A 115,343-nucleotide genomic window follows, 5' to 3' on the forward strand; every position below is an offset into this window, starting at 1 on the left:
TCTGCGCGAAGCGCCACGCGGCCCGTCCGCCCACGTACAATCCGACAACTGCAAAGCGGGGACCACCCAGGAATGACTGATCAGAATCGCGATCTCGTGCTTGTCACCGGCGCGTCCGGCTTCGTCGGCTCGGCGGTGGCGCGCATCGCGCAACAGAAAGGCTTCGCGGTGCGCGTGCTGGTGCGGGCCACCAGTCCGCGCCGCAATATCGAGGCGCTCGATGCGGAAGTGGCCGTCGGCGACATGCGCGACGAAGCGTCGATGCGCACCGCGCTGCGCGGCGTGCGCTACCTGCTGCATGTCGCGGCGGACTATCGCTTATGGGCGCCCGATCCGACCGAGATCGAGCGCGCGAACCTCGAAGGCACCGAAGCGACCATGCGCGCCGCGCTGAAGGAAGGCGTCGAGCGCATCGTGTACACGAGCAGCGTCGCGACGCTGAAGGTGACCGACTCCGGCCAGTCGGTCGATGAAACCGCGCCGATGACGCCGCAGCAGGCAATCGGCGTCTACAAGCGCAGCAAGGTGCTTGCGGAACGCGCGGTCGAGCGGATGGTCGCGAACGACGGTTTGCCGGCGGTCATCGTCAATCCGTCGACGCCGATCGGCCCGCGCGACGTGAAGCCGACGCCGACCGGACGCGTGATCGTCGAAGCGGCGCTCGGTAAATTGCCGGCGTTCGTCGATACCGGGCTGAATCTCGTGCACGTCGACGATGTCGCCGCCGGGCATTTTCTCGCCCTCGAACGCGGCAAGATCGGCGAGCGCTACATTCTCGGCGGGGAAAACCTGCCGCTGCAGACGATGCTCGCCGATATCGCCGCGATGACGAACCGCAAGCCCCCTACTATCAGTCTGCCGCGCTGGCCGCTCTACCCGCTCGCGATGGGCGCCGAAGCGGTTGCCCGGTTCACGAAGCGCGAACCGTTCGTCACCGTCGACGCGCTGAAGATGTCGAAGAACAAGATGTACTTCACGTCGGCGAAAGCGGAGCGCGAGCTCGGCTACCGCGCGCGGCCGTATCGCGAAGGGCTGAAGGACGCGCTCGACTGGTTCCGCGAGGCGGGGTATCTGAAGAAGGCATCCGCCTGAAGCATTGCTTGAGGTTTTCGCTTGCGCTTTGCGCTTGACGCTTGTGCCCGATGCGTGCGCCGCGGGCGAATTCCGCGTGTCCGCGAGCTGCGATCCGCCCAACCGTGCGCTGCATTTTGTTACAAACGTCGGCGGACGCGGTGGGGCTAAAAATGCTTACCGAACGGTAAAATCGCGGGTCTTCTCAGAGAGCCGTCGCATGAATCTTCAGGAACAGATCGGTACGCTCGAGGCGAGCGTCGATGATCTCATTCAGGCCGCCGCAGCAACGGCCGCCGCCACCACCACGCAAGCCGCCGCACGCGCTGAATCCGTTCAGGGCGGCGGCGGCGCCGAAAACGCCGCACGCCACGACAACGCGCAACTGGCCGCCGCCCCCGGCGACTCCGCCGACCCCGCCGCTGCCGCATCTGACGCGACCGCCGACAAGCCCACACTGCACATCGACCGGCCGAGCCAGAACGAAATCGCGATCACGATCGGCGGTCAGACGGTGATGCTGCATCCACTGCAAGTCGGTCAGCTGATCGAGGAACTGTCGAACGCACGCGCGTCGATGCAGCCGGAAGCGCCGGCGAATCTGCCTCCGGGCTGGCGCTTCGTGTCGACTAAAAATCCGGTGATGGCTGTGCAGAAGCAGTCGAACGGCGACCGTGTGCTGGTCATGCGGCATACCGGCCATGGCTGGGTGCCGTTCACGTTCTCGCCGGATATGGTCATTCAGATGTACATGATGCTGACGCAAGCGTGAGCGTCGGCGTGCAGCGCGTTTTACGCCGGCGCATGCGCCGGTCGCGCGATCCGGTCAGCGCAGCAGCGGCACCAGCGTGCCCGGCAGCAGCATCGGCTGCGGCGGCGCTGCGTCTGCGTTTTCGGTAAGGTCCACCGCCGGGCCCAGCCAGACGACGGGGCGAATGCAGACAGCCGTCCAGCGCGCATCGCAGGCGCGTGCCTGAGCGGCCTGCCACGGAGTATCGGCGCTGTCGCGCGGCTCGACCACCGGCGCGAAGGTCTTCGCCCGAAGACCGACCATCTGGGCATAAGCTTTCGATCCGCCGTAGCTTTTCAACGCCGCGTCCAGATCGCCGCCCGCCGACTTCATATAGCCATACAGGATTGCCGAACCCACCTCGATATTGGTGTCCGGCTCCGTCAGATCTTTCACGTTCCTCAGCAGCGGCCGGTGCGCGCTCGGCACGACCTGCATCAGCCCAGTCGCGCCGTTGCGGCCCTTCGCCTTTTCCTTGAAGCGCGATTCGACCGAAATGATCGCAAGCAGCAGCGCTGGCGGCAGCGCGTACTTTTCCGACGCGACCCGCACCGCGTTCGATATCTGCACGGCTTTCTCTTTCGCGACACCGAACTTCTGCGCGAGATAGTCCGATACGCGGTCGCTGGCCAGATGCGCCCGGCTCGATGCATCGGCATCGCCGTCCTGCGCCGGGATGTCTACGTGCGGCTCCGCCAATGCGATTTGCATCGAACCCAGCAACAGCGCGGCCAGACAAAGCAGACGACGAAGTTGGGCCGATGCGCTCATGCGGGCGTGTCCTATCGTTCCTGCACCGGCGCCTGGACGCGGGCTTTCCACTGCCCGCCCTGACCGCGCCAGTAACGGACCGCCGACCCGATCGTCGCGCTGACGTAGAACAAGGCGACCAGCGGCAGAAACGGCGCCCACAGCGGCGACCGGCCGTAATAGCGCAGCATCGGCGCATACGCGCAGCACATCGCCCCCCATGCGAGCCATGCGGGCCAGCCCATCGGCCCGAGCTTCAACGCCACGACCGGCGGAACCATATAGATGACGATCATGCCGGCCAGCGTACCCGCCAGCAGCCACGCCGAATAATTCAGCTGCGTGAACGCGGTGCGCGCGATCATGTTCCAGATCTCGCGCCAGTCGTTATAGGGCCGCAACGATATGCTGCGTGCCGCGACGTCCAGCCGGATTGAATGGCGGCCTTCGCCGCGGTGCTTGATGCGCGCGGCAAGACTGCAGTCGTCGATCAACGCGTCGCGAATCGACTCGATGCCGCCCGCTTCCTCCAGCGCGCTGCGCCGTACGAGCATGCAACCGCCCGCCGCCGCCGCCGTGCGATTGCGCGGGTTGTTGACCCACGCGAACGGGTACAGCTTCGCGAAGAAGAACACGAAAGCGGGTATTAGCGCCTTTTCCCAGAACGAATCGCAGCGCAACCGGACCATCAGCGACACCAGATCCCGCTGTTCCGCGTCCGCGCGCGCGACGAGCTGCGTCACCGCCTCGGGCGGGTGGCCGATATCCGCATCGGTCAGCAGCAGATAGTCGGCCGGCAAGCCCAGCGAGCGCACCGCCTCGATGCCCTGCGACTGCGCCCATACCTTGCCCGACCAGCCCGGCGGCAGCGGCTTGGCCAGCACCACCGTGAGGCGATCCGGACATTGCAGCTGCAGCGCGGCGGCGCGAGCGGCGTCCGCGGTGCCGTCCGTGCTGTGATCGTCGACCACGACGACGTGAAACGCGCCCGGGTAGTCCTGCTTCAGCAGCGACGTGAGCGCCGCGCCGATCACATCGGCTTCATTGCGCGCCGGCACAACCGCCGCAACCGCCGGCCACGCATCGCGCGCGCCGGTAACGAGCGGCACGGTCGGGCGCGCGCGCCAGAAACCGCCGCGCGCGAACAGCAGCACGAACCAGATGAGAAGGGAAAGACAGCCGAGGACGAACAGCACCGCCGCGCTCATGCGGCGGCCTCTTCAGCGACAGCGGCGCGGGCTGACCGGGCGGCCGGCAGTCCGGTCGAAAGCGCAGCCAGCGGCGCAGGCAAAAGCGCGGCCGACGACGCGCGCCGGCCGCCCGCCATCCGGCGCGGCGCGGCCTCGTGAGGCGCGTTTGCAACAGGACAACAATCGTAATGGTGGACTTCCATCCAGCGAGCCTCTAGATTCCACATTCAGCAAGCGGCAGCCACTGTAACAGTTGCCGCGCGGGCCCATAGTTTAAAGGCTACATGGCGGCCGCGCAGCCAGTCATTTTTGCCATCCCGTGCCGCGCGCCGAGAACGGCCGGGAAGCAAACCGACCCGGTTAGCGTTAGAATGCGCGTTTGGTCTTCAGCCACTGGCTTTTGTCGGTTTTAAGACGTCAACTAATATATCGACGCGGCGATAGAGTCATTTTTACCGATTTCATCGTCAATTTCCGCGTCAGTCGGAGTTCGCCAGCTTATGCGAGTCATCCTTGCTCAACCCCGCGGCTTTTGTGCGGGCGTTGTCCGCGCAATCGAAATCGTCGACCGCGCGTTGCAGCAACACGGGGCACCCGTGTACGTGCGCCACGAAATCGTCCACAACCGGCACGTGGTCGATAACTTGCGCAGAAAGGGCGCTCGCTTCGTCGAAGAACTCGATGAGGTGCCCGAGGGCGCGGTCGCCATTTTCAGCGCGCATGGCGTCGCGCAGAGTGTCGAACGGGATGCGGAACAGCGCGGGCTCGACGTACTCGACGCAACCTGCCCGCTCGTCACCAAGGTGCACGTGCAAGGCCGTCAGTACGTGGCAGCCGGCCGTACGCTGATCCTGATCGGTCATGCGGGGCACCCGGAAGTCGAGGGCACGATCGGCCAGATTCCTGGCAAGGTGCTGCTGGTCCAGAGCGAAGCTGAAGTCGCGAAACTCGAATTGGCCGTGGATACGCCTTTGGCGTACGTTACGCAAACCACGCTGTCAGTCGACGACACCCGTGGCATTATCGACGCGCTGTTGAACCGTTTCACCGACATCGTCGGACCGGACACCCGCGACATCTGCTATGCCACGCAGAACCGCCAGGCCGCGGTCCGCGAGCTGAGCACCCAGGTCGACGTGCTGCTGGTGGTCGGCGCGACCAACAGTTCGAACTCGAACCGGTTACGCGAAATCGGCAGCGAAAGCGGCGTGCCGAGCTACCTCGTCGCCGACGGTTCGGAAGTGAAGTCCGAATGGTTCGCGAATACGCACACCGTCGGCATTACCGCCGGCGCATCGGCGCCTGAAGAAATGGTGAAGAACGTCATCGATGCGCTGCGCGCATTGGGGCCCGTCGAAGTCACGACAATGGCGGGCCGTGAAGAGAAAGTTGAATTCAAGTTGCCGTCCAAGCTGACGCAACCACTCGCTGCACGCGAAGTTTAAGGAGAACCGTCTTGTCCATTCCGTTGCTACAGAAAGTTCGGGTCGGCGCTTACATCATGCGCCAGCACCTGTCGGGGAATAAGCGTTATCCGCTCGCATTGATGCTCGAGCCGCTGTTTCGTTGCAATCTTGCCTGCAATGGCTGCGGCAAGATCGATTACCCGGATCCGATCCTGAATCAGCGCCTGTCGCTGGCCGAATGCCTGGAAGCAGTCGACGAGTGCAACGCGCCCGTCGTATCGATTGCCGGTGGCGAGCCGCTGCTGCACAAGGAAATGCCGCAAATCGTGAAGGGCATCATGGCGCGCAAGAAGTTCGTGTATCTCTGCACGAACGCGCTGCTGATGGAAAAGAAAATGGACGATTACGAGCCGAATCCGTATTTCGTCTGGTCGGTGCACCTTGACGGCGACAAGGACATGCACGATCACTCCGTGTCGCAGGAAGGTGTGTACGAGAAGGCCGTCGCCGCGATCCGCGAAGCGAAGCGCCGCGGTTTCCGCGTGAACATCAATTGCACGCTGTTCAACGATGCGGTGCCGGAGCGCGTGGCCGCGTTCTTCGATACGCTGAAGCCGCTGGGCGTCGATGGCATTACCGTATCGCCGGGCTATGCGTACGAGCGCGCGCCGGATCAGCAGCACTTCCTGAATCGCGACAAGACCAAGCACCTGTTCCGCGAAATCTTCAAGCGCGGCAACAACGGCAAGAACTGGTCGTTCAGCCAGTCGGCCATGTTCCTCGATTTCCTCGCCGGCAATCAGACATACCACTGCACGCCGTGGGGCAATCCGGCACGCACCGTCTTCGGCTGGCAACGTCCGTGCTATCTGCTCGGCGAAGGGTATGCGAAGACCTTCAAGGAACTGATGGAAACCACCGACTGGGACAAGTACGGCACCGGCAACTACGAGAAGTGCGCCGACTGCATGGTCCACAGCGGTTTCGAAGCGACCGCGGTAATGGATACGGTCACGCATCCGCTGAAGGCGCTCAAGGTCAGCTTGAACGGCCCGAAGACGACCGGCGCGTTCGCGAAGGACATTTCGCTCGACAAGCAGCGTCCTGCTGAATACGTGTTCTCGCGTCACGTCGAGATCAAGCTGGAAGAAATCAAGCACACGGGCAAAGGCAAGAAGGTCGAAACGGCTGCTGCGGTGAATTGATCGCGTGGCGAGGCTTCATAGCGGCTAGATAGCGGCTTCATGGTGGCTTGAGGGCCGCCGTTGTTGATTGCCGCGGTGGGTTTCGTTTCAGGTCTTTTCGATTCGTGTGGTCCACGAAAAAGAGCGCAACGGTGCGAGCCGCTGCGCTCTTTGTGTTTTATCGACTACGTTTTGGCCCGTTCTCTCTTGTGAGTCCGGGCGCTCGCTCGTTTGCTTGCCAGACGCTGCGTTGGCTGGCCAAACTCAGCAGCACTTCCCCGCGCCTGACCCATAGCGCGCATTCTGGCGCTCGCGGAAAAACTCATCGTAGGTCATCACGGGACGGTCCGGATGAGTCGTGTGCATGTGGGCGACATAGGTGTCGTAGTCCGGCAGGCCCACCATCAGGCGCAGCGTCTCGCCCAGATAGCGGCCCGCCGTTCTCATATCGTCGCGAAGGTTCGAGAACATCGTTTTGCTCCACTCAGTGCGCGCCACCTGCGCTCGGTGCGGCCGGCATCGCTTCGAACGGCGTTTCGCGCACTGTCGGCTGATTCACTCGCCGTGCACGCAACACCGCCAGCACGCCGTACACAACAATGCTCACCACCACGAGGATGAACAGGCCCGCGAGCGCTGCGTCGATGTAGTCGTTGAACATTACGCGTTGCATCTCGGCAAGCGACTTGGCCGGCGCGACGATCTTGCCTTCGTCCACTGCCGCGCCGAGCTTCGCCGCGTGTGCGAGAAAACCGATCTTCGGATTGGCGTCGAAGACTTTTTGCCAGCCTGCGGTCAGCGTGCAAATCAGCAACCAGACGGTCGGCACCAGCGTCACCCACGCATAACGCTCGCGCTTCATCTTGAACAGCACGACGGTGCCGAGCACGAGCGCAATGCCCGCCAGCATCTGATTCGAAATGCCGAACAGCGGCCACAGCGTGTTGATACCGCCAAGCGGATCGACCACGCCCTGATAGAGGAAGTACCCCCACGCGGCCACACACAGCGCGGTTGCGATCAGATTGGCCGGCAGGGACTCGGTGCGCTTGAGCGCCGGGTGGAACGTACCCAGCAGATCCTGCAGCATGAACCGGCCCGCCCGCGTGCCGGCGTCCACCGCGGTCAGAATGAACAGCGCTTCGAACAAAATGGCGAAGTGATACCAGAACGCCATCATCGCCTGCCCGCCGATCACCTGGTGCAGGATATGCGCCATGCCGACCGCAAGCGTCGGCGCGCCGCCAGCGCGCGCGACGATGGTCGTTTCGCCGACTGCCTTCGCCGTTTCAGTCAGCATGTCCGGCGTGAGCAGGAAGCCCCATTGCGAAACGGTCTGCGCGACTGCCTCGGGCGTCGTGCCGAGCACGGCGGCCGGCGCATTCATCGCGAAGTAGATGCCCGGCTCGATGACCGAAGCGGCCACCAGCGCCATGATTGCGACGAACGATTCCATCAGCATCGCGCCGTAGCCGATAAAGCGCGCGTTGCGCTCGTTATCGAGCAGTTTCGGTGTCGTGCCGGACGCAATCAACGAATGGAAGCCGGACACCGCGCCACACGCGATTGTGATGAACAGGAACGGGAACAGGCTGCCGGACCACACGGGGCCCGTGCCATCGACGAACTTCGTCAGCGCGGGCATCTTCAGTTCCGGCGCAACGATCAGAATGCCGATCGCCAGACCGAGGATCGTGCCGATCTTGAGGAAGGTCGACAGGTAGTCGCGCGGCGCGAGCAGCAGCCACACCGGCAACACCGACGCAACGAAGCCGTAGCCGATCAGGATCCACGTCAATTGCGTGCCGCTGAACGTGAACCATGCGGCAAGCGCCGGCGAGTCATGCACCTGCTGGCCGAATACGATCGATGCCATCAGCAGCACGAAGCCGATCACGGAAACCTCGCCGATACGGCCAGGCCGGATAAAGCGCGTGTAGACGCCCATGAACAGCGCGATGGGAATGGTCGCAGCCACCGTGAAGGTGCCCCACGGCGAGTTCGTCAACGCCTTCACGACGATCAGCGCGAGCACCGCGAGGATGATCACCATGATCAGGAACGCGCCGAACAGCGCGATGACGCCGGGCACGGTGCCCAGTTCCATCTTGACCAGATCGCCGAGCGAGCGGCCGTCGCGCCGCACCGAGATAAACAGCACGACAAAGTCCTGCACCGCGCCCGCGAACACGACGCCCGCGAGAATCCACAGCATGCCGGGCATGTAGCCCATCTGCGCGGCCAGCACGGGCCCGACGAGCGGGCCGGCGCCGGCGATCGCGGCGAAATGATGGCCGAACAGGACGTATTTGTTGGTGGGCACGTAGTCGAGGCCGTCGTTGTGCCTGATAGCGGGCGTGACGCGTTCACCGTCGAGTCGCAACACTTTGTTTGCGATGAACCGGCTATAGAAGCGGTATGCGATCAGATATACGCAGACCGCGGCGATCACCACCCAGAGCGCGCTGACGCGCTCGCCGTGCGCAAGTGCGATGGTGCCCAATGCGAACGCACCCGATAGTGCGACTGCAGCCCAAACCAGGAATCCGGAAGCCCGATTCATGGAGTGTCTCCTGTTTAGTTATACGAATTCAAACAACCAACACGACACAACACAACACAACGAATACGAACAAGTGAGCGCGCCGACCTTATGTCCGCGATGCTCTAGGCGTGTAGTATTCGCTTTCGCCGTCAGCGCCACAAGAGCACAACTACGTAAGGGCGCTAAGTACTATTACGTATGCCATCTGGCCGACTTTTCACCGATGAACCTGAAAGCGAAAATATTCCTGCTCGCAATCGTGCCGTTTCTGGTGGCGATCGCCGGCATTGGAATTGGCGTGCGCCACCAGGCCACAGCACTCGCGCAAACCCAGCACGCCACGACGCAGGCCGCGTATCTCGCCAGCAAGGAGATCGAGTTGCGCCACTACGTCGATCTCGCGACGAGCGCGATCGCGCCGCTCTACGAGACGGCCGGCACTCACGCGCGTGATGACGCGACGTTGCGCACACGTGCACTGGCAATATTGGAGAAACTGGATTTCGGTCAGGATGGCTACTTTTTTGTTTACGACATGCACGGCCGCTCGCTGATGCATCCACGCGAACCCGAGCTCGTCGGGCGCGACCTGTGGGCACTGCGCGACCCGGCGGGATCACTCACCATCCAGCAACTGATCGCCGCAGCAGCACGGGGCGGCGGCTACGTGCGATACGTGTGGCATCGCCCGTCCACCGGCAAGCTCGCGCCGAAGCTCGGCTACGTCGTGCCGCTCGAACGCTGGGGCTGGATGCTCGGCACCGGCATCTATCTGGACGACGTCGACACCACGCTCGCACGCATCGATCAGCGCGCGTCGTCGAACATCGAGCGCACGATGTGGTGGATCGGCGGCATCGCGCTCGCGGGTCTCGGCGTCATCACGCTGTGCGCGCTGGTGTTGAACGTCACGGAATACCGCAGCGCCGATGCGAAGTTGAGGCGGCTTGCACAGCAGGTGGTCGCATCGCAGGAAAGCGAACGTGCAAGGCTGTCGCGTGAATTGCACGACGGCATCAGTCAGATGATGGTGTCGGCCAAGCTGCTGCTCGAGTCGGCGCTTGCGCGCTTCGAACATAGCGATGCGCGTGTGCCGGCCGCGGAAGCCGCGCTGTCCACGAGCCTCGCACGACTCTCCGATACGCTGCGCGAAGTGCGGCGTATTTCGCATGCGTTGCGGCCGTCGATGCTGGACGACCTGGGGCTCGCGGCGGCGCTCGAGCAACTGACGCGCGAACTCAGCGCTGAATCCGGCGTGGCGTTGACCTTCACGCAACAGGAGCGGGCACGCGACATGCTCCTGCCGGATGCGCTCAATACCGCGCTCTTTCGCATCGCGCAGGAGGCACTGACGAATATCGTGCGGCATGCGCATGCGTCGAGCGCGGCGCTTGCGCTCGATGTATCGGCGCATACCGTCACGCTGACCATCGAGGACAACGGTCGCGGCTTCGACGTCGAAGGTGTACAGGCAGACCCAAGTGTCGGCGTCGGCTTGCGCAATATGCGCGAGCGGCTGGAAGCACTGGACGGTACGCTGTCGCTGGTTTCGCAGCCGGGCCGGACCATCGTGAAGTCCATCGTGCCCTTACCTGCGGCGGCACGCGCATCCAGACCCAACGCGCAAGCGCCAGACGCTGCCCCACCGATCGCGCAGGAGGATCGACGATGAACGACACGCGGCCGGATACGGCCCGCCTGATCCTCGTCGACGATCATCCACTCGTGCGCGACGGCCTGCGGGCGCGGCTCGAAGCGGTACCGGGCTTCGCGGTAGTCGGCGAGGCCTGCAACGCCGATGAGGCGATTGCGCTGGCCGCCGCGCACGAACCCGACCTCGTATTGATGGACGTCGGCATGAATGGCATGAACGGCATTATGCTCGCCGGCGTATTTCACGAACGGTTCCCGGCCATCCGGGTACTGATGCTGTCGATGCACGACAACATCGAGTATGTGACGCAGGCCGTGCGGGCTGGCGCAAGCGGCTATGTGCTGAAGGACTCGCCCGCCACCGAGATCATCGGCGCGATTAGCGCGGTGCTCGACGGGCAAACATTCTTTAGCGCCGAGCTAGGCGTACGGATGATTCAGGCGTCCGCCGCGCCGGCGCCGCTCGCACGTCTCACACCTCGCGAGCGCGACATTCTGGACGCATTGGCGGAAGGTCTGTCGAGCAAACAGATTGCGCAGCGCAACGGCTTGTCCGTGCGGACCGTCGAAACGCATCGATTGAATCTGAAGCGCAAGCTGGATATCGAAGGGCAGGCGGAACTGATCAAGTTCGCCGTCGAGCATCGCGGCAAAAAATAGCCGCGGCAATGTGAACGCGCGTTGCGCCGCAACGTGCCGCGAGCGCCGTCCATGCACGCTCACATGGTGCAGCGCCGATGCAAGCAACGCCCTGCGCAATTGGAACGGTACATCAGCGCGGGCCTGAAACAAAATGGGCAACGAAGCAGAGCAAGCTGGCGAGATAACCGATACGGCAATGCAAAAAGGGGAAAGCCGAAGCGGCCTTACCCCGCATTGCGCGCATTGTGCGCGGTCAGGAACTTGATCAGACCATCGACCCCACCCTTCGACAGTTGCTCCTGGAACTGCGTCTGGTACACCTGGATCAGCCATGCGCCCAACATGTTGATGTCGTAGATCTTCCAGCCGTTGCCGGTCTTTTCCAACCGGTAGTCGATCTGATCGTCGCCGCCGTTGCTGAGAACGTGCGAGGTCACGACAGCGTCGTTGCCACCGGCCTGCACCTTGGCAGGCTGAAACTGGAACTTCACGTCCTGGCCGCGCAATTGCGACAAAGATGAGGCATAAGTGCGCACCAGCAGCAACTGGAACTGCTCATATAGCTGCTTCTGCTGGTCGGGCGTGGCCGTGCTCCATGCCTTGCCAACCGCGATTCGCGTCGTACGCTGGAAGTTCGTGGCGGGCACGAAGTGCGTCTCGACCACGTCGGTGATCTTCGTCATGTCGCCGCCACGCGCCTGCGGGTCGGCCTTCATCGCATCGACGGTGCCCTGCACTGCGCCCTTGACGACGGCCTCAGGCGCGGTTTGTGCAATAGCCGCGGTGGACACGAAGGCGGCTGCCAAAAAAACAGTCAGGTAACGTTTCATATGCGGTTCGATACGTTGAACAATGGGCGCCGGCGCATGAAGGCGGCGGGCGGAGGGCCAGTATAACGGCTTTGTCATATGCCTTTGACTCATCGCGCCGCCCTTCGATCCGCCTACGGCCGGGCCGCGTCGGTATACTTGTGCGCTCTTGAAGAAAAATGCCATTCAATGACAGGGGCTCTGCGCCTACATGCTGAAGTCATCCATCGTCCGCCTAGCGGTCTTCTCTGTGCGCCGCCCGTTGCAGGTGATCGGCGTGTCGCTCGCGCTTGCAATCGCGAGCGGCTTTTACGTCGCCCACCACTTCAAGATCAACACGGACGTCAGCCGCCTCGTCGAAAACGATGAAAAGTGGGCGGCACTCGACCATGCGATCGATCAGGCATTCCCTCAGCGCGGAGACACGATTCTCGTCGTCGTCGAAGCGGCCGCGCCCGAGTTTGCCGGGGCCGCCGCGGATACGCTCACTGCCGCATTGCAAAAAGAGACCAACGAGTTCGTCAGGGTGACCGAGCCCGCCGGCGGGCCGTTCTTCGAACACAACGGTCTGTTGTTTCCGTCATTGAGCGACGTCGAGTCGACCACATCGCAGCTCACCAGGGCACGGCCGCTCATCAATTCGCTGGCGCACGACCCGAGCCTGACCGGCCTTGCCAACACGCTCAATACGAGCCTGCAATTGCCGCTGCAGATCGGTCAGCTGAAGCTGGGCGATATGAGCCACCTGCTGTCGGAAAGCGCAAACACGCTCGACCGCGTGCTGGCGAACCAGCCGGCTGCGATGTCGTGGCGCGGCCTCGTCGACAAGGACGAAGCGAAACAGCCCGCGCGCGCGTTCATCACCGTGCTGCCGGTGGTCAACTACGGCGCGTTGCAAGCCGGTGCGCATGCGTCGAATCAGATCCGCAGAACGGTCGCCGCACTGAATCTCGAGGCCCAATATGGCGCGAGCGTGCATCTGACCGGCCAGCAACCGCTCGCGGACGATGAATTCGCATCGGTGCGAGACGGCGCGGCGGTCAACGGCATCTGCACGCTGGTGGTGGTGCTGTTCATCCTGTGGCTTGCGCTGCGCTCGGCGCGCATGATCGTCGCGGTGCTGATCACACTCTTCGTTGGCCTTGCGATCACCGCCGCGCTCGGCCTGATGATGGTCGGCGCGCTGAATATGATTTCGGTCGCGTTCATGGTGCTGTTCGTCGGACTGGGCGTCGACTTCGGCGTCCAGTACGGCGTGAAATACCGCGAAGAACGTCATCGCGACAATCGGCTCTCCGCGGCGCTCGTCAATACCGCGTACAGCATCGGCGTGCCGTTGACGCTCGCCGCCGTGGCCGTCGCGGAAAGCTTCTTTTCGTTTTTGCCGACCGCGTACCGCGGCGTGTCGGAACTGGGAAAAATTGCAGGCGTCGGCATGTTCGTCGCGTACTTCACGAACATGACCTTGCTGCCGGCACTGCTCAAAGTGTTCAACCCGCCGGGCGAAGCGGGTTCGCCCGGTTTTCACGTGCTCGCGCCCGTCGACGACTTTCTCGATCGCAACCGCAAACCGGTATTGATCATCACGCTGGCGGTGATCATCGGCGCATTGCCGCTGCTCACGCATCTGCGCTTCGATTTCAACCCGTTGCATCTGAAGGATCCTCACACCGAATCGATGGCCACGCTGCTGTCGCTGAACGACGCGCCGGAAGCCGGCGTCAACAACGTCCGGGCGCTCGCGCCGAATCTCGCCGGCGCCAACCAGATTGCCGCGCGCCTGTCGAAGCTGCCGGAAGTCGGCCGCACCACCACGCTTTCCACGTTCATTCCGCCCGATCAGCCGCAAAAGCTCGCGCTGATCTCGGCGGCTGCCCAGCAACTGCTGCCGGCGCTCACGCAGACGCCCGCGCCGCCCGTCACCGACGCGGTGCGCGTCGATGCGTTGAAGCGCACCGCGAACCAGCTGTCGCTCGCCGCCGAAGATCACCCGGGTCCGGGCGCCGCGGAAGCACAGCACCTGTCGGCCTCGCTCGTCAAACTGGCCACCGCGGATGCCGCCACGCGCGATCGCGCGGAAAAGGCGATTTCCGAGCCGTTGCGAATCGCGCTCAAGCAGCTCACCAACCTGCTGCAGCCGTCGCTGATCACCGAGCAGACGCTGCCGCCCGACATCGTGCACGACTGGGTCGCGCCGGATGGCCACGCGCTCGTCGAGATTTCGCCGAAAGTGCCGCCGGGCACCGACCCCGGCGACGACGTGATGCTGCGCCGCTTCGCCCAGGCGGTGAAGAACGCGGAACCGGCGACGATCGGCGGCCCGATCTCGATCCTGCATTCGGCGAACGTCATTATTCTGTCGTTCGTGCAGGCGGCCTGCTGGGCGCTGGTCGCGATCACCACGCTGCTGTGGATCGCGTTGCGCCGCTTCAGCGACGTGCTGCGCACACTGATTCCGCTGCTGGTGTCGGCCCTTGTCACACTTGAGCTTTGCGTGGTGTTCCGCATGCCATTGAACTTTGCGAATATCATCGCGCTACCGCTGATGCTCGGCGTCGGCGTCGCATTCAAGATTTACTTCGTGATGGCGTGGCGCCGCGGTGAAACCGGCCTGCTGCAATCGAGCCTCACGCACGCGGTCATCTTCAGTGCGGCGACCACGGCCACCGCGTTCGGCAGCCTCTGGCTGTCGCACCATCCCGGCACGTCGAGCATGGGCAAGCTGCTCGCGCTGTCGCTCTTCTGCACGTTGATCGGCGCTGTGGTATTTCAACCGGTACTGATGGGCAAACCGCGGGTGCGCCGCGTAACGACAAAGAAAAAACAAAGGATTGATGCATGAAAATGCGAACCGCCGCGTGGGCCATGCTTGCCGCCGGCCTGATGAGCGGATGTGCGACGGGCCCGGACCGCAAGCCTGGAGACCCGCTTGAGCCAATGAATCGTGTGATCTTCAACGTCAACGACAAGGTCGACGAGGCAGTGGCCGTGCCGATCGCGAAGGGTTATCAGAAAGTCACGCCACAGCCGTTGCGTCAGGCGATCAGCAATTTCTTCTCGAACATCGGCGATCTGGACAATCTGGCCAACAGCATTCTGCAGTTGCACATCACCGAGGCCACCGAAACGCTGATGCGCTTCACGATGAATACGGTGTTCGGTATCGGCGGCCTGCTCGACTTCGCGACGCCTGCCGGCCTGCCGAAGCATCGGCAGGACTTCGGCCTGACGCTCGGACGCTGGGGCGTGCCGTCGGGGCCGTATCTGGTGCTGCCGCTGTTCGGCCCGAGTTCGTTCCGCGACAGCGTCGGCTTTGCGGTCGATTTCCGCTTCAACCCGATCCACTATCTGGACTGGGAGCCGCGCACCGCCCTGTACGGCGTGCAATTCGTCAGCGTGCGCTCCGACCTGCTGGGCGCGACGAACCTGCTGCAACAGGCGGCGCTCGACAAATACTCGTTCGTGCGCGACGCGTACACGCAGCAGCGGCGCGCGCTGTTGCGCGGCACGGGTGCGCCGGAGCAGGCGCTGCCTGACTACGGCGACTCGGACGAGTCGGGTGCGGCGCCGGCCGCACCGGCGTCGGGTGCCGCGCCGGCGGGCGTACCGGTCTATACCGATCCGGGCTCTGATGCGCCCTCGGGCGGCGGCGACAACTCCGGCCAGGCGCTGCCGAATTACAGCGATCCGGGCGACTCGTCGTCTTCGCAAGGCACCGGCGGCGCCAAAGGGGGTCCAGCCGTGCCTAATTACACCGATCCGGGCGACGCCGCGCCAAAGTAAGTGCCGGGCCGGGGCCCCCGCCGCGCGCAGTGCGCAAGACGCAGATAGAAGAAAGCCAGGCGGGATCGAATCCCGCCGGGCTTCTGGCGTTCCGTTACTTCCGTTACTTGAATCAGGTCAAAATCGGAAGCACCCGCGTGACGGCCGGTTGCAACCTACCGCAGCCGAAGCGCGCCAGCCTGCCCCAGTGCGCGGCGCGCTTCAACCAGGGTCGCGCGGGCAGCCCGCGCATCCCCGGCCAACTGGATCAGCGGCCGGATTTGCGACGGCTGTTTGAGGAGTTCGCGCAAAATCGGCGCAATCGCGGTGCTGCCGTCGTCACGCAAGCCGGCCGTCGCGGCCGATGGCAGCGAGCGCCACGCCGGATCGACGATCGCACGGCAAACGGCGAACGGTAAGCCGCGCGCCTCTGCGATCGCACCGGCCAGATGCGATTCCATATCGACCGCGAGTGCACCCGTCGAACGATGGAGCGCCGCCTTGTCGGGCGCGCCGGTCAACGGCGCCGTGACGCCCGCCAGCCGGCCGCGCCGCAACTTTGCGGCGAGCGGCGTCGCGGCAAGCGCGGCGGCGATGCGCTCCGACCACGCCGCATCGGTGGAGATTTGTCCAAGCGGCCCATCGACCGCGTCCGCAATGATCAGCGCACCGGGCTCGAGGTCGGGCGCGAGGCCGCCCGCCGTGCCAAAGCTGATGATGCCGGCGCAGCCCCGCTCGACCGCCGCGGTCAACGCGCGCTCGAGCAGGTCGGCGCGTGCGGCAAACACCGCGTCGACGCCGTCACCGCGCGCGATGCGCGCTTCGAAAGCCATCCCGGCGACAGCGATGACGGGCAGCGCAACGGACTCGCCCGCTGCCGGCCGCGCGTTCGCGCTCACACGCCGACCTTGACGCGCGTTTCGCCGGCCCGTTTCATCTGCCGGTAGCGCGCGAGCGCCCACAGCGGGAAGAACTTGCGATAACCGTGGTAGCGCAGATAGAAGACGCGCGGAAAGCCGGTGGCCGTAAAGCGGGTTTCGTCCCACAGCCCGTGGTCGCGCTGCTCGCGCACCAGATACTCGATACCGCTCGCGACCGCCGGATGCTCGATCTCGCCGGCCGCGATCAGCCCGAGCACCGCCCAGGCGGTCTGCGACGCCGTGCTCGCCGCGCGCTCGTAGCCGCGATATTCGAGCTTGTAACTGGTGCCATCCTCGCCCCAGCCGCCGTCCGCATTCTGGATCGACGCCAGCCATTGCGCGGCGCGTTTCATCGCCGGGTGATCGAACGGCATGCCGACCGCACTCAACGCACACAACGCGCTCCACGTGCCGTAGACGTAGTTCATGCCCCAGCGGCCGTACCAGCTGCCGTCCGCTTCCTGCTCGTTGAGCAGGTAATCGTATGCGCGGCGCGCCGCGGCGCTCGTCGCCGGCATTTCACCGAGTTGCGCGAGCATCGACAGGCAGCGGCCCGACACGTCCGCGGTCGGCGGATCCAGCAGTGCGCCGTGATCGGAGAACGGAATGCTGTTCAGGTGATAGTGCGTGTTTTCCGGCTCGAACGCGCCCCAGCCGCCGTCGCTGCTCTGCATTCCGACCACCCACTCCCGCGCCCGCGCGATCGCGGCGTCGTACGCCGGCGTCCGCGCGTCGACGGCGACGCGATGCATCGCCATCACGACCACGGCTGTATCGTCGACGTCCGGGTAATGCGGGTTCGCGTACTGGAACGCCCAGCCGCCCGGCCGCACGTCCGCGCGGCGCGAAATCCAGTCGCCGCGCACGTCGAGCACCTGCAGCGGCACCAGCCAGTCGAGCCCGCGCGCGGCGGCCGCGACGGCACGCGCGTCGCCGGTTTCGAGCAGTGCATGCGCGACGAGCGATGTGTCCCACACCGGCGACAGGCACGGCTGGCAATACGCTTCGTCTTCAGCGATGGCGAGCAGCTTGTCGATCGAGCGGCGTGCGATGGCGCGGTTCGGATGATCGGCCGGATAGCCGAGCACGTCGTACATCATCACCGAGTTGGCCATTGCCGGGAAAATCGCGCCGAGGCCGTCTTCGCCGTTCAGCCGCTCATCGACGAAGGCGACGGCGGCGCGAATCGCGCGCTCGCGCATCGCCTTCGGGAAAAAGCCTTCGGTGACGCGCAGCACCGCGTCGATCGAACGGAAGAAGCGGAACCATCCTTTGCTCTGATGCGGCGCGCGCGGCAGCATGCCGGTGTTGACCGGCGCGCCGACGAACAGCTCGTCGATCCGCACACCGCGCGGATTGCGCGCGACCGGCCGTTTCGCGGCCAGCACCAGCAGCGGCACGATCACCGTGCGCGCCCAGTACGACACCTTCGACAGATGGAACGGAAAACCCTGCGGCAGCAGCATCATCTCGACCGGCATCACCGGCACCGCGCGCCACGAGACCACGCCGAACAGTGCGAGCAGCATGCGCGTAAACACGTTCACCGTCTCCGCGCCGCCGTGCGCGAGCACCGCTTCGCGCGCGCGGCGCATATGGTCCGCGTCTTCCGGATCGCCGATCATCTTCAGCGCGAAGTACGCCTTCACCGTCGCGCTGACGTCGGGCGCGCCGTCGGTGAATAGCGGCCAGCCGCCGTCCGGCAACTGGATGCGCCGCAGGTAGCGGCCGATTTTCTGCTCGAGTTCGAGATTCGCGGTCTCGCCGAGGTAGTGAACGAGCAGCACGTATTCGGCGGGAATCGTGGCGTCGGCTTCCAGCTCGTACACCCAATGGCCGTCGTCGCGCTGCGCGGCGAGAATCGCGTCGGTTGCGCGCGCAACGGCTGTGTCCAGCGCCGCCGCGCCGGCTGCCGCCGCCTGGGCGGCGGGCGCGCCGTCGGCGGCGAGGTTTGCTTCGCCCAACTGCTGGGCGACGGATAAATCGTTCATCGGCGTTCCATCGGTTCGTTCAGAAGCAGGTCCGCGGCCTTCTGGCCCGAGCGGATCGCTCCTTCTATCGTCGCGGGCAGACCGGTAGCCGTCCAGTCGCCCGCAAGCATCAGGTTAGTCCAGCGGGTGCGCGCCGCCGGACGGCGCATCTCCTCGTCAGGCACCGCGGCGAATGTCGCATGCGGCTCAACGCCAATCTGCCACAGCGGCAGCGGCTGCGCCGGCAAGCCGGCAGCCTGCGCAACGTCGGCCCACAGCGTCTGCGCAAGCGCGTCGCGCGGCATGCCGGCGAGGCGCTCCGCGCCGTACACAGTCGCCGACAGACGCCCGTCGGCGGCGACCAGCCAGTGCGCGTGGCCGTTGACGAGCGCCGCCGTCGGCGGATGGCCCGGCGGCGGTTCGACCGCGAAGTGCGCGGTCACCATCGGCGAGAAACGCTGTGGCGCCTGCAGGCCCGGCACCAGCGCCTGCGCGACATGCGGCGGCACCGCGAGCACCGCCGCTTCGCCGGCTTCGAGCACGATACGCTCGCCGCCGGTCTGCAGCGCCGCCACCCGGCCGTCGGCAAATTCGAGCGCATCGAGCCGCGCACCGAGCCGGATCGTCGCGCCGCCGTGCTGCAGCATGCGCAGCGCCGGATCGACAAACGCGCTGCTCAGACCGTGACGCGCAACCAGCGGCCGGCACGCGTCGCCGCCGATGATGAGCGTCTCGCGCAACGCGGCGGCGGCCAGCTCCGCGGTCGCGTCGCGCGGCTCGACGTTCATCATCAGCGTGAACAGCGGCCGCAGCATCCGGTCCCACAGCACGCCGTTGCAACGCATCGTCTGCGCCAGCGTGCGGCCCGGCTTCGCGAACAGCAGCGGCACGAGCGACAGGTAATCTGTGGCCTGCGTATGCGGCACGCGCGCGGCCGGATCGATCATCCAGAACGGCACCCGCCCCGGCGACGGCCGCACCGCCCAGCGCGAGCGCGTCGCAACGTCGATGAAATTCAGTTCCGGCCGCGTCGGCCCGACCAGTTCATCGCCTGCGCCGATCGCGCGCAGATAGTTCAGCGTGGCATGGTTGCCCGATACCACCACGTGATTGCCATTGTCGACGGTCGCACCCAGCGTGCGGTCGTAATACGAACGGCACCGCCCGCCCGCCTGCTCCGCCGTTTCGTACAGGATCACCTGCGCGCCGCGGCGCTGCAATTGGACTGCGGCGGCGAGGCCCGCGAGGCCTGCGCCGATCACATGAACCAGCTTGCGCATCAGAAAAATGCGTACCGCGCGAGGATCCACAGCAGCCGCGCGCGCGGCTTGCGGACTTTGGTACGCGGGATGTCGAACCCACGGTCGATGGTGCGCTCGAGCAGGCAGTGATACACCGCCGACATGATGCGCGGCGCGCGCACGTGCGCGCGCGGACATTGTTTCATGATCGCGTCCGACGCCGCGAAGTGCTGCTTCGCGCGTTCGGCGATCGTTGCGCACACGCGCGGCAGGGATGGATCGTCCGCGATGGCGGCGGGGCTGGTCGCCGCGATGCCCTCGCGGGCCAGCAATTCGCGCGGCAGATAGCAGCGGTTCAGCTCCGCGTCTTCGTCGATGTCGCGCAGGATGTTGGTCAACTGCAGCGCGCGCCCCAGATGGTGAGCCAGATCGCGGCCAGGCTGCTCCTCCATCCCGAATACCCTCACCGACAGGCGGCCCGCCGCGCTCGCGACGCGGTCGCAGTAAAGGTCCAGCGTCGCTTCGTCCGGTGCGCAGATGTCGGCCTCCGCATCCATCGCCATGCCGTCGATCATCGCGTGAAAATCTTCGCGCTGCAGATGGAACGTATGAATGTGCCGCGTCAATTCGCGCAACGAGTCGCGCGGCGAGCCGGCGTAGCACGCGTCGATGTCGGCGCGCCAGCGCTCGAGCGCAGCCGCGCGTTCGGCACGCGGCTGGCCGCCGTCGGCGATATCGTCGACCGCGCGGCAGAACGCGTACACCTGGTACATCGCGTCACGCTGCGCCGCCGGCAGAATGCGCATCGCAAAATAGAACGAACTGCCGGAGGTAACGGCAGCGGCGTCGGTTTGTATGTCGTCCACGACTGGATTGGAAACGGCCAAGACTATCTCCGCTGAGGCGCCCAACACGAGGCGATCAAGAAGTCATGCCTACCCGCAGGGCAAGCCGCCCGCGCGCGCGGACACGCGCGAAAATGACATATGCCAACTGGGAAGCTGGAACGGGCGAAAGTATACCAGCCATCGTAAGCCAACGCTGGTTGGCGGGCCGCGCCGGGGGCCGGCCGAACGTCGCTTCGCCTTGCCAGGCCTCGCATAGCGCCCGGCGGGAAGCGTCAGATGAATGCGATCGAGCGATTACGGCCTTGCCGTTTCGCCGTGTAAAGGGCCGCATCGGCCTCGTTGATCAGCGCTTCGTATGCCGGTACGCCCGTGCGCGCCGATGCGCCGCCGACGCTGGCCGTCACCGGCACGCTCACGCCGTGCACGTCGACCGGCGTGTCGCCGATCGTATTACGGATCTTTTCGGCGACCAGCATCGCGTCTTCGAGCGGCGTGCACGGCAGCAGCAGCGCGAATTCCTCGCCACCGAAGCGGCCGAACGTATCCTGCGCGCGCACCACGCCGGCCACGCGCTGCGCCATCTCGCGCAGCACGAAATCGCCGACGACATGGCCGAACTGGTCGTTGATTTTCTTGAAGTGGTCGAGATCGAACAGCAGGATCGACAGATCGCCGCCATAGCGCTGCCAGCGCGTGTATTCGTCGCGCAGCCGCACCTCGAAATAGCGCCGGTTCGCGATGCCGGTCAGCCCGTCGCGATCCGCATATTCCTGCAGCTTCGCCACCGCCTCTTCGCGTTCGCGCTGCATGATGCTGACGTGCGTCACGTCCGATACCGTCACACAAACGGCTTCCACTTCGCGCTCGCGCATCAGCGGCATGAACGTGCAGTCCTGCTGCATGAAGTCCACGCCGCCGGTGATCGGCCGGTCGTGATCGAACTTGAACAGATAAGGCCGCTGCTCCCATGAACTGAACGCGAAGCTGCCGAGCTGGAATACGCTTTCGAGCTTGCGCGTGAGCCACACGCGCGGCAGTTCCGGAAAGCTCGCGAAAATCGACTTGCCGACCACCTGATCGGCCGACAGGCCGCTGTGGTCCTGCATGAAGCGGTTCCACATCAGCACGTTCATTTGCCGGTCGAGCACGAAAATGCCGAAGCCGACGCGCTCCACCACAAGGTCACTCAGACAGGCGGTCGTGTCATTCATAGGCTGGACAGCAAAGCGTCAAGGGCGCGATTGATATGCCGGATCGAGTCTTCAGCCATCAGCATCACGAGATGCGCGCGGAAACTCTGGTCTTCCAGCGTGAAATTGACTTCGACGAGCAGCGCGACGCTCCATGCGAGCACGTTCGGCTGGAACACGTCGTCGAGGGACATCGCGAGGCCCAGCATGCCCGGCGCCGAAAACACCGGCGCGCGGCCGAGCTGCTCGAAGATGCACGATACGCACGCGCCGGTCAGCAGGTTCGCGATGTCGAAAATCAGCTCTTCCTCGCTGGTCGCCTCGTACGTGGATTTCGCATACGGATCGCTCACGAGCGCGCACAGTTGCTCGACATTGCCGCTCTTGCAGATCACGAGCGCTTCGCCCTTGATGTCCGAACGGAACCCCTGGCGGACCGCCGCCACGGTCTCGCTGATGCCGGTCATCTCGCGCAGCGCCTGCGCGGCTTCACGCACCGCCACGACGCGCACGCGCGGCACCGACAGCTCGATAAACGCGTCGAGCAGCAGCGCGAGGCGCTGAGCGGCCTGCCCCATCGCGAGATTCGCGATCTCCTGCAGCGCGTCGCGCTGGTCTTCGGTGAGAACTGGCTCAGGCATACAACCCGTACTCCTTGAGGATAGGAAGGACCGCCTCGGGGGTCACGGGCTTCGCAACGAACGCGATCGCGCCCAGCGCGCGGACGCGTTCCTGCGCCATCGGCTGGATGTCCGCGGACACGACAATTACGAATGTGTTCAGATCCTCGTGCTGCAGCGCTTCCAGCACCTGATAGCCGGTCATATCCGGCATCGTCAGGTCGAGAAACATCACGGTTGCCTTGCCGGCGCGGTACAGTGCGAGTGCTTCGCGCCCGTTCGACGCATAGGCGATCTCGACGTCCCAATCCGGTGGCAGTGCTTTCGTGAGCACCTTCCGGGCGAGCAGCGAATCGTCGGCGATCACGATGGGCAATGGCATGGCAGCTTATCGGTAAACGGAATTGTCTCGTGCGTATTATCGGCGGCTGTCGGCGGTTCTTTAGTAACCGTCCGGCTTACTGCATGCAGACAAAAGCGCTGCTGCGCGTCCAAATCGACGCGTGCTACGAAAAAGGGGCAAATGAGTGCGGCGCGGCGCATACAGGGTGGGGGCACACACAAAAAGTGCGCGCCATGCTACCCCGTCGGCGATCGCGAATGACCCAGTCGTCTCGTTGGTGGGATGTCGGGGCGCCCTCGCGCGCATGCACCCGGGCATCGCAGGCGCATTGATTGTCTGGGGCGCAATTCTCGAAGCAAACCGGCGAAAAGGCAACTCGCCAAATTGGGGTTCATCGAACAGAAGTCACTCAGATGACTCGCTTTACCGGGGGTGTTCTAACTATTACTGTAAAAAATGTTGCCGTTTATACTTTTGTATACGTTTGCGCTTCCGGATTTGTCACTGTTTCGCGAACGCTCGAGCCCGCCGAATCTAATTCGGTCCGCGGCAACCGACTGCGCTCGCCGTAAGATGGTAAAACGTCTTGCACGCCTTTCCCGACTCTTGCGGCGGTGCTCACCATGACTCCTGATCGGAGTGAATCGGATCAAGAAACCCGCGGCACCGGAAGCCGGCCGGAAGACACGGTTTTCCCGGCCGTACCTGAGCACAATTTCGCGGTAAGGCGCATGACGCTGATCGCCTTGCTGGTCGCGGCGATCATCCTGCCGTGCATCTTCGTCGCGGTGATGGCGCTCAACGATTTCCGCACCCGCGAAGCGGAAGCGACCGACATGACGTTGCGTACCGTACGCGTCGCCGAAGAGCATGCGCTGAAGGTATTCGATATGAACGAAGCGCTCGACGCGCGCGTCGTCGATTTCGTGCAAGGACTCGACGACGCCGGCATTCACGCGCGCGAAGCGCAGATTCACGACAAACTGGAATCGATCGGCGGCGGCTATCCGCAAGTCGCGTCGATGTCGATTTTCAGCAGCGACGGCACGCTGCTCGCGAGCAGTCGCCTCTACCCCGCGCCGCCGATGTCCATTGCCGGGCGCGACGATTTCATCGGCATTCGCAACGGCAGCGTGATCGAGCATGTGTCGAAGGTGATGTCCGGCAGCGCGGCCGACGGCGAAGTCGTGTTCAACACGGGCGTCGCACGTCGCGACGACGGCAATGCGTTCGCCGGCATCGTGTCGGTCGCGCTGCGCTCCGCGTATTTCAGCGATTTCTATCGCGATCTGCTCGGCGGCCGCGCCGCGCCGATGACGATGGGCCTCACCCGCACCGACGGCGCCGTGCTCGCGCATTACCCGCCAAGCAGCAAGGCCGCCTCCGACCCGCAGCCGTCGCCGTTCACTGAAGCGCTCGCCGAAGGCCGGCGCGCGGGCGTGGTCAGGGTGCATTCGATGCTGTACGGCGACAAGCAGATTGTCGCGTTCCGGCGCGTCGGGTCATATCCGGTGTATGTCGCGTGCGGCTATCGCACGTCGGCGATCTGGGCCGGGTGGTACCGGCATCTGAGCGTGCTGATCGTCGCGATGTTCGTGCCGTCGGTGGTGTTGTGGTGCGTGATCTGGTTATCGTTGAAACGCCTCGCCGCCGAAGAGGAAGCATGGGAACGCTGGCAGGCCGAAGCATCGATGCGCCGCTCGATCGAATCCGCGTACCGGCAGTCGCGCAAGATGGAAGCGCTCGGCAATCTGGTCGGCAGCGTCGCGCACGATTTCAACAATCTGCTGATGATCGTCTCGGCGAATATCCAGATTCTTCGTCGGCGCAAGGCCGCCGCGTTCGATCGTGAACTATCGGCGGTCGAACGCGCGCTGAAAAGCGGTCAGTCGCTCACGCGCCAGTTGCTCGGCGTCGCGCGCAAGCAGCCGCTGCGTAACGAGACGCTCGCGATCGAGCGCTGGCTGCCCGGCTGCCGCGAATTGCTGCGCGCGTCGCTCGGCGCGAAGGTGTCGCTGCGGATGGATATTGGGGGCGGCGTATGGCCGATCCGTGTCGATGTTGCGGAACTGGAGCTCGCGTTGATCAACGTCGCGGTCAACGCGCGCGACGCGATGCCGAGCGGCGGTCGTTTTACGGTGCGCGCCAGCAATCTCACCTTCCGCCATGAAGACGGCTTTCCGCTAACGGGCGACTTCGTGCAGCTGTCGCTCGAAGATACCGGTGTCGGCATGCCGCCCGACGTGTTGTCGCGCGCGTTCGAGCCGCTCTTCACGACCAAGCCCAAGGGAATGGGCACCGGCCTCGGCCTGCCGCAGGTGTTCGCGTTCTGCGAGCGCTCCGGCGGCCTCGCGGCGATCGACAGTGCGACCGGCGCCGGGACCTCGGTGCGGCTGTATCTGCCGCGCGCGACGGGCGAGCCGGTGCAGGCCGACGCGCCCGCCGAGCCGATCGTCGCGCAGGACGAGGCGCCGCAAGGGCTGCGTGTTCTGCTCGTCGAGGACAACGACGAAGTCGCGGCCGGCACCGAAGCGCTGCTGCAGATGATGGGTCATGAGGTGACCTGCGTGTTCAATGCCGACACGGCGCTGCGCCTGCTCGACGATGCGCGCGCAAAACAGGCGCAGGGGGGCGAGCCGTTGCCGTTCGACCTCGTGATCTCCGACATTCATATGCCGGGCAAACTGAACGGCATCGATCTCGCGGAAGCGATCCAGCATTTCGAAACGAAGTTGCCGGTCGTGCTCGTGACCGGTTACGCGGAAGAGCTTGAACGCGCGCGGCATGTCGATGCACACGTCTTGCCGAAACCGTTCGATATCGCGCTGCTCGACCAGTTTTTGCAAACGCTGCAGCAGGATCTCTCGCACGCGCATGCGCAGGCGCACCCGACGCATTGATTGACGTCACGGGTCCGCTTTGCGTGCGCATCAGTTGCACGCGCGTTACCGGCGCGTTGTAAAAAGGCAGCGCAGGCATCTGGAATACCGTTTGCGCTGCGCGACCCCGCAGCGCCGCCGTGGCGATGCAAGCGCCCGATGCGCGGCACGGCGTACGCGGCGAGTGCTCATTGCGTGCTTCCGGCACGATCGTTGCAGCCTCCCTGATGAGTATGAGCGAGCGAAGGCGGCGTGCCATTACGCCGCCGGCTCGAGCAAACCATCGGGAGGCAGCGATGAGACAAACGGTCATTGGCCTGTTCAACACCTATGCGGAAGCGGACGGTGCGCGCAACACACTCGTGCAATCCGGTTTCGCTTATCAAGGGGTCGAACTGCGGGCGAATCCTGAAACGGCGTCCGACGCGATCGCTGATGAATCGCCCGGTGTCCTTGCAAATATCGAACGCTTTTTCGCGAGCCTGTTCGCGACGTCCGGTTCCGGCCTCAATGTGCCGCTCGCCGAACGCTACGCGGACGCCGTGCGACGAGGCGCAGTGCTCGTTTGCGTCGATGCGCAGAGCGACGCGCAGACGGAGCTTGCGCACAACACGCTGGTACGGCTCGGTGCGCACGACGTCAGTACGCAGATGAACAGCGCGCCGGCACAGCGGGAAAACGTACCGCCGGCGCAGGCACGGCGCGAGCATTCGATGCTCGACGAGCTCGGCATCGGCGGAGCGGCCGCGCAACCGGCGCGCGAGCCGTTGCGCACGACGGACGAGGAGCGCCGCTTCGAACGTATCGATGCGCCGCCGCACGATACGCCGATTGACGATGAGGCCGCTCGAACCGCGCTTGCCGCCGGTGGCGCACCTGGGTCAGGCGCGGTGCTTCGCCCCGACCTGGCGGACACAGGGCGGCGCGAACTGGATGAAGCGGCAATGCGTGAAGCCGCGATGTCGCCGGACGCCGCCATGCCGCCGCGTGATGAATTTTCGCGAACGTCAGGGGGTGGCTTCGGCGCGGGTATGAGCCAGAGCACGGGCAGCGGCGGCGGTATGGGCGCAATGACGCAGCAGGACTGGTCGACGCAGCAAGGCAGTCGTCAGACGATGACGTCGCAGGATATGCCGCCTATGGGCGCCGCTGGCGACGAGTCTGCCGAGTCCGAATATCCGTCGCGGACGGTTCGTGGCGCTGCGCAATATCAGTCGGATCCGTCCGACCTCGGCCGCGCGACGAGTCTGCCTGGCCAAGGTTTGTGGCAACGCGAATCGATGCGGCAGCGTAGTGAGCAAACTGCGGATCGAGCTGCGGAGCGAACGGCGGCGAGTTACCCATCGGCAGGAGCAGCATCGCAGGCGGGTACGCCACCGCGCGATGGACGCGACTTACAAGCGGGTGTCGGTTCCGATCTCTACTCGGATGACGGGCGAGCCGCCGATGGACGCAGCAGCGATGAGCGTTCGCTACGTGAGCCGGCGGACTATGGCAGCGCGGCGTCACATGCAGGTCGCACCGCGGACACATCGACGGAGCAGCGCGTCACCTCGATGCGAGATGAACATCAGCCGCCGCAGATGGCGCCCGACATTGACCCGCCGCCGTCCAGTAGGGCGACTTCCACGACGGCGACTCAACGCGAAAACCTGGCTGGCGCTCGCGATACAGGCATACCCGGCGAGCGCGTCGCGCGTCCCGGCGGCACCGTCCACTCGTCTGCGCCCGGTACGATGAATGAATCCGAAGCGCGCCGGGATTTGCGTGGCAGCGATTTGCGCGGCAGCGACTACTCGCCGGCTACCGTCGCGGGCAACGCGGCACGACCTCCCGCCGACGACGTGCGCGCGACGAGCGGCACCGCCAGCGGTGGTCTGGGCGCACCGATTCCCGACGAATTCCTCGAGTACGAGGAAGACTTCCGCATGCACTACGACGAACAGTACGGCACGCGTGAAGGCGCCCGGTACGACGAATACGTACCGGCTTACCGTTATGGGGCAACGATGGGACGCGATACGCGCTACCAGGATCGCCCATGGGATGAGGATGTCGAACTCGAAGCCCGGCACGATTGGGAACGCGCGGCGCCTGAGGGAAGCTGGGATCGCTTCAAGGCAGCGGTGCGACATGGGTGGGAACGCGTAACCGGTCACCACCCGCATCATCATTGATGATGCACGGGGCCATGCCGACTGTGCAGACGAATGGCACTGAAGGTAAAGTGGTCCGCATGAGCGCAGCGCCATACGTGTGGCGCTGCGTGCCTCGAGGGCAAACCTGCATGCGTGCGAACTGATCGACCGGCGCGGCGAGTAGACGCTATGCCGCGTGACAGCGATCAGACCCGATGCGTCTTTACCCAGTTGACGTACGTGTCCATGAAGTTCTGCAGATAGGTGCGGGTGTCATCGTTGACGATCGTGCCGGTCGCGTCGATGCGCGTCGGATCGTGTTTGACGAAGATCTCCGGCTGGCCCATCGTCGGCACATCGAGGTACGCGAGCACATTGCGCAGATGCTGCTGCGCCAACGCGGAACCCATTGCGCCCGGCGACGTCCCCGCTACTGCGCCCGGTTTGCCGCGCCACGAGCTGTGGCCCATCGGACGCGAGCCCCAGTCGAGCGCGTTTTTCAGCACGCCGGGAATCGATCGGTTGTACTCGGGCGTGACGAACAGCAGCGCATCGGCCGATTCGATCTGCCGTTTGAACTGGCGTGCGGCTTCCGGGAAATCCGCGTCGTACTCCTGGCTGTAGAGCGGCAGGTTGCCGATGTCGACAAACTCGAACTTGAAATCAGTGGGGGCGAGCGAAATCAATGCATGTGCAAGTTGCCGGTTAAACGACTCGCGGCGCAGGCTGCCGACGACGACTGCAATCTGATAAGCCATGTTGACGTTTCCAATGATGAGTTTTCAATGTCGCGCAACGCGCAATACGGTACGACCCGAACATCATAGCGGGATTCAGGTTTTTGTTAACTGTCTGTGGACAAGTCGACAGACAGGTCTGTTATCCACAGATTTCGTGGAGAACCTTGTGGATAAATCGCCTCTCTTCCTTGTGAGCCAAAGCTTGCGATCGGCTAGCGGGGCGCCAGAAAAATCTACCGCAAAACATGCGTTTCGATTACAGGCAGATGCGATCTTGCAGGCAAGGTGTCGTCGAATCTTTCACGCTGCCGCATATGTCACGCCGTGCAACGTCACGCTCGATAAAGAGGTGTCCGTAGCGCTATTTTTTTCGGAGGGCTTTAAAGATGACTCGCGTTTCTTCAGGTAAATCGCATGACGAAGCCGTGGCCGCACGCACAGGGAAACGGCAAAAGGCGCAAGAACAGGCAGGCGGCGAAATGGCCGTTGAAAACACGCAATCGGATTCGGAACACAGCTGCGGTGAACTGTCAGAGCAGGGCAAGAAAGTGTGGCGCACCGGTAGCGGGCTCGATGGCGGTGGCAAGAGTTCCTGACGTTCTCGATAGGGATGGCAGAAAAGAAACAGAAATACGTCGTCAGCCATCTTTGCCATTGGCGCAGGCGTTACGCTTCGCGTGAATCGAGCGCCGTCGTATTCGTGTCGTACTCGCTCGACAAGTGAATCTGGTTCGCATCGTCGGTCGTGATGCGGGAAAATGGCGCGCAAGCCCATTTGAGGCGCCACTTTCACCCATCGATGAATACGATTGACCTCGACACACGCCTTGATCGGCATTGCTACCTTGCGGCCTTCTTACGCATGCGCATCATGTGCGGCGCCGAATGGCGGAGACGCGCATGAGAACGGCGATTGATGAGCAAGCGTTCGACGATCCCGTCTATCTTGCCCAGTTGAGACGCGACCTGCTGCGTTTTGCGCGGCTCCAGTTGCGCGACGCCGCAGCCGCTGAAGATGCCGTACAGGAAGCGCTAGCCGCGGCCTGGACGCAGGCCGATCGTTTCGCCGGTCAGTCGGAACACAAGACCTGGGTGTTCGGCATCCTGCGGCACAAGCTGGTCGATACGCTGCGTGCCCGGCGACGCACGATCAATCTCTCCGCACTGGACGACGAACTCGAAGCCGAAGCATTGCTCGATCGCGAACTGTTCAAGGAAAACGGACACTGGTCGCCTGAGGCGCAACCGCGCACGTGGCCGACGCCCGAGACCGCGTTGCGTCAACAACAGTTCTGGACGTTGTTCGAGATGTGCCTCAATCATCTGCCTGAGCAGATCGGCCGCGTGTTCATGATGCGCGAGTTCCTCGATCTCGAGACCGCTGAAATCTGCGAGGAACTGCAAATGACCGCGAACCACTGCAGCGTGATGATCTATCGTGCGCGCTTGCGGCTGCGCGCCTGCCTGACCGAAAAGGGCCTTTCCAGCGGAGACGTCCATGGGGAAATGTAAAGACATCACACGGATCCTGTCCGATGCGCTCGAGCGGCGGCTTGGCGCTCGCGAATGGCTGGCCGTCGGCGCTCACTTGCCGACCTGCAGCGGGTGCCGCAATTTTCGCAAGCACATTGGGCTGCTGCGGGCGGCCGCGCGCGCAATGAGTGGGATCGATGATTCGTTGAAGGGTCGGGCGGCAGGGGAGTGAGAGGGTAGGTGCTGCAGGCTGCGGGCTGCAGGTTATTGTCCTCGCGGAAGCCGGATGCACCGCCGCCTGCCTGCACGAGGTGACCACACCGCCGTTAGCCTTGCTTCGTCATGATTTGCTTATGCGAATTTATCGGTTCGCCAAGTTTCCCAAGCGACTTATCGTTGAGCGCAATCGGTCCATCTTGCGTCCGTTCCACGTAAAGTCACCCTCCCGTCATGACTCGTCACGCTTCCTTGACGCGCCGCGCGTTTCTGGCCGGCGCAGGCACAGTATTGGCCGCCGCAGCCCTGCCCTCGTTCGCCGTGCCGCACGCCAGCACGATTCGCATCGGCTACCAGAAGGCCGCGAGCACGCTCGTGCTGCTCAAAGCGCATGGCACCCTCGAAAAACGATTCGCATCGCTCGGCATTACGGTCAAGTGGACCGAGTTTCCAGCCGGGCCGCAATTGCTCGAAGGCCTCAATGTCGGTTCAATCGACTTTGGCTACGTCGGTGAGGCGCCGCCGGTGATCGCGCAGGCCGCAGGCGCGAACTTCGTCTATACCGCGTATGAAGTGCCGACGCCGCACGCCGAAGGCATTCTCGTGCACCGCGACGCGCCGATAAAGTCGGTAGCCGATCTAAAAGGGAAAAAGGTTGCGTTGAACAAGGGCTCGGATGTGCACTGGTTGCTGGTCGCCGCGTTGCAGAAGTTCGGGGTGCAGTATGCGGACATTCAACCCGTGTTTCTGCCGCCCGCCGACGCACGCGCCGCATTCGAGCGCGGCGCCATCGACGCGTGGGCGATCTGGGACCCGTTCCTCGAAGCCGCGAAACGGCAGCCCAATGCCCGGCTCCTGACCGATGGTGAAGGGATCGTGAGTCACCATCAGTTCTTTCTGAGCGCGCGCCCGTTTGCGCAGGACAATGCCGACGTGATCGCTGCAGTAATCGATGAAGTCGGCAAGGAAGGCGCATGGCTGCGCGATCACTATCCGGAGGCAGCGGCGCAACTTGCGCCGATTCAGGGCCTCGACGCAAATGTGATCGAAGCCAGCCTCCGACACTACGCCCACGTTTACCGGCCGGTCGACGCGCACGTGCTAGCCGAACAGCAACGCATTGCCGATACGTTCGCGCAGCTTCACATCATTCCTGGACAGATCGTCACGAAAGACGCGGTTTTGCAGGTTGCCAAAGACTGAAGCCGAACGTGTTCTTTTATGCCAACGGCGTTGTTTGATTTATTTTTTGTCGATCTATTTATCGAATAGTACGTTGATGTTTTCCGGCGGACGGCCAATCACCGCTTTGCCGTTTCGCACGACAATCGGGCGCTGCAGCAAGATCGGATGCTCAACGATCGCTTCGTACAAGTGCTCATCGCTCATGTCGGCCGCGCCGAGGCCAAGCTGTTTGTACTCGGGTTCGGCGTCTCGCATCATGTCCCGCACCGGGCAACCGAGCATCCGGTTAAGGTCTTTCAATTGAGCGACTGTCAACGGCTCGCGCAGATATTCAATGACCTTGACCGGCTCGTTGGCGACGTTGAACGTGGTGCCGAGAAGGTCGAATGCGCCGCGTGACTTTGAGCAGCGGGGGTTGTGATAGATCGTGATCATCGTGGTTCCGTGTTTGCAATCGGATTGTGTCGCGTGACATGGGGGTAGGTGTGGGGATTTTAGCGGTGAGCGGCGCAGACCACCTCTTGCGTCGCCTGATGTTTTTGTATGGATCCCTCTCGTGGATGTCGTGGTCGTGCTTGCGTCTGGAACAAGCCTCCAAGCCTCCGATAGTCGATGAGCCGACGCGCTGCGGAACAATACTGTGGCATAGCGCTTCGCTGCGTCCTTCCGCCCCAGCTCGCGCGCCCTCGATGCGACCGCTTTATGCGCATAAAGCGGTCTGCGTTCAATCGGAGAGTCTTACCTCTTGCTTCGATGGCCAGCACCAAACACTTCTCGCACTGACGCGAATCCGCCTCGGGCCTCGTACCCACAGGCTGGTTCAAGTCCTCTCATCTGACTGCGATCGCGACGCATCCCACTCCGCCATCTCGCAAGCGTCGACCGCCGCAAGCTCGGTTGTCAAGTAGACAGAGCCGCTCGACTGGCTTTGACGCGATCTACAGGGATAACAAACGCGCGGCCTCATCGATTCCACGTGAACCATATCTCGCAGCAAAGACACGTCATCCGCTAGTCAACGCGAAAACGCGGCGCCTTTATGCGCATAAACCTCGGCTAAATGGCTAATCTGTCGCGGTGTCACGACAAAATGCATTGAAACGAAAATACATCAAGGTAGAATTCAGCAGCGTCCAATACGGGGAGGTGGAGCTTGGCAGCTGAAATCATCGCAGTAACACAACAAAAGGGCGGTGTCGGAAAGAGCACGATCGCGATGCATCTCGGCGCCGCTTTCCACGAGAAGGGGAAACGGGTTCTCGTCGTCGATGCTGATGGACAGAACACCTTGATTCACTGGGCGAGTGCTTCTTCCGATGGCGAAGCTGGCATTCCGTTTCCGGTAGTCAACCTGTCAGAAGCCGGTGGGCAGATCCACCGCGAGATCAAGAAGTTCGTCGGCGACTACGACGTCATCGTGGTCGACTGTCCGCCTTCGATCACCGAGAAAGTGTCCGGCGTCGTTCTGCTTGCCGCGACCGTCGCAGTCATTCCCACTTCGTCTTCGCCCGCTGATTATTGGTCGAGCGTCGGACTCGTCAAGCTCATCCAGCAAGCTCAGGTAATGAACGAAGACTTGCGTGCGGTGTTCCTGTTGAACAAGACCGAAGAGAAACGCATGCTCACCCGCGAACTCAAGCGTGCGTTAGAAGAACTCGGTTTCCCGTTGCTTAGAACGCAAATTCCTACCCGTGAGGCGTACAAGCAGGCGATGGCTCTCGGACAAACGGTGCTGCAAATGAATGATCGCGGCGCCAAGCTCGCCAGCATGGAAATCCGCGCGTGTGCTGACGAGATCGCAGCCCTGCTTCCCTGAATTTATGCGCATAAAGGTCCCTGAATGAAACCCTCCCAATTCGCCAAAGGCTTCCAAGCGCGCCCGGATACGACCAGCAGCGAAAAGCGTACAGCGCTTGATCGGCTCAACGCGATCGACGGTCTCGTGCAAAACAATGTGCGGCGAACCGACGAGGTCGCCGGCCGATCGAGTCAGTCGATTACGCCGCCGGCATCGAACGAGGCCGAGTCACTGGAGTCCGATAGCGAATCGCCGGAATATCGGGCGTGGCGCGCCGAGCACGGTTATCGTCCCGGGCAGGTCATCGAACTGACGCTCAAGGCCATCAAGGCTAGCCCCTTCAATCCGCGCCATTTTTATCTGAAGTCCTCGATTGCAGAACTTGCTGTCAATCTCGCCAGGCAAGGTCAGCAGCAGGCGATCCACGTCATCCCCGACTACGATAATCCCGGAACCTACTTTGTCAGCGATGGCGGCCGCCGTGTGCGCGCGTTGAAGGAAGCGAACAAGGAAACCGTCAAAGCGATCGTCATTGATCTACCAATCGGTATTCAAAGCTACAAGCTTGGTTACGACCTCAACGTTCAGCGCGACTCGCAAACGGTCTTCGACAACGCGGTCGTCTGGAAGCGGTTTCTCGACGACAGGCATTTCCAGAGTCAGAAAGAACTGGCCGAGCATCTCGGGTTGGACGAATCGACGGTCGCCGTCGCCTTGTCGATCGCGAAACTGCCGGAAGTCGTGATGCAGGAAATGGTCACCCGACCGGATCGATTTGGCTCCAACATGGGGTATCAGGTCGGCCGTTATCACGCGGCGCGAGGGACTGACGCAACGCTGCGCCTGATCAACAAGATCCTGTCCGACGACCTCAGCACGCGCCAGGTTGCCGACATCGTGAAGGGCAGGGTGAGTGCGCAGGAAAGCGCGAAGCCCGCGGGACGTCAACGTTACGCGCAGCGTCTCGAGATCAAGTTCGACGGCGTATCGGTCGGCGATCTGAAATCGTATGGAGACGATCGCATCGAGTTGCGTCTGAAAGGTCTGTCGCGTGAGAAGCGCGACGACATCCTGCATCAGATCGAACGGATGCTGCTGAAAAAATAACGCGGCGTGCAGCCGTGCGACGCACACAAAATTCGCACGGCCGCTTCAGGCAACCGCAAACCCGCAACGCAATGTGATCGTGGTAAGACGCGGCTAAGACCCGGCCGGGTCCGCTCAGATCGGCGACTTCAAGACTTCAAGCCGCGCGCGATTGGCTCAATGTGAATGAGAGCAGTTCGCTGTCGGACGGCTCGCCCCAGGTCTTGCGAGCCAGCCAATCGAAGAACGCCGTCTCCGCGAGCTTCGAATCGAGGCCGCGACGGCGCCAGTCGTCGCGCATGTGCGCGCCCAGGTCCGGCAGTTCGTCCTCTTCGAATGACTGACGCGCAAGCGCCTGCTCGGAGTCACCCTGCTCCTCGTAGAGGGCCTGCGCTTCCTTGCGCCGATACGCGGCGTATTCGCTCAACAGGCGGGCCTTCAGATCGTCCGCCGGCACCGCGCCGGACACCTTGCCGCCATTTGCCGATGGCAGCGCTTCGACCGGCGGCGCATAGCCCTTTTTCAACGCATCCTTGAAGAGTGCGGGCGCGCTGCGCACCGGCGGCAGCGTCGTGCTGCGCATCCGTTGCTCGGTCATCTGCAGCGCCGCGCGAATCCGGTTTTCCTCGCTGTCGGCGTACAGCGTCTGCGCTTCCTTTAGCGGGATGCCGATCTTCACCATGCGGTCGACGAGCGTGCTGTCGAACACGTTCGGATGCTCATCGAGGGCAAGCATCGGCTGCTTGCGCTCCGTCACGCGGAACTGGATCTCGGCGACGCGTCGGCCTTCGCGATGCTCGACCAGCTCGACGAAGATATTCGTGACCGCGTTGACTTCGGCGATAGCCGGTCGCAGGTAGTCGCGCTTGAAATACTTGTATTCGCGCTTCGCCTCATCACCCGCCTCGGTATCGGGCGTGCCGGACAGAATGGGCCGCCACCATTCCCACGACTCGCGCATCGTCAGATGGCTCGGGTTGGTCAGATAGCGCACGCAGATCTCGTACAACGCGAGGCCGGCACTGCTGCGCAACTGGCTCTGGAACTGCAGGCTCAGGCGTGCGTACTGGACCGGGTCGAGCAGCTTCTTCTTGATTTTCGGCGCGAACGAGAACTCGACCCATACGCGGCGCGTGGCCGGATCTTCAAGGATTTCGGCATCGGCGATCAACGTCGAAATACCCCATTTGCGGCCCGGTTTCTGGCTGGACGTACCCGTGCTCCACTCGACCTGAACCGACACCATGCGCCGCAAGTGTTCCTTGACGAGTGCGGTATCGTTGGAATCGAATGCGGAATTGGCGACGATGTCGGACAGAAGCGCCCGGTATGTGTCGCCGGACTCGTCGGCCTGCTGCGCGACGGCGAGCAGCACATTGAACAGCTTGCGGGTAAGCAGCGTGATCTTCCCGTTCTTCGGCTGAATGGCGATGGCTTCGACAGCCTTGCGCAGCTCGGCCGAGCTGGGACTCACCACATCGGTTTTCTTCGCGCGCTTCGTGGCCATGCGTCGGGTCGGGAAGGATTTTGCGCAAGGATACCGACTGGGGTGATGGGCGTCTATAGGGTGTCTCTCACCATTTCTGGGTGAAGTGGGTTTACGAACCGCGACTCACCTCGACACATTCCCGGAAAAGCTCACCTGTCAAAATGACGGCGTATTCCGGCGTTCGTTATTTGTCGCGGCATCCGCAAAAACCGCGTCGGATCGGGCTGCTTTCGACCGCGTCAGATGGCTCCCGTATCGGCTCACCTCGTTGGGCGTCGTAATTTTGCGACGCCTCAAACGTGATGGCACATGTCGATACGCAAACGTTAAGCGCGCTTCGGTTGAGCTTCGCATGAGCGCACGGGATAGCGGGGCGGTCACACGTGACGCACGCAGGTCATGCAACCTTGGGCAAGGCCCGCAGAAGGCAGCGCGCGACACGCCAGACCATTCCCCGGTAGGCGCCGCGCGTGGTCCTCCTATGCGACATCCCACTGGCGCGCCGTCCTGGACGGCCTTGCAGCCGTCGCACGGCCGGAGAACGTATCGAGTGCCGCGCTACCTCCCTGCGCGCCAGCGCAAGCCCGCCGTGACCGCAACGCGACGCCAGGCTCGGCATCACCGTTCCGACCACGCCTGATCGCCAACCGCGTTCGGAGGAATTGGCAGAAGCGTCTAACGCGAGACGCAAGTTGGCCTGGAAACCAGGCCATCCGCATTGTTCAACGTCAGTTCAACGCGCTCGACAACCGCCGCGGCACACCCACAGGCTAACCGTCCTACCGTACCGCAGCGGACCAAAGCACCGCTCAGCCCGCCAGCACTCCCGAAAACGCTCACCTTACTTGCTTCGGGAGCCGCGCAAAGCGGGCTTCACAACCAGCCGACGGGACAAGCGGCAAGTCGATCTCCCGAAAATCCTCACCTGAACGTCGGTCCTGGCAGACTGCAGCCGCCGGATCGACGTGCCAAGGTGATCTCCCGGAAACCCTCACCTGTCGCGGCTTTGCGGGAAAATCCCCAATCGATTCTGGTACTTACCATGTATATATAAACTGGTCCCTGACCGACCGCATGCTCCCGAATTTCCTCACCACTGAGCCCCGCCCGCCACGGCCGCGGATCTCGAACGCGTCGCCAGATAGCTCCCGAAAGCGCTCACCTATTGATCAACACACCCATGGCATCCAACCCGAACTGCCCCGGTGTGGCGTGCCTTTGGCGTAAGTGACCGCAAACCTGGGTCCCGTATTTCCTCACCTGACAAGCGTCCTGCGCCCAATAGAGATCCCGCAAAGACTCACCTTTGCCTGGCACAGTCGGATTCCAGCGGCCGTGAGCGTCGCAATAGAGGATCCCGGATTCACTCACCTTTGACAGTTCTGGCATCTGCCGTCATCGGATTCGGCGCAAAGTACGCACTGAGTCTCCCGCAAATGCTCACCTGTGACGCTGACAAGCCCGGAACTGCCCGAAAAAGACCGCGATCTCCCGAAAAGCCTCACCTGACGAGGCTCTGCGTTCCTGTCGGCGCTCACCAATGGGGTTCGGAGCAGCAAAACGGGACCCTCAATCGCGGTCGGCAAGGCTCCCGAAGCTGCTCACCCAAGGACGATCGCCGGCAAAACCCGCACTTCCGGCAGAATAAGGGTTTGCGCGCGAGCGCCTCCCGAAAACCCTCACCATTGCCGCAGCCTGGTTTTCGGCGGCGTCCCGAACTCGCTCACGAACTGTCCCGCAGCTGCTCACCGAGTCCCCCGAATCCCTTCACTGCCCGGTCCCGTACCGGCTCACCAGGGCTCCCGTAAAGCTTCACCTGATCGGCTGGAAAGCCTTGGCTGATAAGGGTTTGCCGTGGCGTTAACGTTTTTAACCAAGGTTCAAGGGTGTTTACTTTTATCTCTCTCAAAGACAAGGCGCGAGTGATGAAAGAGAAAACCGGAAAACCCTCGCTCTGGTCAATCGTTTCGTGTCGTGAAACATAGGGTCGAAATGATGCGATCGACTAAATCCCTTTGGCTACATAGAGTTATCGCCTATTCTTCGCTTTGTTTCACGCATGCCCCTCAAAAGGCGTCGGTAAGAGCGTCTAACTGGACATCGGGATCGCACTTACGGACACCACGACACCGAACGCACAAAAAACGTAGTAGATGATACGTAACTTGTTATGATTCGTCTGAATCATGCTTGCGACGAGGCACAAATGAATCTCGATGAAGAACGCCAGGCTATTCGGCGAGAACTGGATTCGATGCGTGAGAACGGCGCCCGGCGTCAGGAGCTTTCGCTTCATGCCTGCAAACGGTTGTTCTTCGATCTCGGCATCCGACCATCCATGGCCGCTGTTCGGGATCTGACGCAGACCGGCAGCGCGAGCGATATTCCAAAAGATATCGACGGCTTCTGGGAACGCATCCGGACCGCATCTCGAGTACGCGTCGGGGCCGGCGCGATTCCGAAGGGACTGGAAGAACGTGCCGGAGAACTGCTCGGCACACTGTACCAGGAAGCGCTCGCCGAGGCACGCGCATCGCTCGACGAAGAGCGCAAGGAAATGCACGCGTCCATCGCGGTCGCGAAGCAGGAAATGCACGACGGCAAAATTCGTCACGAAGCGGCGGAACAGGCCATTGCCCGCAGCGAAGCGCGTGCGGACGCCGCCTGGGACCGCGTGCGCACGCTCGAGGCGCAACTGGCCAGCGCGTCGACGCACGGCACCGCGCATCAGGAAAATCTGCAGGCCTCGCTGCGCAGGCTCGAAGCGGAAAACGAGGCGCAGCAAAAACGGCTCGAAACTGAACAGGCGGCCGGTGCGGCACTGCGGGATCGCGTCGACGCGTTGCACGCCGAAATGCGTGCGAGCACCGAACATTACGCCCAGCAGATCAAGGACGCAGTGGCCGAAGCGGAGCGTCGCGTCAAGCCGATGCTCGTCGAACTGGATTCGCTGCGCAGTATGGCCGCTACCTATCAGTCCGGCGTGCGCGATGCGAGCCGCAAGGAATTCGATTTCATCCAGCAACTCGCGGCAGCCAAGGCGAGGGGCGACCGGCTCGATGCGCAATTGCGCGAGCAATCCGATGAACTCGACGTGATGACCCGGCAGGTCGCCGCGTTGCGGACACAGCAGGGCATCGACCCGACGGTCGCGAGCTTGCTGTGCACGTTGGCCGGCTCAGGCCGTTTGAGCGCGGATGAACTGACGTCGATCGGCACCGCGGTCGATGGTCACGTCGCTTTGCCGGCGCGTTGTCCAAAGTGCGAAGCGGGTGAGCCGGAACTGTCACAAGTGGATCACCATTACGAACTGTTTTGCCCGGAGTGTGAGCATTCGTCGGGAACAGGAATGTCGCGGCTTGAAGCGGTGACCCGCTTCCTGTCCGCAGGCGAAGTCCCCGCTTCTACTTAAGCTCCGGTCGCATAACGGTTTTTCCGCGCAGGTGAGCTTATACGGGATCGCGTGGGGTGAGTCTTTACGGGATGTCGTGGACCGGTGAGCGCCGCCGCAAATTCGCATCACCGGTTCATTGTTTGATAGACGGTGATTCACCGCCGGCGATTGCGGCCGCTGCCTGCGGACTACTCCAGATTTTCCACGCGCGGTGCAGTCGATGCGCCGACACCGGCTGCGCGAAGCCGAGCCATTCACCGACAAGTTCCGGTTCGACGCCGCTCTCGAACAATTCGGCGGCGAATGTATTGCGCAACGTCTGTGGGCTCGCACGCGCATCACGCGACGCAGCGATGCCCGCGGCATCGACCAATGCGTCGATTGCACGCAACGTGGTGGCCTTGTGCATCGGCCGTCCGGACGACGACGCGGGGAAAACCAGTCCGCCTGCAATGGCCGTCGTCGCGCGCACCTCAAGCCATGCGTTCAGAACGCCTGCAGCAAACGGCGCGAGCCTGGTACGACGTGACATTGCCGGGCTGTCGCCCTCGACCGCGAGCCACCCGGTGCCAGTGCTGACATCGCGCAGGGTTAACGCGATTGCCTCGCCCGTCTTCAGACCGCCGCCCAGGAAGATCGCTACCAGCGCGCGGTCGCGATACTCCCGCCATCGTTGCGCACCCGATACGCCGCTGACGGGCGATGCGAGATGCGCGACGAGCGCCGCCCGCTCGGCAACGGAAAGAAAGCCGGTTGGTTCGTTATCGCGTGCGTTGCGCCAGCCGGCTTCGCCGTCCTGAGCAATGAATCGTGCCGGGTTGGTCGACGCGATTTCGATGTAGCGGACATGATCGAGAACGCGCTCGATCAATCGCAAATACCGCGCTCGCTGAGGCTTGCGGATCGACAGACCCGCGACGAAATCGGCGATTGAGCGCCGGTCGACCGTTGCAAGCGTTTTGTGACGCGCGGCGAGCCACTCGAGAAAGAGTCCCCACTGTGCCCGGTAGACCTGCGCCGACGACGGACGAAACTGTTGCGCTGCAAGCCACGCATCGAAAGCGATCGCGGGGTCGCGCAGCCAGTCTTCCCGTTCGCGATCGAACAGGTCGCCCGATAACGACGGCGGACCCGCACTGCTCGACGAATGTGAAGGAGAAGCCATGCCCGTTTCTCCGTGAGTTGCGCGAATGGTAGACGCAGGCGCGGCGCTTTTCCTACTCGTATCCGCTACGTGAGCGCCGCTATCCGCCCCAGGCGCGCATCCGGCGCGCGCCTTTTGCCGGATGACGTTTTTGAGCCGCGAGCCGCTTCGCTTCGCGTTGTGCTTCGTCGTACGCGACGACCGCGAATGCGAATACGGCGGGCAACGCATTCGATGCGCCGAAATTCACCGGATCGTCCGTTTCCGGATACGGCAAGCCCGCTGGGCGTTGAAACAGGCCCAGCAGCAGCGCGTCGTGGCGGCTCGCGAATCCGAGGTCGGCGAGGGCCTCGGCCTCGATCGCATGCAGCAGCCGCCAGGTCAGCGGAACCTGTTGCGCGATGTAGCGCGATGCAATGTGGCAAACGATGTGCTCGAGGTCGCGCGCGGCGTTCCGGTAGCGCAGCGCGGCCAATGCGGTATCAGGATCGGTGGACGAGCTGTTCATGTTCGGCTCCAGTCGCGGTCGATGGGGCATATACTGTACAAATATACAGTATTGTCCGCAAGCCCTGCCGAACCGCTGGCAGCCGGGACCAAAACAACGCCCGCCGGGCCCGAACGAAAATAGCCATCCGGCACAAGCCCCACGTTGCCCACAAGCCCCTGCCGCAACCCGCCGCCGCGCGATTCAACCCTGCAACTCGAACCCTGCAACCCAACCCCGCCGGCCCGCTCAGCCGTGAATCACGACCAGCAACGCCTTCGCTTCTCCTTTGCCCGCATTGCGAATCGCATGCGGCTCGTCGGCCAGGTAGCGCGCGGTATCCGCTGTCTTCAACCGTTTCGTCGCGCCCGCTGCCTCGATATCGATCGTGCCGTGCAGCACCGTCAAGTGCTCGCGCGTGCCGGGTTCATGTGCGTTCGATACCAGCGCGCCGCCGGGCTGAAGCGTAAGCTCATACCACTCGAACCTGCCGGCGAGCTCGATCGGCCCCCAGACGCGCAACTGGTATTTCGCATCGTGTCCGCTCAACGTCGGGATGTCATGCGGCCCCGAGACCGCGATGGCCTCCGGCGCCTTCTGCGGCGCAAACAGCGAGTCGAGGCTCACACCGAGCGCGTTCGTCAGGCGCCATGCGACAGCGATGGTCGGATTCGCCTTGTCACGTTCGATTTCGGACAACATCGACTTCGACACGCCGGCCGCGCGCGATAAATCGTCGAGCGTCATCTTGCGTTCGCCGCGCAGCCGCTGGATCTGCTCGCCGACGCGCGGCGGCGCGGCCGTTCCCGCCGATGCCGGCGCACCAGGCGAGGCCGCCGATGCCGTTGCGCCGCGTGCGGGACGGCGGGATTCCGAACTTGCCATTTACTGACCTATCGTTTAGAGTTGTTCGATATATCGAAATTAAGTTCGAAAAATCGAATTTTTCCAGTAAAGCTGACACCGACTATAACAGGCCGCCGCGTCGCCGCACATGATGGTTCACGCGGGCCGCTCATTCGTCCAGGAGCCCATTCATGCGTGATGCTTTCCTCTCTCATCTGCGCGGCACGCTCGACCAGATTCGCGCCGACGGCTTCTACAAGACCGAACGCGTGATTGCGAGCCCACAGGCGGCCGACATCAAGCTTGAAAGCGGCGCCGGCGTGCTGAACTTCTGCGCGAACAACTATCTCGGTCTCGCCGACGACGCGCGCCTGATCGCCGCGGCGAAAGAGGGGCTCGAGCGCGACGGCTTCGGCATGGCGTCCGTGCGTTTCATCTGCGGCACGCAGACCGTGCATAAAGAACTGGAACGCGCGCTGTCCGCGTTTCTGCGCACCGACGATTGCATTCTCTATTCGAGCTGCTTCGATGCGAACGGCGGATTGTTCGAAACGTTGCTCGACGAGTCCGACGCGATCATCAGCGACGAACTGAATCACGCGAGCATTATCGACGGCGTGCGGCTCTCGAAGGCCAGGCGCTATCGCTACAGGAACAACGATCTTGCCGATCTCGAAGCGAAGCTGCGCGAAGCCGATGCGGCGGGTGCGCGCTACAAGCTGATCGCGACCGACGGCGTGTTTTCGATGGACGGCATCATTGCCGATCTGGCCGGCATCTGCGATCTCGCGGACCGCTACGGCGCACTCGTGATGGTCGACGATTCGCACGCGGTCGGTTTTATCGGCGAGCACGGTCGCGGCACGCCCGAGCATTGCGGCGTGCTGTCGCGCGTCGACATCATCACCGGCACGCTCGGCAAGGCGCTTGGCGGTGCATCGGGCGGCTATGTCGCCGCGCGTCAGGAGGTCGTCGATCTGCTGCGTCAGCGCTCACGCCCGTATCTGTTCTCGAACACGCTGACGCCCAGCATCGCCGCCGCGTCGCTGAAGGTGCTCGCGTTGCTCGATAGCGACGAAGGCGCGCGTTTGCGCGAGCGCGTGCGCGCGAACGGTGCGCATTTCCGCCGTGCGATGAGTGCGCTCGGATTTACGCTCGTGCCCGGCGAACATCCGATCATCCCGGTGATGCTCGGCGACGCGCAGCTCGCGTCGAAGATGGCCGATGCATTGCTGCACGAGGGCGTCTACGTGATCGGCTTTTCGTTTCCGGTCGTGCCGCGCGGCCGCGCGCGCATTCGCACGCAGATGAGCGCGGCGCACACCCCGGAACAGATCGATCGCGCGGTGGACGCGTTTGCACGCGTCGGACGTTCGCTCGGCGTGATCTGAGCTTCGGCGCCCCGCTGCTGCTTCGCTTCATTCGAACGCATTAACCGAATTCCGGCAGGATCCCTTATGAAAGCTCTCGCAAAACTCGAACGCGCGCCGGGTCTGACGCTGACCCGCGTGAAGAAACCCGAAGTCGGCCATAACGACGTGATGATTCGCATCACCCGCACCGCGATTTGCGGTACCGACATCCATATCTGGAAGTGGGACGACTGGGCGCAAAAGACGATACCCGTACCGATGCACGTCGGCCATGAGTACGTCGGCGAGATCGTCGAGATGGGTCAGGAAGTACGGGGCTTCGCAATCGGCGATCGCGTGTCGGGAGAAGGGCACATCACCTGCGGTTTTTGCCGCAATTGTCGCGCGGGGCGCCGGCATCTGTGCCGCAATACGGTCGGCGTCGGCGTGAATCGCGAGGGCGCATTTGCCGAATACCTCGTGATTCCCGCATTCAACGCGTTCAAGATTCCGCCCGAGATTTCCGACGACCTAGCCGCGATATTCGATCCGTTCGGTAACGCGACGCATACCGCGCTGTCGTTCAACCTGGTCGGCGAGGACGTGCTGATTACCGGCGCGGGGCCGATTGGCATCATGGCGGTCGCCATCGCCAAACACGTCGGCGCCCGTAACGTCGTGATCACCGATGTCAACGATTACCGGCTCCAGCTCGCGCGCAAGATGGGCGCGACGCGCGCGGTGAACGTCGCACGCGAAACGTTGCACGACGTGATGCTGGATCTGCACATGACCGAGGGCTTCGACGTGGGCCTTGAAATGTCCGGCGTGCCCAGCGCGTTCACCGCGATGCTCGAAGCGATGAACCACGGCGGCAAGATCGCGCTGCTTGGCATTCCGCCTGCACAAACGTCGATCGACTGGAATCAGGTTATTTTCAAGGGCCTCGAAATCAAGGGCATCTACGGCCGCGAGATGTTCGAGACCTGGTACAAGATGGTCGCCATGCTGCAAAGCGGGCTCGACCTGTCGCCGATCCTCACGCACCGCTTTGCGGTCGAAGACTACGAGCGCGCATTTGCGACCATGCTGTCCGGTGAAAGCGGCAAGGTGATTCTCGACTGGACCGCTTGATTGCTGCTTGATTCTTGCCTGATTCCCCGTTGTAACGCCCGTCGAACGGCTGTCTGATCGACTAACCGCTCGCGCCCGCTCGCGGTTTGTCGAATTCGGCCTGAACGCGCACATGCACATCGTCGCCGACAGCCGGGAACCATGACGTCAGCCCGAACTTCGAGCGGCTGAAACTGCCTTGTGCCGAAAAGCCGATCGTATCCAGTTTGGTCAGCGGATCGACGCCGTAGCCGTTGAACTTCACATCAAGCGTTACCGGCTGGGTCGTGCCGCGAATCGTCAGGTCGCCGGTCAGCTTGCCGACCGCGTCGCCGGTGCGCTCGAAATGCGTGCTGACGAAGCGGATGTCCGGATAACGAGCGACATCGAGCATCTCATCGCCCTTCACCATCTTGTCGAGCAGCGGCACGTTCGTGTCGATGCTCGACGCGTCGATCGTGATCGCCACCGCGCTGTTCTCCATGCCACCGTCTCGCCAGTCGAGCTGACCCGTCACGCGGTCGAAGCGCATCGCGAAGCGCGAATACTTGAAGTGATCGACGTCGAAGATAACGCTCCAATGGTCCGCATCCAGTTTGTACGGACCGGCGGGCACGCGTGACTCAGTGGTGCTGACGGTATGCGTGACCACCTGCAGCGGAGTACACGCAGTCATCGCAGCCGACGCGGCCGCGACGACAAAGAGCGCGCGCACGGCGGCCGCGCGGATAGCGGCATTCTTCATGGCCCCTCCGATAGTTCGTTCAACCTGCATCGCCCGGCACGATACGGCACAGACCCGCGCACGCGCAGCGTACCGCAAGCGGCCACACGCCGTCGTGCGTTTCTTCCAAAAGCGTTCAAAAGAATACTTGACGGGGTAGAATGACCGTTCTACCATCCGTTGCATGGCTATCTCGAACGAATTGACGACCACCCCTTCCGGTTCCGCACGCGAGCGGCTGCTCGAAGCGGCCGAAGCGTTGATTTACGCCGGCGGTATTCATGCGACCGGCGTCGACGCGATCGTCAAGCAGTCGGGCACCGCGCGCAAAAGCTTTTATACACATTTCGAATCGAAAGATGCGCTGGTCGCGGCTGCACTCGAGCGTCGCGACGAGCGCTGGATGAACTGGTTTATCGAAGGCACGCTGCGGCATGGAAAACGGCCGCATGCGCGTCTGTTAGGCATGTTTGACGTACTGCGCGAATGGTTCGCGTCGGATGTGTTTCATGGCTGCGCGTTTTTGAACGCGGCGGGTGAAATCGCATCGCCGGACGACCCGATTCGCGTGGTCGCGCGCGAACACAAGGAACGTCTGCTCGCCTTCGTGCGCGCCCAATGCGACGAGTTTGTCGCATCGGTGGGCGTCGATGCGCGGCGCGCCGACCGGCTGTCGCGTCAGCTGCTGATTCTGATTGACGGCGCAATCGGCGTCGCGCTCGTCAGCGGCGAATCCGACGCGGCACTCGATGCGCGCGCGGCGGCCGAGCATGTGCTCGATGCGTATCACCCCCATGCGCGTTCGCCGTCCGGCGGACAACCATCCACGGCAAGAGACCGTAACCGTTCTTAGGAGCTCATCATGGCAGAGATTGAAACCCGCCCGCCCGTTCCGCCCTTCACGCGCGAAACCGCGATCCAGAAAGTACGCGGCGCGGAAGACGGATGGAACACGCGCGACCCTGAACGCGTGTCGCTCGCTTATACGCCGCAAAGCGTCTGGCGCAACCGCGTGGAATTCGTGACCGGCCGCGCGGCGATCATCGAGTTGCTGCGCCGTAAATGGAAGCGTGAGCTCGACTACCGGCTGATCAAGGAACTGTGGGCATTCACGGACAACCGCATTGCGGTGCGTTTCGCGTACGAGTTCCACGACGATTCGAACACGTGGTTCCGCGCATACGGCAACGAGAACTGGGAGTTCGACGAGAACGGCCTGATGGCCCATCGTCACGCCAGCATCAATGAAATGCCCATCCGCGAAGCAGACCGCCTGTTCCGCTGGCCGCTCGGCCGCCGCCCGGACGATCATCCGGGGCTGTCCGATCTCGGTCTCTGACTATTACGTTGAGCATACGGTGAGCGTTCCTGCCGGACGTTCACCGGTCTGTCATCAGCCTTCGGCTATTGTCCTGCCTGCTGCGGTCAAGCCGTTTCCCCATCCTGTCGCGCCGAAGCGATACTCCACGGATTTCGCGGATTGTCGGGTAGAGTGCGCGACGGGGAAGCAAATCGATAAAAGACCGCAGTTTTGACACCGGCATCCGATCGCCGGCGGAGAGGACATGCGTTTTCGGCAGACCAGCAACATCAAGAAAAATATCCAACGCGCCATCGCGGCGCTGGCAGTCGGACTCGCGGCGACGTCCGCGCACGCTGACTGGTGCTCAGGCGGCGTATGGGTCGACGCAATGTTTGCGTCGTACCACATCAATCCGGACCCCGGCACCCACTTCGAGGAATTCAATCCGGGTCTGGGCGTCGAGTGCTGGTTGAACAACCAGTGGGCGCTGACCGCGGGCGGCTTCCGCAACTCGCTGCGCCGGCCTTCGTACTATGGCGGCGGCGTGTGGGCCCCGGAGTTCGCGCATTGGGGCTTTGTGCGGCTCGCGGTAATCGGCGGCATTATTTCCGGGTACAACTACGGCAACTGGGGTCTCGGGCGGAATCATTCGGTCGGCCCGGTCGCGGCCCCGATCGTGATGACCGAGTACAAGCGCGTCGGCATCAACTTTATCGTCGTACCGCCGATTCCTTCGGATAACTTGCCTTTTACGGTCGGGTTTCAGTTGCGGGTGAAGTTCTAGTTGTTCTTGCCGCCGGACCGAATGGCTGCGCGACCCGATGGCGATCCCGCCGCGCAGCCATGTTCGACATTCAATTCAGATGCCGCCCATACAGAGGTACTTGGTTTCGAGGTAGTCCTCGATGCCGTACTTCGAGCCTTCACGGCCGAGTCCGGATTGCTTGATGCCGCCGAATGGCGCGACTTCGTTCGAGATCAGGCCGGTGTTGATGCCGACCATCCCGTATTCGAGCGCCTCGGACACGCGCCAGACGCGCCCGATGTCCCGGCTGTAGAAGTACGAGGCCAGACCGAATTCGGTTGCATTCGCCGCCTCGATCGCCTCGCGCTCGTCGCGAAAGCGGAACAGCGGTGCGACCGGGCCGAAGGTTTCCTCGGTCGCGAAGCGCATCGACGCGGTCACGCCGCCAACCACGGTCGGCTCGAAGAACAGCTTGCCGGCTGCGTGGCGCTTGCCGCCGGTGAGCACGCGCGCGCCCTGCGTCACCGCGTCGGCGATATGCGCTTCGACCTTCTCGACCGCGGCTTCGTTGATGAGCGGCCCCTGCGCGACGCCGTCCTCGAAGCCGTTGCCGACCTTGATGCGGCTGACCGCCGCCGCGAATTTCTCCGCGAACGCGTCGTACACGCCGTCCTGCACGTAGAAGCGGTTCGTGCAGACGCAGGTTTGCCCGGCGTTCCGGTACTTCGACGCGAGCGCGCCTTCGACGGCCGCATCGAGATCGGCGTCGTCGAACACGATGAACGGCGCGTTGCCGCCGAGCTCGAGCGAGACCTTCTTGACCGTCGGTGCGCATTGACTCATGAGCAGCCGGCCCACCGGCGTCGAACCGGTGAACGTGAGCTTGCGCACGATCGGATTGGCGGTCATTTCAGCGCCGATCGCGCGCGGGTCGCCGACCACGACGCTGAATACGCCGGCCGGCACGCCCGCGCGGTGCGCGAGTTCGGCCAGCGCGAGCGCCGACAGCGGTGTGGCTTCAGCGGGCTTCAGAACCATCGCGCAACCGGCGGCGAGCGCGGGCGCGGCCTTGCGCGTGATCATCGCGGCCGGGAAGTTCCACGGCGTGATCGCGGCGCACACGCCGATCGGCTCCTTCGTGACGAGCATCCGCTTGTCGCCGGCGGGCGAAGCGAGCACGTCGCCATCGACGCGCTTCGCCTGTTCGGCGAACCATTCGATAAACGACGCCGCGTAACCGATCTCACCTTTTGCTTCCGCGAGCGGCTTGCCTTGCTCGGCCGACATGATCGTCGCGAGGTCGTCCGTGCTCGCGACCATCAGCGCGTGCCAGCGCTTCAGGATTGCGGCGCGCTGCGCAGCGGTCAGGGCGCGCCAGCTGTGCTGCGCACGTTCGGCGGCGATGATCGCGCGGCGCGTTTCGGTGCCCGTCATCAGCGGCACGGCGGCGATTGTCTCGCCGGTGGCCGGATCGACGACGTCGAACGTGCGTGCGTCGTCGGCGCCGCACCATGCGCCGTCGACATAGGCGAGCGTGCGCAACAGGCTGGGGTCGGCGAGCCGGGAAAGCGGATGGGATTCAGTCATGGTCGTCGCGAAGGGCGTGCCGCCGGCGCATGCGGCGCGGCGGTCGGTTATGTTGTGAAAGCGAGGTGGCGCGTGCGTTACTGCTGTTCCTGGTCTTTCCAGCGCTTGACCTTGCCGGTGTCGATATCGAACAGATCGAGCATGCGGCCGATCGTGTGATTGACGATGTCGTCGATCGTTTGCGGCTTCTGGTAGAACGCCGGAACGATCGGCGCGATGACCGCGCCCATGTCGGACAGTTGCACGAGCGTGCGCAGATGGCCGCCGTGCAGCGGCGTTTCGCGCACGCCGAGCACGAGCCGGCGGCGCTCCTTCAGCACCACGTCGGCCGCGCGGCTGATCAGCGTGCTCGTGATGCCGGTGGCGATCTCGCTCATCGAGCGCACCGAGCACGGCACGATCAGCATGCCCTTCGTCTTGAACGAACCCGACGAAATCGCTGCACCGATGTCGCCGGGCGAGTACCAGCGCGACGCGCGGGCACGCAGATCGGCCGCGCGGACGTCGGTTTCGTAGGTCATCGTCAGTTCTGCGGCCTTGCTGATCACGAGATGCGTCTCGACGCCCGCCTCGGCGAGCAGTTCGAGCGCGCGAATCCCGTAGATCACACCGGACGCGCCGGTGATGCCGACGATGATCCGGTCCGGCGTGCCGTTACTCATGGCCATTCTCGTAGCCGCGTACCGGCGAATTCGGCTCGACGCCGGCACGGCGGCGCGCCTTGTAGGACGCGTCGCGCTGCATCCACTCGCCGCGCGTCGCCTGCTCGGCGTTGCGATCCCATTCGTCGGTCCAGTCGCCGAGCGAGTAGCCGTACCACGGCGACTCCGGCTTCAGCGCAGGCAGCCCAAGCCGCTCCCACAGCACCTTCGCGTTTTCCATGTACTCCTTCTTCGGCAGCGCGAGCGGCGGCATCGGCGTTTTCATCGTCGCGTCGACCAGCATCGCCGAATCAAGGCCCGTATCGTGATCCGAGCGCGGGCCGTGGCCGTGCTCGCGATACGGAATCAGCTTCACGTCCTCGACCGGATTGCAGCGGTAGCCCATCGCCCAGAACACGGCATCCGCATTGTTCGGATCGATGTCGTCGTCGATGGCGACCACGAACTTGCCGATCGCGGCCTGCAGCGACATCGTGCCGTACAGCGCACGCCAGACTTCGGTCTTCTTCGCGCCGCGCTCGAACTGCAGGAATACGAAGCGGCGCAGGTTCGTCAGCGGCTCGTGCAGCGATACCTTCTTGATGCCGCGAATGCCGAGGTGGTCGCGCAGATGGCGCAGGAACATCGGCTCGTAGGCGAGCCGCTTGATCACGCTCGATTCGGACGGCGTCACCTGCGAGATGATCGACGTCAGCACCGCATCCTTGCGCCGCGTGATCGCGGTTATTTCGATTGCGAGGTTGAAGTCTTCGAGCGCCACGTAACCATGGCTTTCGCCGAACGGGCCTTCCGGTTCGAGATACGTCGGATCGACATAACCCTCGACGACGACTTCCGCCTCGGCCGGCACCAGCAGATCGACCGTGCGGCCCTTGACGACGCGAATCGGCGCACCGGCGAGGCCGCCGGCGACGCCAAGCTCGTCGACGTTCGGGCGCAGCTTCTGCGGACCCTGAAACGCGACCACGGGCGGCGCGCCGAGCACGATCGCCACCGGCATCTTCTCGCCCTTGGCCGAGTGCTTGCGCCAATGGTCGAGGCCGCCCGCGCGCAGGTTCACGAGCATCATCATGCCGAGGCGCGTCGGCGACTTCAGATGGCCGCGATAGGTGCCCATGTTCTGCACGCCGGTTTCCGGATCGCGCGAGATCACGCCGGTCATCGTCATGTACGGCGCGGCGTCGAAGCCAGGCGTCGAAATCGGCAGCGGCAGCGATTCAAGGCCGTTGCCGGGGCCTTCGAGATCCTTGCCCTCGATCACGATGTCGTGCACGGGCCCGCTTTCGACCACCACCGGCGGCACCGGATTGTCGATCGCGCGGTTCCACGCGTCGCCGATATCGTCGAGCGTCGGCACGTTCATACCGATCCGGTAGATTTCCGGATTCGCCGCGATGCCGCCGACGATCACCGGAATGTCGTACTTGCGGCCCTTGCTGTCGACGATGTTCGTGAACAGGAACGCCTTGCGCTCGGCTTCCGGAATGCCGCCGCGGAACTGCCAGCGCACCAGCGGATGCATCTCGGTGTCCTTGTTGACCGGTTCGTCGATCCGGTACAGAAGGCCTGCCGCATCGAGGCGGGCGATGTGTTCGTGCAGGTCCGCGTAACCGGACGTGCCGGTCGGTGTGCGAGTGGTGTCTTTTTCAGCCATGGCTAGAGGTCCCGTGAGACGCCGCGTCGCGCGGCGCCCGTATTGCTTGAAGCGTGTTGCCCGATGCGGGATGAGGCTGCTTCGATCCATCCCGCGGTCCGTGCGTCTGCTGCGACGCAGTGCCGGTGTTTCAGCGGCGCATCGACGTCATTGCGTTCGCGAGTGCGGCGCCCGCCACTTCGCTCGCCAGCGAGAAGTCGGGAATCGTGATCTCGCGGAAGTACGTCTTCAGCGCGGCGAGCGCGATCCGCTCGCGCGTGCAGATCGAGGCGACCATCGCGTCGGCGCGCTGCTGCAGGCTCGCGCCCGGCACCACTTCGGCGATGAAGCCCCATTCGCGCGCGGTTGCCGCGTCGATCGTCTCGGTCAGATAGACCATGTGCGCGGACGCCTTCGGCGGCACCTTGTAGCGCAGCACCGACAGCACCAGCGTCGGCGGCAGGTTCTTCTGCAGCTCGGGCAGGCTGAAACGCGCGGTGTCGGCGGCGACAGCCATGTCGCAGGCGGCGACGAATGCACAACCGAAGCCTTCAGCGTCGCCTTGCACTTCGGCGAGCAGCGGCACTTCGCTTTCGTGCATCGCGCGGTAGACGTCGAGAATCGGATCGGCCACGTTGCGGCGGAATTGCGCGGCGGAGGGCGGCGTCGCCGGCGGCGCGCTGACTGCGCGGCCGCGGCAGAACGCGGGACCCGACGCGCGGATGCGGATGATCTTCACGGCGCTGTCGCGGCCCGCAGTGCGGATCTCGGCAGCGATCGCGCGCATCGCGTCGAGCGTCAACATGTTGCCGAGGTCCGGCTGGGCGAGCGTGATGCGGTACTCGGAATCGTGCAGCGCTGAAGTGAATTCGGTCGTCATGGTCAGGTCAGGTCAAGTCAAGGAAAATGGTCGATGAGTGGTCGCCAGTCAGCGCGCGTAAGCGCCGGCCTCGTTGAGCTTCTGGAACACGCGTTGCGGCACGAGCGGCGATTCCGTGAACTCGACGCCGTATTCGGAGAGCGCGTCCTCGATCGCCGCGATGATCGCCGCAGCGGCCGGAATCGTGCCGCCTTCGCCCGCGCCCTTGACCCCGAGCGGATTGAGCGGCGAGGGCGTCTCGAGGTGGACGACGTCGATGTTCGGCACGTCGGTCGCCATCGGCAGCAGGTACTCGCCGAAATTCGTCGTGGTGGGCTGCGCGTTCTCGTCGTACTGCATCCATTCGAGCGTCGCGTTGCCGATGCCGTGCGCGACCGAGCCGATCACCTGACCGTCGACGATCATCGGGTTGATCAGGTTGCCCGAATCGTGCGCCATCACGTAGTTCAGGATGGTGATGTGGCCGGTTTCGCGATCGACTTCGAGTTCGACAACCGCCGTGCCGTTGCAATACGTCGATTGCGCGGGTGAGAAGTACTTCGTTTCCTCGAGGCCGGCGGTGAGGCCCTTCGGCATCGTGAAGCCGGGCATGCCCTGCGAGATCTTCGCGAGCTGGCCGTAGCTGATGCGCTGCTCGATGCCCGAGCGGCGCGCGACGTGACCGTCGGCGAGCATCAGGTCGTCGGTTTCGCATTTCCACAGATGCGCGGCGAGCGTGAACATCTTCTCGCGCACGGCTTGCGCGGCAATGTAGACCGAGTTGCCGGCATTCACCGTCGCGCGGCTCGCGAACGTGCCGACGCCCATCGAGATGCCGCCGGTGTCGCCGGTGATCACGTCGACCGTTTCGAGCGGCAAATTCAGCTGCTCCGCGCAGATCTGCGCGAAGGTTGTCTTGTGGCCCTGACCCTGCGGCGACGCGCCGGTAATCACGACCACGCGGCCGCTGCCCTGCACGCGCACCGTCGCGCCCTCGAACGGGCCCATCCCGGTGCCTTCGACGAAGCTCGCCATGCCGATGCCGACGAAGCGTCCGGCGCGGCGCGCTTCGGCCTTGCGCTCAGCGAAGCTCGCGTAGTTCGCGCGTTCGAGCGCGGCTTTCTGGCACGCCGGATAGTCGCCGCTGTCGTAGCGCAGCGGGCTGCCGTCGCGATAGATAAACCCCGCGTCGTACGGCATCTGCTCCGGCTGGATCAGATTGCGCCAGCGCAGTTCGGCGCGATCCATGCCGAGCGTGCGCGCGGCCTTGTCGAGAATCCGCTCCATCGCGAACACCGCCTGCGGCCGTCCTGCGCCGCGCACCGGCGAGGTTGCGCACTTGTTCGTGTAGACCACGTCGAGTTTCGCGGTCATCGCCGGAATGACGTACGGGCCGGGCGTCGTCGTGATCGAGATGTACGGCGTGATGATGCCCCACGGCAGGAACGCGCCGTTGTCATGCACCATCTCGAGCTTCACGCCGCGGATCTTGCCGTCGTTGTCGAGCGCCATGCGCACGGTCCACCACTGGTCGCGCTCCTGCGTGACCGAGAGGAAGTGCTCGCGGCGGTCTTCGATCCACTTGACCGGACGTTGCAGCGCAACCGCGGCGATCGAGACGAGCGCCTCTTCCGGGTAGAACGGCAGCTTCGGACCGAAGCCGCCGCCGACGTCGTTCATCAGCACGCGCAGCCGCTCCGGATCCCATTCGAGCAGCTCGACGAGGTTCTTTTTCTCGTGGTGCGGCGCCTGACCCGACGACCAGATAGTCAGCTCGCCGTTGGTCGCGTGATATTCGGCGACGTAGCCGCGCGTTTCCATCGGATGCGCGGAGCCGCGGTTCTGCCAGTAGGTTTCCTCGACCACATGCGGCGCATTGTTGAAGGCCGCGTCGATATCGCCGAAACCCATGTCGATGTGCGCGACGACGTTATCCTTCGCGTCGCTGTGGAAGAGCGGCGTGTCGGGGCGCAGCCCGACGCGGCAATCGGCGACGGCGTCCAGCGGCTCGTACTCGATCTCGACGAGCGCGCAGGCGTCTTCCGCGATGTAGCGATTGTCCGCGACGACGAACGCCACCGCCTCGCCCGCGAACGTGACTTCGGTCGAGGCGAGCAATTCCTGGGTCTGCTCGAAGCGGATCGCCGGATTCGGCAGCATGGACGGCACGCGGCCGCGCGCGCGGCCAGTCAGGTCCGCGTGCGTATACACAGCGTGCACGCCCTTGAGCTCACGGGCGGCCGTGCAGTCGATCGAGACGATTTTCGCGTGCGCGTGCGGGCTGCGCAGCACCGCGCCGTGCAGCATGTTCGGCAGGTGCAGGTCGTCCACGTACATGCCCTGACCTTGCAGCAGCTTCTTGTCTTCGGTGCGCGCGATGCGCTTGCCGACGTAGCGCAGGTCGCCGGTTGCACCCTTCAGGTCGGTAAAGTCCATCGTGTCACTCCGTAGCGTGGGCGGCCGGCACGGCGGCGCGCTGTTCGCGGATGCGCTGCGCCGCGAGCAGGGCCGCGGCGACGATCGGCTGATAGCCGGTACAGCGGCACAGGTTGCCCGTGATCGCTTCGCGAACCTCGGCCTCGGTCGGCGTATCGGTTTCGTTGAGCAGCTCGGTGAGCGTCATCAGCATGCCGGGCGTGCAGAAGCCGCACTGCAGCGCGTGACATTCGCTGAAGGCTTTTTGCAATTCGTTGAGCGTGCCGTCGGCGTCGGCGAGTCCCTCGACGGTCGTCAGCGTGTGGCCGTCCATCTGGACGGCGAGCGTCAGGCAGGCGCGCGTGGTGCGGCCGTCGACCAGCACGGTGCAGGCGCCGCAGACACCGTGCTCGCAGCCGTAGTGCGTGCCGGTGAGATTGAGGTCGTGACGCAGGAAGTCGCCGAGCATGCGGCGCGGTTCGACCTCGTGCTCGTAAGTCGTGCCGTTCACGACGACTCTGACGGTGCGAGTCTCCATGTCTATCTCCTTTGTCACTCTACGATTGTCTTGCGACGCGCGAGAACGCCGTCTTCAGCGCCCGTTCGGTCAGTACGCCGGCCAGATGCTGGCGATAGTCGGTGCTGACGTGCGCGTCGGTCATCACGTCGAGGGCCCGCGCGGCGTCGCTTGCGACGCGCAGCGCGCCTTCGTCCATCGGCTGGCCGCGCAGCGCCGCCTCGACCTCGTGCATCCGCACCGGACCGGGCGCGACACCGCAGATCGTCAGCGACACGCGGTCGAGCCGGCCCTGCGCATCGGCGGTGCAGAGCGCCGCGACGCCGACGATCGCGTAATCGCCGTGACGCCGTGCGAATTCTTCGAACGCGTAGCCATGGCCTTCAGGCCAGATGTCGAGCGAGATGTCGACCAGCAGGTCGCCTTCCTCGAGCGCCGGCGTCATGTACATCAGCGCCCAGTCGGACATCGGCAGCTCGCGGGTCGCGACCGCGCCGTCGTCGTAGCGCGCGATCGTCAGCACGCCGTCGAGTGCGGCGGTGAAGCACGGCTGTTCCGAGGACGGATCGAGCTGGCACAGACTGCCGCCGAGCGTGCCGCGATTGCGGATCTGCTTGTGGCTCACCAGCTGATACGCCTCGCGAACCAGCGGCGCGCGCCGCGTAACGAGCGGCGAGAGTTCGATGTCGCGCTGCCGCGCCATCGCGCCGATGTGCACGCGGCCATTGCGCTCCTCGATGCCCGTCAGCGCCTCGACGCCGTTCAGGTCGATGATGTGGCTCGTCATCAGATAACGGAAGTTCATCATCGGCATCAGCGACTGGCCGCCGGCGAGCAGCCGCGCGTCCTCGAGCGTGCCGAGCAGCTGGACGGCCTCGTCGACGGTGGTCGGCGCGTGATACTGGAATTCACTGGGTTTCATGCGTGCTCCGATAGTGCCGTGGCGGCCTCGTCAGTGCGGCTGCTTGCGCCCGAAGAGCCGCGCGAAGAAATTGCGGACCGACTGCCACATCGCCTTGCGCATCAGCGCGCCGGCGTCGAGCGGCACGACCGGCGCCGGTGCGGGCGGCGGGCGACGCGCTGGGGCCGCCTGGGGCGCGGATGGGTCGGCGTCCGTGGCTGACGTAGCCGGCGTGGCGGCGTCCGGCGCGGGCGCTGCATCCGATTCGATGAGCGCGGTCAGGTTCTTCGCGAACTGGTTCAGCAACTGCTGCGAGAGCGCCTCGATCATGCCGGCGCCGCGTCCGTACTGCGCGACCGTGCCCGACAGATTCACGTCGGAGACGACGTCGACCTTGGTCTTGCCGCCGTCTTCGGTGACGGTGGCGTTGATCTGCGCATCGGCGCCGCCGCGGCCCTTCGTGTCGGTGCCGCTTGCCGACACGACGACCGTGCGGTTCGCGTCGTTCTGTTCAGCGATCTTGAATTTGCCGGCGAACTTCAGCGTGAGCGGGCCGAGCTTGACGGTGAAGCCGCCCTTGTAGCTGCCGTCGGGCTGCTGTTCCTTGAGTTCCGCGCCCGGAAAACACGGTGCGGACCGTTCGATATCGATCATGGTCTTCCAGACGTCGGCGGGTTGCGCATCGACGGTGAAAGACGAACGGATGGTGATTGCCATTCGGCCTCCTCGGGGCGATCGGCCGATGGGGCCGCGCTCCACTTATTCAGTTGTGTCAGAGCCGGGGGCGCGTCCGGCTTGCCGAACACGCCTGCCGGCCCGGGTCTTCACTGCGCCAGGCTCGACAGGAATTCGTCGAATATCGGCGCAAATACGTCGCGCATGTCGAATGCGCCGAAGTGCGCCGCGCCTGGAATGGACACGAAGCGGCCGTTCGGCAGCGCGTCGGCGATTTTTTGCGACACCGCCGGCGGAATGCTCGCGTCGGCGTCGCCGGCCACGACCAGCGCCGGTTTCAGCACGGCCGGCAGCTCGGCGAGGTTGTCGAGCTGCGAAATCGCCTGCCAGTTTGCGCTCCAGCTGTACCAGTCGTCGGCGGCGAGGCGCGCGCGGCATTTCGCGACGAGATCGGGACGCGGCGTGTCGGCCGCGAACCAGCGCGTGATCGTTTCGTCGGTGACTTCGGACATCGAGCCTTGCCGGCTCATGTCGCCGCGCGCGAGAATGCGCGGGCGCACTTCGTCAGGGAAACCGCCGGCCGTCGCGCACAGGATCATCGCGCCGACGAGTTCGGGAAACTGGATTGCGACGCGTTGGGCGACCATGCCGCCCATCGACACGCCGATCAGCGTGGCGTCGGCGAGGCCTTCCTTGCGCAGTACCGCGGCGACGTCGGTCGCGTGGTCGGCAAGCGTGACAGGGGACGTGACGGCGCTCGAGTCGCCGTGGCCGCGCATATCGAGCGCGACGACCGTGTAAGACGAGGCCCAGTCTTCGGCATATTCGTCCCACCAGCTTCGGTCGACGCCGATCGGATGAAGCAGAACCAGCGGCCGGCCTGTTCCGCGACGGGAATAGGCGATGCGGCCGGCTGGGATTTCGCAGAAAGTTGAATGAGACATGGCGTATACGTAGTGCGCGAGATGTGGCGCGCGCGATCTACAATTCATCGCGCGCCGAATGGCGGGCGGCCCGCGGGACCTGTGGCCCGCACGTCGCTGGCGGGAGGGTGAACCCCGCGTGGGGCGTCAGGCGTTTGCCTTGGCCTTCAGTTCGAGCACGACGGCCTTGGCGCGACGCAGCGCTTCCGCCGCAACGGGAATGCCCGCGTAGACGCCGGCCTGCAGCAGCACCTCGGCGATTTCCTCTTCGGTCACGCCGTTGTTCACCGCGCCGCGCGTGTGCACTTCAAACTCGTGCCAGCGGCCGAGCGAGGCGAGCATCGCGAGGTTCAGCATGCTGCGCGTCGAGCGCGTGAGGCCCGGACGGCTCCATATGTTGCCCCAGCAGAAGTCTTCGGTGAATTCGAGGAACACGGCGTCGAACAGATGCGGGTCAGCATTGCGCTGCGTGTGCGAGGTGCCAAGCACTTCCTTGCGAATCGTTGCCCCGATCGCCCTGCGTTCAGTTGACGTAATGTCTGGCATGAAAAACCTCTTGGGTGCAATGGATGGAACGGTTGTACGATTGTATAATGGGAAACAGTATGAGCACTCGGGCATGTGCTGTCAATATGATTGTATGACGGATCAAAAGGGGAGCGTTCGAATGCCACTGATCAAAACAACGACCAAGGAAGGAATGGATACCAACAGGTTAGTAGTGCGGCCGGCGGCAACGCTGAGGCGCCAGGTGGTCGAAGGGCTGCGTTCGTGCATCAGCGACCTGACGTTCAAGCCGGGCGACCGGCTCGTCGAGCGCGAGCTCTGCGAGATGCTGGGTGTGAGCCGCACGCTGATTCGCGAGGCACTGAGCCAGCTGGTAGCGGAAGGTCTCGTGCAGATCATTCCGCACAAGGGTCCGATCGTCGCCGTGATCACGAAGGAAGAGGCGAAGGGGCTGTACGAGGTGCGCGCAGTGCTCGAGGCACTGGCCGGCCGGCAGTTCACCGAGCGCGCGACGAACGACCAGCGCGTCGCGCTGATGCAGGCGCTGAAGGAACTCGCGGCGATCAAGGACATGAACGCCGAGGAAGCGATCCTCCTGTTTCTGAAGCAGAAGGCCAAGTTCTATGAGGTGATGCTCGACGGCGCCGGCAACCCGGTGCTGACCGAGATGCTGCGCCTCGTGCACACGCGCGTGATGATGCTGCGTGCCACCACGCTGTCGCAGGAAGGCCGTCTCGCGCAGAGCTACGACGAAATCTCGGCGATCGTCGATGCGGTGATGCGCAACGACGCCGATCAGGCCGCCGCGGCCTGCAAACGGCACGTCGAGCAGGCCGAGCGGCTTGCGGTCGACGTGCTGGTGGACATTCATTGAGAGCGCGCTGTTCCGCCGTCCGCCCGCACGGCGACTGAGGTTGCACGGGGCGGCTGGCGGTGAAGTCGCGCGGCGGCGTGCCGGTCTATCTGGCGCCGTCGTTTTGTACCGGGCGATGACGCCCTTTTCCTTTCTCGCTGCCGTTCCGGCGCGTTCCTATTTCCGGCTGCCCGCCGTCCGGCAGTCGCGACACGACCCTGCGAACAGCAGACATCGTCCTGCGTTTCCCTCGTTCATTCTTCCTGACTGCGCCGTCGCGGCGGGCCAAATCTGGCACGTCACATAGTGGGTGTGTTTTCAATAATACGTATTGCAATATAATTGTATTACGACATATACTTGCGGCACCGGATAAAACGGTGGTCCGACGCTGACCGCCTCGAAGCGGGTCGCGACCGCCCCGACCGAAGACCAGGAGACAGGGAACGATGGGCAAATCGCAGGACATCAGCGCGTTGGCGGCTGCCTCCGCGGCGCCGCCGGCATTCAGGCTGTCGCGCTACCAGTGGTTGACGCTCATTTCAGCGTTCCTCGGCTGGATGTTCGACTCGATGGACCTGAACCTGTTCACGCTTGTCCTCGTGCCGAGCGTCGGCCAGTTGCTGCACAGCACCGACGCGACCGAAATCAGCAAGATCGGCAGCTTTATCATCGCCGGCAAGCTGCTGACCTGGGGCGTCGGCGGCGTGCTGTTCGGCGTGGCCGCCGACCGGCTCGGCCGTTCGCGCGTCATGGCCTGGACCATCTTCATCTACGCCGTCTTCACGTTGCTCAGCGCGTTCGCGCACACCTGGACCCAACTCGCGGTAGCGCAGGCGATGGCCGGCTTCGGCATCGGCGGCGAATGGGCCGCGGGCGCGGCGCTGGTCGCCGAGTCGTGGCCGGAGCGGCACCGCGCGCGCGCCATGCAGATCATGCAGATGGCGTTCGCGTTCGGCTTTCTCGCAGCGGCGCTCGACAACCTGCTGCTTGGCGGTTTCGGCTGGCGCTGGGTGCTCGGCGTGGGCGCCGCGCCTGCCCTCGTCACGATTCTCGTGCGCCGCTTCGTGCCGGAGCCGCAGCGCTGGGTGAAAGTGCGCGACAGCGTCGACGCCGCACCGGCCATGCAGACCTTCGCCGCGATTTTCGCGCCGGCGCTGCGCCGCAAGACGATCGTCGGCGTGGTCGTCGCGTCGGCGGCCATGCTCGGCTGCTGGGGCGGTCTCACATTTCTGCCGAGCTGGATTCATCAGTTGTCGGTGGCGGCGGCCGATCATCGCGATGTGGGTTCGACCGTCAGCTACGCGTTCATTCTGATGATGATCGGCGCGACGCTCGGCTACCTGACGCTGATCTGGATGCTCGACGCGCTCGGCCGGCGAATGTCGTACTTCATCTTTTCGGTCGGTTCGCTCGCCGTGTCGCTCGTGCTGTTCATGACAGTCCACGATATCCGCGGGGTGTTGTGGCTGATGCCGGTGTACGGCTACTTCGTGATCGGCGCGTTCGGCACGTTCGCCTCTTATCTGCCCGAGCTTTTCCCGACCCGCGTGCGGGCGACGGGCCAAGGCTTCTGCTGGAACATGGCGCGCGCACTGACGAGCATCGGCCCGATCGCCGGCAATCTGGTGGTCGCGAAATTTGGTTCGTTTCCGGCGGCGTCGGCGGCGGTGTCGCTGCTTTTCATCGTCGGGATGGTGTCGATCTGGCTCGGTCCCGAGACGAAGGGCGTGCCGCTCGACGATTGAGCCTCGCGGATCGTTCTCCTGCGGGAATGCCACGCGCTCGTTTCGCATGATGGCGCCCGAAGGGAGCCTGAAAGACGCGGCGTAAGCGCGCGTCGGCGTGCAGGCTTTGTTTTGATTCGATGGAACACACTTTGAGTACAGACATGTCGAAGTCCGGCGCTTCAAACCGAAATGGCGCAGTCGAAGCTGTGCCCGAACGCGTCTTCGACGTTGGCGTCAACGAGCGGCTGCCGCTTTCGCAACTGGCCGTGCTGGGCCTGCAGAACGTCTTCGGGATGACGGGCATGTTCGTCTTCCCCGGCATTCTCGGCCGCGCCTTTCATTTGCCCGATGCACAGATCGCGTACCTGTACGGGATGACTTTCATGGCGTGCGGGATCATCACGATTCTGCAATCCGTGCTGCTGCTGCGCTTGCCGATCGCTCAGGGTCCCTACGCGGGCAGCTTCGGCGCGTTGCTGACGGTCGGTCATCTGCAATCGGGTGGCCTGGGTACCGCGTTCGGTTCGTTCTTCGTCGCCTCGCTGATCTGGTGCCTGCTGACGGTGCCGATCCGCGGGCGCAGTGTGGCCGGCCTGTTTGCGCGGCATCTGCGCGTGCCGATCATCTCCGGGATGATCGTGATGCTGATCATGGTGCAGATCGCGAGCGTGGCGCTGCCGACGTGGATCGGCAGCCGTACCAGTCCCGGTTTTCCGGGCGTGAACCTGCTCTCCGGCGCGATCGCGGTAGCCGGCATCGTGTTCGCGATGCTGTGGGGCGGCCGCCGCTTGCGCCGCGTCGCGATTCTGCTCGGCCTTGCGCTCGGCACGATCGCCTACACGCTGTTCCAGCCGATTTCATTCGCGGCCGTGGCCGCCGCACCGCTCGTGGTCGTGCCGCAAGTCTTCCCGTTCGGTTTCGGCGTGCGCCCCGATTTCGTCGTGGTGTTCCTGCTCGTGCTGATTCCGGCCGGCATGGGATCGATGGCGCTCTATCAGACCGTCGCCGAATGGGGCGGCGAAACGCTGACGTCCGGCCGCATGTCCGAAGGGCTCTTCGGCGTCGCGCTCGGCTCGGTCGCCGCGGCCGTGTGCGGCGGCTTCAGCACGATCGCGTATCCGGACAACATCGGCATCCTGCGCGCGACCCGCGTCGGTTCGCGCTTCGTGACGCTGACGGCCGGCATCTTCCTGATCGTGCTGGGCGGCTGCGTGAAGTTCGACATGCTGCTTGTCGTCGTGCCGATTCCGGTGATCTCAGCCGCCGCGACGCTGCTGTTCGGCATCGTGTTTATGCATGGCGTCCATATTCTTGCGCAGGTCGAATGGGACGACCGCCGGCTGATCGCAACCGGGCTTGCGTTCCTGGTCGGCCTCGGCGGCCTGTTTATCTCGCCCGACGTGATGCACGCGATGCCGCTCCTGTTGCAGCTCGTGCTCCAGCAGCCGGTCATCTCCGGCGGTCTCACGCTTGTCGTGCTGCATTCGCTTCTTTGTTCGACGCAGCGTCCGCCGAACACATCGTCGGCCGCTGCGGTCCGCGCGCAGAGCGCCGAGCGCTGAGCAGGGTCGCGCCACCCGTCCGGGCGGGGCAGCCTGCCCACCCGGATGGATGCATGGAACCTTCTGCATCGCCGTTTCGGCGAACCGGATAGAAATGCTGCAATAAGCGCGAAAGAATCGATTTGTTGTGTAGTAATACTAATTGATAAAGGGATGGGCCCATTGGCCGAATCGACGACGTCGATGTGCGCGAGAGCGCCGGTTCGTCGTCGGAAGAGTCAGGGGATTCAAAAACAACCATGGAGACTCAAATGAAAACGAAAAGAGGGGTGCAGGCTCTCGTACTGGGCGCGGCGCTGTTCGGTGAAGCCGCTCATGCGCAGTCGAGCGTCCAGCTCTACGGGCTGCTCGACGCGTTCGTCGGCTACAAGAAGCCGTTGAACGGCCAGTCGAGCGTGATAGCCGGCAACGGCGGCATGACCGCACCGTACTTCGGCATGCGCGGCGTCGAGGACCTCGGCGGCGGCACGAGTGTCATCTTCGATCTCGAAAGCTACTTCAACATCCAGAACGGCACCTCGGGCCGCACCGGCTTCCCGCACGACGGCCTGTTCTCGCGCAACGCGTACGTCGGGCTGAGCGGACACTACGGGACGGTGACGGCCGGCCTGATTCCGCCGCTGTTGTGGTTCTCGACGATCCAGTTCAACCCGTTCTGGAACTCGTTCGTATTCTCACCGATCGTGCTGCACAGCTACATTGGCGTGAACGGGCAGGGCGTATTCGGCAATGCGGGCGAGTGGTGGAACTCGGTGTACTACGCATCGCCCGCGTATCGCGGTCTGGTCGGCCGGGCCATGTACTCGTTCGGCAACGAGGCAGGCCATCTCGGCCAGAACAAGTGGTCAGGCCAGGTCTCGTACAACAATGGCGGTTTTGCAACGTCGGTGGTTTACCAGCAAATCAAGTTCAGCCTCAACGCGGGCGACCTCGGTACCGTGCTGCCGGGTCTGACGACGCAGTCGGTGGTCAATATCGGCATGTCGTACGACATGGGCTTCGTGAAGCTGTATGGCCAGTACCAGCACGTCTGGGATTCGATCACGACCGGCGATGTCGGCATCGACACCGGCCAGCTCGGCTTCTCGATTCCGGTGGGCGTCGGCCGGATTCTCGGCTCGGACGCGTATTCGAAAAGTTCCGGCAACAGCTCGGTTTACCGCAATACGTGGGCGCTGTCGTACGACTATCCGTTGTCGAAGCGCACCGACCTCTATGCGGCATTCCTGTCCGATCGCGCGAGCCGGATGTCGACGGGCACCACGATCGGCGGCGGGATCCGCACTACCTTTTGATCGACCGCCGGTATCTTGCATTGAGCGTCGCGCTACGCGGCGCCCGATGCGGGATACCGGCGTCACCTGACTGGAAGCATTCTCATGGACAGCGTCAATCTCGAAGTGCTAAAGGCGAGTGTTCGCTGGATTGGGCGCGGTCATCGCGTGCTGCTCGTAACCGTCGTCAAGACGTGGGGCTCGTCGCCCCGTCCCGAAGGGGCCATGCTCGCGATCTGCGACGACGGCTCGGTAGTCGGTTCGGTGTCCGGAGGATGCATCGAGGACGATCTGATCGACCGCGTGCGGCGTCTCGGCATCGAGCGGACGCGTCCGGAAGCATTGAAGTACGGCATCTCCGCCGATGAAGCCCATCGCTTCGGCTTGCCGTGCGGCGGCACGATCGAGCTCGTGCTCGAACCGCTGACGCGCGCGAGCGGCATCGACGAGTTGTGCCGTCGCGTCGAGGCGGGGCAGCTCGTCACACGCGCGCTCGATATGGCGAGCGGTGCCGCGCGGCTGTTGCCGGCGCACGCAACCGACGGCCTCGAATTCGATGGGCGTCGATTGCTGACGGTTCACGGGCCGCGCTACCGCTTGCTTGTGATCGGCGCGGGCCAGCTCTCGCGCTATCTCTGCACGATCGCGGTCGGGCTCGACTATCAGGTGACGGTTTGCGATCCGCGTGAAGGTTATACCGATGAATGGCACGTGCCGGGCACGACGCTCGTGCGCACGATGCCCGACGACACCGTGCTCGAGATGAAGCTCGACGAACGCTGTGCGGTGATCGCGCTGACTCACGACCCGAAGCTCGACGATCTGGCGCTGATGGAGGCGCTGAAGACGCCGGCGTTCTACGTCGGTGCGCTCGGCTCGCGTCGCAACAATGCCGCGCGTCGCGAGCGGCTCGAAACGTATTTCGATCTCAACGAGATGGAACTCGCGCGGCTGCATGGGCCGATCGGCGTCTACATCGGCAGCCGCACGCCGCCGGAGATCGCGGTGTCGATTCTCGCCGAGCTGACGGCGGTCAAGAACGGCGTGGCGCTGCCGGGCGAATTTCGGGTGGAAGGCGCAAAGGCCGCGCTCGATATCGCGGCGGACCGGCAGACGAGTTGCGCGGTGGCCTTGCGGCATTGAACGGGACCGGGGCCACAAAAGCAGCCGTATCGGGGAGTCGTTGACCTCTTCATCGATGACTCCCCGACACAGCAAACCGGTCTTACAGCTTGAACACGATCATCTTCTCGGCCGTCATTTCGTGCGCGGTGTAAGGAATGCCGCCGATGCCGTATCCGGATTCATGCCGCCCTGCAAACGGCATCCAGTCCGTGCGGAACGCGGTATGGTCGTTGATCATCACCGCCGATGCGTCGAGCCCTTCAGCTGCTTCGAACGCGCTAGCCAGATCCCGCGTAAAGATGCTCGACTGGAACGCGACCGGCAGCGAGTTGGCTTCCGCGATCGCCTCGCTTAGCGACGTGAACGGATAGACACACGTCAGCGGCCCGAATACCTCGAGCGTGGACACCTTGGCGTCCTTCGGCGGATTGACCAGCACCGTCGGCTTCAAGGTGGTCGCACTGAGTCGTCCGCCGCCGCGTTGCTTTGCGCCTGCCGATACCGCTTCGTCGATCCATTTCTCGACGCGGTCCGACTCCGCCGGCGTGATCAGCGGCCCGACTTCGGTTTCGGGCCGAACCGGGTCGCCCACGCGCAAGGCCGCCACGCGCGCGGCGAGGCGATCGACGAACTCGTTGTGCAGGTCCGTGTGAACGTAGATTCGCTGGAGCGACACGCAGACCTGGCCCGCATGGTAATAACCGCCCTTCACAATCGGGTCGATGATCCGGTCCAGATCCGCGCTTTTATCGACGATCGCAGGCGCGGCGCCGCCATGCTCGAGCGCGCAGCGCGCACCCGGCGCGAGCTTCGAGCGCAGATGCCAGCCGACACGCGCTGAGCCGATGAAGCTGAGAAAAGCGACGCGCGCGTCGGTTGCGAACGCCTCGGAGAGTCCGCGCTCTTCCGGCAGAAAGGTTTGCACCCAGCCTTCCGGCATGCCTGCCTGCTGCACCAGTTCGACCAGCTCGAAGCAGCTCAGCGGCGTGGCGCTCGCCGGCTTCACGATGACCGGACAGCCGGTGGCAATGGCCGGCGCGACCTGGTGCACGACGAGATTCAACGGATGATTGAAAGCCGATATCGCTGCGACGACGCCGATCGGTTCCGCGATCGTCCATGCGTGGCGGTTGTCGCTGGCCGGCGTGATGCCCATCGGGATCTCCGAGCCGGCACGTGTACGCAATAGCTCGGCCGCATTGCGTACGCCGTCGATGGCGCGATCGGTTTCGATCAGCGCGTCGGTATACGGTTTGCCGCCTTCGCGCGCGATCTGCGTGGCGAAGTGCTCACGCTTCGCTTCCATCAGCGTCGCGAGTTTGCGCAATACCTCGATGCGCTGATGGGGCTTCAGCCAGCCTTTGCGGTCTTTGAACCGCTTGAACGCCGCCGACAGCTTGCGCTCGAGTGCGGCTGCATCGTCGCCGGGAAGCTGTGCGATGGGTTCGCGATCGAATGCCTGGACAACCTCAATCATGTTGACCTCCTTGGGGTTCGGGTGCCTTTCGTGCGAAAGGCGAGAGCAACTAGCGGTTCCCAGCTTAAACGCTTCGCTTGTGCGCTGCAGACAGGCCGGCGCGGTAAAGGTGAGAGTTTTCGGGAGCACCCGGGACGGCGCTTTTTCGGCGTTCTGTCCACTGCGTGTCCGGATTCGTGCGTGTCTCGACATCATGACCCTTATGCACGCGAGATATCGTGAGTGCACACGCGAACGCGGCAGCGCGACCCTAGGCCGCGCTGCCGCGAATCGGTCATGCCGGCAGTGGCAGAACGCTTCTGTCCGGCCGTATCCGTCAGAAGTCCGTCGTCACCGACATCAGAAACGTGCGCGGCCTGCCCTGTGTCAGATACGCGCCGGTCGCGGAGGCCCAGTACGCTTTGTTGGTCACATTTTCGACGGTCGCACGGAACGTGGTCGGGTGCTTATAGATGTTCAATGTATAGCGCGCGCCGAGGTCGAAACGATCCCACGCTGGAATCGACAGCTTGTTGGCAGCGTCGAGGAACTGGTTGCCGGTATGAATCCATGCGGCATCGAGTGTGAGGCCCGGCACCCACGGCAGATCGTATTCGCCGCTCACGTTGAACAGATAGCTCGGCACACCGATCGGACGATCGCCGTCGGTCGCGCCGCCGGCGGTATCGAGTTGCTTCGCGTTGAGCAGCGTCGCGCCCGCCAGCAGACGCACGCCTTTCGCCACTTCGCCGTAGACCGACAGTTCGATGCCGCGATGCCGCTGCGTGCCGTTTGTGCCGAACAGATTCGTCGTCGGGTCGGTGAATGCGGTCGGTTGTTCGATCTGGAATAGCGACAGTGTGCCGCCGAAGTGATTCGAGTCGTATTTCGCGCCCACTTCGTACTGCTTCGTGCGGTTCGGCGCCAGCGTCTGGCCGACGTTCGCGGCGCCGATAGGCGCGGTCTGTCCGGGCGCGAGCGACTCCGCACGGTTGGCGAACAGCGAGATGCTGTTGGTCGCTTTCACGACGAGGCCGAAAATCGGCGTGTTGATCGACTGGTCGAAGCTCGACGAAATGCTGTCGGTGCCGACCGTGAAGTTGTTCTGATGCAGTTGCTGGTGACGGGCGCCAATCGTGAACAGCACGCGGTCATTCAGAATGCCGAGCGTGTCGGAAACGGCGACGCTGCGCATCAGGATCTGATCGGCGAGGCCCGGGTCCGCGAAGTTGCCCGCTACGAAGCTCGTCAACGGCGGCATGGGCACGGCGCCGCCGCCGTACAGGCTGGTCGGGAACGCGCTGCTAAAGGCGAATGCCTCGCGATCTTCGATGCTCGTGATCGCAAAGCCTGCCGCCACCCTATGCGTGACCGGACCGGTCGCAAAGTGTCCGCGCACGCCGGCGGTGGCCGACTGCGCATCGGTGGTGCGCAGAATGTCGCTGGCGGTCGCGGTCGTGCCCGTCACCGAATCGAAGGTCGGCGACGAGTAAGTGCCGTCTTCGTGGGCGTGATGTGTGCCGCCGCTCGCGTACGCGGTCCAGCCAGGCAGGAAGTCATATTCCGCGCGCAGGATGCCGACCGTGTCTTCGAGCGTGCTCTGCGTCCACGGCTGTGCGAAGTTGTGCGTCGCGGACGGCGGGTCGGGCACATCGGTGCCGGTGACCTGAACCGTTGAACGGCCCTCGTCGATATTCCGGCGTTGATACAGGAAATCGCCGTACAAACGCAGCTTGTCGCCCCGGTAGTCGAGCGACACGGCCGTCGACGTGTCGTGGCGGAATTCATCGTCGATGCTTGTTTCGCCGCCGCGTATCGCGCCGTTCACGCGGATGCCGAATTGTCCGTCGCTGCCGAAGCGCCGGCCCACGTCGACGTGGGTTCCGACCTGCCCCGAGCCGCTTGCCTCAGCCGTTACGCGCGTGAGCGGTTTGTCGTCTGCGCGCTTCAGTTCGAGATTGATGCCCCCGCCGATCGCCGAGCCGGTCGGCGACGCGCCGTCGAGGAACGCATTGGCGCCTTTGAACACGTCGACGCGTTCGAGCACTTCCGGCGCCACCAGTTGGCGCGGCGTGACGCCGTACAGGCCGTTCAGCGAGATGTCGTCGCCATTCAGCTGGAAGCCGCGGATCACGAATACTTCGGAAAAATTGCCGAAACCGTACGCGGGGCGCACGTCCGGATCATGCGCGAGAAGCTCGCCGATCGAGTGGGCCTGCGAATTCTCGATCGCCTTTGACGTGTAACTCGTCATGCTGAACGGCACGTCGCTCAGCTTCTGATTCCCTAGCAGGCCGAACTGTCCGCCGCGCGCGATTTCTCCACCCGAATAGGTCGGTGCGAAGTCACCGGGCAACGGGGTGGCGGCGCCCTCGACCTTGACCGTCGGCAGCGTCTTGTCTGTCCCGGCGGGCGGTGGTGGTGCGTCGGACTGCGCGTGCGCAATTCCGCAGAGGCTGAGTGCGAACGGCAACGAGGCACGAAGAAATGCGCGACGGACGGCGACCTGAAGCGGACGCAAGCGCGGCCTGAAAGTAGCAATGCTGGTCATGCGAAACCCTGAAGAAATCTGTTCTTTTATGACGTCAGCGGGGTGCTGCGTCGCGTGTGCCTTGGCGTACCCGGTCGATTCCCGCGGGATGACGGCAGCAGGGCCAAGCTTTCGAATTCTATTCAAATGAGAATGATTCGCAAATGCATTTTAAATATGTCGCATGGATGACGGTCGCGATGTGGTGGATTTGCAACGATTTGGGTCGGGCGCATCGAGCGGCGCTTGACAGATGGGATGCATCGCGGATTCGGCGCCGACAGAACGACCGCGGCCCGCAAAGGTGAGGATTTTCGGGAGCCGTTTTTGCGCCTGGATTCGAACGCGGACTTTTATCCGAACATCGATCTGCAACTCAACCGGCAGGCATCGGCAAGCCGCAACCAGTAATCTGCAATCGCACTTCCTTTCTACCCACGACGGAATATTCATTCGCGCCAGGAGAACGGGTTTCGCTGGTCACAGACGTGTGCGCATCCTAATCTTGCAATCCGTAAGCAATCTTCGACACGCCCGTCAAAAATATTTTCAACGGGCCGGAATAAACCCCTTCAAGCTTTCGTTCACTCCACGACGCGCGCGCGTTCGCACGCGTGTGCCGTTTTTTTAGCGGTCGCCAATGCAGCGGCCGTATTCGATCAGGTCCCCACTTCCGTGCCTTATCTAGCCGCGCGCTTTACCGCGCGTAGCTGCCGCATGCCCTTCGCGCGCATCGCATGGTTGCCGACAGCCGGCGGCCATGCGACGCGCAGCGAAGCGGCACATCACTGAAGTGTGTTTGAAAGGGGATCGATAGATGAAAATCAGAAAGCCACGACAGGCGGCGCGCGCCGCGCGTGCACGCTTGCGCAAGGGCGCCGAAGTTCGGCTCGCCGCGCTGTGCATGGGCATTGCGTTCGCGCCTTCCGGCTGGGCGCAATCGCAAGATCAACAACCTTCTGCGACGCCCTCGGCTACGCCGTCAACCGGTGCCGCGCCGGATTCGACATTGCCTGCGATTCACGTGCAGGGTAGCGCGCCGACCGGCTACGGGCCGCTCGTCGAAACCGATCGCGTCAACGACCCGCAGCAACGCGTGTCGGCCAGCAAAACAGGCACGAAGCTCGAGGATTTGCCGGCCAACGTGCAGGTCATTCCACGCCAGCTCGTGAACGAGCAGGGCGGCACCACGCTGCACGACGCCATTCAGAACGCGAGCGGTGTGAACTATGGCGGCCAGGATTCGAAGGGCTACTACGACCACTTTCTGATTCGCGGCCTGAATGCGCAAGTCTATGAAGACGGTTTCTCCGACGGCGATGAACTGAGCGGCATCACGCATTCGCTCAATGGCGTCGAGCGGGTCGAGGTGATCGAGGGGCCAGGCTCGGCGCTGTTCGGCAGCGGGCCGCCGGGCGGCACGCTCAATCTCGTGCACTACACGCCGTCGCCGGATCTCCACTATGGCACGAGCATTCAGGCGGGCTCGTACGGGACGGTGACCAATACCGACTACATCACCGGGCCGACCGGCATTGCCGGCCTCAACTATCGCGTCGACGCGACGTTCTCGCGCACCGACGGCTTTCGCGATCTCGCGGGCCGCGACTATGAGGTCAGGCCGGATTTACAGTGGCAACTGGGCAACCACACGCTCGAGTTCTCGCTGGATCTGCGCGACATACACCAGACGCCGGACTCGTACGGCATCCTCTACTTCCATGGCTCGCCGCTGTCGAGCGTGTCGCGCGACGCGAAGTTCTCGACGCCGTTCGCGTTTGCGCGGGAAACCTATGTGCGCCCGGAGCTGACCGACAAGTGGCGGATCAACGACTTCCTGACGATCAACAACCGCTTCTCGTACCTGCATCGTTCGCTCGACGCGCTGACCAACGGCGACAGCACCAGCACGATGGTGAGCAATGGCGAAGTGGTCGGCCGGCAGCTGCGGCAGCAGGACGACAGCGACAACAGCTTCGACTACCAGTTCGAACCGGTATGGAAGTTCGCGACCGGCAGTGTCGGACATACGCTGTTGACGGGCTTCGAGTATCAGCATCAGGTGATCGATACCGACCGGGCGACCGCCGATCTGCCGAACATTCCGGACGCGTTCAATCCGGTTCCGCCGGAAACGAGCGCCGATCAGCTGGCGTTCCTGTGCGACGCGAAGCACTCATGCGACAACGATCATCTGGTCGCGAACTACTACAGTGTGTATGCGACCGATCAGATCGATGTGACCGACCGGCTCAAGCTGCGCGCCGGTGTCCGGCAGGACTGGTGGGATACGTCGCTCACGCCGAATATTTCGGTGCCGGGACGTTTCGGCACGAACGGCCAGCCGCTGCTCGCCGGCGTAACCGACTCGCGCAACGACGCGCCGGTCAGCTGGAATATCGGCGCGCTGTACAAGCTTCTGCCATGGATGTCGCCGTACTTCGGCATTTCGAAGAGCCACTTTGCGAACTTCAACTCGGAGAATACGCAGAACGGCATCGGTGCACCGGAGTCGGCGCTGCAGTATGAGGTCGGCGTGAAATTCTCGCTGCTCAACGACCGCGTCATTCTCAACACCGCGTTGTTCGACGTGAAGCGCGACAACGTGGCGGCGCTGCAGACCATCAATGGAGTCGAGTCGGTCGTGTTCGATAGCCAGAAGACGAAGGGCGCCGAAGTGTCGGTCGATGCGGCGCTGACGAGCCGCTGGCACGTGACGGCGAACTTCACTGCGCAGGACCCGCAGATCACCGACAACCCGCAAGGCATTACGTCGGTGGGCAATCGTCCGCAAGGTGCGCCCGCCTATATCGGCAACCTGTGGTCGACTTACGATTTCTCGATCGCGGGCGTGCCGGGCTTCCACGTCGGCGCGGGCGTCAACTATGTCGCGAAGACGTACAGCGACATCACGAACGTCAATTCGATTCCGTCGTATGTGATCGCGAATGCGGCGTTTGGGTATGAAACGCCGCACTGGGGTATCGACGTGAACGTGGACAATCTGTTCGATCGCCGCTACTTCGTCGCCGCGAATGCAGCCGGCGCATTTGTCGGCGAATCGCTGAGTGCGTTCGTGAACCTCCACGCGAACTTCTGATGCGAAATGGCAGGCGCGCGTGCTTGTCGCGCGCCTGCTCCGGCGCGATCCATTGCACAGATGACTGGCAGCCGTTGAAAAACGGCCGGCGTGTTCGCACCGCGCCGGCCCTTTGCCCGTTACCCGTTCGCCTGCGCCATACCGATTGCATCGAGCTCCGCCAGCGCTGCATCCGGCAATTCAAGCTTCGCTGCCGCGATGTTTTCGCGCACATGCGCGACCGACGACGTGCCCGGAATCAACAGAATATTCGGCGACCGATACAGCAGCCACGCGAGCGCGACTTGCCGCGGCGTAGCGTCGACCGACTCCGCCACTTGGGACAGCACCGACGACTGGATCGGCGTGAATCCGCCCAGCGGAAAGAACGGCACGAATGCGATGCCCTTGCCCGCAAGCTCGTCGACGAGCGCATCGTCTTCGCGGTGCACGACGTTGTACAGGTTCTGCACGCAGACAATTTCCGCGATGCCGCGCGCTTGCGCGACCTGCGTTGATGTCACATTGCTCAGCCCGATGTGGCGCACGAGCCCTTCGCGCTGCAGTTCGGCGACCGCCGTCACCTGCCGTTCGATCGAGCCTTCCGACGGCGCATGACCGTCGCCCATGATTCGCACGTTGACGACATCGAGCATGTCCAGACGCAGATTGCGCAGGTTGTCGTGAACCTGCTGCCGCAATTCCTGCGGCTCGAGCGCCGGCAGCCACTTGCCGGCGTCGTCGCGGCGGGCCCCGACCTTGGTCACGATCGTGAGGTTATCCGGGTAAGGATGCAGCGCCTCCCGAATCAGCAGATTGGTCACATGCGGCCCGTAGAAGTCGCTGGTATCGATGTGATCGACGCCGGCGGCCACCGCTTCACGCAGCACGTCGATGGCGGCGCCGCGATCTTTCGGTGGACCGAATACCCCCGGTCCAGCCAGTTGCATCGCGCCGTAGCCGAGGCGTCGCACCGCGCGCCCGGCAAGTGGAAAGGTGTCGGTAGGGATGAATTTCGGCATCTTGATGATCTCCTTCGGTGATGACTGATGTTGGGCGCCAGTATGGAAGGGATCGCGTTGTTAGATAATCCCGTCCAGATCGAACGGGCTGTGCAAAAAGGTGAACAATGACCGCAGAGATGAATGATCTTGCCGCGTTTGTGTCGGTCGCTCGCGCCGGTGGGTTTCGTGATGCCGCGCGCATCAGCGGCGTGTCCGCGTCGAGCCTCAGCACGGCGGTGCGCCGCCTCGAGGCGAAGCTCGGCATGCGGCTGCTGAACCGTACAACCCGCAGCGTCGCGCCGACCGAAGCGGGCGAACGGCTGATCGAAAAGCTGACGCCGCTCTTCAGCGAGATGGAAGCGGCGCTCGACGTGCTGAACCTGTTTCGCGACAAGCCGACCGGCACGCTGCGGCTGAACGTGCCGGCCGGCGTCGCGCGCATCGTCCTGCCGACGATCGTCGCGCCGTTCCTGAAGGCGTACCCGGGCATTCGCGTCGAAGTCGTGGTCGAGGACGGCTTCGTCGATGTCACCGCGGCGGGCTGCGATGCGGGCATTCGCTATGACGAACGGCTCGCGCAGGACATGATCGCGATTCCGATCGGCCCGCGCGTGCAGCGCTTCGCCACGGCCGCCACACCCGCCTATCTCAATGCGCACGGCCGGCCCACGCACCCGAGCGAACTGCTGTCGCATGCGTGCCTGCGCGGACAGTTCGCCGGCGGCGCGATGCCGACATGGGACTTCGAACGCGACGGCGAGGTGCTGCGCGTCGATCCGCCGGGGCCGCTCGTCGTGCGCCCCGGCATCGCGGTGGAACTCGCGATCAGCACCGCGCTGGCCGGCGTCGGCGTGATCCATCTTTATGAAGAATTGCTGCGCCCGCATCTGGAAAGCGGCGCGCTCGAGCCGATCCTCACGTCTTGGTGGCAGCCGTTTTCCGGGCCGTTTCTCTACTATCCGGGACGCCGCCATCTGCCCGCGCCGCTGCGCGCATTCGTCGATTTTCTGAAGACGAATACTGAAGAAACCCGCTGAAGCACCTCAGCGGAAGCACCCACCTCATTCGACCGTCATCTGTGGCAGACTAGGTTCTCGCGCTCTGACCCGCCAATGCGGTCATATACGTTTTTCCCGCGGCGCGGCAACCCTCTCGATGGCGGAAACTGGCAGTCGAACCTGACTTATGGGGTCGTTGCAGTGGTGGACAGTAGCTTCGAAGTCCTTGCGAAAGACGGTGACCGTTCCTTCTGCAGGACAACGCGTACCCAGCCCGACGGCACGCAAACGTCCGTGCTCACGGTGCGGCCCGCCGGCGAGCCGCCGACGGCCGCGAGCCTCGATCGCGTCTCGCACGAATACGGCCTGAAAGACCAGTTGCACAGCGCGTGGGCGGTGCGTCCGCTCGAGCTCGTGCGGCAGGGCGACCGCACGGTGATGGTCTGCGAGGATCCGGGCGGCGAACCGCTCGAGCGCCTGCTCGGCGCGCCGTTCGATACCGGCCGCTTCCTGGAATGGGGCATTCGCATCGCCTCTGCGGTCGGCGAACTCCATCAAAGCGGCCTCGTGCACAAGGACCTGAAGCCCGCGCATGTCCTCGTCGACGAAGCGGCGGGTACAGTGCGCTTCACCGGGTTCGGGCTCGCGACCTTGCTGCCGCGTGAACGCCAGATTCCCGCGCCGCCCGAAACCATCGCCGGCACGCTCGCGTACATGGCGCCCGAGCAGACCGGCCGCATGAACCGCTCGATCGATGCGCGCAGCGACCTGTATTCGCTCGGTGTCACCTTCTATCAGATGCTGACGGGCGCGTTGCCGTTTATCGCGTCCGAGCCGATGGAATGGGTGCATTGCCATATCGCACGCAAACCGGTGCCGCCGGACGAACGCGTTGCGCGCCTGCCGTCGCAGGTGTCGCGTATCGTGATGAAGCTGCTCGCGAAGACGGGTGAGGAGCGTTACCAGACGGCGGCCGGCCTCGAGCACGACCTGCGCCGCGCGCTTGCCGCGTGGCAGGCGCGCCGCCGGATCGATGCGTTTGCGCTGGGTGAGCACGATATTCCGGACCGGTTGCTGATCCCCGAACAGCTGTACGGCCGGGAGCGCGAGATTGCAATCCTGCTCGACGCGTTCGAGCGCGTCGTCAACGACGGGTCGCCGGCACTCGTGCTGGTGTCCGGCTATTCGGGCGTCGGTAAATCGTCGATGGTCAACGAGCTGCACAAGGTGCTGGTGCCGCAGCGCGGGCTCTTCGCATGGGGCAAGTTCGACCCGTACAAGCGTAACGTGCCGTACGCGACGGTCGCACAGGCATTCCGCTGCCTCGTTTCGGGCGTGCTCGGCAAGAGCGATGAGGAACTCGGCCGATGGCGCACCGCGTTTCACGACGCGTTGGGCCCGAACGGCCAGCTGATGGTGAATCTCGTGCCGGAGCTCGCGCTCATTATCGGTGAGCCGCCGGCGCTGCCCGACGTGCCGCTGCAGGATCAGCAGGCGCGCTTCCAGATGGTGTTCCGACGTTTCCTCGGCGTATTCGCGCGCCCCGAGCATCCGCTGACGCTGTTCCTCGACGATCTTCAATGGCTCGATTCGGCCACGCTCGATCTGATCGAACATCTGATCGTGCATCCGGACGTGCACGACCTGTTGCTGGTCGGCGCGTACCGCGACAACGAGGTCGGCCCGGCCCATCCGCTCGCGCGCACGCTGAGGCGGCTCTGCGGCGCCAGCGGTCGCGTCGGCGAGATCGTGCTCGCGCCGCTCGCGCTCGATGACGTCGGACGGCTGCTAGCCGATGCGCTGCATATCGATGCCGCGCGTGCGCGGCCGTTGGCCGAACTGGTGTTCGAGAAGACCGCGGGCAATCCGTTCTTCACGATCCAGTTTCTGCTTTCGCTCGTCGAGCAGGGGTTGCTCGTGTTCGGCGCGAATCACGCATGGACCTGGGATTTACCGCGCATCCGCATGATGGGCTTCACCGACAACGTCGCGGATCTGATGGCGGCCAAGCTCGGCCGCCTGCCTCATGAAACGCAGCAGGCGCTCGGCCAGCTTGCGTGCCTCGGCAACGTTGCGCGCTCTCATACGCTCGCACTGATTCATGAAACGGCCGAAGAGGCGACCCACGCGGCGCTGTGGCATGCGGTGCGCGCCGGGCTGGTATTGCGTACGGACGGCACTTACACGTTTCTGCACGACCGGATTCGCGAGGCCGCCTATGCGCTGATTCCGGAGTGCGCGCGGGCCGGCGCACATCTGCGGATCGGCCGCGCGCTCGTGGCGGCGACGCCGCAGCGGAACCTCGAAGACAATATCTTCGAGATCGTGAACCAGTTCGATCTCGGCGCCACGCTGATCAGTACACCAGACGAGCGCGAACAGATCGCGCGCTTGAACCTGATGGCGGGCAAACGCGCAAAAGCCGCGAGTGCCTACGAAGCAGCGCTGCGCTATTGCCGCGCCGGCCGCGCACTGCTGACGCAAAACGAGTGGCGGCAGTGCTACCGGCTTACGTTCGATCTCGAACTCAACGCCGCCGAATGCGAATATCTGATCGGCGAGATGCGGGCCGCCGATGCGCGCCTCGCCATGCTGTCGACGCGCGCGCAGACGATGGCCGACGCGTCGGCCGTGACGTGCGCGCGCATCAATCTCTTTACGACGCTCGACCAGAGCGATAGCGCGGTCGCGGTCGGCCTCGACTATCTTCGCAAGGTGGGCGGCCAGTGGTCGCTGCATCCGGCCGCCGAGGTGGTGCGCGATGCGTACCGGCAATTGTGGCAGCGGCTGCGCGCGGGCTCGAGTGAAGCGTTGCTCGATCTGCCGCTGATGATCGATCCGGAGCGCCGCGCGACGATGGACGTGCTTACCGTGCTGACGTCGCCGGCCTTGTTCACCGATCTGAATCTGTTCAGGCTGGTCGTGAGCGAGATGGCGGTGCTGAGCCTCGAACACGGCAATAGCGACGGCTCGTGTCTCGCGTATGTGTGGCTCGGCAGCGTGCTCGGGTCATACCTCGGCGAGTATGAGGCGGGATTCCGCTATAGCAGCCTCGGGCTCGACCTGGTGGAGAAGCGCGGACTCGATCGCTTCCGGGCGCGCGTCTATCTCGTGTTCGCGGTGCACGTCGCGCATTGGACGCAGCCGTTGCAGATGTCGCGCACCTTCCTGCGGCGCGCCTTCGAAGCGGCGATCGCAGCGGGCGATCTGTCGTATGCCGGTTATTGCTGCGTCGATGTGATCTCGAACCGGCTCGCCGCCGGCGATGCGCTGGCCGACGTCGAACGGGAAGCCGTGCAAGGCCTCGAATTCGCGCGTAAGGTCGGCTTCGGCCTGATCGACGATTGCCTGACCGGTCAACTGCTGATGACGCGCACGTTGCGCGGTCCCGCATCGGAAGCGCCCGATTTCGATGCCGCCGGCTTCGACGAGCGCAGCTTCGAGCAACGGCTCGACGACACGCCGCAACTGGCGATCGCCGCGTCCTATTACTGGATTCGCAAGCTGCAGGCGTGCGTTTATGCGGGCGACGACGCGGCCGCGATTGCCGCGGTCGCGAAAGTCGCGCCGGTGCTGTGGACTACCCCGACGCAGTTCGAGCACGCCGAATATCATTTCTATGCGGCGCTGGCGCGCGCCGCGCATTGCGATTGCGTATCGCCGGTCGAGCGCGCGCGGCATCGTGAGGCGCTCGCTGCGCATCACGACCAGCTGGCCGCGTGGGCAGCGCACTGTCCCGCGACGTTTGCGAATCGCGTCGCGCTGGTGGGCGCGGAGATTGCGCGCGTCGACGGCCGCGATATGGAAGCCCTGCGCCACTACGAAGACGCGATCCGGCTTTCGCGCGCAGGCGGCTTCCTCCCTAACGAGGCGCTGGCTCACGAGCGCGCCGCACGGTTTTGCACCGCGCACGGCTTGATGACGATGGCTGAAGCGTATCTGCGCAATGCGCGACGCTGCTATCTGAGCTGGGGCGCGGACGGCAAGGCGCGTCAGCTTGAACAGCGCTATCCGCAACTGAACGCGGAGGCCGCCGTGCCGGGCCCGACCAGCACCATCCGCGCGCCGGTCGAACATCTGGATCTCGCGACGGTGCTGCGGGTATCGCAAGCGGTGTCGGGCGAGATCGTGCTCGACAGGCTGATCGATACGCTGATGCGCACGGCGCTCGAGCACGCCGGCGCGGTGCGAGGCCTGCTGATTCTTTCTGCTGACGATGAACCGCGGATTGCCGCGGAAGCCGTCACGGGTGGCGACGCGATCACGGTGACGCAATGCGACGAGCCGTTGAACGCGAATGCGCTACCCGAAGCGATCGTCCAGACGGTGCTGCGCAGGCAGGAAGCGTTGATACTCGACGATGCGCCCACCCATGCCGCGTTCGCGTCCGATCCGTATATCCGCCACCGCGGTGCACGCTCGATGCTTTGCGTGCCGCTTGTCAATCAGAGCAGAACGGTCGGCGTGCTGTATCTCGAGAACAACCTGGCGGCGCGCGTGTTCACGCCGACGCGTATCGCGGTGCTGCACCTCGTCGCATCGCAGGCGGCAATCGCGATCGAGAACACGCGTCTGTATCGCGATCTCGCGGAGCGCGAAGCGAAGATCCGGCGCATCGTCGATGCGAACATCATCGGCATTTCGTTCTGGGATATCGACGGGCCGATCTACGCGGCAAACGATGCGTTTTTGCGGATCGTCGGCTATGACCGCGAGGATCTCGCCGCGGGGCGTCTGCGCTGGACCGACCTGACGCCGCCCGAATGGCGCGTGCGGCACGACAGCCGCTGGACGCCGGAATTGAAGATGACCGGCAACGTGCAGCCGTACGAGAAGGAGTACTTCCGCAAGGACGGTACGCGTGTGCCGGTGCTCGTCGGCTCGACGACCTTCGACGAAGCGCGCAACCAGGGCGTGTCTTTCGTGCTCGACCTGAGTGAAAGCAAACAGGCCGAAGAAGCATTGCGCATGATGCAGTCGGATCTTGCGCATGTGAACCGTGTGGCGACGATGGGACAGCTCACCGCGTCGATCGCACATGAAGTGAACCAGCCGATCGCCGCGACGGTCGCCAATGCGGAGGCCGCGCTGCGCTGGCTCAGCCGTCAGCCGCCGGATCTGCAGGAAGTGCGCGAGGCGACTGAGCGCATTGTCAAGGAAGGCCATCGCGCGGCCGACGTGATCGGCCGCATTCGCGCGCTGATCAAGAAGGCGCCGCCGGTGAAGGACCGTCTGAGCATCAACGATGCGATTCGCGATGTGCTCGAGCTCGTGCGCGGCGAAACCGTGAAGCACGACGTGCTGACACGCATCGAGCTTGCGGCCGGGTTGCCGCAGATTCACGGCGATCGCGTGCAGTTGCAGCAGGTGTTGCTGAATCTGATTGTGAATGCGATCGAGTCGATGAGCGGCGTGCCTGACGGCATGCGGCATCTGTCGATCCGCACGCGACAAGCGGACGGTGACGACGCGGTGCTGGTCGAGGTGCGCGATTCGGGACAGGGGCTGGACCCGGAGCGCATCGACCGGCTGTTTGAAACCTTCTACTCGACGAAGAAGAGCGGCATGGGGATGGGCCTTGCGATCTGCCGGTCGATTGTCGAAGCGCACGGGGGAAGTTTGTGGGCGTGCGCGAATGAGCCGCGCGGTGCGGTGTTTCTGTTCACACTGCCGCTCGAGTCGACGATCTGACGCGCATTGCACCTGCGCGAACCGGCTACTATTCGTAGATCGCAAGGTGCGGTTCCGGTCGCTTGTCGGGTGGCTTCGCGAATCGCACGATGCTGCGCGGAGCTTCTCGTTTAGCGATGCCTGGCTGCGTGAATCCGCTTATTGCAGCGCCGATGCGCTGCCACTTCCGGGAGAATCGACATGAACCGCTCCTTCGCCGCCGCTTTAGCCGCCGCCGCTTGCGTGACGCTGTGCCTTGCATCATTCGACGATGCATTGGCGCAAACCGGCGCGGCCGCAACGAAGCAAATGCAGGATACGCAGCGGGCCGCGCAGAAAAAGGCCCGCGCGGCAAAAAGCGGCGACACGCAAGATCAGATGAAAGGGCAAAAGGAATCCGCACCCGCGCCGGCTTCAGACGCGCACTGAGCGCACCCGTTGCGGATGGTTTTGACTCGATCCGCAGCGGCCGTTGCACGGTCAGCGCGCCGCGCGCAGTGCTGGAAGAGAAGCGTCTATCCCTGCGTACTCTTCTGCTTCTTCTCCGGCGATCTCCGAATCGATATCAGGTTCAGCGCGATCACCGCGATTGCGATACCCACAAAGATGGCGAGTGCGCCATAGCGAAACTCCGCGAGCTTGTCGAAGACCAACCCGTGAATCGCCGCATACAGCCCCCCGAGCCAGATCGCGACGCCCACCAGTGCGATAGCCACACGCCGTTCGGATTTCTTCATCGTCGCCTCTGACGTTCCGTGACAGGTTTACAGCAATCCTTAAGTAAGCGGATGCTCATGCCCATTGATGCCGTTGCAGCCTGCGATGAATGGGCGTGGCCGTGATGCGAATCGTGCAGGGCGTTAACCTGGTATTGCGACCGATAAGTATTCCGATGCAATATTGAAGTTCGTCAAGAAATTCACACCGAACGCTATTGCACACAATTGGCGAATGACCAAGAAGCTTAATACACCGATATCGCACCCGCTATTGGATCAAGGTCCAATACCGTTTCCCGCGTCGACGGCCGATACTCGATCATGGCGTCAAATCGATCGAACGCCCGGAAGTGCGGAGTACCGGTCCATCTGAACGCCTTATTTCAACGTTGCCGATCGTTAAACCCTGTCTGCGCGACAGGAACACGCCCGCATGGACTGACGCGGGCTGTCTTAAGGTACTTGATCCATGAATCGAACGATGCGAACCGTGCCGGCACTGGCGATCATGCTGTCGATCGGCTATGCGCATGCGCAGCAGCCGATCATCTATCCGGCAAAAGGCCAGAGCTCGCAGCAGCAGGCGAGCGATATGGGTCAATGTCAGGCGTGGGCACAGCAAACCACCGGGGTGAATCCGGCCGCGCTGGCGCAACGCGCCGGCAATCAGCCGCCGCCACCGGGGCCGCAAGGCGAACGTGTGCGCGGCGCGGCGGGCGGCGCAGCAATGGGTGCGGCGATCGGTGCGATAGCCGGCGACGCGGGTAAAGGCGCGGCCATCGGCGCCGTGACCGGAACAGTGGGCGGCGGCATACGCCAACGCCGTAACGCGGCCGCTGCACAGCAGCAGCAACAGTACGTCGCGCAAGATACCTCGCAGCAAATGGCGACCTATAACCGCGCGATATCGGCGTGCATGAGCGGGCGAGGCTACACCATCCAGTAGCTTCCGCTGTGGGAGAAGACGGCCGTGAAGAGAACACTAACAGGTATCTCATGCGCGGCGGTCTGCGCGCTTGCGTCGGCGTGGTGTGTTGCCGCGGATTTCGACGGTAAAACGCCGCTTATCTGCGCGACAGTCGATGCGCATTCGTGCGACCCCGGCACGATCTGCGAGCGCGCGCTGCCGGGCGATCTCGGGTTGCCCCAATTTATGAAAATCGACTTCGCGAAGAAGACGATCGAAGGCACGTCGCGCTCGACACCGATTCAATCCATCGACAAAAGCCCGGGCCAGGTGCTGATGCAGGGCACGGAACTTGGCTTCGCATGGACGCTGGTGATCGATTCGACCAATGGTGAAATGACCTCGACCATCGTGAACCGGGACAACGCGTACGTGATGTTCGGCGCGTGCATTCCGCGCTAGCGAACGAACCGCTGCGCTATGGGCATCGCAGTCTTGAGCGCAATGCGACGTTAGCTTTCCTGCCCGCGTCAGGACTCCTCGCGCTCGGGCATCACCTGAACCATCAACGTGCGGTTCTTCCAGAACAGGTTGTGCACGCGCGGCTGCAGGTTGCGCAGCGCATGCGCACCCACATCGTCGAATCCGAGCAGCACCGCGGGGCGCGCGCCCGTTCCGTCGACGCGCTGGATCGAATCGAATGGTGGAAACCCGTATCCGCACAGAAATTGCCTGATTTCTTCGTCGGTCGTTGCGCTTTCGATATTGCCTACCCAGAGCTCGGCCATCGTGACCTCCTTCCCGTCGACCATCCATTGACCTGACTGACGTCGTGCCTCGTTTCATTGTAGGTCGCGGTTTTATCGCCATGGACTGCCGATCTGGATATAGAACGCGTTCTGGCCCGGCCCGCGCGCGACATCGATACCCATTGTCAGACCGATCTTGCGCACGAGCAGATAGCGAAAACCCGCACCGAAGCCGTATGCGACCGGTGCATCCGAAAACGAGTGAAGATTGCCGTACGCGCGGCCGACACCTGCGAACCCGAGGACCGACCAGTCCGGCGTCGCGTTCCAGCGCAACTCGGCCTCGGTGGTCAGCTGGTTGCGGTCCTGATACTTCGCGGCGGGCACGCCGCGCAGGATCACGAACGGCTGCGCGAAGAACGGAATATCGCCTTGCGAAAAGCCGCTGTCGACGCGCAGACCCAGCACCCATCGCTCGCCGATCGGCATCCAGTGAAAGGCCTTGGCCGACTGCACCTCGAAGTCCGACGTACTGCCCAAGCCGCCGCGTGCGAACTCGGCGACGAATTGCGCATACGTGCCCGAAGAAGGATAGAAATTGTTATCGCGCGAATCGTAACTGGTGACGAGGCCGCCTTTGGCCACGCGCTGTTCGGCGACGAAATTCCCGTGATCGGTCGGTACGCCGAAGTCGAATCGCGTATGCGAATCAAAGAACGTGTAACGCGGACCGACGTACCACCTCGAATCGCCGATGCGAAACAGCAGCTCATGGAACATCGCGAAGCCATCCAGCTGGTACGAGCGCGCCTGTTGCTGAAAGCCGTAGTAAGTCAGATGCAGATTGATCTTGCCGATCACGCCCGTATAGCGGATGCGGTCGTCATCCCACGAATGCGTATGGAGTGCCGCAGCGCCCCAGCTATGCGTTCCCGTTGCAAAGCCGGCGATGCCCGTGATGTTCGGGCGGCTTGTCTTGTCGCCGGCCGATGCCGGTTGATTTTCGTCAGCGTTGTCAGGCAGGCTGAAATGCAGCAAGGCGACGCCGAGCCCGTAGCCGATCGCCGGCTCCGTGATGAAGATCGGCACCGGCAATACGCCGTTGCCACGCAACAGAAAGTTGCTCATGTCCCACCCGGTGCTGACATTCGCGGCCTCAGGCAGGTTGTCGCCGGCGATGGCGACGGTCAAAGGGGACATCGAAGCGGCAAGCAACACGATTGCTGCACGCCGCTGGAGACATGGCTGACGGGAACGGCCTCGCGAGCTGCCTCCTGGCATCGCAATTCCTTTGTAGAGTTAAAGCCAGCTATCGGATTGATACACCACGAAGCGATTCTGGAAAAGCGGCTTGGTGGGTTTCCCGGTGCTCGTTTCGAGCACTATGCGATAAAGATTTTCTTAACGTTATCTTTAGCAATTCACATCAATGTTTTAACCGGGATTTCTTAATTTTGCGTTTGCATGCGTAATCGCATCACAAAAGCGCGGTGAATGTCCTAACATCATATTGAGTTGACGCCCCACCAAGGAGCGGCTATGTCCTCGCGTAATGAACGAAGGGCCGAAGCCGTGCGCACGTGGCTGCTCGTCCTGCTGACGTCAGCTGCGGGTATTGCGCATGCCCAAACCGAACCCGCCCAGCCGCAGCCTGCGCAACTCGCTCAACCTGGGCAACCCGCTCAAGCCAGCCAGCCGGCTGCGTTCAAGCCAGAAGAGATCGAGGCGCTCGTCGCACCGATTGCGCTTTATCCGGACTCCGTGCTTTCTCAAGTGTTGATGGCGTCGACTTATCCGCTCGAGATCGTGCACGCGGCGCGCTGGGTCAAGGCTAACCCCAAGGTGAAAGGCGATGCCGCTGTCAAGGCTGTCGAGAATGAGCCGTGGGATGTCAGCGTGAAGTCGCTGGTTGCCTTCCCGCAGATTCTCGAGCCGATGAACGACAAGCTCGACTGGACGCAAAAGCTCGGGGATGCGTTTCTGGCTCAGGAAAAGGATGTGCTCGCGGCAGTTCAGCGATTGCGTGCGCGCGCGCAGAAGTCGGGCAATCTCAAGTCGACAGAACAGCAAAATGTAATCGTCGAGCCTCCAGCGGCGAGCGGCGGCCAGACCATCGTGCGCATCGAGCCAGCCAATCCGGAAGTGATCTACGTGCCGGCGTATAACCCGACGGTCGTCTACGGTGCGTGGAGCTATCCGACTTATCCGCCGTACTATTGGCCGCCTCCACCCGCGTACTATCCGGGCGCGGCGCTCGCGACCGGTTTCGCATGGGGCATCGGACTGGCCGCGGCAGGCGCGATTTTCAGCAACTGCAACTGGGGCGGCGGGGACGTCAATATCAACGTGAATAAAGCGGCGAATATCGATCGCAACTTCGATCGCACAAAAGTGCAAGGCAACGGCAACCGCTGGCAGCATGATGCGAGTCACCGTCAGGGTGTCGCGTATCGCGACAACGCGACGCGCAACAAGTATGCGGGCAATGTCCCCGGCGCGGAGGGCCGCTCCGATTTTCGCGGGCGCAATAGCGGCACGAATCAGCGGGCCGGCGTGGCCGATCGCGCGGGTACAGGCAACCGCGCCGCGGCCGCCGACCGGGCAGGTGCAGGCAATCGCGCGACCACCGCTGACCGCGCCGGTGCGGGTAATCGCGCAACCACGGCTGACCGGGCCGGCGCGGGCAACCGCGCAACGACGGCGGATCGTTCCAACGTCGGCGATCGCGGCGGCGCATCGAATCGCGGCGGCGCGGGCACCGGCAACTTCAGCCGCGCGAGCGACCAGGTCGGCGGCGGTTTTGGCGGTGGCGGCGGCGGACGCGACAACGCATTTCAAGGCGTAGGCGGTGGCAATTCCGCACAACGCAGCGCCGATCGTGGACGCTCCAGCATGCAGGGCTCGGGCTTCAACCGGCCAAGCGGCGGCGGCGGTATGCGTGGCGGCGGTGGTGGCATGCGAGGCGGCAGGCGATAGGAGATAACAGCATGAAGCTCTGGTCACGGATTCCGTCTGCCTTGTTCGCCCGCGCGCTTCGCGTTGCCGCTGTCGTATGCCTGTTCGGCGCGGCAACCATGCCCGCCGCGCACGCGGAAAGGAACTTCAGTACGCCGGAATTGGCGATGGACGCATTCGGCGAGGCCGTCATCAACAACCAGGAGACCGCGCTGCAATCGCTCCTCGGGCACGACTTCCGCCAACTGATTCCGCCAGTCGGCGCCGACGTGCGCAGTCGCTTCATCGACGAATGGGGCATATCGCATACGGTTCAGACAGTCGATGCGACGCATGCCCGGATTGCGGTCGGCGGCGACGGTTGGACGTTGCCGATTCCGCTTGTGAAAACCGCGCAAGGTTGGCACTTCGATACACGCGCGGGCGCTGAGGAAATGCGGTTGCGTCGCATCGGGCGCAACGAGCTTGCGGTGATCCAGGCGATGCTCGCGGTCTACGATGCACAGCGCGAGTATGCGTCGACCGATCACAACGGCGACGGTTTGCTCGCCTACGCATCGAAGCTATCGAGCTCGCCTGGCAAACAGGACGGCCTCTACTGGCCGACACAGCCGGACGAACCGCCGAGTCCGCTCGGCCCCGCGTTTATCAAGGCCGGTTCACACAACGCCACAGACGTCGGTTATCACGGCTACCACTACAAACTGCTTACGTCGCAGGGCTCGCACGCGCCGGGCGGCGCCTACGACTACATGACGCACGGCCGTCTGTTCGGCGGCTTCGCGGTCGTCGCGTGGCCCGTGCGATACGACGACACCGGCATCAAGACATTTATGGTGAGCCATGCCGGGCAGGTCTATGAGCGGGACCTGGGCCCGGATGGCGCGGCCGTTGCGAGCGCGATGAAGTCGTTCGATCCCGGACCGGGATGGTCGAAAGTCACGCTTGATGCGAAAGGCGCGATTGATACGACAGGCGCGCAGTGAGGGTGTGCCCGCCGCTGCCGGCGCCGGCGGCGGACCGAACCGGCCACTCGTACTACGCCGGCGGATAAAATTGCATCCTGTGTTCACGCGTGCTGATCCGCGTGCCGGCGGCGCGATCGACAATCGCCACGATATCCGGCAGCGCGCCGATCACCGCATCCTTTCCGGTTTTGCGCACGAATTCGATCGCCGCCTGCACCTTCGGCCCCATGGATCCCGACGCAAAGCCCAGCTTCTCGAGTTCGTCCGGATGCGCGCGCGAAATCGCCTTCTGCGTCGGCTTGCCCCAGTCGACATAAGCCGCGTTGACGTCGGTGGCGATCACGAGCAGATCGGCGCCGAGTTCCTCCGCGAGCAGCGCGGAGCATAGATCCTTGTCGATCACCGCCTCCACACCGCGCAACTGGCGGTTCTCCACATAGCACGTTGGAATGCCGCCGCCGCCCGCGCAGATCACAATCGTTCCCTTCTCGAGCAGCCATTTGACAGGCCGGATTTCGAAGATCCGCTGCGGCCGCGGGCTGGCTACCACGCGACGGAACCTGTCACCGTCCGGCGCAATGCTCCAGCCCTTTTCCGCGGCGAGGCGCTGCGCTTCCTCTTTCGTATAGACCGGTCCGATCGGCTTGGTCGGATGCTTGAACGCGGGGTCCGCGGGATCGACCTCGACCTGCGTCAGGATCGTCGCGAACGGCACCTCGAACGGCAGCAGGTTGCCCAGCTCCTGCTCGATCAGATAGCCGATCATGCCCTCGGTCTGTGCGCCGAGCACGTCGAGCGGATAGGGCGCGACTTCCTTGTATGCCGCGCTTTGCAGCGCCAGCAGACCGACTTGCGGACCATTGCCGTGAGCAATGACCAGTTCGTTGCCGGGCGCGACCTTCGCAATCTGCGCGGCGGCGATTTTCACGTTTTCGCGTTGCTGGCTATCCGTCATCGGCTGGCCGCGCTGTAAAAGCGCATTGCCGCCTAAAGCGATCACGAGGCGCACGATAGAATCCTCCCAAAGATTCGCGCGGCCGCGCGCGCGTTAAAGCACCGCGCGGCTGCATCGACTGGTGTCTGCCCAAGGCCGGATGCGGTATGCGATCAAAGGTCGGCCAACGTCGACACGAGAATCGCCTTGATCGTATGCATGCGGTTTTCCGCCTGCTCGAACGCGATGTTGTAGTCAGACTCGAACACGTCTTCCGTTACTTCGATGCCGTTCGCCAGATGCGGATAACGTTCGGCGATCTGCTTGCCGACCTTGGTCTCGCAATTGTGGAAGGCGGGCAGGCAGTGCATGAACTTCGTGCGTGGATTGCCGGTCGCTTCGATCAGTGCGCGGTTCACCTGGTACGGCAGCAATTCCTTGATGCGTTCGTCCCACGCCTCGACGGGTTCGCCCATCGATACCCAGACGTCGGTGTGAACGAAGTCCACCCCCTTGACTGCGACTTTCGGGTCTTCGGTCAGCTTGATCCGCGCGCCGCTTTCCTTCGCGAACTGCTCGCAGGCCGCGATATGTTCGCTGCTTGGCCAGCGCGACTTCGGCGCGCCGATGCGAACGTCCATGCCGAGCTTTGCGCCGATCAGCAGCAACGAGTTGCCCATGTTGTTGCAGGCATCCCCGAGATACGCATAGCTGATTTCCTGCAGCGGCTTGTCGGCATACTCACGCATCGTCAGCACGTCAGCCAGCATTTGCGTCGGGTGATACTCGTCGGTCAGCCCATTGAACACGGGCACCCCCGCATAGCGCGCGAGTTCCTCGACAATCTCCTGGCTAAAGCCGCGATACTCGATCGCGTCATACATGCGGCCAAGCACGCGGGCGGTGTCCTTCATACTTTCCTTGTGGCCGATTTGCGATGACGTCGGGTCGATATAGGTGACGTTCGCGCCCTGGTCGTGAGCCGCGACTTCGAATGCGCATCGCGTACGCGTGGAAGTCTTTTCGAAGATCAGCGCGATCTCCTTGCGGCACAGGTGCTGCTGTTCCGTGCCCGCGTACTTCGCGCGCTTGAGGTCGCGCGACAGATCGAGCAGATAACGCAGATCGCGCGTGCTGTGATGCATCAGACTGAGAAGGCTACGATTTCGCAGATTGAAGGCCATGAGATTCTCCGTTCGCGAACTGCCGCGCGGGAACCGTTCCCGCACGGCGCACATCCATCAGTAGTCGACTGCGTCGCGCTGAACCGGACACGTCATGCAATGGCCGCCGCCGCGTCCGCGGCCCAGTTCGCTGGCCGTGATCGTGATCACTTCGATGCCGGCCTTGCGTAGCAGCGTGTTGGTAAACGTATTGCGGTCGTAGCCGATCACCACGCCGGGTTCGACGCAGACCATATTGTTGCCGTCGTCCCACTGTTCGCGTTCCGCGGCGAACGTGTTGCCGCCTGTTTCGACCACGCGCAGCTCCTTCAGGCCGAGTGCATCGCCGACCGCCTGCACGAACGGCTTGTCTTCGCGCTGGATGCTCATGCCATACTGGCTTTTCTCATCGGGCCTGAGCGAGAAGGTGACGATCCGGTTGACCACCTCCGGGAAGATCGTGACGAGGTCGCGATCGCAGAAGCTGAAGACCGTATCGAGATGCATCGCGGCCCGGGACTTCGGCAGCCCCGCCACCAGAACCTGCTGGGCGGCGCCTTTGGCGAACAGCGCGCGGGCTACCTGGCCGATCGCCTGCCGCGACGTACGCTCGCCCATGCCGATCAGCACGATGCCTTTGCCGATCGGCATCACGTCGCCGCCTTCCAGCGTCGACGCACCATGATCCTGATCGGGGTCGCCGTACCAGATCTCGAAGTCTTCGTTGACGAAGTTCGGGTGGAATCGGTAGATCGCGGCGGCAAGCAGCGTCTCTTTCCGCCGGGCCGGCCAGTACATCGGATTGAGCGTGACGCCGCCATAGATCCAGCAAGTCGTATCGCGGGTAAACACCATATTCGGCAGCGGCGCCAGCAGGAAGCTCGAATAACCGACGTATTCGCGAAAGAGCTTGAGCACGGGTGCGTCGCTAGCGGGAATGTCGTCGATCGATACGCCGCCGATCAGGAACTCCGCGAGTCTGCGCGACTCGAGTTCGTTCATCCAGCCGCGCACCTCATTACTCAGGCCGACGCCGACGCTATCGTCGTTGATTCGACGGTCGAGTATCCACTTGCGGGCTTCCGGATTGTCGAGTGTTTGCGTCAGCAGGTTGTGCACGTCGAGCACTTCGACGCCGCGTTCGCGCATCTTGTTGACGAAGTCGAAATGATCGCGCTTGGCCTGGCTGACCCAGATGACGTCGTCGAACAGCAGCTCGTCGCAGTTGCCTGGCGTCAGGCGCTGATGGGCAAGCCCGGGTGACGAGACCATCACCTTGCGTAGCTTGCCGACCTCGGAATAGGCTCCGAGTTTGCGGGCCTCGGTACTCATCGTGTTCTCCCATTCGTAATCAGAGCGTCAGGAACCCCTGGTACAAACCGACCGCCGCGACGATTGCGGCGATCACGACGGCGGCAAATATCAGCTTCTCGGTTGACGTGAACACAGGGCTGCTGTTTTCGCGCCTGGCTTTGGCGAACAGAATCGCGCCCGGCGCGTAGAGCAGGGCGGACAGCAACAGATATTTGACGCCGCCCGCATAGAGCAGCCAGGCCGCATAGATCACCGCGATCGCGGCGATGATCAGATCTTTGTTGCGGGCCGACGCCGTGCTCGTCTCGTAGCTTTCTCCGCGCAGTGCGAGCAGAAATGCATAGGCGACCGACCACAAGTACGGAACGAGGATCATCGAGGTCGCGAGGTAGATCAGCGACAGATAGGTACCCTTCGAAAACAGCGTGATCAGCAGAAAGATCTGCACCATCGCATTGGTCAGCCACAACGCGTTGGACGGCACGCTATTCGCATTTTCCTTACGCAGAAACGCGGGCATCGTGCGGTCTTTCGCGGCGGAGAACAGTATCTCCGCACACAACAGCACCCATGACAGCAGCGCGCCGGCGAGCGAAATCACAAGGCCGACGCTGATCAATATCGCGCCCCAGTGACCGACCACATGTTCGAGCACGCCGGCCATCGATGGATTCTGCAGCTTTGCCAGATCCGGTTGCGTCAAGACGCCCAGCGACAGCACGTTGACCAGCACCAGCACCAGTAGCACGGTGACAAAGCCAATTACGGTGGCCTTGCCGACATCGCTGCGCTTGTCCGCGCGAGCTGAAAAAATACTCGCGCCCTCGATGCCCACAAATACCCATACCGTCACGAGCATCATGTTGCGGACCTGGTTCATCACGCTGCCGAGATTCGGATTGGATTTTCCCCAGATGTCCGCGGTGAAAATATCGAGCCGGAAGGCGAAGAAGCAGATCACGATAAACAGCACGAGCGGCACGATCTTGGCCACGGTCGTAATCTGATTGATGAAGGCGGCTTCCTTGATGCCGCGCAACACAAGCGCATGCACGCACCACAGCAGCACCGATGCGCAGACAATTGCAATGACCGTATTGCCTTCGCCGAACACGGGGAAGAAATAGCCGAGCGTGCTGAAAAGCAACACGAAATAGCCGACATTGCCAAGCCACGCGCTGATCCAGTAGCCCCACGCGGATGAAAAGCCCATGTAATCGCCGAAGCCGGCTTGCGCATACGCATAGACGCCGCCATCGAGCGTGGGTTTGCGAATCGCGAGCGTCTGGAAAACGAATGCGAACATCAGCATGCCGATGCCGGTGATGACCCATCCGATCAATACCGCGCCGACGTCGGCGCTGTTGGCCATGTTTTGCGGTAACGAGAAGATGCCACCACCGACCATCGAGCCGATGACAAGCGCAGTGAGCGCGCCGAGCCGGAGTTTATGGGTGGCCGGCTCTGCGTGAGTGAGTCCCGTTGCCTGGTTCATGTCTCCTCCCTTGCGGCAGGCGCGCGCGTATCCGTCGGGCATCGCTTTCAGGCAATGCCTTGACGTAAATCCGCGCAACGAAAATACGTAATTTAGCTAATTTATTAAGAATACTAACGATGCTAAATATGAAAATTACACTATCTGATAGCACTGCGCTGGCTGTTTGAACCGCCAATGGTCGAGAAATTTTTATCAGGCGTGACGGCTTTTAACGACTCGGAAGAGGGCCTTGCAGTTGCGGTCCGCTCCACCGGTAACGGCTGCTGTCGGGGAAAGAGGCTCGTAAATTATTCTGGTAGATGAAGCCGAATTGTTCAAGGCCGCCAAAGAGACTTTGTGTCCGATCGTTTCGTTAAGTTGAAACGCGAAGCCGGGAGCGTAACGTTAGCAACGATTGCCGCGTGGCGCGGTTGGCTGCAAACGGATCGCTCCCGGAAACCCGAAGCTGAATAGGCTTCTCACTCTCAAGTAGTGGCATACGCTGGTCGATAAGCGCGCTTCCTGATATAGGCCTCGATGTCCGATGGACGTGGCACACGCGCCAGGTTCTTCTCGAAGATATGCTCCGCCACCCGCGCGGCCACATGCAGCGATGCATCCAGAATCTTCGCTTGAGGCGGATAGATCAGCCCGGTCGCGAGGCTTTGTTCGGTGACCTGCTCGGCTACCGCCTTCGCCGCAACAATAAACATTTCCTGAGTGACGCGTGTCGCTTCAGTGGCGAAAACGGCCATCCCCATCGCCGGGAAGATATAGACGTTGTTCCCTTGCCCAGGCATGAACGTGCGCCCGTCATGAAGCGTGACCGGCGGGAAAGGACTGCCGCTCGCGAAGATGGCGTTGCCGTTCGACCATGCGTACGCTTCTTCCGCCGTGCATTCGGAACGCGACGTCGGGTTCGAGTACGGGAAGATAATCGGCCGTTCATTGAGTTCGGTCATCGCTTCGATCACCTGCTGGTTGAACAGCTTCGGCACCGTGCTGACACCGATAATGCCGGTGGGCTTCAGCGCCTTGACCGCGTCGACGAACGTATCGAGCGGGGCGTGTTCAACCGCGAACGGTTTCTGGAAATCCGCGAGATCGCTGCGCGATTTGACCATCAAGCCTTGAATATCGAACAGCGCATGGCGCGCCCGCGCGGCGTCGATCGTCATGCCTTCCAGCGTCATCGCTTCACTGATCAGCTCGGCGATGCCGGTTGCCGCCGAGCCGCCGCCGAGAAACAGAAAACGCTGATCGGCGAGTTTCTGGCCGGAAATGCGCAACGCACCGAAGATGCCGGCGAGCGCCACGGCGGCGGTGCCCTGAATATCGTCGTTATAGGTGCACAGCTTGTCCTTGTAGCGCGCGAGCAGCGGCACCGCGTTGAAATTTGCGAAGTCTTCCCATTGCACGCAGCATTTCGGAAACAACGCCTGGACCGCATCGATGAATTCGCCGACGAACGCGTGATAGTCGTCGCCGCGCACGCGCTCGTGGCGCATGCCGAGATAAAGCGGATCTTCGAGCAATTCGTGATTGTTGGTGCCGACGTCGAGCGTCACCGGCATGCAGTATTGCGGCGGCACGCCCGCGCACGCGGTGTAAAGCGACAGCTTGCCGATCGGAATGCCCATGCCGCACACGCCGAGGTCGCCGAGCCCGAGAATGCGTTCGCCATCGGTCACGACGATAAACCGCACATCCTTCTCCGGCCAGTTTTCCAGCAGTTCCTTGACGCGGCCGCGCGCGGAGATCGGCACATACATGCCGCGCCCGCCGCGATAGATGTGGTCGAATTTCTGGCACGCTTCGCCGACCGTCGGCGTGTAGACGATCGGCATGAAACGCGATGGGTCTGACATCAACGTCGCGTAGAACACCGTCTCGTTGCGCGATTGAAGATCCGACAGGTACAGGTACTTGTGCAGATCGTTCTCGATTTGCGCGAGTTCCGCATGCGTGCGAGCCACCTGCAGTTCGAGCGTGCGGACGCCCGGCGGCAACAACCCTTCCAGATGGTAGGCGCGCCGTTCAGCCTCGGTAAACGCCATGCCCTTGTTCAGATGCGCGGAGCGTAGCAGATCGTAACCGCTGACTTTGTCTTGCGTGTTCATCGAAGGCTCCTTATTGTCCGGTGGCGACATACGGCTTGACCATCTTGCGGGCGTCGACAATGCGATCGAACTCTTCTTCGCTGACAAAGCCGAGTTCGAGCGCCGCCTGCTTGAGCGTCTGGTCGTGGTCCATCGCGTGGTGCGCGATCTGCGATGCCTTGTCATACCCGATCACCGGCGCGAGTGCAGTGACGAGCATCAAGGACCGTTCGACGTATTCGTCGATTTTCTTCAGATTCGGCCGCGTGCCTTCGACAAGGAAGCGGCGGAAGTTCGTGCAACCGTCGGTGAGCAGCGTGATCGACTGCGCGAGGTTGGCGATGATCAGCGGCTTGTACACGTTCATCTCGAGGTAGCCGCCGGCGCCGCCGAAACCGACCGCGACGTCGTTTGCCATGACCTGCACGGCGACCATCGTCAACGCTTCCGCCTGGGTCGGGTTGACCTTGCCGGGCATGATCGACGAGCCCGGTTCGTTTTCCGGAATCAGCAATTCCGCGAAGCCGGCGCGCGGTCCACATGACATCAGGCGAATGTCGTTCGCGATCTTGTAGAGCGACGCCGCGAGCGTTCTGAACGCGCCGGACAGATGGATTAGCGCATCGTGTGCGCCTTGCACCGTGAACTTGTTCGGCGCGCTCACGAACGGCAGTTCCGTAAGCTTCGCAATTTCCGCCGCCACGGCCTCTGCAAAACCGGGCGCGGCGTTGATGCCGGTGCCGACTGCGGTGCCGCCCAGTGCGAGGTGATAGACACCGTGCAAGGCCGCATCGAGCCGCAACAGGTTGTCTTCCAGCATGCCGGCGTAACCGGACCATTCCTGGCCGAGCGTGAGCGGCGTCGCATCCTGCATATGCGTGCGGCCGATCTTCACGATGTCCATCCACTCGGCCGCCTTGGCATCGATCGCGGCGTGCAGGTCGCGCACCGCGGGAATCAGGCGCTGCGTGGTGCCGACGGCCGCGGCAATGTACATCGCCGACGGAAACGAGTCGTTCGACGACTGCGACATGTTCACATGATCGTTCGGATGAACCGGATGCTTGCTGCCGAGCGGTGTACCGGCAAGCTGGCAGCAGCGGTTCGAGATCACCTCGTTGACGTTCATGTTGAACTGCGTGCCGCTGCCGGTCATCCAGACATGCAGGGGAAACATCTCGTGATGCTGGCCCGCGAGAATTTCGTCGCATGTTTGCGTGATCAACTTGTGCGCGGCCGGGTCGAGCCGCTTGCCGGCGAGGTTCGCGTTTGCGGCCGCCTTTTTTAGCGTCGCGTACGCGGTGATCATCTCGCGCGGAATCAGATCGTGGCCGATGTTGAAATGCTCGAGCGACCGCTGCGTTTGCGCGCCCCATAACCTGTCGGCGGGGACGACGACTTCTCCCATGCTGTCGGACTCTGTACGAACGTTGCTCATCACTTGCCTCCTTTCGATGAAGATCGAGTGCCAGGTGTGAAGGCCGGATGAAGCGCTTGCTGAGTACGCGGGAGCGCACGAGCGTGCAGACGGAACGGAGTGTGCCAACTGCCGCCTCGTCAGCCACGCGCGATAGCGCAGCGAGCATCGGCCGGGTTGATACGAACGAACGGTGGAGAGGCTTTGACGATACAGGACCCGAAAACCGCCGGATAGTTATACAAACGTTCTGTTTGGGCGCAACGAGTATGCATGCGCTGTCGCGCGGAAATGCGAAGGCCGGCTTGAATCTATCAGGCCGGCCCGGGAGATAAAGAAAAATGCAGTGAGCGTGGTTGCGCAGGAGCGGCTAGCCGTCGCCTGGCATTCAACGGCTCAGCTTTTCAATGTTCAACCATTACGGAATGGAAAGCTATATGCGTTCAATGCCGGCACCCCGCCAAGATGCGCATAAAGCACTTTGGAACCCACCGGGAATTCGCCGTTGCGCACCATCTGAATCATCGCGTCCATCGACTTGCCTTCGTACACGGGGTCGGTGAGCATGCCTTCCATTCGTGCGCACAAACGGATCGCCTCCATCGTGCCTTCGTTCGGCAGACCGTATGCGGGCCCGGCGAACCGCGTGTCGAGAATCACGTCGTTTTGATTGATCGGCTGTTCGAGACCGACGATTTCCGCCGTGTGCTTCGCGATGCGCGAGATTTGTGCGTGCGTTTTTTCCGGCGTCGCCGACGCATCGACACCGATCACGCGGCGTGCACGGCCATCGGCCGCAAATCCGACGACCATGCCGGCCTGCGTGCTGCCGGTTACCGAGCAGACGACGATATAGTCGAACTGGAAGCCGAGCGCGGCTTCCTGCTGACGCACCTCTTCCGCGAAGCCGACAAACCCGAGCCCGCCTAGCGGATGCTCGGAGCAGCCGGCGGGAATCGGAAACGGCTTGCCGCCCGCGGCGCGCACGCTTTCCATCGCGTCTTCCCAGCTCTTGCGAATGCCGATGTCGAAGCCGTCGGACACGAGGCGCACGTCCGCGCCCATGATGCGCGACATCTGGATATTGCCGACCCGGTCGTAGACCGCATCCGAATAGTCGACCCAGTTCTCCTGCACCAGCACGCACTTCATGCCGAGATGCGCAGCGACCGCGGCGACCTGGCGCGTCTGGTTCGACTGAATGCCGCCGATCGATACGAGCGTGTCGCAGCCTTGCTCCAGCGCTTCGGGAATCAGATATTCGAGCTTGCGCGTCTTGTTGCCGCCGAAGGCGAGGCCGCTATTGCAGTCTTCGCGCTTTGCGTACAGATCGACCTTGCCGCCGAGATGCGCGCTCAGACGTTTCAACGGAAGAATCGGCGTCGGGCCGAAAGTCAGCGGATAACGCGGAAAACTTCGCAAGTTCATTGCCAGGCTCCTTCCTCTCGGGATGATGGGCTACATGCTAGGAAATCATCGCGAAAATGAGCTTGCAAAAATAAACATCAATGCGTAGTTTAAAAACAGGGAACGTGTGATTAGCCTAATCTCATTTCTTATTTCGGCGATTTAACGCAATGAAAAAACCTTCGCTTCGCGCAACGGCACAACAGGAAAGCCTCGAGATCGATCGAGTCGATCGTGCGATTCTGCGGCAGTTGCAACGCGACGCATCGATCTCGAACGTCGCGCTTGCGGCCAAGGTGAACCTCAGCGCACCCGCGTGTTTGCGTCGCGTCGAACGTCTGAAGCGTGCGGGCTATGTCCGTTCGACGGTTGCGCTGCTCGATCCGAAGCGGCTCGATGCGGGCATGCTGGTGGTGATCGGTGTCGTGCTCGACCGGTCGACGCCCGAGTCGTTTGAGGAATTCGAGCGGCTTGCGCAGAAAGTGCCGGGCTGCATGGAGTGCCACGTGGTGACCGGTGAATTCGACTATTTCATGCTGATCCGCACGCGCGATAACGACAGCTTCAACAAGCTGCACGCGGAGAAACTGCTTTACTTGCCAGGCGTGCGGCAGATACGGTCGTTTATCGCGTTGCGCGAGATTTTGTCGACTACTTCGTTTCCGGTTTGAAGCGGGGTTTGAGGGGCGCGCATCCGGTTGGCAAGCGCGCTTGTCCAAACGGCGCGTTCAAAATCTCGCGGTCAGTGCGACTCCAGCCGTGACGTGCGCGGTTGGGAATCCCGCTGGTTTGTACACGGGCGTTCCTGCAAAGAGGTCATAGGACAGCGCGCCAAACTTCGCCGGTATGCCGCCGCGAATGCCGATGACTGCTCCCGCCAGTTGGGTCCCTGCCAGAAACGCCGTGTTCGGTCCGAACACGTGTCCATAGTCGATGCCGACGTATAGCGTGTGGCCGGTCTGATCGATCGGCCATTGCAGTTCGTTGCGCCAGTAGAGGCCCTTTTCGGCTGCGAGCATCGTGTTGCCGTCAAATCCGCGTACGGTGTAGCGGCTGCCGATCGTCAGGTCGTCGAGGTAAAACAGCGTGTCGCGCGTGAACTGACCGTGCAGCGTCGTGACGTATCGGAAGCTTTGCTTCGCTAGCGCGAATGGAATGGAGAGGTTCGCGTCGAGTACCGCCATGTGATAGCGGTAGGTGGGGCCGGTCGGATACGGATCGGACGTTGCACCGAGACCGCCGATGCCCTGGCGATATGCGATCGTGCCGTCGAACTGCGATGCGCCGAAGTAGTGTCGGTCAGTCGCGCCTGCTTCGATGAATGTGTTGTTGCGGTTCTGCTGCGGGATGGATGTATCGTCGATAAAGCTCTCGCCGAAGCGTTTCGAAAGCTGGACGTATGTGCTTAACACGTCACTTTGACTGCGACGCAGAACGCGCGAGAGGCGCAGTGCTGCCGTTTGTGAATTGCCGCTCGAGACGAATGTCTGGTTCACGCCGGCGATGTTCTGGTAGTACGTGTTTGTGTTGCCGGATAGCGTTGCTGTCCAGTAGCCGAATGGGATTGAATACGAGCCGTTGAAGCCGTGTGAGCCGAGCGACTTGTTGCCGAATGACAGGTCCTGGTTTGCGCCGATCGTGAAGATGTCGTTCAGGCCGAGCGGGTTGTCGATGCCCAGGCTGATGTTGCCTTGCCATTTGCCGGTGGCTTCTGTGCCGGAATCGTCGATTGAGGCGACGAAGGTCCAGGGTTTTGAGCGCTTGATTGAGATGATGACGTCGCTTTCGCCTGGTATGTCGGTGGGCTCGATTTTCATGTCGACGTCTTGAGATGCGATGCGTTTCATTTGTTCCAGGCCCTGTTCAAGGTCGCGGAGATCTAGCAGGTCGCCGTTGCGTGTGGGGAATGCGGATTTCCATGTGCCGCGGGTGGTGGGATCGGCGAAGTGGATTTGCTTAACGACGCCGGGTATGAGTGCGAGCTTTAGCGTGCCGGTTGATAGGTCTTGTTGAGGTACGAGCACGCGGGTTGTTGCGTAGCCTTTGCTCAATATGGTGTGCTGCAATCCCTTGGTGAGGATGTCGATACCGGTTCGGCCGATACAACGCGCGGTGTAGTGGTCGAGCCATTGACGTGCGAACGCAAACGGGTCGAGCGGTAAGGCGGATGCTCCTTTGTCACGGACGGCATCGGGCAAGCTCGTAGGGACGTCGAGCTCAAATGCGTCGATGCGAAAGCATGGTGTTTCGTTAGGGAGTTCGGGGTAGCCTTCGATTTGCGGAAGGGTTGAGCGCACCGCGGGCGCCTGTATCGAAGCGTCGCGCTGCTGTGTTTCGCGTTGCTGCTGGAGTTGCTGGTTCTGCTCTGCGTTGGCTTTCGCTGCTGCAGCTTCGTCTGCGCGCGTCGGGGCGTGCTGTGCGTTGGACACGAGTGTTACCAGGGCTGTGAGCGGTAGAACCGCTAGCCTTATTGTTGATCTCATCGATGCTTCACTTCAATTACGGATTTACGGATTTAAATTGCGGCCATTAGGCGCATGGAGTGCAGACAGAAATGTCTGCCTAAAAGAGACGTGCTTGGCTAAAGTATTTTTCCAAAAACAATGCCGCGAAAATGATTAGTACCACATCGAAAAAGATGAAGTAGGAGCGTTTCTGCTCTGGCGATTTCGGACCATTGAGAGAAAGGTCGCAAGTCGTTGCCCGATCTGTCCGCGTGATTTTGCTTTTCATCAGGAAGCGACTACTGGTCGAACCGGCCTACATTTCTGTTAAATGTGCTATCCGATCGAGTCAGGGGGACGTGGAATGGTCCATGGAGGAGAACAGATAGATACCTCCTGCGATTACTACGAGGAACACCAATACAACAAGGAATAGATTTCTCCATCCCCTGCGCGTCGTAGGAAGATCGCTTAGGCTGTTCCCTATACCCGCTCCTCCGGAGAAACTGTCGAGAACGATCATTAGAAGGACTGCCACAACCATCGTCGCTTTTGCGATGGCGCCAAAGAATATTTCGGCAAAGCGATGAGGCCATGTGGAACGACGAGGCCCCACTGCTGGACGGCGAAACTCTGGACGGTTTTTCGAGAACATGTGGTTTGAAATAGAGCATTGCACTGCTGCTGTTGCGTGCTGGTTGCCGGTATCTTGTTGCTGTCAAGACTTATCTTGTTCCTCTTCCTTAACTTCGTAGCTCTTCCTGGCATTCTTGTAGGATCTGTCGAAGGGTTTGATTTTTAAATAATGTGCCCTGCTTGCATATCCTCCTACAGCGGCGACTCCTAATCAAAACAATAGCAAAAAACCTCCAAACGGCGCTGGCGGCATAAATCTTCCGCTTCAGCATGGCGTTTCCAGTGATTGATACGTTCATTTTGGCCGTCCATTTCGCTTGTCCTTGTTCCATCTCCGACACAGCCCCCGACACCAGCGCCGGGATTACCGCTCCCATCCTGTGATTGGTGGGGCCGTAATGATGAAAGCACTATGCTCGGGCAGTACGGATCGAATGAATTCGATTGCGGATAGATTGTTCTCGTGTGCAGCCTGTGAGGCTATCGGTGGGTCTGCGCCATCCCATATGCAATCAATGCGTGCCTCGAATTTCGGGTTATGCCAAATTCCGCCTTCAATACGAGCAACAACCAATCCTCGTTGTGCAGCCTGCTCGCAGACGGCAATCGCTGCCTCGGGCGTGAGCTTCATGACAACACTTCCATGAAGTGAAAAAAAATCTTCGAGATCGGTATAACGCTTCGAGCGATCAACAAGAATATTTCTAGCTCGATCTGAATTCATTTTGAGTTGCTCCATCTAATTCGAGCGTCAACGGTCCAGTCAGGGTCGGTCTTATCGCTAATTTGGACCACTTCGCCTGTTCTCTCATTCACAACAACGTAAAGCACGGACGCAACGGATCCGCGGTGACGCTAGAAAAAAAACTTCTTTATAAACAGTGCGACAAGAAGAAGTACGACGATACTTACGAAAATTTTGTAGGTCCGGCGTTGCTCCGGGGTCATGCGTTTCCATTCTTCGTCCGTTGGTCCTCGCATCGATGCCTCCGTTATTTGGTGTTGCCAGTTATAGGAGTCGAATGACTCCAAGGGACTAAGCCGGCACTAAATCCTCCCGGGGGTGCAACGCCGAACTCAATTGAAGTGGATCCGCCATAGGCGTGAGTGATTGCACCTACCAAGTTTACGTGTCCCGCCGGAACGGATATATAGAACTGGTTGCTATCGCCATTCATGAACGAATTCGTTGACGCGGCGTCATGCGCGCCGAGAATCCAACCGAGCGTGGTCATAGCACCGGGGGCCCAAGAGGCCGGTGGGAAGGACTGGACAACCCCATATGATCCGTACAACGTTCCGTCATATAGATTTACGGCACCGCCTAATGCGCCGGAAAGGCTACTTGCGCCAATGGTTGCGTAGTTTGGCGAAATCGTTGCCACGACCAGACTTTCGCTCAATGCTTGAGTCAGTGCTCCTTGCGCCTGCAATGCCTGCTTGACTTGTTCGTCCGTGCACGAATTGCCAGCCCCGCAGTATTTGCTCAGCAGATTCACCTTGAAGGCATCGAAGGGATCATTGCGCTTCTTACCGGCCAGTGAAACCTGATTGTTCTCCACCTCGATCTGCGCGGCGCCGGTGGCCGTTGCCGCATTCGTACCGGACGCCGTGGCGATCCCCGCGACCAGACTGCTCACCAGACTCTCACGCGCCTCACGGTCGGCCGCCGACATGTTCGCCGTCGGCCCGAGGAGCGAGCCAATCACCGAACTCGCCGCCGCGCCCATCGCCGCGATAACCGACGCCTGACCATTCGCGGCCAGCGTGCCGCCATTCGACAACGTGCCCGACGACGTAACCACGCTAACGTTCTGCTGCGCGTAAGCCCACGCGAAACATCGAAGCCCGCCAGCGAACCATCCGCCGCAAAATTCGGCGTCCCGGTCGTGAGAATCGCGCGCGACGTGTTGATAAATCCGCCGCCATTGACCGAAATTCCGCTGCCATTGGCAACGACCACTTCCGCGCGTCGCCCGGCCACTTCGAGGTAACCGTTGATCTGACTCGCCGCGCTGCTGTTCACCTGATTGACGATCACGCGCGCCGCGTCGCCGGGGCTGAAATTCGGATTGCCGTTGATCATGCCGGCCTGCTGCGTCTGCACGACAGTCGGCGAGTTGTTCACGATCGCGCCACGCGACGGCACATCGAACTGCCCGTACGTGTTCATCGACACGCCCGCGCCCGACGGCCGGTTGATATTCACCTGAGGCAGACCATTCTGCGTCTGGATGACGGCTGGACCGTTCGCACCTGACGGAACGATCTGCGCCATCGACGAGAAAGACGCCGCAAACAGCGCCAGCGCAGCGACCGCAATCTGCTTGACCCGGACCGGAAGCCTGACCCGTTCATCGCGTTTCACAGCATCGCGCGACACACGAACGACAACACCACCGCAACCCGCTTTCTTCCCCGTTGCCGCAGCCATTTCGCTGACTGCGACAGGCATCTCTCTGAGCCGGCTGTACACCAGCCGATATCTATTCCTGTTCATCCAACTTCGTTCGGCATACTGATTTGTGAAGACGCGTAAACTAGCGCGGCATCACGTGCTGCGTATCAATGTATTCGACGTTGATGAGACAGATACAACGCTTTTATTGAAATCAGAGTTTTCTTATCGAGCGACTACTGCAGATGCGGTAGCGAGTGCGAGCCAAGCGCATTAGCCGCAGATTCGGCTGCCACGTTCAGTATGGGAGGACAACGGGTTCAATCACGATGCACAAGAACCCGTGCATCGTGACCGGCAAAGCAGGGCGCTGGAGTATCAAACACCGCCCCTATCGAAACGAAACGCTAACCCGCAGCGCACACACCGCTGCTTCGTTAAGCGCCGAGCCTACATCCGCGGCTTGATATTCTGATTGAGGCTAAAGAAATTGGTCGGGTCATATTTGGTTTTAACATCGACCAGACGTTCATAGCTGCTGCCAAACGCCGCACGCACTTCATTCGCGCTTTCATCCCCGAGGAAGTTGACGAGGCACGTATAACTCGAATACGGTTTGAGCGCATCCGCAAAGCCCCGCGTCCACGCCATATTCTGTGCGCCGCGCGCCGCCTCGGTCCACTTGGCTTCAATGCCGATATTGAACCCCGCATTGCGGTGAGGAAACGCGGTACGAGTTGCGTCGACCTGGTTCACCGCGCCGTTAAACACCTGCACCAGCACCGCGGTCAACGTAGACGGAGCCTGGTTGCTTTGCGCGACGATCACATCGATCACCTCGTCGCTCAACTTTGTCACGAACGTCGAGCGCCAATAGTTATGGTTACCGTCCGGGTTGGTGTGGTCGACAAGCTTTTGCATCGCCGGAAAGGGCATAGGCTGTATCGCTTCGAATATCGGCGGCGCCACCGTTCGAAGCCTCTGCACAATCGGCTCGCCCGCTTCGGGCGTACCGCAATAGCACATCATGATGCCCGTGGCAGGCACGCCTTCCGGTGTCCAGATCATGCCGACGTAAGCTGTCAGTTCGGCGGGCGCCGTCATCATGAAGTCGCGATAGAAGCGCATCACCGCCGCCGCATGTTCGCGCGGATAAACAATCACGCCACCCAGCACCGTCGCAACCGGATGCGCGCGAAAGCGGAACGACGTCGCGACGCCGAAGTTGCCGCCACCGCCCCGCAGCGCCCAGAACAAGTCTGAGTGCGACGCCTCGTCGACTTGCAACGCTTCGCCCTGCGCGCTGACAATTTCACAAGAAAGAAGATTGTCGCAAGTCAGCCCATATTTGCGCGTGAGCCACCCTACGCCGCCACCGAGCGTGAGCCCGCCGATACCGGTTTTCGACATCGTGCCCGCAGGCACCGCGAGACCATGAGGATGCGTTTCGCGATCGACGTCTTCGAGCAGCGCGCCGCCTTGCACGGTCACCGTACGCGAAGGCGCATCGACGCTCACGCGATTCATGCGCGATAGATCGATCACGATGCCGTCGTCGCATAGCGCGCGGCCCGCAACGTTGTGTCCACCGCCTTTTACCGCAACGAGCAAGTCGTTGATGCGCGCGAACGTCACGACCCGCGCCACGTCGGCGGTAGACGTGCAGCGCGCGATCAGGCCAGGCCGCTTGTCGACGCTCGCGTTCCAAAGCGTGCGTGCGGCATCGTACTGCGCGTCGCCGGGCAGCAGCGCCTCGCCCGCGAATGTATTGATAAACCGCTTGACGGTCCTCAGCTCGACAATCGAGCCGTCCGCATGCTTCAAGATTCCGGCCATAAATACTCCTTTGAATCGGCTAACCCGTGACCGATGGCTTGGCGTCAGCACGATTCCGTTTGAAAGTGCACACGAATATTTATGGTGCTTACGCAGGCGCGCTTCACGAATCAGGCGAAGCAGGGTTGCGCATTCCCGAACCGACGAAGCATCAAGCAGATCTCATTCTTTGCTCATTTTCAGCATGTACGCTCGAATCTCAAGGCAAGCGTCAATTCGCCTGTCCGTTGAGTTTTCGCCATCCATGCGCGCCCTTTCGATACATGACGAGGTCCGCGCCACACCGGATATGGGAGGCATCATGCTGGTACCTGTTATTGATATTTCTGCTCTCTACGAGGATGACCCGAAAGCCTGGCGTCGAGTGGAGGAGAAGCTGTACGAAGCGCACTCCACCGTGGGCTTTTCGATTCTGACCGGCCATGGCGTGCCGGCGCGGATGATGGACGACCTGTTCGAAGCATCGGCGAGGTTCTATGCGCTGCCGCTCGAACAGAAACTCGCGTATCGCTTTGGTGCGAATCTGCGTGGCTATCTGCCGCTCGGCGCGTCGACGCTGATTCGCTCAACCTTGGGCTCCGCGCGTATGCCGAATCACAGCGAGTCGTTCATCGTGCTCAATGAGCTTGACGAGACGCTCAGCGAACAGTGGTTCCGTTCCGCAGTGGGCGGGCACCAGATATGGCCGCGCGACCCGAAAGAGTTCGAGATTGTGGTGCGGCGCTATCGTGCAGCGATGACACGGGTCGGCGAGGTCATCGTGCAATGTTTTGCGTGCATGCTCGGCTTGAGTCGCGACGGTCTCGACGGTCACTTCGCTACGCCGAATCCGATCTTGCGTCTATTGCACTATCCGCCGCTGCCGGATCGCGAAGCGAATCAGTTTGGCTCGGCGCCGCACACCGACTACGGGTGCTTGACGTTCGTCGCGCAGGATAGCGTCGGCGGCCTGCAAGTGAGAGCCGCAGATGGCAGCTGGTTCGACGTGCCGCCCATCGAGCACGCGCTCGTGCTGAACACCGGGCAGGTGATGGAGGCATGGAGCAGCGGCGCGCTGAAGGCGACGCCGCACCGCGTGATCAATCATCCGGAGAAGTCGCGTTACTCGATCGGCTTCTTCTACGATTGCGGATTGAACACGCGCGTCGTACCCGTGACATCGATGAACGATGCACTATGCGATTGCATGCCTCAGCCGAAAACCTACGGCGAACATCTGGAAACGATGCTGCGCGCCAACTACGCATTTACAGGCTGATGAGTGTGGGCGCAACAGCATCGCAGCGGGTCAACGCTTCAGGCCAACGCTTATTGCGTCACCGTGTCGATCCGGCCGAACAGGCCGGACGTCGCGCTGGGGCCTGCGGCAAAGAACAGCGTGTTGGTCGACTGATTGCCGACGCCATTGCCGAAGCTGAGGCCCCACAAGCCCTTTTGCAGGAACGGCTGCCCATTGCCCAGCGTCAACGCGCCCATATCCTGGCCGCTCGTCGGATCATATGCCTCGATCTCGCCTGAGCCGAAATTGCCGACCAGCATCATGTTCGACAATGAGCCGAAGTTGGACGGTGCGAGCACCATGCCCCAAGGCGCGTTGAGCACACCGCCGTTATTGACGACGCGCCGTACGAAGTTGCCGCTCAGATCGTATTCGTCGAGAATGCCGAGGCCTGCGCCAACCACCTGGGCGGCTTTCGCGGCATTCTGCTGCGCGTAGGTGACGAACACGTTATTGCCGAGATGCTGAATGCCGAATGGCGCAAAGCCGGTCGGCAAGGCGGGGTCGGTGAACTGGCCGGCGGGCTGGATCTTTTTGAACTGCGCGTCGAACATATCGACCTTCGCGTTATGGAAGTCCGTCGCATACAGCATGTTCTGACCGTTGACAGTGACCATCGTCACGCCTTTGTAGTTGGCGCCGCCGGCCGCGTCGTCGTACGCGGTGACCGCTTCGGTCGCCAGCACGTTGGGCGACCACGCGGCAATCGTGCCCGCTTCGGTTGCCCAGATAAATACCGCTTTGCTGCTTGCGCCGTTCGAGCTGATCACGAAGTCCGTCGTCGGATTGAAGATGATGCCCGTCGGACTGGCGGGCCCGTTGGTGCCGGCGGGAATCGAGACGACGAGCGACTGCGCGTTGCCGCTGCCATCGAATAGTGAGGATTTTTGAGCGTTGTTATCGGAGACCCACATGGTTGCGGTGGGGTTGAAGGTCACGCCCCACGCGTTCTGCAAGTCCGCATCCGCCTTCGTGGCGATGACGCTGCCGTCGGAGGCGAGCAGTGTTTCGTTGAAGGTGGTCTGTGGCGGTGAAGCGTGTCCGTCTCCGCCGCCGCCGCACGCGTTCAGACCCACAGCCAGACCGATAGCCAGCGAAGCCGATGCGACTGCAAAGAGAATGTCTTTACGGGTTATCACGCGAATCTCCTGAATTGAAGGTGTTATGAGCATTGCCGGGCTTGTCATCGCAACGGTCGGGACGCAGGCCTAACCATTCCGGCAACACGGAGGGGCGGTGCGGCACTTGCATAGCAACCCTATGCAATACATGGCACTTTCCAGAACAGCATCAGGAGAAGCTTTATTCCTGGAAAATGGAGCGAGCGTTCGATCGTGAACTTGTTGAACGGATGAAAGGGTGTGCACCCAATGCGGAAGGCCGCATGCCGGCGACCGGTGAGGAGATACGGGATCAAGGCGATTTCACGGTCGATCCGGCGATCATGCGAAACAGCGTGGCAAAAAGGTACTCAGCATCCGACACGGATTCGCCACACGAATCGGCTAAGTTCGCTTGCACATTCGCGGGTTCTCCTTTGCGCGCGCGGGGAGCACGCATCGGGTCGAACGGACTCGCGATGAAATGAGATTCCACCGATCCGACATGAGCGAGCGATGCGTACCAAGCAAACGGCCGGCATGATGTACGCGCGGCGCGGCAGCGTAAAGATGACCATCACGGCGATGCACGGCTTTACGCTGATCGAGGTGCTGGTCGCGCTCGCAATTGTCGCAATCGCGCTTGGCGCGGTGTTGAGAGCAATCGGCGCGCTTGCGGCGGATACCGACTCGGCGCGCCAGCATCTGCTTGCACTGTGGAGCGCGGACAACGCATTGAGCGAACTGCGCATTTCATCGGCCTGGCCGCCGCCTGGGCAAACCACCTTTGCCTGTCCACAGGGCGCTTACCGGTTTGTTTGCCGGCAAGCGGTGACGGCGCTGGCGAGCCCGCTCGTGCGTCAGGTCACGGTAAGTGTGTATCCGTCGGCGGCGAATCGGATCGTGCTGGCTGAAGCCGTGACGGTGGTGCAAGATGAGGCGCGCCATTAGACCGCCGCGCGCCGTTGCGCGCACCGCCGGCTTCACGCTGATCGAGATGCTGGTTGCGATCGCGCTGCTTGCGGTGATTGCGGTGCTGGCGTGGCGCGGACTCGATGCGACCGTGCGCGGCCGCGACGACGTCACGGCCAATCTCGCCGAAACACGGCTGCTGGGCCGTTACTTCTCGCAACTGCAATTCGACATGATGAATCTCGTCACGGCGGATGAGGTGTTCGGGCCGCCGTTGAGGATTCGTCGCGATGAGCTTGTGTTGATCCGGCATCTGGGCGTGGGGAACGCTCCCACGCAGGTGCAGGTGGTTCGGTATCGGTTGAAGGATCACGAGTTGATGCGTAGCGCGTCGCAGCCGTTGTCCTCGCTGTCGCAGCTCGCAGATGCGCTGCACCATATGGACGACTTTGCCAGCGTGGTGGCCAGTGACCGGGCGACCGGCATGCAACTGGCGGTCTGGGTGCCGCAGGTTGGATGGACGTCGGATCAGAAAGCGGTCGACAACAGCTATGCGCTGTTCCTCGAAAAGCACGGCATCAGCAACGGTACATCGGTGGGCATGCCGCTGCCGCGCGGTATCCGCTTCGTTGTGACAATCGGTACGCCGCCGGTCGAGTTTGTGCGCACGCTTCCGATCGGACAGTAGCGAGGCTGCGCGGTCCGCGCGAAGACCGTCTGCCCTCAGTCATACGCACATAAGCCGTGCTTGAGCGCCGGTGAACCATTGACCAATGGTTCCAATCCGATTGCGGATAGTTGCGCACGCATCGTCCGTTGTCCACCGACGTTCCAGTTTATGCCCAGCCATGGCGCATCCGCACGCTTGCCATAGAGCGACGGTGCGGTCGCGTAGCCGCTAAAAAAAGCTTAACGCGATGTGACATCAAGTCTGCATGCGCTTCTCCAACGCGCGGCAAAATGGTCCGTAACATTCGTCACACGGGTGTTACTCCCTGTCCGCTAGTCTGAACGCTCAGATCGAGAAGCGGCACTACGCTCGCGCTGGTCTGTGCTCACTGTGTCGCAACAGAATCAGGAGGCGGGCATGGAGGTCGACCAACCAACGGGCACGCGCACGGGCGCGTTCGTACCGACGGACGCGGCGCGGCGGCAAGCTGCCGCGCATTTTTCGCGGGCAAGGGATTTGCACGGCACCGGCAAGTTTGACGACGCCGCGCGCGAATATGCAGCCGCGCTTGCGGTGCATCCGGATTATCCGGAGGCGCTGCATCTGTTCGGCGTGTTGGAGTTCCAGCGCGGCAATGCGGCTGCGTCGGAAGCGCTGCTGCGGCAGTCGGCGGCGCTTGCCGCGGAGGCGAACGCGGTATCGGATCTGGGCGCGGTGCTGGCGGCGAATGGCAAAGCCGACGAAGGCATGGCGCAACTGGAGCGCGCGTTGCAGCTGGACCGCAACCATGTGCAGACGCTGGTCCGCCGCGCCAATATGCTGATGGGCCTGCGCCGCTATGAAGAGGCATTGGCGGGCTACGACCGCACGCTTGCGGTGTCGCCGTTGACGCTCGATGCGCTTTGCAATCGCGGCGCCGCGTTGCGCGCGCTCGGGCGGCTTCAGGAAGCGGTGGAAAGCTACCAGCGCGCATTGACCGTCGATGCGCGCTCGTTCGAATCGTTCTACAACCTCGCGAACGTGCTGCGCGATTTGCAGCGCAACGCGGAGGCGCTGCAAAACTACGATCACGCGCTGGCGATCGTGCCGAATCACGCCGATATTCTTTCAGCGCGCGGCCGCACGCTGGTCGATCTCGGCCGCGCGCGCGAGGCGCTCACAAGCTTCAACGAAGCGATCGCGACGCGGCCGGATTTCGTCGAAGCGATCTACAACAGCGCGGTGGCGCTCGAACGGCTAGGGCGGGCGGAAGAGGCGCTGCAACGTTGTGACCGCGTGCTTGCGCTGGAACCGGATCACGCGAAGGCGCTGGCCGCGCGCGGCAATGCGCTGCTGCATCTCACGCGTTACGAGGAAGCGGCCGAAGCCTACCGGCGCTCGCTCGAACTCGAACCGGGCGCGGTGGACGCACTGTGTAACCGCGGCACCGCGTTACGCCATCTGGAGCGGCACGAAGAAGCGCTGTCGAGCTACGAGGCGGCGCTTGCCGGCAGCGCGAATTTCCCTGAAGCCTGGTGCAATCGCGGCAATGTGCTGCAGGACCTGCATCGCTACGAAGAAGCGATGAACTCTTACGACCGCGCGATTGCGACCAGTCCAAAATACGCGACCGCGTGGTTCAACCGGGGCAATGTGCTGCTCGAAACGGATCGTCTCGACGCCGCGATGCAGGCGTATGACAAGGCCGTTGCGCTCGACCCGAACTATACGGATGCGCACTTTGCACAGGGCTTCATTCACCTTGTGCAAGGCGAGTTTGCCAGCGGCTGGCCGAAATACGAGTGGCGTTTGCGCGACCCGAAGTCCGAACACAGCCGCCGCGGGTTTGCCCAACCGCGCTGGACCGGCGAGCAGCCGCTTCAAGGCCGCACGATTTTGCTTCACGCGGAGCAAGGTTTCGGCGACACCATTCAATTCTGCCGCTATGTCGAACGCCTCGCGGACGCAGGCGCGCGCGTGGTGCTCGAAGTGCAGCCGGCGTTGCAGTCGCTGCTTGCACCGCTGCGCGGCGCCGCGCAGGTGATCGCGGCGGGCGACCCGCTGCCGGCGCACGACTATCAATGTCCGCTGCTCAGCCTGCCTTTCGCATTCAAGACGGATCTGGCGACGATTCCGGCCGGCACGCCGTACCTTCACGCAAACCCCGAGCTGATGGCGTCGTGGGCCGAGATGCTGGGTGCGAAGCGTCGCATGCGGGTCGGCGTCGCGTGGTCGGGTAATCCGGAGCATCGCAACGACCGCAACCGCTCGATGGAACTCGCGACGCTGCTGCCGCTGCTGGATCTCGACATCGAGTGGATCAACTTGCAGAAGATCGTGCGCGGACGTGACATCGCGGTGCTCGAAGCGTCGCCGCTGCGGAATTTCGATGCGGATATGCGCGACTTTTCGGATACCGCCGCGTTGATGGAATCGCTCGATCTCGTGATTGCGGTGGATACCGCGGTGGCGCACCTGGCGGGTGCGCTCGATCGCCCTGTGTGGATCTTGTTGCCGCATCTGGGCGAATGGCGCTGGCTGCGGGAGCGCGGCGACAGCCCGTGGTATCCGAGCGCGCGCCTGTTCCGGCAACCGGCGCCCGGGCGTTGGCAGGACCTGATCGGCACCGTTCGGCAAGAACTGGTACGGCTGTTGTAGCGGCAAACGCTGAGGCAACAGCGAGGCAACTTCGGAGCAACTGCGCACCGCAACTGCACGAATCTGTACATGCGCAACTCTGTGACGTCCGACGAGAGGATCATCGATGGTGTCTGAAGCGGAAACAACGCAAAAAACGCAAGGCGGTGCGCACGCGCAGCCTGCCACGGGGTTAGCGGGAGGAGTCGCATCCACGGCGCTTGACGGCGCGCTGAAGCGCGCGCGAACGTTGCATGAGCGAGGCGCGCTGGACGATGCGGAGCGAGGATATCGCGACGTGTTGCTGGCGCAACCGGAGCATGCGGAGGCGCTGCATTTGCTGGGCGTGCTGTATTTTCAGCGCGGACGGATGGAAGAAGCCGACGAGGTGCTGTGCCGGTCGATTGCATGCGAGCGGTCGGCGTTATCGCTCGCGAACCATGCGTCGGTGCTGGTGAGCCTCGGGCGGCGGGAAGACGCGTTAAAGCAGCTGGATGCCGCGTTGCAGGTCAATCCCGCTCATCCGCGCGCATTGCTGTTGCGTGCGGGTTTGCTGGCTCAACTGGGTCGTTACGACGAAGCGCTGGCCGCCTATGACCGGCTGCTGGAACTCATGCCCACCGCCGTCGACGTGTTATGCAGCCGCGCCGTGGTACTGATGGCGCTCAATCGTGCTCAGGAAGCGCTGGATACGAGCGAGCGGGCTTTGAGGCTCGATCCGCGCTCGTTCAATGCGCATCGGCAACGGGGGCATGTGCTGCGCGATATGCGTCGCTTCGTCGACGCGCTCGACGCCTACGGCCGCGCACTGTCGATTGTCCCGAACAGCGTTGAAGTGCTGCTGATGCAAGGCTTGACGCTCGCGGATTCCGGCCGTCTGGACGCCGCGCTCGGCAGCATGAACGAGGCCATTGCGGGCCAGCCGAACTACGTCGACGCGATTTACAACAGCGCCGTGGTGCTCGAGCGGCTGGGCCGTTTCGATGACGCGCTGGCGCGCTGCGACCGGGTGTTGGCGTTGGACGCCCGGCATGCTTCCGCGTTAGCCAACAAGGGCAACGTCTTGCACAGCCTCGAACGGCACGAAGAAGCGCTGGAAAGCTATCAAACTGCGCTCGAAATCGCGCCTTTGTCGATCGAAATGTGGTGCAACCGCGCGCGGACACTGGTCGACTTGAACAGGCTGCCCGAAGCGCTGGAAAGCTGCGACCGCGCGATTGCCCTCGACGAGCAGTACAAACTCGCGTGGTTCTACCGTGGCCGCGTGCTGCAGCGGCTGCACCGTTATGAGGAAGCGATCGTCAATCTCGACCGCGTGCTGGCGCTCGACGCGGAAGACAAGGCCGCGCGTTTCCAGCGCGGCAACGCGTTGCGCTCGTTGATGCGGCATGACGAAGCGCTCGTCGAATACGACCGCGTACTGGCGCTCGACCCCGGCAATATCCCGACGCACTTCACGAAAGCTTTCGTTTATCTGCAGGCCGGCGATTTCGAACGCGGCTGGCCCGAATACGAATGGCGCTGGAAAGAAGAACAGGTGGGCACGTTCAAGAAGGCGTTCGCGCAACCGCTATGGCTGGGCGAAGAATCGATCGAAGACAAAACGATTCTGCTGCACGCGGAGCAGGGCTTGGGCGACACGCTGCAGTTCTGCCGTTACGTCAAGTTTGTCAAAGCACGCGGCGCGCGGGTTGTCGTCGAGGTGCAGCAGGCATTGAAGTCGCTCGTGGCGACGGTCGAAGGTGTCGACCAGATAGTGGGTCAGGGCGATCCGCTACCGCCGTTCGACGTGCACTGTCCGCTGCTGAGCCTGCCGCTCGTGTTCCGCACGAATTTCGCGTCGATACCGGCCGACGTGCCCTATCTGAAAGCCGACGACCAACGGGTCGCGCAGTGGCAGGCGCGCCTCGGCGCGAAGACCCGGCCGCGCATCGGCATCGCATGGTCGGGCAATCGGAACCATCTGGACGACCACAACCGGTCGATTCCGCTCGAAGCGTTGTTGCAAGGGCTGCCCGAGTCGGTCGCATGGATCAGCGTGCAGAAGCAGGTGCGCGCCGATGAACAGCGTTTGCTCGCGACGTCGAACGTGCGCGATGTCAGCGACGCGATGGGCGATTTCTCCGACACGGCCGCGCTGATGCAGTGTCTCGATTGCGTCATCTCGGTCGATACGTCGGTGGCGCACCTGGCCGGCGCGCTGGGCCGGCCGCTGTGGGTCATGCTGCCGTATCTGCCCGACTGGCGCTGGCTGCTCGATCGCGACGACAACCCGTGGTACCCGGGCGCGCGTCTGTTCCGGCAAACCCAGGCCGGCGAATGGCACGGCGTATTCGAACGGATCAGCGCCGCGTTGCAGTCCGCGCCATGGGCCGCGGCGCCGGCGGCGCTGTCGACCTGATGGAATCGATCGAACACGAGGCGAGCGATGAGACGCGACAGCGAGCGCAGCAATAGCGTGCCGGAAGTGCATGCGGGCCTGGCGGGCGAGCGGACAATGCTGATGCATTCGGCAATACGCAGTTCGCTGCAACGCGCGCACACGCTGCACCAGCAAGGCGCGCTGGCCGAAGCGCAGCAGTTGTACAAAGGCGTGCTGGCAATCGAGCCGAATAATACGGACGCATTGTTCCTGTTCGCCGCCGCATGCGATCAAAGCGGCGATGCGGCGCAAGCCGAGAAGTTGTACGCGCAAGGGTTGCGCTTCGAACGGCGCGTGGCATGGGCATTCGCGGGCTACGGCGCGGTGCTCGTCAAACTGGAGCGCTACGAAGCGGCCCTTGCGCCGATCGACGAAGCGTTGCGCCTCGACGCGCGACACGCGCCGGCACATGTCGCTTACGGCAACGCGATGCTCGGCCTCAAGCACTACGCGCAAGCCCAGCAGGCTTACGAGCGCGCGCTGACGCTAGTGCCGACGCTGGCGGAAGCGTGGAGCAATCGCGGCAACGCGCTGCGTGCGCTCGACCGCCCGGCGGATGCGCTGATCAGCTACGACCGCGCGTTGCAACAGGCGCCGCACAACTACGCGACGCATACCAATCGCGGCCACGCATTGCGCGACCTCGGCCGCTATGAGGACGCGTTGCGCAGCTACCGGCTCGCGCTCGTCGTCCGGCCACGCGTGGCGGCGCTGCTCTCGTTGTGCGGAATGATGTCGCTGATGCTGGGCCGCGGCGCGGCGGCGTTAGTCAGCTACAACGAGGGGCTCGAGATTACGCCGGACGACGTCGAGATGCTCTATCACAGCTGCGTCGCGCTCGATATGCTGCATCTTCATGACGAACTGCTGACGCGCTCCGAACGCATTCTTGGGTTGGAGCCGGGTCATGCCGGCGCCTGGCTCGGCAAGGCCAATGCGTTGCAGGCACTGCAGCGCTATGACGAAGCGGCCGACGCCTATGCGCAGGCGCTCAAGCTCGAACCCGATCTGCATACCGCGCTACGCAACCAGGGCTTCGCGTTGCGCACACTGGAGCGCCACGAAGAGGCGCTGCAGATGTACGACAACGCGCTTGCGCGCCTGGGTCCGAACGCGCAGTTGCTGTTCGGCCGCGCGAATACGCTGCGGCAATTGGGCCACTACGACGACGCGCTGGCGGGCTACGAAGCGTCCGTCGCAATCGAGCCGACAGATGCGGAAGGCTGGTCGTTGCGCGGCGGCGCCCTGCAGCAATTGCGGCGCTTCGACGAAGCGTTGCAGAGCTACCGCCGCATGCAGGAACTGGAGCCGGCGAAGGGACTGGGGTTTCTCGAGGAAGCGTATTGTCAGCTGCTGACCGGCAATTTCGCCGAAGGCTGGCTCAATTACGAATACCGTTGGGTGAATGCCGATACCGCGCGCTCGCACCGTCATAAGGACCGGCCGTTCTGGTCGGGCGACGAGTCGATTGCCGGCAAGACGGTGTTGCTGCATGCGGAGCAAGGCTACGGCGACACGCTGCAATTTTGCCGCTATGCGAGCCTGGTCGAAGCGCGCGGTGCGTCGGTCGTGCTCGAAGTGCCGACTCCGCTGAAGCCATTGCTCGCTTCGCTGCGCGGCGGCCACAAGCTGTTGTCGACGGACGAGCCGCTGCCGCCTTTCGATCTGCAATGTCCGTTGATGAGTTTGCCGCTCGCCTTCGGGACCGATCTGCACAGCATTCCCGTGCCCGTGCCGTATCTGTTCGCGGATGCCGCGCGCGTGAGCGACTGGCGGCAGCGGCTTCATGCACGCGCGCCGTCGGGCCGGCTCAAGGTGGGGCTCACGTGGTCGGGGAATGTGGGGCACAACAACGACCAGAACCGGTCCCTTAGCTTCGCTGCCCTCGCGCCGCTTTTCGCACTGGATGCCACCTTCGTCAGCCTGCAACAGCAGGTTCGCGAGCGCGACACGGCGGCGCTTGCGCAAAGCAGCGTGATTCATTTCGGCGCGGAGCTGCGCGATTTCGCCGACACGGCCGCGCTGATCGAGAACCTGGATCTCGTGATTTCGGTGGATACCTCGGTGGTGCACGCGGCCGGCGCGCTCGGCAAGGCGGTCTGGGTGCTGTTGCCGCGCATACCGGACTGGCGCTGGCTGTTGGAACGAAACGACAGTCCGTGGTACCCGACGGCACAGCTTTTTCGCCAGGACAAACCCGGCGACTGGCCCGATGTGGTCGAGCGGGTTGCGCACGAACTGTCGCGGCGGATCGCCGCGAACCGCCACGGATGACCGCGCCGCGCGGCTTGGCATGCGTCGCGGCTATATGACGGACATGTGACAAAAGATTCGAACCTCGTCGACGGCAATAAGGTGCGTAGCACCGGAAATACGATTGCCATGGCGGGTCCGTAACTTCTGAACGTTTATCGCCTCGCAAGGCGATTTCGGGGAATGCATCTGCGGAACCGCGTCCGGGCGCACCGTGGAAGCTGGCAACAATTTTCGAGTTTGGGGATGCAGAAATGGCGGCACGTGCACGCGCAGAAAAACACCTACACCAATCACCCACTGTCTTGAGAGCGACTGTCCGGCCTGTGTGCCGGGCCATTGCAGTGATGGTCGCAGCCGGCTTTGCCGCGCATGCGCAGGCAGGCATCATCAATCTCGGTGTGGCCGGCGGGCGCGCAACAGGTGGTGCGGGTGGCGCAGGCGGCGCCGGAGGCGTCACGAATCTCGGCGTCACGCCGCAGCAGGCGCAGCAGGCCAGCCAGACCTCGATCCGCAATCTGGCGAACGCCGCGCAAGGCATTGCGCAGCAGATCGCCGCGCAGCAGGCGGCGGCCGCTAACGCGGCGGCGACGTCAAACGTGCCGAACGGCCTTGCGCCCGGCGGGCTGCAGGTGGCGCCGGGTGTCGCGTTCAATGCGAACGGTACGCCGACCGCGGCTACCTCGAATCTCAGCAACCCGAACCTGTGGATCAATGCGAACGCGCCGACGCAGTCGGTCGATTCGAGCGGGCATGTGACGGTTGAAGTGGACCAGACCGGGCAAAGCGCGGTGGCGACCTGGACGTCGATGAACGTCGGCAGGCAGACGACGCTGTACTTCAATCAGTCTGCGGGTACGCAATCCAATGGCGCGAACAATTGGGTGATTCTGAACCGGATCATGGATCCGACGGGATTGCCTAGCCAGATTCTTGGCAATGTGAAGGCTGAGGGTTCGGTGTTTGTGATCAACCGCAACGGCGTGCTGTTTGGCGCGGGGTCGCAGGTCAACGTGCACTCGCTGCTGGCTTCGTCGCTGGATCTGCTCAATCAGAGCGATACGCCGACGCAGGGCGCTAGCGATATTGCGAAGAGCAACCAGTTGTTCCTGAACATGCAGTCGGGCTCGCAAGGGGGACTGGCGGCGCTGGAGTCGGTGGCGCAGGGCGGCAGTGGTACCCCGGCTGGCGCGCCGAACGAGGTGCTGGGACTCGGCAATGTCGTGAACATCAGTTCGCCCAGTGAGTACACCCTGCCGGGCAATATCACGATTCAGCCGGGCGCATCCATCACGACGCAGACGGACGGCACGGTTAGCGACGGCGGCTTTGTGATGATCGCGGCGCCGAATGTGACGAATGGCGGCAGCATCACGGCGACCGGTGGTCAGGTGATCCTCGCAGCCGGTGTGGGTGTGAGTCTGCGGCCCAATCAGGCGGCGCCGCAGCAGTTTGTGCCTGAGATCAGCGGCGAACTTGTCTTGAATGGGCAGGATGTCACACCAGCGGGAGCCTTGGTCAACTCCGGCATTATTCAGGCCGCACGCGGCACCGTCGATCTGCTTGGCAGCAGCGTTGCGCAGAACGGCGTTGTCGGTGTGACGACCAGCGTGAACACGCCGGGCAACATTACCATTTCGACGGTCGACGAGTATCAGGCGA

At 63.0% G+C, this 115,343-nt stretch carries 91 protein-coding genes and 1 pseudogene (1 of these 92 cut by a window edge); 43 read left to right on the forward strand and 49 right to left on the reverse strand.

Going from position 1 to position 115,343, the window contains the following annotated elements:
- The first annotated feature begins 72 nt into the window (after positions 1 to 72).
- Together hpnA and HV675_RS01995 are read left to right on the forward strand one after the other, a co-directional pair.
- Positions 73 to 1,092, forward strand: a complete 1,020-nt coding sequence (hpnA, locus tag HV675_RS01990) for a hopanoid-associated sugar epimerase (protein WP_175109075.1) — start codon at positions 73 to 75, stop codon at positions 1,090 to 1,092.
- A 199-nt stretch (positions 1,093 to 1,291) separates the two neighbouring features.
- The gene (locus HV675_RS01995) at positions 1,292 to 1,843 is read left to right on the forward strand and encodes a hypothetical protein (RefSeq protein WP_175109076.1); all 552 of its coding nucleotides are present in this window, start codon (positions 1,292 to 1,294) and stop codon (positions 1,841 to 1,843) included.
- Positions 1,844 to 1,897: 54 nt separating this feature from the next.
- Here HV675_RS01995 and HV675_RS02000 read toward each other — a convergent pair whose 3' ends face one another.
- Positions 1,898 to 2,632 (reverse strand): transglycosylase SLT domain-containing protein, encoded by a 735-nt coding sequence (locus tag HV675_RS02000; protein ID WP_175109077.1) that lies wholly within the window; start codon positions 2,630 to 2,632, stop codon positions 1,898 to 1,900.
- Positions 2,633 to 2,643: 11 nt separating this feature from the next.
- Complete coding sequence (locus HV675_RS02005) at positions 2,644 to 3,819, reverse strand: glycosyltransferase (RefSeq protein WP_175109078.1); 1,176 nt, start codon at positions 3,817 to 3,819, stop codon at positions 2,644 to 2,646.
- A 482-nt stretch (positions 3,820 to 4,301) separates the two neighbouring features.
- Between HV675_RS02005 and ispH the strand changes: the two genes are divergently transcribed.
- Both ispH and hpnH read left to right on the forward strand, forming a co-directional pair.
- On the forward strand, positions 4,302 to 5,246 hold the full coding sequence (ispH, locus tag HV675_RS02010; RefSeq protein ID WP_175109079.1) for a 4-hydroxy-3-methylbut-2-enyl diphosphate reductase: 945 nt from the start codon (positions 4,302 to 4,304) through the stop codon (positions 5,244 to 5,246).
- Between the two features lie 11 nt (positions 5,247 to 5,257).
- The gene (hpnH, locus tag HV675_RS02015; RefSeq protein WP_175109080.1) at positions 5,258 to 6,412 is read left to right on the forward strand and encodes an adenosyl-hopene transferase HpnH; all 1,155 of its coding nucleotides are present in this window, start codon (positions 5,258 to 5,260) and stop codon (positions 6,410 to 6,412) included.
- Positions 6,413 to 6,655: 243 nt separating this feature from the next.
- On the opposite strand, the gene HV675_RS02020 is transcribed toward hpnH, so the two are convergent.
- Positions 6,656 to 6,862, reverse strand: a complete 207-nt coding sequence (locus HV675_RS02020; protein ID WP_175109081.1) for a YbdD/YjiX family protein — start codon at positions 6,860 to 6,862, stop codon at positions 6,656 to 6,658.
- Between the two features lie 13 nt (positions 6,863 to 6,875).
- Positions 6,876 to 8,954 (reverse strand): carbon starvation CstA family protein, encoded by a 2,079-nt coding sequence (locus tag HV675_RS02025; protein ID WP_175109082.1) that lies wholly within the window; start codon positions 8,952 to 8,954, stop codon positions 6,876 to 6,878.
- 205 nt (positions 8,955 to 9,159) lie between these two features.
- On the opposite strand from HV675_RS02025, the gene HV675_RS02030 reads away from it, so the two are divergent.
- Positions 9,160 to 10,608 (forward strand): cache domain-containing protein, encoded by a 1,449-nt coding sequence (locus tag HV675_RS02030; RefSeq protein WP_175109083.1) that lies wholly within the window; start codon positions 9,160 to 9,162, stop codon positions 10,606 to 10,608.
- Positions 10,605 to 11,249 carry a response regulator gene (locus HV675_RS02035; RefSeq protein WP_175109084.1) on the forward strand — a complete coding sequence of 215 codons (645 nt, stop codon included), beginning with the start codon at positions 10,605 to 10,607 and terminating at the stop codon, positions 11,247 to 11,249. The genes HV675_RS02030 and HV675_RS02035 overlap by 4 nt, the downstream gene beginning before the upstream one ends.
- 206 nt (positions 11,250 to 11,455) lie before the next feature.
- Here HV675_RS02035 and HV675_RS02040 read toward each other — a convergent pair whose 3' ends face one another.
- The gene (locus tag HV675_RS02040; protein WP_175109211.1) at positions 11,456 to 12,061 is read right to left on the reverse strand and encodes an MlaC/ttg2D family ABC transporter substrate-binding protein; all 606 of its coding nucleotides are present in this window, start codon (positions 12,059 to 12,061) and stop codon (positions 11,456 to 11,458) included.
- A gap of 190 nt (positions 12,062 to 12,251) precedes the next feature.
- Between HV675_RS02040 and hpnN the strand changes: the two genes are divergently transcribed.
- Together hpnN and HV675_RS02050 are read left to right on the forward strand one after the other, a co-directional pair.
- Positions 12,252 to 14,882 (forward strand): hopanoid transporter HpnN, encoded by a 2,631-nt coding sequence (hpnN, locus tag HV675_RS02045; RefSeq protein ID WP_175109085.1) that lies wholly within the window; start codon positions 12,252 to 12,254, stop codon positions 14,880 to 14,882.
- Positions 14,879 to 15,823, forward strand: coding sequence for an MlaA family lipoprotein (locus HV675_RS02050; protein ID WP_175109086.1), 945 nt, complete (start codon positions 14,879 to 14,881; stop codon positions 15,821 to 15,823). The genes hpnN and HV675_RS02050 overlap by 4 nt, the downstream gene beginning before the upstream one ends.
- Before the next feature lie 155 nt (positions 15,824 to 15,978).
- Here the strand turns inward: HV675_RS02050 and HV675_RS02055 are convergent, their stop codons facing one another.
- The 7 genes from HV675_RS02055 to HV675_RS02085 form a co-directional block, all read right to left on the reverse strand.
- Positions 15,979 to 16,635: a phosphorylase gene (locus HV675_RS02055; protein WP_175109212.1), complete on the reverse strand. Its 657-nt coding sequence runs from the start codon at positions 16,633 to 16,635 to the stop codon at positions 15,979 to 15,981.
- A 62-nt stretch (positions 16,636 to 16,697) separates the two neighbouring features.
- Positions 16,698 to 18,713 carry a squalene--hopene cyclase gene (shc, locus tag HV675_RS02060; RefSeq protein ID WP_175109087.1) on the reverse strand — a complete coding sequence of 672 codons (2,016 nt, stop codon included), beginning with the start codon at positions 18,711 to 18,713 and terminating at the stop codon, positions 16,698 to 16,700.
- Positions 18,710 to 19,972: a hydroxysqualene dehydroxylase HpnE gene (hpnE, locus tag HV675_RS02065; protein WP_175109088.1), complete on the reverse strand. Its 1,263-nt coding sequence runs from the start codon at positions 19,970 to 19,972 to the stop codon at positions 18,710 to 18,712. The genes shc and hpnE overlap by 4 nt, the downstream gene beginning before the upstream one ends.
- Complete coding sequence (hpnD, locus tag HV675_RS02070) at positions 19,972 to 20,820, reverse strand: presqualene diphosphate synthase HpnD (RefSeq protein WP_175109089.1); 849 nt, start codon at positions 20,818 to 20,820, stop codon at positions 19,972 to 19,974. Before hpnD ends, hpnE begins: the two co-directional genes overlap by 1 nt.
- A gap of 233 nt (positions 20,821 to 21,053) precedes the next feature.
- Positions 21,054 to 21,992 (reverse strand): sensor domain-containing diguanylate cyclase, encoded by a 939-nt coding sequence (locus HV675_RS02075; RefSeq protein WP_175109090.1) that lies wholly within the window; start codon positions 21,990 to 21,992, stop codon positions 21,054 to 21,056.
- Positions 21,989 to 22,612: a chemotaxis protein CheC gene (locus HV675_RS02080; protein WP_175109091.1), complete on the reverse strand. Its 624-nt coding sequence runs from the start codon at positions 22,610 to 22,612 to the stop codon at positions 21,989 to 21,991. Before HV675_RS02080 ends, HV675_RS02075 begins: the two co-directional genes overlap by 4 nt.
- Positions 22,605 to 22,973 (reverse strand): response regulator, encoded by a 369-nt coding sequence (locus HV675_RS02085; RefSeq protein WP_175109092.1) that lies wholly within the window; start codon positions 22,971 to 22,973, stop codon positions 22,605 to 22,607. Before HV675_RS02085 ends, HV675_RS02080 begins: the two co-directional genes overlap by 8 nt.
- A gap of 584 nt (positions 22,974 to 23,557) precedes the next feature.
- Here HV675_RS02085 and HV675_RS02090 point away from each other — a divergent pair.
- Positions 23,558 to 25,834: a hybrid sensor histidine kinase/response regulator gene (locus HV675_RS02090; protein ID WP_175109093.1), complete on the forward strand. Its 2,277-nt coding sequence runs from the start codon at positions 23,558 to 23,560 to the stop codon at positions 25,832 to 25,834.
- A 275-nt stretch (positions 25,835 to 26,109) separates the two neighbouring features.
- Positions 26,110 to 27,990, forward strand: a complete 1,881-nt coding sequence (locus HV675_RS32905; protein ID WP_377700697.1) for a hypothetical protein — start codon at positions 26,110 to 26,112, stop codon at positions 27,988 to 27,990.
- Positions 27,991 to 28,157: 167 nt separating this feature from the next.
- On the opposite strand, the gene HV675_RS02100 is transcribed toward HV675_RS32905, so the two are convergent.
- Positions 28,158 to 28,709 carry an NADPH-dependent FMN reductase gene (locus tag HV675_RS02100; RefSeq protein WP_175109094.1) on the reverse strand — a complete coding sequence of 184 codons (552 nt, stop codon included), beginning with the start codon at positions 28,707 to 28,709 and terminating at the stop codon, positions 28,158 to 28,160.
- A gap of 368 nt (positions 28,710 to 29,077) precedes the next feature.
- Here HV675_RS02100 and HV675_RS02105 point away from each other — a divergent pair, with 368 nt between their 5' ends.
- The 4 genes from HV675_RS02105 to HV675_RS02115 all read left to right on the forward strand — a co-directional run bounded on the left by HV675_RS02105 (position 29,078) and on the right by HV675_RS02115 (position 31,583).
- The gene (locus tag HV675_RS02105) at positions 29,078 to 29,287 is read left to right on the forward strand and encodes a hypothetical protein (RefSeq protein WP_175109095.1); all 210 of its coding nucleotides are present in this window, start codon (positions 29,078 to 29,080) and stop codon (positions 29,285 to 29,287) included.
- A 304-nt stretch (positions 29,288 to 29,591) separates the two neighbouring features.
- A complete protein-coding gene (locus tag HV675_RS02110) occupies positions 29,592 to 30,203 on the forward strand; it encodes an RNA polymerase factor sigma-70 (protein WP_175109096.1) in 612 nt (203 codons plus the stop codon).
- Entirely contained in the window at positions 30,190 to 30,396 is a 207-nt protein-coding gene (locus HV675_RS32340; RefSeq protein ID WP_246270056.1) for a zf-HC2 domain-containing protein, read from the forward strand. Before HV675_RS02110 ends, HV675_RS32340 begins: the two co-directional genes overlap by 14 nt.
- A 218-nt stretch (positions 30,397 to 30,614) precedes the next feature.
- Positions 30,615 to 31,583: a sulfonate ABC transporter substrate-binding protein gene (locus HV675_RS02115; RefSeq protein ID WP_175109097.1), complete on the forward strand. Its 969-nt coding sequence runs from the start codon at positions 30,615 to 30,617 to the stop codon at positions 31,581 to 31,583.
- Positions 31,584 to 31,637: 54 nt separating this feature from the next.
- Here HV675_RS02115 and arsC read toward each other — a convergent pair whose 3' ends face one another.
- Positions 31,638 to 32,000 (reverse strand): arsenate reductase (glutaredoxin), encoded by a 363-nt coding sequence (gene arsC, locus HV675_RS02120; protein WP_175109098.1) that lies wholly within the window; start codon positions 31,998 to 32,000, stop codon positions 31,638 to 31,640.
- Between the two features lie 718 nt (positions 32,001 to 32,718).
- Here arsC and parA point away from each other — a divergent pair.
- Both parA and HV675_RS02130 read left to right on the forward strand, forming a co-directional pair.
- Positions 32,719 to 33,381, forward strand: coding sequence for a ParA family partition ATPase (gene parA / locus HV675_RS02125; protein WP_175109099.1), 663 nt, complete (start codon positions 32,719 to 32,721; stop codon positions 33,379 to 33,381).
- Between the two features lie 24 nt (positions 33,382 to 33,405).
- Positions 33,406 to 34,470: a ParB/RepB/Spo0J family partition protein gene (locus HV675_RS02130; RefSeq protein ID WP_175109100.1), complete on the forward strand. Its 1,065-nt coding sequence runs from the start codon at positions 33,406 to 33,408 to the stop codon at positions 34,468 to 34,470.
- A 136-nt stretch (positions 34,471 to 34,606) separates the two neighbouring features.
- Here HV675_RS02130 and HV675_RS02135 read toward each other — a convergent pair whose 3' ends face one another.
- Complete coding sequence (locus HV675_RS02135; RefSeq protein WP_175109101.1) at positions 34,607 to 35,956, reverse strand: replication initiation protein; 1,350 nt, start codon at positions 35,954 to 35,956, stop codon at positions 34,607 to 34,609.
- A gap of 2,188 nt (positions 35,957 to 38,144) precedes the next feature.
- On the opposite strand from HV675_RS02135, the gene HV675_RS02140 reads away from it, so the two are divergent.
- A complete protein-coding gene (locus tag HV675_RS02140; protein WP_175109102.1) occupies positions 38,145 to 39,350 on the forward strand; it encodes a DNA-binding protein in 1,206 nt (401 codons plus the stop codon).
- Positions 39,351 to 39,465: 115 nt separating this feature from the next.
- On the opposite strand, the gene HV675_RS02145 is transcribed toward HV675_RS02140, so the two are convergent.
- From HV675_RS02145 to HV675_RS02155, 3 genes are all read right to left on the reverse strand, one after another.
- Positions 39,466 to 40,497: a tyrosine-type recombinase/integrase gene (locus HV675_RS02145; RefSeq protein ID WP_175109103.1), complete on the reverse strand. Its 1,032-nt coding sequence runs from the start codon at positions 40,495 to 40,497 to the stop codon at positions 39,466 to 39,468.
- Between the two features lie 79 nt (positions 40,498 to 40,576).
- Positions 40,577 to 40,984 (reverse strand): DUF2471 family protein, encoded by a 408-nt coding sequence (locus tag HV675_RS02150; RefSeq protein ID WP_175109104.1) that lies wholly within the window; start codon positions 40,982 to 40,984, stop codon positions 40,577 to 40,579.
- A gap of 228 nt (positions 40,985 to 41,212) precedes the next feature.
- On the reverse strand, positions 41,213 to 41,848 hold the full coding sequence (locus HV675_RS02155) for a helix-turn-helix domain-containing protein (RefSeq protein WP_175109105.1): 636 nt from the start codon (positions 41,846 to 41,848) through the stop codon (positions 41,213 to 41,215).
- A 152-nt stretch (positions 41,849 to 42,000) separates the two neighbouring features.
- Between HV675_RS02155 and HV675_RS02160 the strand changes: the two genes are divergently transcribed.
- Entirely contained in the window at positions 42,001 to 43,200 is a 1,200-nt protein-coding gene (locus HV675_RS02160) for a glycine C-acetyltransferase (RefSeq protein WP_175109106.1), read from the forward strand.
- Positions 43,201 to 43,266: 66 nt separating this feature from the next.
- Positions 43,267 to 44,295 (forward strand): L-threonine 3-dehydrogenase, encoded by a 1,029-nt coding sequence (tdh, locus tag HV675_RS02165; protein ID WP_175109107.1) that lies wholly within the window; start codon positions 43,267 to 43,269, stop codon positions 44,293 to 44,295.
- Between the two features lie 61 nt (positions 44,296 to 44,356).
- Here tdh and HV675_RS02170 read toward each other — a convergent pair whose 3' ends face one another.
- Complete coding sequence (locus HV675_RS02170) at positions 44,357 to 45,019, reverse strand: YceI family protein (protein ID WP_175109108.1); 663 nt, start codon at positions 45,017 to 45,019, stop codon at positions 44,357 to 44,359.
- A 163-nt stretch (positions 45,020 to 45,182) separates the two neighbouring features.
- On the opposite strand from HV675_RS02170, the gene HV675_RS02175 reads away from it, so the two are divergent.
- The 3 genes from HV675_RS02175 to HV675_RS02185 all read left to right on the forward strand — a co-directional run bounded on the left by HV675_RS02175 (position 45,183) and on the right by HV675_RS02185 (position 47,085).
- Positions 45,183 to 45,851 carry a TetR/AcrR family transcriptional regulator gene (locus HV675_RS02175; protein ID WP_175109109.1) on the forward strand — a complete coding sequence of 223 codons (669 nt, stop codon included), beginning with the start codon at positions 45,183 to 45,185 and terminating at the stop codon, positions 45,849 to 45,851.
- 9 nt (positions 45,852 to 45,860) lie between these two features.
- On the forward strand, positions 45,861 to 46,337 hold the full coding sequence (locus tag HV675_RS02180; RefSeq protein WP_175109110.1) for a nuclear transport factor 2 family protein: 477 nt from the start codon (positions 45,861 to 45,863) through the stop codon (positions 46,335 to 46,337).
- A 226-nt stretch (positions 46,338 to 46,563) separates the two neighbouring features.
- Positions 46,564 to 47,085 (forward strand): hypothetical protein, encoded by a 522-nt coding sequence (locus HV675_RS02185; RefSeq protein WP_175109111.1) that lies wholly within the window; start codon positions 46,564 to 46,566, stop codon positions 47,083 to 47,085.
- 75 nt (positions 47,086 to 47,160) lie between these two features.
- Here HV675_RS02185 and HV675_RS02190 read toward each other — a convergent pair whose 3' ends face one another.
- From HV675_RS02190 to HV675_RS02235, 10 genes are all read right to left on the reverse strand, one after another.
- A complete protein-coding gene (locus HV675_RS02190) occupies positions 47,161 to 48,633 on the reverse strand; it encodes an NAD-dependent succinate-semialdehyde dehydrogenase (protein ID WP_175109112.1) in 1,473 nt (490 codons plus the stop codon).
- A gap of 77 nt (positions 48,634 to 48,710) precedes the next feature.
- Positions 48,711 to 49,301, reverse strand: coding sequence for a UbiX family flavin prenyltransferase (locus HV675_RS02195; RefSeq protein ID WP_217477999.1), 591 nt, complete (start codon positions 49,299 to 49,301; stop codon positions 48,711 to 48,713).
- Complete coding sequence (locus tag HV675_RS02200; RefSeq protein WP_175109114.1) at positions 49,288 to 50,949, reverse strand: UbiD family decarboxylase; 1,662 nt, start codon at positions 50,947 to 50,949, stop codon at positions 49,288 to 49,290. The genes HV675_RS02195 and HV675_RS02200 overlap by 14 nt, the downstream gene beginning before the upstream one ends.
- Positions 50,950 to 51,079: 130 nt before the next feature.
- Positions 51,080 to 51,808 carry an enoyl-CoA hydratase/isomerase family protein gene (locus HV675_RS02205; protein ID WP_175109115.1) on the reverse strand — a complete coding sequence of 243 codons (729 nt, stop codon included), beginning with the start codon at positions 51,806 to 51,808 and terminating at the stop codon, positions 51,080 to 51,082.
- 48 nt (positions 51,809 to 51,856) lie between these two features.
- Complete coding sequence (locus HV675_RS02210) at positions 51,857 to 54,223, reverse strand: xanthine dehydrogenase family protein molybdopterin-binding subunit (RefSeq protein WP_175109116.1); 2,367 nt, start codon at positions 54,221 to 54,223, stop codon at positions 51,857 to 51,859.
- A 4-nt stretch (positions 54,224 to 54,227) separates the two neighbouring features.
- Entirely contained in the window at positions 54,228 to 54,740 is a 513-nt protein-coding gene (locus HV675_RS02215; RefSeq protein WP_175109117.1) for a (2Fe-2S)-binding protein, read from the reverse strand.
- Between the two features lie 19 nt (positions 54,741 to 54,759).
- The gene (locus tag HV675_RS02220) at positions 54,760 to 55,641 is read right to left on the reverse strand and encodes an FAD binding domain-containing protein (protein WP_175109118.1); all 882 of its coding nucleotides are present in this window, start codon (positions 55,639 to 55,641) and stop codon (positions 54,760 to 54,762) included.
- 30 nt (positions 55,642 to 55,671) lie between these two features.
- Positions 55,672 to 56,337, reverse strand: a complete 666-nt coding sequence (locus tag HV675_RS02225) for an SRPBCC family protein (protein ID WP_175109119.1) — start codon at positions 56,335 to 56,337, stop codon at positions 55,672 to 55,674.
- Positions 56,338 to 56,444: 107 nt separating this feature from the next.
- Entirely contained in the window at positions 56,445 to 57,239 is a 795-nt protein-coding gene (locus HV675_RS02230; protein WP_175109120.1) for an alpha/beta fold hydrolase, read from the reverse strand.
- 126 nt (positions 57,240 to 57,365) lie between these two features.
- Entirely contained in the window at positions 57,366 to 57,764 is a 399-nt protein-coding gene (locus tag HV675_RS02235) for a carboxymuconolactone decarboxylase family protein (RefSeq protein WP_175109121.1), read from the reverse strand.
- 121 nt (positions 57,765 to 57,885) lie between these two features.
- Here HV675_RS02235 and HV675_RS02240 point away from each other — a divergent pair, with 121 nt between their 5' ends.
- From HV675_RS02240 to HV675_RS02260, 5 genes are all read left to right on the forward strand, one after another.
- Entirely contained in the window at positions 57,886 to 58,599 is a 714-nt protein-coding gene (locus HV675_RS02240; protein ID WP_246270057.1) for a GntR family transcriptional regulator, read from the forward strand.
- Between the two features lie 428 nt (positions 58,600 to 59,027).
- Entirely contained in the window at positions 59,028 to 60,326 is a 1,299-nt protein-coding gene (locus tag HV675_RS02245) for an MFS transporter (RefSeq protein ID WP_175109122.1), read from the forward strand.
- Between the two features lie 131 nt (positions 60,327 to 60,457).
- A complete protein-coding gene (locus HV675_RS02250; RefSeq protein ID WP_246270058.1) occupies positions 60,458 to 61,870 on the forward strand; it encodes a uracil-xanthine permease family protein in 1,413 nt (470 codons plus the stop codon).
- A gap of 251 nt (positions 61,871 to 62,121) precedes the next feature.
- Entirely contained in the window at positions 62,122 to 63,165 is a 1,044-nt protein-coding gene (locus HV675_RS02255; RefSeq protein WP_175109123.1) for a porin, read from the forward strand.
- An 84-nt stretch (positions 63,166 to 63,249) separates the two neighbouring features.
- Entirely contained in the window at positions 63,250 to 64,287 is a 1,038-nt protein-coding gene (locus HV675_RS02260; protein ID WP_175109124.1) for an XdhC family protein, read from the forward strand.
- 82 nt (positions 64,288 to 64,369) lie between these two features.
- On the opposite strand, the gene HV675_RS02265 is transcribed toward HV675_RS02260, so the two are convergent.
- Both HV675_RS02265 and HV675_RS02270 read right to left on the reverse strand, forming a co-directional pair.
- The gene (locus HV675_RS02265) at positions 64,370 to 65,746 is read right to left on the reverse strand and encodes an aldehyde dehydrogenase family protein (protein WP_175109125.1); all 1,377 of its coding nucleotides are present in this window, start codon (positions 65,744 to 65,746) and stop codon (positions 64,370 to 64,372) included.
- Positions 65,747 to 66,062: 316 nt separating this feature from the next.
- The gene (locus HV675_RS02270) at positions 66,063 to 68,276 is read right to left on the reverse strand and encodes a TonB-dependent receptor (protein WP_175109126.1); all 2,214 of its coding nucleotides are present in this window, start codon (positions 68,274 to 68,276) and stop codon (positions 66,063 to 66,065) included.
- A 796-nt stretch (positions 68,277 to 69,072) separates the two neighbouring features.
- Between HV675_RS02270 and HV675_RS02275 the strand changes: the two genes are divergently transcribed.
- Entirely contained in the window at positions 69,073 to 71,355 is a 2,283-nt protein-coding gene (locus HV675_RS02275) for a TonB-dependent receptor (RefSeq protein WP_246270059.1), read from the forward strand.
- A gap of 119 nt (positions 71,356 to 71,474) precedes the next feature.
- On the opposite strand, the gene HV675_RS02280 is transcribed toward HV675_RS02275, so the two are convergent.
- Positions 71,475 to 72,356: an aldo/keto reductase family oxidoreductase gene (locus HV675_RS02280; protein ID WP_281364005.1), complete on the reverse strand. Its 882-nt coding sequence runs from the start codon at positions 72,354 to 72,356 to the stop codon at positions 71,475 to 71,477.
- A 119-nt stretch (positions 72,357 to 72,475) separates the two neighbouring features.
- On the opposite strand from HV675_RS02280, the gene HV675_RS02285 reads away from it, so the two are divergent.
- The 3 genes from HV675_RS02285 (at position 72,476) to HV675_RS02295 (ending at position 79,435) form a co-directional block, all read left to right on the forward strand.
- Positions 72,476 to 73,375: a LysR family transcriptional regulator gene (locus HV675_RS02285; protein WP_246270060.1), complete on the forward strand. Its 900-nt coding sequence runs from the start codon at positions 72,476 to 72,478 to the stop codon at positions 73,373 to 73,375.
- A 75-nt stretch (positions 73,376 to 73,450) separates the two neighbouring features.
- On the forward strand, positions 73,451 to 79,027 hold the full coding sequence (locus HV675_RS02290) for an AAA family ATPase (protein ID WP_175109128.1): 5,577 nt from the start codon (positions 73,451 to 73,453) through the stop codon (positions 79,025 to 79,027).
- A 180-nt stretch (positions 79,028 to 79,207) separates the two neighbouring features.
- On the forward strand, positions 79,208 to 79,435 hold the full coding sequence (locus HV675_RS02295) for a hypothetical protein (protein WP_175109129.1): 228 nt from the start codon (positions 79,208 to 79,210) through the stop codon (positions 79,433 to 79,435).
- A gap of 86 nt (positions 79,436 to 79,521) precedes the next feature.
- Here HV675_RS02295 and HV675_RS02300 read toward each other — a convergent pair whose 3' ends face one another.
- Positions 79,522 to 79,743 (reverse strand): DUF2964 family protein, encoded by a 222-nt coding sequence (locus tag HV675_RS02300; RefSeq protein ID WP_175109130.1) that lies wholly within the window; start codon positions 79,741 to 79,743, stop codon positions 79,522 to 79,524.
- Positions 79,744 to 80,194: 451 nt separating this feature from the next.
- Between HV675_RS02300 and HV675_RS02305 the strand changes: the two genes are divergently transcribed.
- Complete coding sequence (locus HV675_RS02305) at positions 80,195 to 80,671, forward strand: YMGG-like glycine zipper-containing protein (protein ID WP_175109131.1); 477 nt, start codon at positions 80,195 to 80,197, stop codon at positions 80,669 to 80,671.
- A gap of 24 nt (positions 80,672 to 80,695) precedes the next feature.
- The gene (locus tag HV675_RS02310; protein ID WP_246270061.1) at positions 80,696 to 81,094 is read left to right on the forward strand and encodes a hypothetical protein; all 399 of its coding nucleotides are present in this window, start codon (positions 80,696 to 80,698) and stop codon (positions 81,092 to 81,094) included.
- 68 nt (positions 81,095 to 81,162) lie between these two features.
- Here HV675_RS02310 and HV675_RS02315 read toward each other — a convergent pair whose 3' ends face one another.
- Both HV675_RS02315 and HV675_RS02320 read right to left on the reverse strand, forming a co-directional pair.
- Positions 81,163 to 81,420 carry an RNA-binding protein gene (locus HV675_RS02315; protein ID WP_175109132.1) on the reverse strand — a complete coding sequence of 86 codons (258 nt, stop codon included), beginning with the start codon at positions 81,418 to 81,420 and terminating at the stop codon, positions 81,163 to 81,165.
- Positions 81,421 to 81,492: 72 nt separating this feature from the next.
- Complete coding sequence (locus tag HV675_RS02320; protein ID WP_217478002.1) at positions 81,493 to 82,581, reverse strand: BamA/TamA family outer membrane protein; 1,089 nt, start codon at positions 82,579 to 82,581, stop codon at positions 81,493 to 81,495.
- 339 nt (positions 82,582 to 82,920) lie between these two features.
- Between HV675_RS02320 and HV675_RS02325 the strand changes: the two genes are divergently transcribed.
- Positions 82,921 to 84,357, forward strand: a complete 1,437-nt coding sequence (locus HV675_RS02325) for a DUF3300 domain-containing protein (protein WP_175109134.1) — start codon at positions 82,921 to 82,923, stop codon at positions 84,355 to 84,357.
- 11 nt (positions 84,358 to 84,368) lie between these two features.
- Positions 84,369 to 85,322, forward strand: coding sequence for a DUF2950 domain-containing protein (locus HV675_RS02330; protein ID WP_175109135.1), 954 nt, complete (start codon positions 84,369 to 84,371; stop codon positions 85,320 to 85,322).
- 52 nt (positions 85,323 to 85,374) lie between these two features.
- On the opposite strand, the gene arcC is transcribed toward HV675_RS02330, so the two are convergent.
- The 7 genes from arcC to HV675_RS02365 form a co-directional block, all read right to left on the reverse strand.
- A complete protein-coding gene (gene arcC, locus HV675_RS02335; RefSeq protein ID WP_217478011.1) occupies positions 85,375 to 86,316 on the reverse strand; it encodes a carbamate kinase in 942 nt (313 codons plus the stop codon).
- A 95-nt stretch (positions 86,317 to 86,411) separates the two neighbouring features.
- The gene (locus HV675_RS02340; protein ID WP_175109137.1) at positions 86,412 to 87,422 is read right to left on the reverse strand and encodes an ornithine carbamoyltransferase; all 1,011 of its coding nucleotides are present in this window, start codon (positions 87,420 to 87,422) and stop codon (positions 86,412 to 86,414) included.
- Between the two features lie 57 nt (positions 87,423 to 87,479).
- A complete protein-coding gene (arcA, locus tag HV675_RS02345; RefSeq protein WP_175109138.1) occupies positions 87,480 to 88,733 on the reverse strand; it encodes an arginine deiminase in 1,254 nt (417 codons plus the stop codon).
- A 19-nt stretch (positions 88,734 to 88,752) separates the two neighbouring features.
- Positions 88,753 to 90,210 carry an arginine-ornithine antiporter gene (gene arcD, locus HV675_RS02350; RefSeq protein ID WP_175109139.1) on the reverse strand — a complete coding sequence of 486 codons (1,458 nt, stop codon included), beginning with the start codon at positions 90,208 to 90,210 and terminating at the stop codon, positions 88,753 to 88,755.
- A 467-nt stretch (positions 90,211 to 90,677) separates the two neighbouring features.
- Positions 90,678 to 92,312 carry an NAD-dependent malic enzyme gene (locus HV675_RS02355; RefSeq protein ID WP_175109140.1) on the reverse strand — a complete coding sequence of 545 codons (1,635 nt, stop codon included), beginning with the start codon at positions 92,310 to 92,312 and terminating at the stop codon, positions 90,678 to 90,680.
- A gap of 10 nt (positions 92,313 to 92,322) precedes the next feature.
- Positions 92,323 to 93,732: a class II fumarate hydratase gene (gene fumC / locus HV675_RS02360; RefSeq protein WP_217478004.1), complete on the reverse strand. Its 1,410-nt coding sequence runs from the start codon at positions 93,730 to 93,732 to the stop codon at positions 92,323 to 92,325.
- A gap of 387 nt (positions 93,733 to 94,119) precedes the next feature.
- Positions 94,120 to 95,136: a 1-aminocyclopropane-1-carboxylate deaminase gene (locus HV675_RS02365; protein WP_175109142.1), complete on the reverse strand. Its 1,017-nt coding sequence runs from the start codon at positions 95,134 to 95,136 to the stop codon at positions 94,120 to 94,122.
- A gap of 149 nt (positions 95,137 to 95,285) precedes the next feature.
- Here HV675_RS02365 and HV675_RS02370 point away from each other — a divergent pair, with 149 nt between their 5' ends.
- Complete coding sequence (locus tag HV675_RS02370) at positions 95,286 to 95,786, forward strand: Lrp/AsnC family transcriptional regulator (protein ID WP_175109143.1); 501 nt, start codon at positions 95,286 to 95,288, stop codon at positions 95,784 to 95,786.
- 57 nt (positions 95,787 to 95,843) lie between these two features.
- Here HV675_RS02370 and HV675_RS02375 read toward each other — a convergent pair whose 3' ends face one another.
- From HV675_RS02375 to HV675_RS02400, 6 genes and pseudogenes are all read right to left on the reverse strand, one after another.
- Positions 95,844 to 97,598, reverse strand: a complete 1,755-nt coding sequence (locus tag HV675_RS02375; protein WP_175109144.1) for a ShlB/FhaC/HecB family hemolysin secretion/activation protein — start codon at positions 97,596 to 97,598, stop codon at positions 95,844 to 95,846.
- A gap of 961 nt (positions 97,599 to 98,559) precedes the next feature.
- Positions 98,560 to 98,919 (reverse strand): colicin immunity protein, encoded by a 360-nt coding sequence (locus HV675_RS02380; RefSeq protein WP_246270062.1) that lies wholly within the window; start codon positions 98,917 to 98,919, stop codon positions 98,560 to 98,562.
- Positions 98,916 to 99,026: a colicin E5-related ribonuclease gene (locus HV675_RS32910; protein WP_175109145.1), complete on the reverse strand. Its 111-nt coding sequence runs from the start codon at positions 99,024 to 99,026 to the stop codon at positions 98,916 to 98,918. Before HV675_RS32910 ends, HV675_RS02380 begins: the two co-directional genes overlap by 4 nt.
- A gap of 161 nt (positions 99,027 to 99,187) precedes the next feature.
- The gene (locus tag HV675_RS02390; protein ID WP_175109146.1) at positions 99,188 to 100,000 is read right to left on the reverse strand and encodes a polymorphic toxin type 22 domain-containing protein; all 813 of its coding nucleotides are present in this window, start codon (positions 99,998 to 100,000) and stop codon (positions 99,188 to 99,190) included.
- Positions 100,001 to 100,020: 20 nt separating this feature from the next.
- Positions 100,021 to 100,695, reverse strand: a pseudogene (locus tag HV675_RS02395) (two-partner secretion domain-containing protein); the annotation flags it as partial.
- A gap of 348 nt (positions 100,696 to 101,043) precedes the next feature.
- The gene (locus HV675_RS02400) at positions 101,044 to 102,429 is read right to left on the reverse strand and encodes an FAD-binding oxidoreductase (protein WP_175109148.1); all 1,386 of its coding nucleotides are present in this window, start codon (positions 102,427 to 102,429) and stop codon (positions 101,044 to 101,046) included.
- A gap of 301 nt (positions 102,430 to 102,730) precedes the next feature.
- Between HV675_RS02400 and HV675_RS02405 the strand changes: the two genes are divergently transcribed.
- Positions 102,731 to 103,687, forward strand: a complete 957-nt coding sequence (locus HV675_RS02405; RefSeq protein ID WP_175109149.1) for an isopenicillin N synthase family dioxygenase — start codon at positions 102,731 to 102,733, stop codon at positions 103,685 to 103,687.
- A gap of 50 nt (positions 103,688 to 103,737) precedes the next feature.
- On the opposite strand, the gene HV675_RS02410 is transcribed toward HV675_RS02405, so the two are convergent.
- Positions 103,738 to 104,847 (reverse strand): TIGR03118 family protein, encoded by a 1,110-nt coding sequence (locus HV675_RS02410; protein ID WP_246270063.1) that lies wholly within the window; start codon positions 104,845 to 104,847, stop codon positions 103,738 to 103,740.
- Between the two features lie 501 nt (positions 104,848 to 105,348).
- Here HV675_RS02410 and gspI point away from each other — a divergent pair.
- The 6 genes from gspI to HV675_RS02440 form a co-directional block, all read left to right on the forward strand.
- Complete coding sequence (gene gspI / locus HV675_RS02415) at positions 105,349 to 105,759, forward strand: type II secretion system minor pseudopilin GspI (protein ID WP_246270073.1); 411 nt, start codon at positions 105,349 to 105,351, stop codon at positions 105,757 to 105,759.
- Positions 105,743 to 106,408 carry a PulJ/GspJ family protein gene (locus tag HV675_RS02420; RefSeq protein WP_175109152.1) on the forward strand — a complete coding sequence of 222 codons (666 nt, stop codon included), beginning with the start codon at positions 105,743 to 105,745 and terminating at the stop codon, positions 106,406 to 106,408. The genes gspI and HV675_RS02420 overlap by 17 nt, the downstream gene beginning before the upstream one ends.
- A gap of 399 nt (positions 106,409 to 106,807) precedes the next feature.
- On the forward strand, positions 106,808 to 109,027 hold the full coding sequence (locus HV675_RS02425) for a tetratricopeptide repeat protein (protein WP_175109153.1): 2,220 nt from the start codon (positions 106,808 to 106,810) through the stop codon (positions 109,025 to 109,027).
- A 106-nt stretch (positions 109,028 to 109,133) separates the two neighbouring features.
- Entirely contained in the window at positions 109,134 to 111,407 is a 2,274-nt protein-coding gene (locus HV675_RS02430; protein ID WP_175109154.1) for a tetratricopeptide repeat protein, read from the forward strand.
- Positions 111,408 to 111,434: 27 nt separating this feature from the next.
- The gene (locus HV675_RS02435; RefSeq protein ID WP_246270064.1) at positions 111,435 to 113,702 is read left to right on the forward strand and encodes a tetratricopeptide repeat protein; all 2,268 of its coding nucleotides are present in this window, start codon (positions 111,435 to 111,437) and stop codon (positions 113,700 to 113,702) included.
- A 326-nt stretch (positions 113,703 to 114,028) separates the two neighbouring features.
- Positions 114,029 to 115,343: the start of a filamentous haemagglutinin family protein gene (locus HV675_RS02440; RefSeq protein WP_246270075.1), read on the forward strand. It continues 11,255 nt past the right edge of the window; 1,315 of the gene's 12,570 nt are visible here — the first part of the coding sequence; it begins with the start codon at positions 114,029 to 114,031; its stop codon lies off the right edge, out of view.

Origin of the sequence: Paraburkholderia solisilvae (genome assembly GCF_902859875.1) — a bacterium.
GTDB lineage: Bacteria > Pseudomonadota > Gammaproteobacteria > Burkholderiales > Burkholderiaceae > Paraburkholderia > Paraburkholderia solisilvae.

Coding starts and splice junctions, on each gene's coding strand:
- HV675_RS02035 (WP_175109084.1), top strand. CDS start 10,605: ATGAACGACACGCGGCCGGATACGGCCCGCCTGATCCTCGTCGACGAT.
- HV675_RS02320 (WP_217478002.1), bottom strand. CDS start 82,581: ATGTCCCCTTTGACCGTCGCCATCGCCGGCGACAACCTGCCTGAGGCC.
- HV675_RS02130 (WP_175109100.1), top strand. CDS start 33,406: ATGAAACCCTCCCAATTCGCCAAAGGCTTCCAAGCGCGCCCGGATACG.
- HV675_RS02030 (WP_175109083.1), top strand. CDS start 9,160: ATGAACCTGAAAGCGAAAATATTCCTGCTCGCAATCGTGCCGTTTCTG.
- ispH (WP_175109079.1), top strand. CDS start 4,302: ATGCGAGTCATCCTTGCTCAACCCCGCGGCTTTTGTGCGGGCGTTGTC.
- HV675_RS02255 (WP_175109123.1), top strand. CDS start 62,122: ATGAAAACGAAAAGAGGGGTGCAGGCTCTCGTACTGGGCGCGGCGCTG.
- HV675_RS32340 (WP_246270056.1), top strand. CDS start 30,190: ATGGGGAAATGTAAAGACATCACACGGATCCTGTCCGATGCGCTCGAG.
- HV675_RS02225 (WP_175109119.1), bottom strand. CDS start 56,337: ATGGCAATCACCATCCGTTCGTCTTTCACCGTCGATGCGCAACCCGCC.
- HV675_RS02295 (WP_175109129.1), top strand. CDS start 79,208: ATGAACCGCTCCTTCGCCGCCGCTTTAGCCGCCGCCGCTTGCGTGACG.
- HV675_RS02155 (WP_175109105.1), bottom strand. CDS start 41,848: ATGGCAAGTTCGGAATCCCGCCGTCCCGCACGCGGCGCAACGGCATCG.
- HV675_RS02275 (WP_246270059.1), top strand. CDS start 69,073: ATGAAAATCAGAAAGCCACGACAGGCGGCGCGCGCCGCGCGTGCACGC.
- HV675_RS02075 (WP_175109090.1), bottom strand. CDS start 21,992: ATGAATGACACGACCGCCTGTCTGAGTGACCTTGTGGTGGAGCGCGTC.
- HV675_RS32905 (WP_377700697.1), top strand. CDS start 26,110: ATGAGACAAACGGTCATTGGCCTGTTCAACACCTATGCGGAAGCGGAC.
- hpnE (WP_175109088.1), bottom strand. CDS start 19,972: ATGCGCAAGCTGGTTCATGTGATCGGCGCAGGCCTCGCGGGCCTCGCC.
- HV675_RS02420 (WP_175109152.1), top strand. CDS start 105,743: ATGAGGCGCGCCATTAGACCGCCGCGCGCCGTTGCGCGCACCGCCGGC.
- HV675_RS02235 (WP_175109121.1), bottom strand. CDS start 57,764: ATGCCAGACATTACGTCAACTGAACGCAGGGCGATCGGGGCAACGATT.
- HV675_RS02000 (WP_175109077.1), bottom strand. CDS start 2,632: ATGAGCGCATCGGCCCAACTTCGTCGTCTGCTTTGTCTGGCCGCGCTG.
- HV675_RS02085 (WP_175109092.1), bottom strand. CDS start 22,973: ATGCCATTGCCCATCGTGATCGCCGACGATTCGCTGCTCGCCCGGAAG.
- HV675_RS02090 (WP_175109093.1), top strand. CDS start 23,558: ATGACTCCTGATCGGAGTGAATCGGATCAAGAAACCCGCGGCACCGGA.
- HV675_RS02190 (WP_175109112.1), bottom strand. CDS start 48,633: ATGACTGAATCCCATCCGCTTTCCCGGCTCGCCGACCCCAGCCTGTTG.
- HV675_RS02100 (WP_175109094.1), bottom strand. CDS start 28,709: ATGGCTTATCAGATTGCAGTCGTCGTCGGCAGCCTGCGCCGCGAGTCG.
- HV675_RS02080 (WP_175109091.1), bottom strand. CDS start 22,612: ATGCCTGAGCCAGTTCTCACCGAAGACCAGCGCGACGCGCTGCAGGAG.
- tdh (WP_175109107.1), top strand. CDS start 43,267: ATGAAAGCTCTCGCAAAACTCGAACGCGCGCCGGGTCTGACGCTGACC.
- HV675_RS02135 (WP_175109101.1), bottom strand. CDS start 35,956: ATGGCCACGAAGCGCGCGAAGAAAACCGATGTGGTGAGTCCCAGCTCG.
- HV675_RS02280 (WP_281364005.1), bottom strand. CDS start 72,356: ATGCCGAAATTCATCCCTACCGACACCTTTCCACTTGCCGGGCGCGCG.
- HV675_RS02220 (WP_175109118.1), bottom strand. CDS start 55,641: ATGAAACCCAGTGAATTCCAGTATCACGCGCCGACCACCGTCGACGAG.
- arcD (WP_175109139.1), bottom strand. CDS start 90,210: ATGAACCAGGCAACGGGACTCACTCACGCAGAGCCGGCCACCCATAAA.
- HV675_RS02315 (WP_175109132.1), bottom strand. CDS start 81,420: ATGGCCGAGCTCTGGGTAGGCAATATCGAAAGCGCAACGACCGACGAA.
- HV675_RS02005 (WP_175109078.1), bottom strand. CDS start 3,819: ATGAGCGCGGCGGTGCTGTTCGTCCTCGGCTGTCTTTCCCTTCTCATC.
- HV675_RS02370 (WP_175109143.1), top strand. CDS start 95,286: ATGAAAAAACCTTCGCTTCGCGCAACGGCACAACAGGAAAGCCTCGAG.
- hpnN (WP_175109085.1), top strand. CDS start 12,252: ATGCTGAAGTCATCCATCGTCCGCCTAGCGGTCTTCTCTGTGCGCCGC.
- HV675_RS02215 (WP_175109117.1), bottom strand. CDS start 54,740: ATGGAGACTCGCACCGTCAGAGTCGTCGTGAACGGCACGACTTACGAG.
- hpnA (WP_175109075.1), top strand. CDS start 73: ATGACTGATCAGAATCGCGATCTCGTGCTTGTCACCGGCGCGTCCGGC.
- HV675_RS02180 (WP_175109110.1), top strand. CDS start 45,861: ATGGCAGAGATTGAAACCCGCCCGCCCGTTCCGCCCTTCACGCGCGAA.
- HV675_RS02425 (WP_175109153.1), top strand. CDS start 106,808: ATGGAGGTCGACCAACCAACGGGCACGCGCACGGGCGCGTTCGTACCG.
- HV675_RS02020 (WP_175109081.1), bottom strand. CDS start 6,862: ATGTTCTCGAACCTTCGCGACGATATGAGAACGGCGGGCCGCTATCTG.
- HV675_RS02300 (WP_175109130.1), bottom strand. CDS start 79,743: ATGAAGAAATCCGAACGGCGTGTGGCTATCGCACTGGTGGGCGTCGCG.
- HV675_RS02195 (WP_217477999.1), bottom strand. CDS start 49,301: ATGGCCATGAGTAACGGCACGCCGGACCGGATCATCGTCGGCATCACC.
- HV675_RS02210 (WP_175109116.1), bottom strand. CDS start 54,223: ATGGACTTTACCGACCTGAAGGGTGCAACCGGCGACCTGCGCTACGTC.
- HV675_RS02175 (WP_175109109.1), top strand. CDS start 45,183: ATGGCTATCTCGAACGAATTGACGACCACCCCTTCCGGTTCCGCACGC.
- HV675_RS02325 (WP_175109134.1), top strand. CDS start 82,921: ATGTCCTCGCGTAATGAACGAAGGGCCGAAGCCGTGCGCACGTGGCTG.
- HV675_RS02245 (WP_175109122.1), top strand. CDS start 59,028: ATGGGCAAATCGCAGGACATCAGCGCGTTGGCGGCTGCCTCCGCGGCG.
- HV675_RS02240 (WP_246270057.1), top strand. CDS start 57,886: ATGCCACTGATCAAAACAACGACCAAGGAAGGAATGGATACCAACAGG.
- HV675_RS02150 (WP_175109104.1), bottom strand. CDS start 40,984: ATGAACAGCTCGTCCACCGATCCTGATACCGCATTGGCCGCGCTGCGC.
- HV675_RS02260 (WP_175109124.1), top strand. CDS start 63,250: ATGGACAGCGTCAATCTCGAAGTGCTAAAGGCGAGTGTTCGCTGGATT.
- HV675_RS02040 (WP_175109211.1), bottom strand. CDS start 12,061: ATGAAACGTTACCTGACTGTTTTTTTGGCAGCCGCCTTCGTGTCCACC.
- shc (WP_175109087.1), bottom strand. CDS start 18,713: ATGAACGATTTATCCGTCGCCCAGCAGTTGGGCGAAGCAAACCTCGCC.
- HV675_RS02340 (WP_175109137.1), bottom strand. CDS start 87,422: ATGGCCTTCAATCTGCGAAATCGTAGCCTTCTCAGTCTGATGCATCAC.
- HV675_RS02200 (WP_175109114.1), bottom strand. CDS start 50,949: ATGGCTGAAAAAGACACCACTCGCACACCGACCGGCACGTCCGGTTAC.
- HV675_RS02115 (WP_175109097.1), top strand. CDS start 30,615: ATGACTCGTCACGCTTCCTTGACGCGCCGCGCGTTTCTGGCCGGCGCA.
- HV675_RS02330 (WP_175109135.1), top strand. CDS start 84,369: ATGAAGCTCTGGTCACGGATTCCGTCTGCCTTGTTCGCCCGCGCGCTT.
- HV675_RS02265 (WP_175109125.1), bottom strand. CDS start 65,746: ATGATTGAGGTTGTCCAGGCATTCGATCGCGAACCCATCGCACAGCTT.
- HV675_RS02375 (WP_175109144.1), bottom strand. CDS start 97,598: ATGAGATCAACAATAAGGCTAGCGGTTCTACCGCTCACAGCCCTGGTA.
- HV675_RS02185 (WP_175109111.1), top strand. CDS start 46,564: ATGCGTTTTCGGCAGACCAGCAACATCAAGAAAAATATCCAACGCGCC.
- HV675_RS02355 (WP_175109140.1), bottom strand. CDS start 92,312: ATGAACACGCAAGACAAAGTCAGCGGTTACGATCTGCTACGCTCCGCG.
- HV675_RS02400 (WP_175109148.1), bottom strand. CDS start 102,429: ATGGCCGGAATCTTGAAGCATGCGGACGGCTCGATTGTCGAGCTGAGG.
- HV675_RS02160 (WP_175109106.1), top strand. CDS start 42,001: ATGCGTGATGCTTTCCTCTCTCATCTGCGCGGCACGCTCGACCAGATT.
- HV675_RS02285 (WP_246270060.1), top strand. CDS start 72,476: ATGAATGATCTTGCCGCGTTTGTGTCGGTCGCTCGCGCCGGTGGGTTT.
- HV675_RS02145 (WP_175109103.1), bottom strand. CDS start 40,497: ATGGCTTCTCCTTCACATTCGTCGAGCAGTGCGGGTCCGCCGTCGTTA.
- HV675_RS02270 (WP_175109126.1), bottom strand. CDS start 68,276: ATGACCAGCATTGCTACTTTCAGGCCGCGCTTGCGTCCGCTTCAGGTC.
- HV675_RS02435 (WP_246270064.1), top strand. CDS start 111,435: ATGAGACGCGACAGCGAGCGCAGCAATAGCGTGCCGGAAGTGCATGCG.
- gspI (WP_246270073.1), top strand. CDS start 105,349: ATGATGTACGCGCGGCGCGGCAGCGTAAAGATGACCATCACGGCGATG.
- HV675_RS02380 (WP_246270062.1), bottom strand. CDS start 98,919: ATGAATTCAGATCGAGCTAGAAATATTCTTGTTGATCGCTCGAAGCGT.
- HV675_RS02110 (WP_175109096.1), top strand. CDS start 29,592: ATGAGAACGGCGATTGATGAGCAAGCGTTCGACGATCCCGTCTATCTT.
- HV675_RS02025 (WP_175109082.1), bottom strand. CDS start 8,954: ATGAATCGGGCTTCCGGATTCCTGGTTTGGGCTGCAGTCGCACTATCG.
- HV675_RS02205 (WP_175109115.1), bottom strand. CDS start 51,808: ATGACGACCGAATTCACTTCAGCGCTGCACGATTCCGAGTACCGCATC.
- arcA (WP_175109138.1), bottom strand. CDS start 88,733: ATGAGTACCGAGGCCCGCAAACTCGGAGCCTATTCCGAGGTCGGCAAG.
- HV675_RS02405 (WP_175109149.1), top strand. CDS start 102,731: ATGCTGGTACCTGTTATTGATATTTCTGCTCTCTACGAGGATGACCCG.
- HV675_RS02140 (WP_175109102.1), top strand. CDS start 38,145: ATGAATCTCGATGAAGAACGCCAGGCTATTCGGCGAGAACTGGATTCG.
- HV675_RS02050 (WP_175109086.1), top strand. CDS start 14,879: ATGAAAATGCGAACCGCCGCGTGGGCCATGCTTGCCGCCGGCCTGATG.
- HV675_RS02230 (WP_175109120.1), bottom strand. CDS start 57,239: ATGTCTCATTCAACTTTCTGCGAAATCCCAGCCGGCCGCATCGCCTAT.
- HV675_RS01995 (WP_175109076.1), top strand. CDS start 1,292: ATGAATCTTCAGGAACAGATCGGTACGCTCGAGGCGAGCGTCGATGAT.
- HV675_RS02430 (WP_175109154.1), top strand. CDS start 109,134: ATGGTGTCTGAAGCGGAAACAACGCAAAAAACGCAAGGCGGTGCGCAC.
- HV675_RS02055 (WP_175109212.1), bottom strand. CDS start 16,635: ATGGCTTTCGAAGCGCGCATCGCGCGCGGTGACGGCGTCGACGCGGTG.
- HV675_RS02105 (WP_175109095.1), top strand. CDS start 29,078: ATGACTCGCGTTTCTTCAGGTAAATCGCATGACGAAGCCGTGGCCGCA.
- HV675_RS02365 (WP_175109142.1), bottom strand. CDS start 95,136: ATGAACTTGCGAAGTTTTCCGCGTTATCCGCTGACTTTCGGCCCGACG.
- arsC (WP_175109098.1), bottom strand. CDS start 32,000: ATGATCACGATCTATCACAACCCCCGCTGCTCAAAGTCACGCGGCGCA.
- HV675_RS02290 (WP_175109128.1), top strand. CDS start 73,451: ATGCGGTCATATACGTTTTTCCCGCGGCGCGGCAACCCTCTCGATGGC.
- HV675_RS02170 (WP_175109108.1), bottom strand. CDS start 45,019: ATGAAGAATGCCGCTATCCGCGCGGCCGCCGTGCGCGCGCTCTTTGTC.
- HV675_RS02305 (WP_175109131.1), top strand. CDS start 80,195: ATGAATCGAACGATGCGAACCGTGCCGGCACTGGCGATCATGCTGTCG.